The sequence below is a fragment of the Bradyrhizobium sp. USDA 4452 genome (genome assembly GCF_054063575.1).
This window is the reverse complement of sequence record NZ_JBSSGK010000001.1, coordinates 3,728,888-3,842,392: the sequence shown is the minus strand read 5'-3', so window position 1 is coordinate 3,842,392 and position 113,505 is coordinate 3,728,888. Positions and strand designations below refer to the sequence as shown.

Sequence of the window (113,505 nt, the reverse complement as noted above, 5' to 3'; positions counted from 1 at the left end):
AACGCGGCAGCCGCGGCGATGGTGATCATCAGCTTCGCCGGGCTCTATTTGTACAGCACCGGCCGCCGTATCGTCGGCGGCGCGATCACGCTGCTGGCGGTCGTGTTCCTGACCCAGACCGGCGGCAAATCGTCGACCGCGGCGCTGCCCGGCATTCTGGTGATCGCCTGGATCTTCGAGCGGTGGCGGGCGATCCGGATCCCGATGGTGTTTCTGGCGATCGCCGCAGTCAACGTCGTCACCATCGGCTGCTCGATCTCGCCGGCGATGCGCGAACTGGTCTCAAGCCTCGGGGTCGACCCGACCTTCACCAATCGGATCGACATCTGGCGCGTCGGCGCATCCGCGGTGGCCGACAGGCCGCTGACCGGCTACGGATTCCAGCTGTTCTGGCAGACCGACGAGATGGTCTACAAGGCGGGGGGCGGCGCGAGCTGGGCCGTCGCCGCCTTCAACGCGCACAACGCCTATCTCGATGCCGCGATCACGACCGGCATCCCGGGTCTCATTCTCACTTTGGCGCTGCTCGTCTGGCTGCCGCTGCGTGACGTGTTGCGCGCGGAGGCGTGCGACAACGATCCCGCGCTGACCCGACTGTTCACCCGCATTTGGCTCTACGGGGTGCTTACGGCCTGCGTCGAGAGCCTGTATTTCCAGTCCGGCAGTCTCGCCTGGTTCATGGTGGTTGTCTCGATCTTCGGCCTGCGCCTGCAGGCGAGCGCGCACGAGATTCGCGAGACGGAAACCGCGATGCATGTCGGGGAGACCGCCCATGCATAGCCCCGCCGTCGCACGGCGCGCGCCGGAAATTACGTCACGCCTGCCGGGGGCGATCGACCGGTTCGCGGGCCGTCTGACCAATCGCTTGATCCGGGCGACGCCATGGCAGGTCATGCAGGTGCAGACCCGGACGCCGATCGTCTCCTTCACGTTCGACGATGTGCCGGATTCCGCACTCCGCGTCGGTGCAGCGATCCTGGAAGCGCGCGGCGTGCGCGGCACATTCTACATCTCCGGCGGCCTCGCGGGACGCGTCGAGCCGGATCGTACCCTGATCGACTCTGCAGGCTGCAGGGAGCTCGCTGCACGCGGTCACGAGATCGGCTGCCACACCTTTGGCCATCAGGATATCAGGCATGTCGATCGCCCCGCCTTCGTCGCGGACCTCGCGCGGAATGCGCGCTATCTCGACACGATCGATCGGCGTCCGGGCCGGCGCAATTTTGCCTATCCCTACAACAGCGGGTGTCTCGGCAAACTGCAGATACTGGCCCATTCGTACCGGACCTGCCGCGCAGGCGGCGAGGCGATCAACCGCGGGCCGACCGACCCGAGCTTTCTCAAGGCCGTCGAGATTCGCCAGCCGGAGACTCATGTGGCGGGATTGACGGGCTGGATCGACGCGGTGGTGGAGAAGCCAGGCTGGCTGATCTTCTTCACGCACGACATCGCACCGACCCCGACGCCTTATGGCAGCACGCCGGCCGCCTTTGAGCGGCTGGTCGCGCACGCGGTCGAGCGCGGCTGCTGCGTGTTGACCGTCGATGCCGCGCTCGACCGCATGGGACTTCGAGGGAGTACACGATGACGAGCAATCGCCGGCTGCTGGCCATCAACAATTACTTCTATCGGCGCGGCGGCGCCGAGAGCGTGTTCCTCGACCAGATCGATCTGTTCTCGGCAGCCGGCTGGGATGTCGTGCCCTTCGCGATGGAGCATCCCGAGAACCTGCCGAGCCCGTGGTCCGAATACTTCGTCTCGGAGATCGAGTACGGCCGGACCAACGGGCCGATCACGAAGGCCCGGCAGGCGGCCAAGATCATCTTCTCGCTGGAAGCGCGCCGCAAGATCCGCTCCCTGATCGGCCGTGTGCAGCCGTCGGTGGCCCATGCCCACAACGTGTACCATCACATCTCGCCCTCGATCTTCGACGTCCTCAAGGCCGAAGGCGTGCCTGTCGTGATGACGGCACACGATCTCAAGCTTGCTTGCCCCGCCTACAAGATGCTGAGCCAGGGCGCAGTCTGCGAGCGCTGCCGCGGCGGACGGATCCACAACGTGGTGCTGCGCCGCTGCGTCAAGGACTCGGCCATGGTGAGCGGGCTGGTCTTCCTCGAGACCCTGGTCCATCGCAGCTTCGGCCTCTACCGCGACACGCTCGACTGTCTCGTCGCGCCGAGCCGATTCTACCGCGACAAGCTGGTGCAGTGGGGCTGGGACGCGAGCCGCATCGCCTACATCCCGAATTTCGTCGACGCCGAGCAGTTCACGCCCTGGTGCCACGAGGGGAATTACTTCGTCTACGCGGGAAGGCTCGCGCCGGAGAAGGGGCTCGCCACGCTGGTGCGTGCCGCCGCGCTCGCGCATCAGCGGCTGATCCTGGTCGGCAAGGGCCCCGAAGAGCCGGCTTTGCGCGAGCTCGCGTACGAGCTCGGCGCCGACGTTGTCTTCGCAGGCCATATGGCCAAGCCGGAGCTGAAGCAGCTGATCGGAGAATCGCGCGCCCTGGTGCTCGCCTCCGAATGGTACGAGAACGCACCGATCAGTATCCTTGAAGCTTACGCGCTGGGACGTCCGGTGATCGGCACGCGGATCGGCGGCATCCCGGAGCTCATCGTTCACAACAAGACCGGCGTGCTGGTGCCACCGGGCAATGTCGGCATGCTGGCCGAAGCCATGGCCAGCATGGCGAAGCTTCCCCGCACAGGGCGAAACCGGCTCGGGGCCGCGGGCCGCGACTGGGTGCTACGGGAATTCTCTCCCGAGAAGTACCGCGACCGCACGACGGCACTCTACGAGACGGTGGTGCACTGATGTACACGCTGATACCAGCCGGTGAAACAGATCGCCCGCCGCGAAAGGTGATCTTCCTCGGTCTGCGCGGCATCCCGGAGATTCAGGGCGGGGTCGAAACCCACGTCGCCGCGCTCGCGGTGCGCATCGCGCAGCGCGGCTGGCGGGTCGAGGTGCTCGGTCGCAAGCCGTACCTTCCGTCGCCGGAGCCTTATGTCTGGAAAGACGTCGTGGTAACGCCGGTCTGGACGCCGCGCTCAAAGAACGTCGAAGCGCTGCTGCATACCGCTCTGGGCCTGTTTGCCGCCGCCCGTCGCAATCCGGATCTCGTTCATATCCACGCGATCGGGCCCGCGCTTCTCACGCCGCTTGCCCGCCTGCTCGGCCTCCGCGTCGTGGTGACGCATCACGGCTTCGACTACGAGCGCCAGAAATGGGGATGGATCGCGAAGTCCGTGCTGCGCACCGGTGAATGGATGGGAATGAAGTTTGCCCACGCCCGTATTGGCGTAGCCAAGAGCATCGTCGATTCGGTGCGTACCAGGTTTGGGGTTGCGGCGACCTTCATTCCGAACGGGGTCGAGAGCAATGCTCCAAAACTCGGGACCTCCTATCTCGACTATATCGAGGTGATCCCGAACCGCTACATCCTGTGCGTCGGCCGAATCGTCGAGGAAAAGCGGCAACTCGATCTGATCGATGCCTTCGCGCGCTTGGGCGATCCCGACAGGAAGTTGATCATCGTCGGCACGGCCGATCACAACGGCAGCTATCTGGGCGCGGTGGAGAGGGCGGCCGCGGTGACGCCGGGCGTGGTGATGACCGGCTTCCAGTCCGGCGAGAGCCTTGCCCAGCTCTACCGGAACGCGGCGCTGTTCGTGCTTCCGTCGAGCCACGAAGGCATGCCGATGGTGTTGCTCGAGGCGCTGAGCCACGGGGTGCCGTGTCTGGCGAGCGATATCGATGCCAATCTCGCGCTCAATCTCGGGCCGGACAGCTACTTTCCGTTGGGCAACCTCGACGCGCTCGCGGCGGCCATCCGGCTGAAGCTTGCCGCGCCCGACAGCGCGCCTGAACGGGGCGAACGTGCCGCGCACGCCCTCGATTGCTTCGGCTGGAACCCGATCGTCGACCGTACCATCGAGGTTTACGAGACCGCTGTGGCTGCCAGCAAACCCGGCCGTGCGCATCGCGGCGGTGCCGACCTCAAGAACCATCTCGGCTTCGGGGGCCGGCAATGACGCTAGCGCTTCGGCAATTCGAGATGACGGTGCTCGGCCTCGGTTTCCTCGGCCTTGCCTGGAGCAAGGCCAAGCTGCGTGGCTACGCCACGCCGAACGCCGTGTCGAAATCCGACGTCGAGGGCCAGATCGCCTATCTGCTCGACATTTTCGGCTCGCTCCGCCGCTTCATGCCGCCGGAGTTCGATCTGCGCGGGCGCGACGTGCTGGAGCTCAGTCCCGGCGCGTCGCGCGGCAACGGGGTGCTGTTCCTTGCGATGGGTGCGCGATCGTATCACGCCATCGACGTCTTCAACCTCGCCGGCGACGAGGATCCCGTGTTCTACGAGCTGCTGCTCGACCGCTTCGCTGGAGGCACCGAGGCGGACCGGGCGCGCGCACGCGTCGTCACATCGACGCCCGGTGCCCGCGAATTCAGCTATGCGGTCGGACCGGACTTCGACATCCCGGGCCTCGCCGGCGGACGGACCTTCGATCTGATCGTGAGCTGCGCGGCGTTCGAGCATTATGACAGCGTTCCGGATGCCGTTGCCGGCCTGACGCAGGTCGCCCGGCCGGGCTGCGAGGCGATCCACATCATCGACCTGCAGACGCATTCACGCTGGATTCGCGAGCAGGACCCCAACAACATCTATCGCTATCCCGAGGCGATCTACCGGCTGTTCCGCTTTCCCGGACAACCGAACCGGCTGCGCCCTGCCGACTACATCGCAGCCTTCAAGGCGCAGGCGTGGGGCGACGTTCGGTTCGTGCCATCGCGAACCGTCGATCCCGCGCTTCGCGACATCTCGCTCGCCGGTCTCGCCGCGCCGTTTGCGGGCCAGGGCGACATGATCGTGCTCGATGGTGCGCTGACGGCGCGCCATCCCGGCTGGTTTGACGGTTGACCACCATCGGGAGAAACGCCGTGACCAGCCGCCGTTCCGTTCTCCGCAGCATCGCCGGCGTCGCGATGCTTGCTCCGTTTGCGACGCTGCAGGCCGTGGCCGATCCGGTCAGCCCGATTCCCAACTTCCGTCGCGGCATCGGCGTCGCGCATGCGTTCGGATGGGCCGATGTGCAAGCGAATGGCTCCTATGTCGATCCGCCGTTCTCCGCGCCGCGGTTTCAGTTCAGCGCGGAGCAGCGCCAGGCGATCCGGGCCGCGGGGTTCGACTTCGTGCGTCTGGTGGTCGATGTCGGTCCCTTCCTGGCGTTTGACGGCCCGAGCCGTGACCGGCTCGACGATCTCGTCGTCACCACGGTCCGCGATCTGCTCGCCGCTGATCTCGGCGTGATCGTGGACATGCATCCGAGCGGGATGAATCCGGCCTACCGGCCCTCGGAGCTGACCGGAGGCGTGAACACGTCGAAATTCCAGGCCGTGCTCGCATTGCTGGCCCGTCTGGCCGGCCGTCTGGGCCAGGTCATTGCCGAGCAGGGCAGTGCGGCGCCGCCGCGGATAGCGCTTGAATTGATGAACGAACCGGAGATACCGGCCGCAACGTGGCAGCCAATGCTCGAGGCCGCCTACGCGGCAGCGCGCAGCGGTTCGGCGACGCTGCCGCTCGTGCTGGGCGGCGGCTCGATGAACGCGCCCGGTGCGCTGGCGCAAATCGGCATGAGTCCGTTTGCCGGCGATCCGCGCCTGATCTTTGCCTATCACGACTATTCGCCGTGGCAGTTCACCCATCAGGGCGTGTCCGGCAGCCCCGCCTATGCACTGGATGCCATCGTCTATCCGGCGCCCGCGTCGGTCGATGCGATGAATCAGGCAACCGACCAGCGCATCACGGCGCTCGGCCTCACCGGCACTGAGCTGGATCTTGCGCAGCAAGCCAGGCAGACGCTCGCGAGCTATGTCAGCTGCGGCTTCAATCGATCGACGCTTGAGCGGACGTTTCAGCAGATCACGGCCTGGCGCATCGCGAATAATCTGCCGGTGCAAGCGATCCTGCTGGGGGAATTCGGCGTGCACAGAACACCCTTTGAAGAGACTGCCGCGGGCGCGGCAGCACGCACGAGCTGGCTGCGTGACATGCGCGAGCTCGCCGAGACATACGGCTTCGCCTGGTCGTGCTGGACCTATCTGGCGGCAGGCGGCTTCGCGTTGGCCGAGAACGAGACCGGCCCCGGCTTCGACCCGGCGACGCGCAGCGCGCTCGGCCTCTCACCTTCATGAGATCAGGCATGACCCCGCAACGCTACGCCAATATCGACGGATTGCGAGCGATCGCGGCGCTCGGCGTCATGGTCGAGCACATGTTCGGCGACCTGCTCAGGCAAGCGCCGCCTGCCGCCGGGCCGATGAATGCGGCAGGCGATCTGCTGGTCCAGAATGTCAGCCTCGGCCGGTTCGGCGTGGCGCTGTTCTTCCTGATCAGCGGCTTCGTGGTGCCGTTCAGCATCGGCGGCGAACGGCCGCTGTTTCAATTCGCGGTTTCGCGGGCGTTCCGGCTCTATCCCGCACTGTGGCTTGCGCTCGCGGTTCTTGCCAGTATGGCGTGGCTTGCCGGCGAGCCGCCGCGCGCGGTGACCGTGCTCGCCAACATGACGATGGCGCCGGCGCTGTTCGGCCAGCCCTGGCTTTCGCCGATCTACTGGACGCTGTTCGTCGAATTGGCGTTCTACGTCCTCATCGCGCTGCTGTTCTCGGTCGGCACGCTGAGACGTGTCGGGGTGCTGTCGATCCTGAGCCTGGCGCTGGTCATCGCGACGGCGCTGCCGGTCCAGTTGCGCATCCACGGCATCGCCAATCTGCCGGTGCAGTATCTCGGCATGCACCTCTCGTTCCTGTTCATCGGCCTGCTGCTGCGCCTGTGGCTGGTCGAGCGGGTGCCGGGCGCAAGCGTTGCCGCGCTGGCGCTCGTCCTTGCGCAAATCGTCGGGGTGCCGTCGGTTGCGGCGTTCTCGCTGGCCCGCGGCGACAATTTCATCATGGAGGGATTGACGCCCGTCCTCGCTGCCTACGCGCTCGCCCTTGTGGTGTTCCTGGCAGCCGTCAGGTTCGACCGGCCGCGTTCGCTGCTGCTGTCGCGGATCGGGCTGATCAGCTATTCGATGTATCTGCTGCACTGGCCGGTGAACGTGACGGTCTATCGCTTCCTGCCATTGACCGGACAGATCGGCGATAGCGCCACCATGCTGGTCTGCGCCGGCCTCACCTTGCTGGTATCCTGGCTGGTCTACCGGCTGGTCGAGCGCCCGATGATCATGTTCGGACGCGCGATCGTATTCCGGCACGGCGTGGCGAGCCGGCCGTAATGCATGTGGTTGGCGGCGTCAATGAATCGCCGCGTACATGATCTTCTCCTCGGTGGCCTCGAGCGCGGAGAATTCCTCGACCACCTTGCCCTGGCGCGAGACCAGGATGCGGTCGGAGAGGGCCATGATCTCGGGCAGATAGGATGAGATCACCACCACCGCCTTGCCCTCGTCGGCGAGCTGATTGATCAGCTCGTGGATCTCGACAATGGCGCCAACGTCGACGCCGCGGGTCGGCTCGTCGAAGATGATCAGCTCGGGCTCCTGCACCAGCGACTTGGCGATCACCACCTTTTGCTGGTTGCCGCCCGAAAGCTCGACCACCCTGGCCTCGTCGCCGATGGCGCGGACCTTGAGCCGCTGGGTCCAGGTCTTGCCGACCGTGTTGGCTTCGCGCCGGGACAGCATCATCCGGCCGGCGGGAAACTTCGAGAGCAGGCCGAGATAGATGTTGCGGGCGATCGAGGCGGTTTCGAAGAAGCCTTCAACCTTGCGATCCTCGGTGACATAGGCGATGCCGGCCTTCACCGCCGGCGCCGGCACCCGGTAGCGCACCGGCTTGTCGTGCAGCAGGATCTCGCCGCCGTGGAAGAAGTCGCGCTTCAACACGCCGGATACGATCTTGAAGGTTTCGGTGCGGCCCGCGCCGACCAGGCCGAACACGCCGGTGATCTGGCCGGCAAACACCGACAGCGAATTGTTCTTCACCATCGGCGCCATCTTGAGATTCTGCACCGTGAGCACGCGCGCGCCGGCCGGCCGCACACTGGACTTTCTAGCGCCGTATAGCGTGTTGGAGAGATCGCGTCCGACCATCGCCTGTACGATCGCGGCGCGGTCGAACTTCGCTGCGTCGTCGGTGATGACGTGCTTGCCGTCGCGCAGCACGGTGATCCGGTCGGCGAGCAGCAAGGCCTCTTCCAGCGCATGCGAGATGAAGACGATCGAGACGCCGCGCTTCTTGAGGTCGCGGACGAGGTCGAAGAAGTACTTCTTCTCTTCCGGCGTCAGCGACGCGGTCGGCTCGTCGAAAATAATGACCTTGGCTTTGTGCAGGACCGCGCGCGCGATCTCGACCATCTGCTTCTTGGCGGCGCCGAGCCCGCTCACGGTCGCGGTCGGCGTCACGTCGAAATTCAGCGACTGCAGGAATTGCTGGGCGGCGATGTAGATGCCGCGCAGCCGGTTGTAGAATTTCTCCTGCCCGAGAAACAGGTTCTGCGCCACGGTCATGGTCGGCACCAGGCTGTTCTCCTGGAACACCATGGCGATGCCGAGATTGCGAGCCTCGAGCGGCGTGCGCGGCGCGACGTCGGCGCCGTCGACCGTCATGCTGCCCGACGTCAACGTCACGACGCCGGCCATCACCTTGGTCAGCGTCGACTTGCCGGCGCCGTTCTCGCCGACCAGCGCGTGGATCTCGCCGCGGCGCAGCTCGAAATCGACGCCCTCGATGGCGGGCACGCCGGCATAGAGCTTGGTGGCCTTGCGCAGGGACAGCACGGTGTCGCTCATCGACCGACCTCCTCGGCAAGCCCGGCGAGGGGCAGTTTCAGCACGCGGCCCGATCCCTTGGCGATCAGCACGAGGTCGCCGCCGAACTCGAGCGCCGCGACGATGCCGTGATTGACGCCGTCGACCCGGCTATGCAGCGAATAGAGCGGCTTGCCGTCTTCGCCGAGCCGGATCACGAGACCGTAGGAACGCGGCGGCGCCCATGGCTTGATGACGCCCATGGTCTTGATGTGCGCACCCTGCATCGGCTCCTTGAACGAGAAGCCCGAGCGCAGCCGCGGCGCCACCCAATAGGCCGGGTCGATCTCGGCCATCATGCGGCGCCGGTAGGCCGGCTCGCGCAACACGAATTCGATCAGCTGGGTGCGTGCGGTGAACGCCGTGAGCCAATAGCCTCCGCCCGCGGCCTTCGACAGCCGCGATGGATAGACCGGCAGGTGGCCGAGCACGATCTGCGGCGGCCTGCCATCCGCAACCAGCACGAGACGATGCCGCCAGCTCTCGCTGACCAGGACGCCATCGCCGCGCGCGCAAGCGCCGAAAGCGTAGCCGAGCTTTGCAGCCACGGGCTTCACCGAACGTGACCTGGGATCGAGCCGGAACACGCGGCCGCTGCGGTTCAGCTCCATCAGGTCGCGCGCCCAGTCGTCGACGCCGCAACTTGTCGAGCCGTCGGTCGCGATCAAGGTCCCGTCATCCGTCAGCGTGAGCGCGTTGATCGCATTGAAGGCGGCGTCGCTGAACGTCACGCTGGGCTCGCCTGCGGACGGATTGGCGTAGAGGCGTACCTCGCGGCCGCCGAGCGCGACCGCGAGGCCGCCGTCCGAGAGCATGCAGAGCGCCGAGATCGGCTGCTCGAAGCTGCGCAGCTCGGTCGCGGTGCTGCCGTCGAAGCGCAGCAGACGCCGGCCGTCAGCGACATAGAGGTTGCGGCCGTCGGTTGCGAGATCCTCGAGCGCCTCGCACTCCAGCAAGGTGGTGGCGGCCTCCAGTTTCTGGTTCGGCTTCAGCGCGCCGTCGAACGACGGCACGGTGATGGTGGCCTCGCCGCGGCCGAGGAAGCGGTTGGCGAATTCCCTGACGGCCGCGATCACGATGCTTTCCCCCAGCGCTTGTCATACTGCACGTAGTTCGGGTCGGCGTTGTCGAGCTTGTAGCGGCCGATCCGGTTGTTCATGATGCCGCCGAGATAGAGATAGCCGCGGTGCTCGCGCATCGAGGTGATCATCGGATGGTTCTCGCCGCGCAGGTCCCAGAACGATTCGAGGATCTTGCCCTGCTCGTTGAACTTGACGACGCAGCCGGTGTTGATGTTCGGGAACAGCCATTCGTCGACCGGGACGCGCTTGGCCATGCGGCGGCGGAAGCCCGGCATCTTCCAGGCGAGGTCGAGCGAGGGGCTGCGCATGCCGACCAGCGCCAGCCAGTAATTGCCGTCGGAGGCGAGGTTGATGTTGTCGGGGTAGCCCGGCAGGTTGTCCATGACCACCTCGACCGTTCCTTTCTTGGCGCCTGCGAACCAGTAGCGCTTGATCGAGCAGCCGAAGGTTTCGGCGAACAGGATCGACTGGCCGTCGCTGGCGACGCAGATGCCGTTGGGGAATTTGAGGCCGCGCAGCGCCGTATGCGTGGCGCCGGTCTTGGTGTCGTAGCAGATGATGCGGCCGTTGCCGCGGGCCTCGAGGCCGTCGATCGGCCACTCGTCCATCTCGTAGCGTACAGTGGCTTCCGAGAAGAAGATCAGGCCGTCGTCGGTGATGTCGAGGTCGTCGGCCAGCCGCAAACGGCTGTCGTCGTTGACCGAATGCATGCTGCGGTTGGTCTCGTCGGTCGCCTTCTCCACGGTGCCGTCGGGCGCGATGCGGTAAAGGCCCATGCCGCCGATGCAGACATAGAGATTGTCCTGCCGGTCGAACGCCATGCCGAGCGGCTGGCCGCCGATATGGGCGAACACCTCCATGCGCTGATAGTCGGGCGCGAAGAAGCGCATGATGTCGCCATGGCGCGAGCCGGCGTAGAGATTGTCGTTGCGATCGAGGATCACGTCCTCCGGCGCCTCGATGCGGCCGAGGCCGATCAGCTCGACGTCGCGCAGCTTGTCGTTCTGCTCGAACGGGCCGCCCTGGCCGATCTCGGTCGGTGGAGGCGGCGGCAAGGCGTGATAGGTCGGGGCGACATAGACCTTGCTGATGATGCGGGTGCGGTTCTTCTGCCAGCGGATGTCGACCATCGCGGCGACCAGCAGGATGCCGGCGAGCGCCATGCGGTTGATGCCGCCGCGCGCATTGAGCGTGGTCAGGCCGTTGGTGATCAGCAGCACGATCAGCACGCCGACCAGCGATTTGGCGACCGAGCCCTTGCCGCCGCCGAGCGTGATGCCGCCGAGCACGGTCGCGGTCAGCACGATCACCTCGAGGCCGACGCCGATGTCGCCGCCGACGGTGCCGAGCCGTGCCGCGAAGAACAGCGCGGCGATGCTGGTGAGCACGCCGCTCGCGACGTAGCAGAGCGCGATGGTGCGGCGAACCGGAATGCCGGAATTGTAGGCCGAGCGGCGCGAGCCGCCGATCGCGGTGATGTGCCAGCCCGGGCGCAGCCGGGTCATGAAGATATGGCCGAAGATCGCGATCGCGATGTAGACGAGGGCGACGCTCGGAATGCCGAACACGTCGCCGCCGCCGATGAAATTCCAGGACGGGATGTCGGGGAAGGCCGCGGCGATCGAGTTGGAGTAGCGCTGGATCAGGAGGTCGAATGCGGAGCGGTAGATGATCAGGGTGATCAGCGTGGTGATGAAGGCGCGCAGCCTTAAGTATCCGATCAGGACGCCGTTGACCGCGCCGAGCAGTGCGCCGCAGGCGAGGGTGGCGACCACCACCGCAGGCACCGGCCAGTTCAGCACGTCGAGCAGATAGAGCGCGCAGAAATCCGTCAACGCGAAGATCGAGCCGACCGACAGATCGATGCCGCCGACAATGACCACCAGCGCCATGCCGAGCCCGATGAAGCCGATCTCGCCGGCCTGCCGCGCGGTGTCGGCAAGGCTCGCCGGCGACAGGAAGTGATCGATGGAGCGGCTCAGCGCGAAGCCGACGATCAAGAGCAGGATCACCGGAATGGCAGTCTCGGTCCAACGCTTGGACAGGATCTCGCCGAGGAGATGATCCGGCCAGTAGCGGTAACGCAGGCTCGTCAAGGTGTCGCGCATCGGCATTCCAGCAAGGCGTTCGATTATGGGAGATCAACGTCCCGGGCCGGATGAGCCCGGGACGTCCAGCGGGAAGGACCGGGTTATTTCTTCAGGTCGCTGAGGTTCCAGCACGCGGTCTGGCTGTCAGCGTTCTCCTTGGTGATCGGAATCAGGGTGGTGTACTCGGAGCCCTTGACCGAACCGGCCTTGGCGCCCGACGACAGCAGCCATTTGATGGTGCCGGCCATCTGCGCGGCCTGGGTCGGCACGTCGTAGCTCAAATTGAGGTCGAACGCGCCGGACTTCACCAGTTCGCACGCGCCCTTGCGCTCGCCGCCGCCGGAGGTGGCAACGAACACCTTGCCGGTCAGTCCGGCTTCCTTCACCGCGGCCGCGGTGCCGATGTCCATGCCGTCCCAGAAGCCGACGATGCCGCAGAGATCGGGATTCTGCTTCAGCACGGTCTGGGTGATCGCCTTGGCTTTTGCGGCATCCCAGTCGGCGGCCTGGCTCGAGACCACCTTGATCTCCGGATGCTTGGCGAGCACGTTCTCGACGCCCTTGAGCGTGTAGGCGCTGGCGGCCGCCGAAAGTGCGCCCTGCACGATGGCGATCTTGTTCGACTTGCCCTGGCAGGCCTTGACTACGGCCTCGGTGTCCTTCTCGCCGATCTCGATCCAGTTGGCGCCGACGAAGGCCGAGGAGCGATAGGCCGATCCCATGTTGATCTGGATGACGTAGATGCCTTCGTTCTCGGCGCGCTGCAGCAGCTTGGCGTAGGTCTGCACGTCCGGATTGTGGATCACCATCACGGCCGGCTTTTCCGAGATCAGCGAGGTCACCGCCTGCGCGCCGGCATTGGTGTTCCAGTTGGGATCGCGGATCTCGAACTTGACGCCGAGGGGCTCGAGTTCCTTCTTCATGCCGGCGTACCAGCCTTCGGTGAGGTCGAAGTTCATGGCGACCGGAACGTAGGCCACCGTCTTGCCGGCAAGGGCCTCCTTGAACGGTTTCTGGAACGGCTCGTCGAGGCCCTGCTGGGCCAGAGCCGGGGCGGCGATGGCCGCGAGCCCGAGCGCTGCGGCGATCACCTTGGCAGTCCTGACAGCGTACTTCATTGCTTCCTCCTTGGTCGTGATTGATCGTTCTTTGACTTGGTTCAGATGTCGCCCTGCTGTGCCGTTTCTTCGTTGCGCGGATTCAGGAATGAGTCCGTGATGACGGCGAGCAGCAGGACGACGCCCTTGACGAGGTTCTGGCCGGCGTAGGAGATGTCCATGATGGTCATGCCGTTCAGCATGGTGCCGATCAGCAGCGTTCCGATGATGACGTTGAGCACGCCGCCACGGCCGCCCGACAGGCCGATGCCGCCGAGCACGACGACGAGAATGACGTCGTAGATCAGGGTCGAATTGAAGACGCGGGTCGGCATCGAATTCACGGACGCCGCCATCACCAGGCCCGCAAAGCAGCCGATCAGCGCCGCGACGACATATTGCAGCACGATGATCGGCCGCGAGGGGATGCCGGTGACGCGGGCCGCATAGGGATTGTCGCCGATCGCGTAGATGTAGGCGCCCCAGCGCGTCTGGCGCAGCAGGAAGGCGACCACCACGCAGGCGATCGCAAACATCACGATCGAGGTCGGGATGCCGGCGATGGTGCCTTGTCCGAGCCGCTCGAATCCCTTCATGCCGTCGCTCCACTGCACGACGTCGAGCTGAAACAGCGCGGCCTGTCCGAGGCCGGCGAGCAGCAGGCCGGTCGCCAGCGTCGCAAACAGCGAAGGAACCTCGGCGTAGGCGATCAGCCAGCCATTGACCAGGCCGAACGCGATCGTGAGCAGCACGGCGGTCGCAAGCGAAGCCGGCAGCGAGTGGCCGTTCTGCACCATCTGCAGCACGAGGCCGGGTGGGACCGCGAGCGCTGCGATCAGCGAGATGTCGATGCCGCGCCCGATCACGACCAGCGCCATTGCAAGTCCGAGGATGCCGAGCACCGCGACGTTCTGCAGCAGCGTCAGCATGTTCTCCGGTGTGAGAAAGCCGCGCAGGAAAATCGAGAACGCCAGGAACAGCACGGCGAATACGGCGAAGACGATCTCCTGTTGATTGAACCGCAGTCGCTTCATTGCCTCGTCCTTCCTGCTTCTATGGCTGCGCCGTCGGCCTGGATCTCGTGCGGGGCCCGGTCGCGACGCGGCCGGGCCGCGTCCTGCGGGCGACCGCGGCATCGACGAAGGCGCTGACGGCGTTGATGTAGGCCTCGATCGAGGTGCCGCGCCTGCGGTACTTCGCGCGCTTGACGTACCAGTCCTGCAGCAGCGGCTTGATCAGCGAAGCCGTCAGCGCGACCTGGTCGATGGCGAACACCCCGCTGGCGACGCCCTGCTTCAGGACGTCGGCGATGATCTTCTCGGTCATCACCTCCATTTCGATGGCGCGCTGGCGTTCCGCGGGCGGAAATGACTTTGCTTCCATGAAGGAGAACACGAACCAGGGCTGCATCGCCTCGCTCATGCGAACGTGGGTGGCGATGATCCAGTGCAAATGCTTGCGCGCATCCTGCTTCACGCTGGCGGGCGGTGCGGTAAGGACCTCGGCGGCGGTTTCGGCGACCTCGCTGAGGATCATCGACAGCAGCGTCGGCTTGCTGTCGAAATAGGTATAGAGGCCGCCCATGCTGAGGCCGGACGCCTCTGCGAGTTGGCGCAGCGTGGTGGCGTGAAAGCCGTGCTTGTTGGAAAGCGTGAGCGTGGCGCCGATGATGCGCGTGAGGTTCGGAACGGCGAGATGCGGCTTCTGGACCCGGATGGAATCCCGATGGCGTTCGAGAATGCGTGCGCAAAGCACGTCCATCGCAAACGCATTAGTCCCCGGCGGCTGACGCGCGAGACCCAAATTGCCTCCCTGGCTATGTCCCCGGACCATTTCATTTTGTTGCCGGTCCAGGCCGGGCTTTGCGCCCTTGCCTAAGTCCTAGCCCACGAACCGGCGTCCGGAAAAGGGGGGCGATCGAATTTTCTGAGAGAGCGCTCGCTCGTTTTTCGCCTGCGCCGCGTCTCGTGCCCGGTGCCGCTCCGGCGCGGTCGGGAACTTTTCGCGCTGAAAGGTCAGCACAAATTCCGGCACTCCACCCCAACAAGTTGCCGGTTAGACGGCCGTCACATTCCAGATATAAAGAACGCAGGCTCGCTGGCCGGTAGGCCGACCCGCACAGACATGCTGGCCGAATTTCACCCATCCACGGTCAACTTTGGGCCGAAGCAAGGTTATGACGGCAGTTGGATCACATGGTGCACGCGCGGGCGCTCCGGGAGCCTCCGCAACGTCGCGGTATCTGTTCGGGATTTGTGCCGCGCTCCTGATCGGCGGCATCTGCGCGGTTGCCGCCCAGCAGCGCGATACCGTCGCGGCATCCGCAGCGATCGAATTCAACATCCCCGCCCAGCAGCTTGCGAGCGCGCTGCAGGCTTATGGCGAACGAACCGGCGTTCAGGTGCTCTATGAGAGCAATTCTGCGACGGGCCGGAAGTCGACGTCGGTCGAAGGCAGACTGACGCCCGAGGATGCCTTGAATATGCTGCTGACCGGAACCGACCTCAAGGTCCAGTACATTCGTCCGGATGCCATCACGCTTGCTTCGCGCGGCGCCCGCGCCGACCATCCGCCGGCGAGCCCGCTTGCGACCGCGGATCTGTCGCTCGGCACGATGCAGGTGCGGGCGACCAGCGACGGCAACGGCAGCGGCGCGCTGCGCGACTACAGCGAGAGCCTGCAGCTCGACCTGCAAAAGGCGTTGCAGAAGAATATCGGGTCGCGCGGCGGCAGTTATCAGCTCGTCGTCGATCTGTGGATCGATCCCTCGCGCACGATCCAGCGAACCCAGCTGCTGCGCTCGACCGGCGACCAGAACCGCGATGCGGCCGTGACCGCCGCGCTGCAAGGATTGACCGTCAGCCGGACGACGCCCGCGAATGCGTCGCAGCCGGTGCGGATCGCGATCCGGGTGAAATCGTTCCAATGAGTGCCAGCGACAGCAGCGGGACGGATGGCGCGCGCGACTTGAGGCCGATGACGCTGCGATTTCGTCCCGAAGATCCGAGCGCATGGACCTCGGGCGAGGTGCTGCGCCTGCTTCTGGTGCCGGCCATTGCGGCCCTGCTGTTCGTCGGGGGAATCTACTGGATCCGCCTGCTGCCGCCGGCCGGATCGGCAAGCCGGGAGCAGAGCTCGATCGTCCAGGTTCGGTTGCTGCCGAGCCCATCGCCTGCGCCGATTCCGGTTGCGCCCGCGTCGGAGCCGCAAACCGCGACGCTCGCGAGCCGGACCGAGGCGTCGCTGGAGAGCTCCGATCCGCCGCTCGACAATCTGACGGCGGCCCCGGCGCGGGAGCCGATGCCGGCGGAGCCGACCGTGCCGAGCCTGCGTCCGACGCCGTCGTCCGCCGACACGCCGCCGGACAGTGTTGCCGCCAAGTTTCAGCAGACCCTATTCCGACACGTGGCGCGCTATCGGCGCTATCCGAGCGCGGCGCGGCCGGGGCGGTTGCATGGAACGGTCGAGACGTTGTTTTCGATGCAACGCGATGGCTCCGTCGTTGACGTCTGGGTCAAGACCAGTTCGGGGCAGGCCGTGCTCGACAAGGCCGCGGTGGACGCGATCCGCCGTGCGCAGCCGCTGCCATCGATTCCGTGGGGATTGCCCGATCGGCTCAACATCCAGATTTGGCTCGAATTCGATCCGTCTTGATCAGGCCGTCCAATCTTCATCGGGCGCTGCTATCGGCCCCGAGATGTGACCCTGGGGCCGCGCATTCCGTGTCGTTCGGTGTCGACTTGTTGCCGTCATAAATGTGTTGTGCGCGGCCGTTACGAGATGGGCCAAGCTTCAAGAACAATTCAATCTGGATATCGGGCTGGTGTCTAGGAGGCCGCGAAACGTGGCTGAAATCAATCGAGTGCGGCTGCGGGGCCAGCTTGCAGATAACTACGACGGGCTGGTCAAGAAATTGACCCGCCGTCTGGGGTCGTCGGACTTCGCCTATGAAGCCCTGCACGAGACGTTCCTGCGGCTGGAGCGGGTCACTGACGCCGTGCCGATCCGCAGCCCCGCCGACTATATCTTCCGTATCGCGATCAACATCGCCAGGGATCGCCAGAAGGCGCAGAATCTCCGCGTCAGCGCGACTGAAATCGATTCGTTGCTCGACGTCAGCGACGACGGACCGAGCCCGGCGCGAATCGTCGAGGCGCGCTCCGATATCGATGCTTTCAAGCGTGCGTTGGCCAAATTGCCGGAGCGGCCGCGCGATGTGCTTTATCGTATTACGATCGAGGGACAGACGCCGAGCGATGTGGCGACCTGCCTCGGGGTCAGCGTACGAACGGTGGAAAGCGATTTGAAGTTGGCTCTGAGCCATTGTGCCGATTGCCTCGATTATACTCTCATCCGTCGTCTCGGCGGTCCTCGTCCCCGTTCGTGACCGAATTCGCCGCGGCCGCGACGCGCGCCGTCACGCGCAGCGGCCGTCGAAATTTGTTGCAGGAATTATTTCCAACAATTGCAGGCGCTTGACCTGAAATCAGGGGTCACAGGCTGCAGGATTTTCAACCTCCGTTCTGCGGGATAGCGGGCCTTCCGTCGTCTATAGGGTAGAAGCGATCTCATGAGGACCGTTTGGGTGCCTAGGAAAGGTTCGCTGGAAGTGTTGAGCCGCCTGAAAACACGTTCAGACCTGATCGGCCCGGCATGCCATCATCGCGCCGCCTCCCGGCGTGCGATGCGGCGCAAGCTGCGATTGCCGGTTGTTTCTGCTTGCGTTGTGCGCAACGGCCGATTGCAGTGCCCTGCTGCCGTCGGAATCGTCTATATAGCGACCTTCGCTATGTGCTCGACGCGATCGGGAGATTGAGGTTGGCGAGCAGGGTGATGAGCAATCCGTCGTGACCGAGCCGACGCGCACTTCCGGGCCCGATCCGTTGCTGGATGAGGCGCTTGACTGGGTTGTTCGGCTGAAAGCCGGCGCGCCGACGCGCGCCGACGTCGACGCGTTGCAACGCTGGCGCGCGCAAAGTCCCGACCACGAGGATGCCTTCAAGGCGGCTGCCCGGCTGCTGCGCAGCGCCAGCGCCGCGGCAAAGGAACTCGCCGATGAGCGGGCCGCCGCAGCCCCCGTGGTGGTGTTGCCGCCCCGGCCATCACGCTTCTTGACGCGCCGCATCCTGCTCGGCGGCGCGATCGCGGCCGCCGCCGGCTATATGATGATCCGCCCGCCACTCGACATGTGGCCGTCGATCGACGAACTCTCGGCCGACTACCGGACCGGAAAGGGGGAGCAGCGCAAGGTGATGCTGGCGCCCGACATATCGGTCGAATTGAATACCCAGACCAGCCTGGCGCTGCGGCCCACGCCGAACGAAACGCGGGTCGAGTTGATTTCGGGCGAGGCTTCAGTGGTCGCCCGACGGTCGTCGTCGACGCCGCTGGTGATGCTGGCGCGCGACGGGCGCATCAGCGCGCTGCAGGCCGATTTCAACGCGCGCTGCCTCGATGGCGTCGTTTCGGTGACATGCCTCGACGGTATCGTCACCGTCGAGCAGGACGGCCGCTCGGTGCAGCTTCGCAAGGCCGAACAGGTGACCTACTCGCGCGCCGGTTTGCAGGCATCGCTTCCGGTCGACGCCAAGCAGGTTGCGGCCTGGCAGACCGGATTGCTGATCTTCCGCGACCGGCCGCTGGCGAGCGTCGTCGACGAAGTGAACCGGTATCGCGCCGGAAAGATCATCATTACCAGCGCGGAACTGAAACGCCGGCTCGTCAACGGCACGTTTCAGGTCGATAAGCTCGACAATTTCGTCGCACAGGTCGAGCAACTGTTTGGCGCGCGGATCACATCGCTGCCCGGCGGCGTGGTGTTGATGAGCTGACTAAAGTCGAACGAATCGCCGCCGCGCCGCTCGATTTCCTAACAAACCAAAAATTTCTTTTGCGCCGCCGCAGATTCTTTTGCGGGTTTGCATTCGCCCAAACGTCTTCTGAGTAAGGCGTCGTCATCGCGGCCTTCCTGTCGCGATGGCGCGCGTCTGCGCGAACTAAGTGGGACGTCTGTGCGTAGTCGAAGAGATCATCGGGATACTGGGCATCGTCAGCGATGTCGGATCGGGTTGCGTGTGTCTGCTGCGGCACTCGCCGTGGTTGGCTCTGTAGCGGCCGTCGTTCCGGCGCGCGCGGCGAAGGAAGCAGCGAAAGATGCGGCGACGGCCGCAGCGCCGGCGGGCAAGCAGCCGGCGCAAGCGAACGCACCGGCGCAAAAGTCGTCGGCGCCGCTGCAGCGCTTCGACATCGACGACTTTGCCGTGCAGGGCGCCGACAAGCTGCCGCAGATTGAGATCGAGGAGGCGATCTATCCCTTCCTCGGTCCGAACAAGACCTCGGATGACGTCGAGAAGGCGCGGGCCGCGCTGGAGAAGGCATATCACGACAAGGGCTTCCAGACCGTCAGCGTCGCCGTCCCGCAGCAGAACGTGACGGGCGGCGTGGTCACCCTCAAGGTGACCGAGCTGAAGGTCGGGCGTTTGCGGGTGAAGAACTCGCGTTATTTCGATCTCGACCGGATCAAGGATAGCGCGCCTTCCCTGAAGGAAGGCACCGTTCCCAATTTCACCGATGTCACCAAGGACATCGTGTCGCTCAACCAGTGGCCGGATCGCCGCGTGACGCCAGCGCTGCGCGCTGGCGTCGCGCCGGGCACCGTCGACGTCGACCTCAATGTCGAGGACAAGGCGCCGTTCCACGCCAGCCTCGAAGCCAACAACCGGCAATCGCCGTCCACCACGGCGAGCCGCGTCTCCGCCACCGTGCATTACGACAATCTATGGCAGCTCGGGCATTCCCTGAGCTTCACCTATCAGGTCGCGCCGGAACGCCCGAGCGACGCCGAGGTGTTCTCCGGCTCGTACATGGCTCGGATACCGAACGCCGATTGGCTCAGTTTGCTGTTCTACAGCGTCAAGTCGAACAGCAATGTTGCGTCGATCGGCGGCACCAATGTGGTCGGCCCCGGCACGATCATCGGCGAGCGCGCCGTGATCACGCTGCCGACGCGCGAGGGTCTGTTCCATACGCTGTCGGTCGGCATGGACTACAAGCATTTCGACCAGACCGTGAAGCTCGGCACCGACGGCTTCTCGTCGCCCGTCACTTACTATCCCGTCGTCGCGACCTATGGGGCGACGTTCCAGGAAGAGAAGTTCACGACGCAGTTCAACGCCGGCGTCACCTACAACATCCGGACGCTGAGCAGCCCGTGGGACGAGTTCGACGCGAAGCGCTTCAAGGCCTCGCCGAGCTTCACCCACCTCAACCTCGACGTCTCGCATACCCAGGAGCTGCCGGAAGGCTTCCAGCTCTACGGCAAGGTGCAGGGACAGATTGCCGACGGTCCGTTGGTCTCGAGCGAGCAGTTCAGCCTCGGCGGTCTCGATACCGTTCGCGGCTATCTCGAATCCGAGGTGCTCGGTGACAACGGCGCGGTCGCCAATTTCGAGCTGCGCACGCCCAATGTCGGCAGCATGTTGCAAGGCGAGCTCAAGAGCGAAACCGGCGACGGCAAGCCGCGCTTCATCACCTTCAACGATTGGCGCTTCTTCACGTTCTTCGATGCCGGATACGCGTCGATCCAGCAGCCGCTGCCTGATCAGCAATCGTCATTCGTCGCATGGAGCTACGGCCTCGGCACGCGATTCAAGACGTTCGAATATTTCAACGGCATGGTCGCGCTTTCGGTGCCTGGGGTCGCTCAACAATACACGCACGCAAACAGTCCGCGCGTGAACTTCCGAATCTGGGGTGAATTCTGATGGGGATGGGTCTTACTCTCGAGCGGGGCACGCGCCGGCCGGCGCTGCGCCGAGGCATTGCAAACGCTGCGACGGCATTGTTGTTCGGGCTCGTCGCCCTGGTGGCGTCGCTCGCGCCGGCGAATGCATGGTGGAACGACGAATGGTCGATGCGCAAGAAGATCACGGTCGACGTCAGCGCGACCGGGGCCAATGTCACCGATCCGATCGGCTCGGCGCCGGTGCTGGTGCGGTTGCATGTCGGAAACTTCCGGTTCAGCGCGGCGAAGGACGACGGCAGCGATCTGCGGTTCGTCGCCGGTGACGACAAGACGCCGCTGAAGCATCACATCGAGAAGTTCGACTCCCTGCTTGGCGAAGGCCTGGTCTGGGTCGCGGTGCCGAACATCGCGCCGGGCGCGCGGACCGATATCTGGCTCTATTACGGCAACAAGAAAGCCCTCGCGACCAGCGATCCCAAGGGCGCCTACGATCCGGATACGCTCGCGGTCTACCACTTCAACGAGCGCGGCACGCCGGCGATCGATTCCTCGGTGTGGGCCAACAACGCCCAAAGCGTCGGTCAGCCGGCGGACGGTTCGCTGATCGGGACCGGCTTGCGGCTCGACGGCCGTACGCCGCTAACCATGCCGGCCTCACCGTCGCTGGCGTCGCCGGATGGTGCCACGCTGACCTGGTCGGCCTGGATCAAGCCGGCTGCCTTGCAGCCCAACGCCGCGCTGTTCAGCCGGCGTGACGGCGCCAATGCACTGGTGGTCGGTGTCGACAATGGCAGCCCGTTTGTCGAGGTCACCAATGCCGGCTCCGTGCAGCGTTCGACCGCCGGAGCACCGGTGACGGCCGGCAGCTGGCACCATGTCGCTGTCGTCGCGGCAAACGGCCAGGTCACGCTCTATCTCGACGGCGTATCCTACGCCGCGCTCAGCGCGAGCCTGCCGGCCCTCAATACCGTTGGCCTGATCGGAGGAGACTCGTCGACCTCCAGCGCTTCTCCGATCGCGCCTGCGACGGCCCCGTCCGCAGCAACACCGTCAGTGCCCCCTGATGCGTCGGCTGCGGGCGGTGGCGCCGCGCCCGCAGCGACGCCGGATGCGGCGGCGACGCCTGCTCCTGCGCCTGCTGCAGCCGCGATGGCCGGCTTCGTCGGCGACATCGACGAACTGCAGATCAGCAAGGTCGCGCGCCCCGCCGGACTCATCAAGGTGATGGCGATCGGGCAGGGTCCCGACCAGGCCAAGCTGATGGCATTCAGCGTCGATGAGGAGACCGCAAGCTGGCTGTCCGGCTACTTCGCGGTGATCCTGAAGTCGGTGACGCTCGATGGCTGGGTGGTGATCGGCATTCTGCTGATCATGGCCGCGGTCAGCTGGGTCGTGATGTTCGACAGGGCCTCGTATCTCAGCAAGCAGGCCAAGGCGAACGCTCAGTTCTTGAAGGGATTCCGCGAGATCGCCGCCGATCTCACCATGCTGGATCGCGGCGATGCCGACGACATCTCGACGCTGGGCGGACGTCTCACTGAGGCCGACGCCAAGATGATGCGCTCGTCCTCGCTCTACCGCATCTATCACATCGGCGCCGCGGAAATCCGCCATCGCTTCAACAACTCGCCGCGCGCTCCGGTGCTGTCGGCGGTCTCGATCGCGGCGATCCGCGCCGCGCTCGATAGCGGCGTCGTCAAGGAGATGCAGCGGCTCAATCGCCTCATGGTGGTGCTGACGATCGCGATCTCCGGCGGACCGTTCCTCGGCCTGCTCGGCACCGTGGTCGGCGTCATGATCACCTTCGCGGCGATCGCGGCGAGTGGCGACGTCAACGTCAACGCGATCGCGCCCGGCATCGCGGCGGCGCTGGTGGCGACCGTCGCCGGTCTCGGCGTCGCGATCCCGGCGCTGTTCGGCTACAACTACCTGATCTCCCGGATCAAGGACCTGACCAACGACATTCAGGTCTTCGTCGACGAGTTCGTGACCAAGATGGCGGAATTCTATTCCGCCGACCGGCCGGATCCGATCGAACATCGCGTCGCCGCGGAGTAATTGCGATGCAGATCCAGGCCGATTCAAAACCCTATGACGACATCAACATCACGCCGATGTTGGACCTCGCCTACGTGCTGCTGGTGATCTTCATCATCATGACGACGGCGACCGTGCAGGGACAGAAGGTCAATCTGCCGAAGGCTTCGGCAGCGCCCAGTCTTGCGACCCAGACCACCAAGGCGATCACGGTCGCCAATGACGGCAAGATCTTCCTCGACACGATACCGGTCACGCTGCCCGAGCTCGAGCAGCGGCTGGTGCAGCAGAAGGCCCTGACGCCCGAATTCCCCGTGGTGCTGCGCGGCGACGCGCAGGCGCAGTACCAGAGCGTGATGGACGTGTTCGACCTGCTCAGCCGCATCGGCCTGAGCCAGGTCGGGCTCGCCACCAAGCCGCTCGTGAAGTGAGCCAGCCGGAAGTGACGCCATGATCACGCAGCCAGCACCTTTCCCACTTACGGAGCGCAGGACGCTGCGGTCATGGCTGAGCGGCATGATGCGATCATTCGAGCACGGCTGCGGTGCCGCCGACGTCAACGCGTGCCGACCCCGCGCCTCAGGTGTCGATCCGCGTCGGTATTGGCGCGGAGCTCCCCGTGTTGCCGGTCGCCCCGGTAGGGCGCGAAGAGCCGCGCGGCGAGGTGGTGGCATTTCCGGTTCATGGCGAGGCCCTGCTGGTCAAGCTCGCGGATGTGCTGCGCCGGCACGTCGCAGGCCGCGAGCCCGCTGACAACCCGTTGCGGCTGACGATCTCGCGATGCCCGTGGGCCCGCCTGTCGATCGACGCGATGGCCTATGTCGACTATTTGAGCGAGGTTGAGACCTTTCACGCGGCGATCGAAGCAGGCCCCGACACCAAGGTCATCCTGAAGACGACGGACTTCGACGCGCTTGCCAGCTTCGTGATGCAATACGTCAATGACAGGCTGCTCGACCGCGCCTCGGTGGAGGCCGCGCCATGAACGCGCCGATGCGGGACCGGAACGCGCGTGCCGCGCCGCCGGCCGACGATCACGATGTTGCCGTCGCGCCCGCAACAGTCGCGGCGCTGCCGAAGGCCGCCCGCAACACGGCCGCCCGAAAGGGCGAGCGCAGTGCACTGCTGCGTTACGGCGCGGTGGTGGCGGTAGTCGCGCTGTTCCTTGGCGGCGTCGCCTATTTCTTTCTCGGTCATGACGACCTGCCGCCGCCGCGTCAGGTGCGCGATCTCACCATCGTCAATGTGACGCTGCCGCCGCCACCTCCGCCTCCGCCGCCACAGCCGCAGCCCGAGCAGAAGATGATCGAGCAGCCCAAGATGGCGGAGCCCGAGTTCAAGGAAGAGAAGCCGGTCGACAAGCCAAAGGACGAGCCGGCCAAGGACGCCAAGAACGACGAGCCGCCCGGTCCGCTGTCGCTTGATGCCAAGCCGACCGGACCCGGCGATCTGTTCAATCTCGGCGGCAAGCCCGGCGGCAGCCCGTATGGCGGAGGCGGCGGAGGTGGCAGCCGCTGGGGTTGGTACACCACGATCATCACCTCGCAGGTCGAGGCGGCAATCCGCGCCAATCCGAAGACCCGCAACATGGCGACGCAGATCCAGGTGCGGCTGTGGGTGGATGGCTCCGGCCACGTCACCCGCGTCGTCCTCACGCCGTCATCAGGCAATCCGGAGATCGATGCCGCGCTTCGCAACGAGGTGATCGGCAGCCTGACGCTGCGCGAACCGCCGCCCAAGGACATGCCGATGCCGGTGGTCACGCGCGTCACCGCGCGACGGCCGAGCTGACGAGACCAACTGACGAACGACCAACCTCGAATTCAATGTGCGAGTGAGAACTGGGGGACTGATGTTTAAGAAACGAGCTCACGCAGAATGGCGCGCGTTGCCGCTTGCGGTGTCGCTGAGCGCGCTCGCCTGCGCAACGCCGGCCGTGGGCCAGACTGCGGACCAGGCCGCCGACCAGGCGCCCGCCGCCGCGGCGAAGCGGACCGATGCCAAGAAGCCGAAGGTGTCGAGCACCAAGCCGACATCGTCGAATGCCACCGTCAATCTCGTCAATCTTCTGGTGCAGCAGGGCGTCCTCAAGGAGGACCAGGCCCAGGCGCTGATCAAGCAGGCCGAGGACGAGGCCTATGTCTCCCGCCAGGCCGCCAAGGACGCCACGACCAAGGCCGACGACGCCACCAGGGCCGCGACGGCCGCCGCCGCGGCCGCGCAGCCGCCCGGCACCAGGCACGTCACCTACGTTCCCGAAGTCGTCAAAAAACAGTTGCGGGAAGAGATCAAGCAGGAGGTGATGGCCAAGGCGCAGAAGGAAAACTGGGCGTCTCCCGGAACCTACCCGGAATGGGCGCAGCGCATCCGCTTCTACGGCGATGCGCGCGTGCGCTATCAGGGCAACTACTTCCCGACCGGCAACGACCAGGCCGACGCCATCAACTTCAACGCGATCAATACCGGTTCGCCGTACGACCTTTCGAACATCACGAATCCTTACGGCGCGCCCACCTATGATGCTACGCAGGACCGTAACCAGTTCCGGATCCGCGGCCGGCTCGGCATGGAAGCGGATCTGCTCTACGGGTTCACGGCCGGCTTGCGCATCGCGACCGGCGAGAATAACTCGCCGGTATCGACCAACCAGACGCTTGGCACCACCGGGGGCAATTTCTCGAAATATGGCGTCTGGCTGGATCGCGGCTACATCAACTGGCAGGGCTGGAACGGCGATTTGAGCCTGTCCGCAGGCCGGTTCGACAATCCGTTCTGGTCGCCGACCGACCTGGTCTGGTACCGCGAGCTCGGCTTCGACGGCTTCGCGGTGCAGGCCAAGCACGAGGTGTGGGAGGGCTTCACGCCGTTCGCGGTGGGCGGCGCATTCCCGATCTACAACACCGATTTCAATGCCGGAATCAATCTGACGAATCCGCCGACCAAGTTCGCGAGCCACGACAAGTGGCTGTTCGGGGGCCAGGTCGGCTTCAATGCGCGATTCAGTCCGGAATACGCATTCCGGTTCGGTGTCGCCTTCTACGACTTCGACAATGTACAGGGGCAGCTCTCCAGTCCGTGCATCGTCGAGCTGTCAGGCGATGTTTGCGATACTGACCTGACCCGACCGTCCTTTGCTCAGAAGGGAAACAGCTATTTCGCGCTGCGTAACATCATCCCCGATCCCCCTGGCACGGGCAACAATGGCGGCACCAGCTTCAAGTACCAGTATTTCGGACTGGTCAGCCAGTATCGCCCGGTGGTGGTCAGCGGACAGCTCGATCTCGGACACTTCCATCCGACCCACATCGTGCTCGATGGCGAATACGTCAACAACACCGCGTTCAGCCGTTCCCTCATGAACGCCGCGGCGATGAACAACCGCGGGCCTAGCCCCGATGGCGGCAACACGCCCGGTCCGTTCAACGGCGGCAATCAGGGCTGGCTCGGCCGCGTCACCGTCGGCGACAGGGAAATCAAGCATCTCTGGGATTGGAACGTCCACGCCGGCTACAAATACCTCGAATCGGATGCCACCATCGATGCCTTCGCGGACTCCGACTTCGGCCTCGGCGGCACCAACCTCAAGGGCTATTTCGTCGGCGGCAATGTCGGTCTTGGCGAGAATGTCTGGGCGACCTTGCGCTGGATGAGCGCCAACAGCATCGCCGGCGTGCCCTATGCCGTAGACGTCCTGCAAGTCGACCTCAACGCGAAGTTCTGATCATGCGCATCGCACTCTTCGTCCTGATGATGGTGATCGGAGCATTGAGCTCCGGCACCGCATTCGCCCAGTCCGAGACCGACCGCCTGCGCGAGGCACTGCGCAGCGCGACGGCGCAGACCCGTGCGCTGGAAGACCAGCGCACGGCGCTGCAGGCAAAAGTGGCCGACGCCGATCGCGAAAAGGCGGCGGCCAAGAAGGAGGTCGACGACCTCAAGGCACAGCTGAAGAAAGCCGACAAGGAACATCGCGACGCCGTCGACGAGTTCAATCAGCGGCTCGCCGAACGCGACGATACGTTGGAGAAGTGGAAGTCGGCGTATGAGGAGGCAGCCACCGTTGCCCGCACCAAGGACGCCGAGCGTGCCAAGTTCGAAGGCGAGGCAACGGCGTACAAGGCAAGCACCAAGAGCTGCGTCGCCAAGAACGCCCAGCTGGTCAAGGCCGGCAAGGAGATGGTGCAGCGCTACAAGGACCTGACCATCGGCGAGATCGTGGTCTCGCGCGAACCGATGATCCAGCAGCGCCGGGTCGAAATCCAGAACCAGCTGCAGGAAAGCACCGACAAGTTCCTCGATCAGAAGGTGAATCCATGACGACCGCCCTCATTATGAAGCCGCTCCGGTCGATCGGTCTCGCCGCCGCCGTCGCCACGTTCGTTGCGCCGCTCGATGCCTCGGCGCAGACCCAGACGCAGGCTCCCGCGCCACGGACGGTGCAGGCTCCGGTCAGGAAGCCGCAGCCACAGCCCGCGGCGCAGGCCCAGGCCGCCGCCACGCCCGCACCGGCTCCCGTCGCGGCCGCGCCGAAACCGGCCACCGCGCCCGAGAACGTCGTCGCGCGGGTCGGCGACACCAACGTCTCGGCCGATGATCTTCGCAGCTATGTCGCAGCCCTTGCCCCGCGCGAGCAGGCTGCGCTGGCCAAGGATCCGGCCATGCTCAGCCAGGCGGTCCGGCTGCTGCTCGCCAACCGCCTCGTGCTGCAGGAAGCGGTGGCGAAGAAGTGGGACCAGCAACCCGCCGTCGCCGCGCAGCTCGAACGGGCGCGCGAGGGCGCGGTGGTCGAGCTCTATTTGCAATCGGTGTCGACGCCGCCCGCGAACTTTCCGAGCGAAGATGATTTGCAGAAGGTCTATGAGGCCAATCGCGCCGCATTCCTGATGCCGCGCCAATTCCAGCTTGCGCAGATCTTCGTCGCCGCTCCGAAGGAGGGCGACAAGGCCGCCGAGGACAAGGCGAAGCAGGAGCTCGACGACGTGCAGCGCAAGCTGAAGGCGCCGGGAGCCGACTTCGCGGCGATCGCGCGCGGCGACAACAACGCCGCCAAGGACGCCGGCGACCTCGGCTGGGTTGCCGAGAACCAGATCCGTCCGGAGATCCGCAGCCAGGTGATGGGGCTCGCCAAGAACAGCGTGTCCGAGCCGATCAGGCTCGACGACGGCTGGCACATCATCAAGCTGATCGACACCAAGGCGTCCTATACCCGCACCCTGCCGGAAGTGCGCGACCAGCTGGTGCAGCAGATCCGCTCCGAGCGGTCGAACATGATGCGGCGGGCTTACCTCGCCGAGCTGCTGAAGCAGCATCCCCCCGTCCTCAACGAGCTTGCACTGTCGAGCCTGCTCGACGCGTCGAAGAAGTAATACGGAGATAAAGATGTCCGAGATCATCACCAAGCTCACTATCGAAGGATTGCGCGACAGCTTCCAGAATGTCGGCTATCGCGTCGAAACGCTGACCGATCCGGTTGCCAACACGACCTATCTGCGCTCGGCGACCGCGGGGCTCGGCTTCGAGATCCGGCCGGGAAACCAGCTCGTCGGCGAGGAACAGAGTTTTATCGACGCCATGCTGGTCACCACGCTCCAGGTGCAGGGCGAGCTGCCGCTCGACCTCGTCAATCGCTGGAACACGACGCGGCGGTTCGGACGGTTGCAGTTCAGCCAACCGTTCCTGATGTTCTGCCTCGACGTCTCCGTGGCCGGCGGCGTGGCGCCGAACTTTGTGCGGGCGCAGATCGAGGTCTGGGACCGGCTGGTTCAGGAGCTGATCGCCTATCTGCGCGAGGAGCTGCCGAAGATCGTCGCCCGGAATGGCGCGGCGGCTGCCCCGCAGCCGAGCGCGCCGGCTCAGCCGGCGCGTGAGCACGCGGAAGCGGGATCGGTTCCCACCATCCAGTAGGCCGCGCGCACGGGCGAGCATCAGGACCGCAACCGATCCATGTGTGACGGTGTCTTCACGATGAAGGCGAGCTGCTTCAGCCGATGGCGGAAGCAGCTCGATCCTGCGCGTCGATGGGGCGGTGGTATCGCTGTTGGCGGTCTTGTGCTCGCGCTTTGCCTCGTCCAGCCCGTCCATGCCGAGGGACAGACGCCGGCGCCGACATTCAGCACGCGTTTTGCTGCTGTCGAGTCGGTCGAACCTTCAGTCGACGCCACGGCAAAGCCGGCCGAGGCGACGAGCAAGCCGGCTGCGCCGGCCAAAGATGCGTTGAAGGACGGCGGCGGGAGAGCCCTCCCGCCTTCGCCGGTGAGCCAGCCCGCGGTGTCGGACGCGCGCATGCGCTATCGGGCGCTGATCGAGAAGGAGGCGGCTGGAAGCGGGCTCGCGCCCGAGATCGCCGAGGCGGGGATGGGCGTGGAGAGCGGCTACAATCCCGACGTGATCGGCGGCGTCGGCGAGATCGGGCTGATGCAGCTGCTGCCGTCGACCGCGCGGATGCTCGGCTTCTCCGGTTCGCTTGCCGAACTCGCGATTCCCGAGAACAATATTCACTTCGGTGTCATGTATCTTGCGCAGGCGTGGCGCCTTGCCGGCGGCGACCTGTGCACCGCAGTCATGAAGTACCGCGCAGGTCATGGCGAGACCCGCTTCTCCTATCTGTCGGTGAATTATTGCGTGGCAGTGCGCGCCCGGCTGTTTGCCCGCGGCTTTCGGGTGACGGGAACCGTCCCGGTCGCGACCTTCGGCGAACCTGGCCGTGCCGGTGGTGGTGGCGGCGGCTGTGGCCGCAAATGCCTCGGCGGCGGTGGACGCATCGGCCGCGTCGATCTGGTCGCGCTCAACACGCGGCTCAACGCACTTGTGATCCAGGCCCGGGGAGGGAAATAGCAAGGCCGCGCCTCTCGCGTTCTTCGTTGCCTTGATATCCTCGCTTGATATCTGCCCTTGGCTTCCTATCGTTTCAAACAGTTCTGGTTCTGCAAGGAGCAGCACCGATGAAAGTGATGATGTTGGCGGTCGCCGTTGCCGGATTGTCGGCGATGCAGGCGCAGGCGCAGGCGCAAACGCAGACGCAGACGCAGCAGCGCACGCCGCTGCCGGAAATTGTCGTCGGCACACCGCCGTCGGCGCTCAACCTTAACCGCGACACCAGCGTCGGCACACCGCCGTCCACGCTCAACCTCAACCGCGACACCAGTGGCGGCACCGGCGGGGCTGCGGCAAGAGGCAGCGGGGGCTGCGGCGATGCGGCCTCGCTTGGCTGTATCAATGAGCGGTTGAAGAAACAGGTCGATCAGGTCAATCCGCCCGTGACCAACACGCCGCCGATCGACGCCAAATCGCAGGATCTCAGGGTGGGCGTGGTCAACATCCCGGCTGTGCGGCAGCAATATGGCCGCAACTTCGGGGTCTCGGCGTTTCCCTATCGCCCGCCAGCGCCGGTCTTCAGCCATCGATGATATGCGCGGAGACGTCTGTTTCGCACAGATCGTGACGCCGTCACATTTCTGACGATGGGCATATGGAAAATAGAGAGAGCAACGGTTTGCTGATTCCATGCGAAAATCTGACGTGACGTGCCCCCATTGCCAGGCCGGCTATCGCCGGATCGAATTGACGTCGAAGGGCGGCATCGCCGGCGAGTTTAGATGCCTGGTGTGTGACCAGTTGATCGAGCTGATGGACGGTTCGACCGATGTCGCCTTTCGGCTGACCGTGCAGCCGGGCAAGACGTCCTACGCGTATTAGCGCGGTCGTCCGCGCAAGCGAGGCGGCCAACGGTCGCCGTCTGCAATCATTCGCCGCGGATCTCGCTCGGGGCCTTGTTGGTCCAGCGGTGGAACGCGCGCCTGAAGTTTGCGGCATCGCTGAAGCCGAGCGCCAATGCGATGTCGTCATTGGCCAGCGTCGTGCTGCGGAGATATTTCAGCGCAATCTGGGTCCGCAGTTCGTCGTGCAGCGTGCGAAAGGAAAAGCCCTGCTGACGAAGCTGGCGGCGCAACGACCGGTCGTTCACGCCGAGCAGCTTTGCGATCGCTTCGAAGGTCGGGGGATTGGCGATGTCGCGAAGCAGGATGGCGCGGATCTTTCCGGCAATGCCGGTCCGCAATCTCAAGTCGCCGAGCAAGTCGTCGCAGAGGGCGACGATGGTCGGATAGGTCGTCTTGTTGCCGAGATCCGCTCTCCGGTCCAGCAATTGCGCCTTGAAGACGATCTGGTTGGTCGGCTGACCGAAGCGCACCGGGCATCCGACATGATCGAGTGGAAGATCGAATTCCTGTGCCTGCGGGTAGGCGAGCGTGATTTCAGAGGGAGCGAAGCTTGGTCCCATGATGTCGCGCATCAGCGAAATGTGAATGCCGATCTGCATCTCGGCGACGAACCGGTAGAGCGCGGAATCGGCAAGTGCATGCAGATTGGGCTCGATGATCCATCTCGCGGAGACCTTGTCCTCGCTGAATTCGATCGTCGCCAGCGGCGCGGCGAGCGCGTGATAGCGCATCGCAAATTCCATGGCCTTGCGAAAGTCCGGGCAGCACAGCAACGCATAGCCATACATTCCGTAGGTCGAGACGTGGATCGATGCGCCGATGCGATAGGGCAAATGACGGTCGGTCGACAGGCGCAGCGCGTTCTGACAAACCGTCATCAGCTGCGTCAGCGAAATCCGCGCCTGCGGTGAGTGGACGTCGGCGAGCGAAATGCGGGTGTCGCGCAGGATGGCGTCGGCCGGGACGCCGGCGCCGGCCAGCATGTCGAAGACGGCGCCGAGCTTGGTGGTCTCATAGACCTGGTCGCCAGTGCCGACGGTCAGGATGTCGTTGCGGGAGCCCACAGGCCTCTTCAGTCGCGTGGTTGGTTGCAAGGTGAACCAGCCCTTCCTTCGGTCGAAAAGCAGTGCGCCGCAAACCCGGCCCGAGTGGATTTCCGCTTGCGAGCCCTTCGAACATAGCCGGTTCGCGCCATAACCCAAGAGTTATCAAGATTTATCAATGGGTCTCTCTTGGGGCCCTCTTGCTGCGCAGCAGCAAGACCGCCGCCATTGATGAGAGCGCCTTGTCCGGTTGAGACCCCGCCGATGTCCGTTTCGGACCTTCACAAATCTCGGGCGTCACGCGAGGCTTGGTCGTAATGTCACGCGGTCGGACCGTCGCGACATGAGGACGGCAGGCCACGCGATCCGCTCGCTCAGAACTGCGGACGCAACGGTCGAAGGAGATGCCAGGTCGAGGGAGGCTTCCATGGTCGGAAGGCTGATTCAGACTGCCCAATCCGCCTATCACTATCCGCTCATCTTCAAGCAGCTTTGGCACACGCCGCGCGTGCAGGCGCCGGATCAGGAGATCGTCTATCGAGATCTCAAGCGCCAGACCTATCGACAGACCAGAGAACGGATCGGCCGCCTCGCCTCGGCGCTCAGCAAGGCCGGCGTCGAGCCTGGCGACACCGTCGGCGTACTCGAATGGGACAGCCATCGCTTCCTCGAAGCCTTCTTCGCGATCCCGATGATGGGGGCCGTGTTGCAGACAGTGAACGTCCGCCTGTCGCCGGAGCAGATCGCCTACACGATCGATCACGCCGGCGCGTCGACGCTGCTGGTCAATGAAGAGTTCGTCGGTTTGCTAGAGGGCATCAAGGCGCAGTTGCCCAAGGTCAAGCGGATGATCGTGATCTCGGACAAGCCGTCCCCGCAGACCGGTAGCCTGCCCTTCATCGGCGAGTATGAGAGTTTGCTGGCGGCAGCTTCGCCGGATTACGACTTTCCCGACTTCGACGAGAACACCCAGGCCACCACCTTCTACACCACCGGGACCACCGGTCTGCCGAAGGGCGTTTATTACAGCCACCGCCAGCTCGTGCTGCACACGATCGCCGGGCTTGCGCTGTTCGGTATGGCCGGCTCGCAAGGGCGCTTCTCGCGCGACGACGTCTATATGCCGATCACGCCGATGTTCCACGTTCACGCCTGGGGCTTTCCGTGGTCGGCGACGTTGGCCGGCACCAAGCAGGTCTATCCCGGCCGCTACGAGCCGGCGATGCTGGTCAAGCTGATCAAGAGCGAAGGCGTCACCTTCACGCACGGCGTGCCCACCATCCTGCAGATGCTGCTCAACGCCGCCGCTGCCGCCAAGGTCGATCTCCACGGCCTCAAGATGGTGATCGGCGGCTCGGCGTTGCCGAAGGCGCTGGCCAAGCAGGCGATGGAGGCCGGCGTCGACATCTTCGCGGGTTACGGCATGTCGGAGACCGGCCCGCTTGCCGCGGTCTCCCACGTCCATTCCAGGGATCTCAGCGGCGACCCAGACGGCGAAGTCGAATTCCGCACCCGCGCCGGCATGGCCGGCCCGCTGGTCGATCTGCGCATCGTCGATCCCGACATGAAGGACGTGCCGCATGACGGCAAGTCCGCCGGCGAGATCGTGCTGCGGGCGCCGTGGCTCACCCAGGGCTACTTCAATAACCCCGAAGGGTCGGAGCAACTCTGGGAGGGCGGCTATCTGCACACCAGCGACATCGCCGTGGTCAGTCCGGGCGGCTACGTCCACATCACCGACCGGATCAAGGACGTGATCAAGACCGGCGGCGAATGGGTGTCCTCGCTGCAGATCGAGGATCTGATCTCGCAATGCGCCGGCGTCGCCGAGGCCGCGGTGATCGGCGTCAAGGACGACAAATGGGGCGAGCGGCCGCTCGCGCTCGTGGTCAAGAAGCCGGCCGGCGTCGAGGGCCTCAGCGATGTCGCCATCAAGGACCATCTCAAGGTGTTCGCCGACAAGGGCGTCATCTCGAAGTACGGCATCCCCGGCAGGATCCTGTTCATCGACAGCATTCCCAAGACCAGCGTCGGCAAGATCAACAAGAAGGAGCTGCGCGAGCAGTACGGCAATATGTGACGCTCCAGTACAGCCAAGAACGGATCGAGGAGGACGACGTCATGAGCAACCTCACTTTGGCCGGGCTCGGCGAACACGTCGGAAAGGAGCTCGGGCTTTCCGACTGGGTTGCGATCGATCAGCAGCGCATCGATGATTTTGCGGCCTGCACCGGCGACCATCAATGGATCCACGTCGACGTCGAACGCGCCAAACGGGAGAGTCCGTTCCGCGGTCCGATCGCGCATGGCTATCTGACGCTCGCGATGGTGGCGCCGCTCGCGATGCAGGTCGGCATCATCCCGCGCGATGCCGCGGCCGGACTGAATTACGGGGTCGACAAGGTGCGCTTCCTGGCGCCGGTGCCAGCGGGCACGCGGGTGCGGCTGCGGGTCGTGCTGTCCGGGATCGAGCCGCGGGACGGCGGCCAGGTGATCATGAAAACCCTGAACACGCTGGAGGTCGAAGGCTCCGAAAAGCCGGCGCTGATCGCCGAGACGCTGGCCCTTCTGATTTCGGCGGAGGGAGCAAAGCAATGAGCACGGAAAATCGCGGTCCGGATTCCTCGGCGTCCGACATGTCCGAGGCGGCGTCCAGGAATACGCTGGCGCTCAATCCGCTCGTCGGCATCCAGGGCCAGGACCTCGTCGAGGGCGCCGGTATCCTGTTCAAAGCCGTCATCAACGAGCCGAAGGTCGCGACCGAGCAGTGGCTGTCCTTCGTCGGCGAGCTCGGCTCGATCGCCGCCGGCAAGTCCGATCGCGCACCGAAGGCCGGCGACAAGCGGTTTGCCGATCCGACCTGGAAGGAGAGCTCGCTGCACTCCGGCCTGCTCAAGGCCTATCTGGCGTGGGGCGAGGCGATCAACGGCCTTGTCGACAAGACCAGCCTCAGCGACATCGACAAGCAGCGCGCGCATCTGATCACGGATATCCTGATCGACGCCGTCGCGCCGACCAACACGATGCTCACCAACCCGGCGGCCGTCCGCAAGTTCATCGACACCGGCGGGCAGAGCCTGTGGAGCGGCCTGAAGAACTATATCGGCGATCTGACGCAGAACCGCGGCATGCCGTCGATGGTGGACATGAACGCGTTCAAAGTCGGCGAGAATCTCGCGACCACGCCGGGCGCGGTGATCTTCCGCAACGAACTGATCGAGCTGATCCAGTACAAGCCGACGACGCCGACAGTCAGGAAGCGGCCGCTTCTGATCACGCCGCCGCAGATCAACAAGTACTACGCGCTCGATCTCTCGCCGGACAAGAGCATGGTGCGATTCCTGCTCGAGAGCGACTTTCAGGTCTTTGCCGTCAGCTGGCGCAACCCCACGGCGGCGCATCGCGATTGGGGGCTCGACACCTATGTCGCCGCGCTCGACGAGGCGGTCGACGCGGCGCGCGAGATTTCCGGCAGCGAAGACATCTCGATGATGGGATCCTGCTCCGGCGGGATCACCTCGACGGCCTATTTCGCGACGCTCGGCAGCGCAACCGAGAAGAAGATCAAGAACCTGGTGCTGGCGGTCTGCCTGCTCGATCCCAATTCGGCCGAGGAGAGCACGTTCGGTTGCCTGATGACACCGGAGACTATGCGCGCGGCGAAGGCGACCTCGCAGCTGCGCGGCATCGTCGACGGCCACGATCTGGCGCGGATGTTCGCCTGGATGCGGCCCAACGACCTGATCTGGAACTACTGGGTCAACAACTATCTGCTCGGCAACCAGCCGCCGGCCTTCGACATCCTGTACTGGAACGCAGATACGACCCGCCTGCCGGCTGGGCTGCATGGCGACTATCTCGACCTCTACTTCTCGAACCCGTTCGTCAACGCCGGCAAGCTGACACTGAACGACAAGACCATCGACATGAGCAAGGTCAAGGCCGACAGCTACGTCGTCGCGGGTGTCACCGACCACATCACGCCGTGGAAGGGCGTCTACAAGACCGCGCAGATCATGGGCGAGGGCACCACCTTCGTGCTGTCGAACAGCGGGCACCTGCAAAGCCTGCTCAACCCGCCGAGCAATCCGAAGGCGTCCTTCATGATCGGGCCGATCTCTAAGGACAAGCCTGATGCGTTCATGGCCTCGGCCGAGAAGCGCAAGGGCAGCTGGTGGCTCGACTGGCGCGACTGGCTGCAGGCGCGCTCGGGCGAGGAGGTGACGGCGCCCGCGACGCTCGGCAGCGCGCGCCATCCATCGCTTGGCGCGGCACCGGGGACCTACGTCTTTGACTGACGATCTCACCAGCACTGGCGAGGCCGCGCAGCGCGGCATGATCGAGACGCGGCAGATCACGATCGACGGCCAGTTGCTTCAGGTCGCGATCAGGCACGGCGGCGGCAGCGGGCCGCCGCTATTGCTGTTCAACGGCATCGGCGCCAATTGGGAGCTGGCGCGGCCGTTCCTCGACGCGCTCACCTCGACCACCGCCATCATCTTCGACGTGCCCGGCGTTGGCGGATCGCCACGGCCGGCGTGGCCTTATCGTCCGTCGACCCTGGCGCGGCTTGCCGCCGGGCTCGTTGCGGAGCTGGGCTACACGGAGGTCGACGTCGCCGGCGTGTCCTGGGGCGGCGGCATCGCGCAGCAATTCGCGCATCAGTTTCCGAAGCGCTGCCGCCGCCTGGTGCTGGCCGCGACCGCGCCTGGTTTCACCATGGTGCCGGCTGGCCCGGCGGTGCTGTGGAAGATGGCGACGTCGCGGCGCTACACCGACAAGGGCTACATGAAAAGCATCGCCGCCGACATCTATGGCGGGGCGTTTCGCGACGATCCGTCATTGATCGGCCGGCATGCGGCCGCGATGCACGGCGCGCGCAGCATGGGTTACTTCTATCAGCTGCTTGCGATGACCGGCTGGACCAGCCTGCCCTGGCTATGGTCATTGCCGCAGCCGACGCTGATCCTGATGGGCCGCGACGATCCGCTGGTCCCTCCGGTCAACGGTCAGCTCATGGCGAGCCTGATCCCGAACGCCGAGCTGCGCTTGATCGACGACGGGCACCTGTTCATGGTGACGCGGCCAACGGAAACCGCCGGCCTGATCGAAGCGTTTCTGGCCGACGAGAGCCGTCAGGCCGTATCGTCATCTCTGCTCGCGCGAACGACGAGCTATTTCAGGGATCTCGTTCCTACGTCCGGAGGCGGACGGCAGAAGCCTTAGACACAGCAACCAGGGAGGATATCGTGACCGACAACACCTCTTACATCGACATGCTCAGGAAGTTCGGCAGTGACCTCGGCTTGCCGAAACTGAACGTGGACGAATTGTTGCAGGCGCAGAAGAAGAACCTCGAGGCGCTCGGCCAGAGCGCGAAGGTTGCGGCCCAGGGCGCACAATCGGTGGCGCAGAAGCAGCGCGAGGTGATCGAGGCGGGCTTGCGCGAGGCCGCGACCTTGGCGCGCGAGTACAAGCCGCTCGGCAAGATTCATGAGAACCTTGCTCTGCAAACCGAATTCGCGCGCAAGGTGTTCGATATCGCGGTCAAGGGCGCGCAGGACAGCGCGTCGACGGCGCGGCAGTCGACCACGGAAGCGGTGAAGATCATCCAGGACCGGATGAAGGAGAATTTCGAGGAGTTCCGCGCCAGCGTCCGCCCGAACAAGCCGACCTGACCTCACGATGAGACGAATCCCGGCAGGCGCGGGTCCTGCCGGGAAAGCGCGATAAGGGCGAAGCATCGCCATGTATCAGGGAGGACACCATGGCCAACGCACACGCGACACGGCCGGCCAGGCCGGATTGCGCGCCGCCGCCGATCAACGGCAACTTCTACGGGATTGCCAGCGTCCTCGACGACAAGGAGCGCGCGCTGCTGCGGCGCGTGCGCGAGTTCACGGAGGGCACCGTCGCGCCTGTGATCGAGGAATTTTGGAGTCGCGACGAATTTCCGTTCGCGATCATCCCTAAGATGGCCGAGATCGGCATCGGCGGTGTCGGCTACCAGGGTTATGGCGCGGCGGGCGGCAGCTGGCTCTTGAACGGCTTCGTCGCGATGGAGCTGGCGCGGGTCGATTGCTCGGTCGCGACTTTCTGGGGCGTACACACCGGGCTCTCGGCGGGCTCGATCTTTCTTTGCGGCGACGAAGCGCAGAAGCAGCGCTGGCTGCCGGCGATGATGCGCTTCGAGAAGATCGGCTCGTTCGGTCTCACCGAACCGCTGGTCGGCTCGGCAACATCGGGCGGCATGCTGACCACCTGCCGGCGCGAGGGCGATGTCTGGATCCTCAACGGCCAGAAGAAGTGGATCGGCAATGCCACCTTCGCCGACATCAACGTGATCTGGGCCCGCGAGGAGGGCTCCAACCAGGTCAAGGGCTTTGTCGTGGCGAAGGACAATCCCGGCTTCGCGGTCGAGAAGATCAAGACCAAGATGGCGCTGCGCGTGGTGCAGAACGGCCTGATCACCTTGAAGGACTGCCGCGTGCCCGAGGCGGACCGCCTGCAGAACGCCAACTCCTTCAAGGACACCGCCAAGGTGCTGCGCATGACCCGCACGGGGGTGGCATGGTTCGCCGTCGGCTGCGCGATGGGCGCCTATGAGCACGCGTTACGCTATGCGACCGAGCGGCAGCAGTTCGGCAGGCCGATCGGCGGCTTCCAGCTGGTGCAGGATCTCTTGGTCCGCATGCTCGGCAACGTCACCGCGACGCAGGCGATGATGCTGCGGCTCGGACAGATGCAGGACGAAGGCGTGATGCTGGACGAGCACGCCTCGCTGGCCAAGGCGTTCTGCACCGTCAAGTGCCGCGAGACGGTCGGCTATGCGCGCGAGCTGCTCGGCGGCAACGGCATCCTCCTCGAGAACCATATCGGCCGCTTCGTCGCCGACGCCGAGGCGATCTACTCCTACGAGGGCACCCGCGAGATGAACACCCTGATCGTCGGCAAGTCGATCACGGGATTGAGCGCCTTCGTCTGAGGCGTTGCGGGCCGTCCACTCATTCGGCCGGCGGCATGCTGCCGTGTTCGGCCGAGGTATGCGTCCGCGACAGCATGCCCAGGGCGACGATCGCGGCGGCAAAGCCGGCGGCGGCGCCGACGCCGAGTGCCCAGCGCGGGCCGAGGTGATCGGCGACCCAGCCAACGATCGGTGCGCCGATCGGCGTGCCGCCCAGCGCCACACCAAGCCGTAGCGCCATCACGCGTCCGCGCATTGCAGGCTCGGTCGACAGCTGCATCAGCGCGTTCGAGGTGTTGGTGACGGTCAGCGCGGCGGCGCCGATCACGACCAGCGCGGCGGCGAACAGCCAATAGTTCGGCGCCAGGGTGGCCAGCGTGCAGCCCAATCCGAAGGTCGCCGATCCCAGCATCAGCGAAGAGAATCGCGGCTGGTCGCGGCTCGCGGCGAGCAGCGCGCCCGACATCGTGCCGAGCGCCATCACCGACGACAGCAGGCCGAAGCCGCGTGCATCGGTGTGGAACACGCCGACCGCCATGGTGGAGATGAAAATCGGAAAGTTCAGTCCGAAGGTGCCGATCAGGAACAGCATGATCAAGGTCGCTCGGAGATCGGGGCGGGACCACACATAATGGAAGCCCTGCATGACGCTGCCCTTGGCGGGATGGGCCCGCGCGTTCGGGCGCAGCTCGGAGGTGCGCAGCAGGGTGAGCGAGGTCAGCACCGCGAGGAACGAAGCGCCATTGAACAGGAACGCCCAGCCGATGCCGACGGAGGCGATGATCAGGCCGGCGACGGCGGGGCCGATCATGCGCGCGGCATTGAACGAGGTCGAGTTGAGCGCAATCGCATTCGACAGGTTGGTGTCGCTGACCAGCTCGGCCACGAAGGTCTGGCGCACCGGCGCATCGAGTGCTGCCGCGCAGCCGAACAGGAATGCGAATACATAGACGTGCCAGAGCTGCACCAGTCCGGTGACGGTGAGAATTCCGAGGACCAGCGCGAGCGCGCCCATCGTCGCCTGGGTCGCCATCAGCAGCTTGCGCTGGTTGAAATGATCCGCGGCGAAGCCGCTCCACGGCATCAGCAGCAGCTGCGGGCCGAATTGAAGCGCCATCACGATGCCGACCGCGGATGCGCTATGCTGCGTCAGTTGGGTGAGGACGAGCCAGTCCTGGGCGGCGCGCTGCATCCAGGTGCCGATGTTGGACACCAGCGCGCCGGCCGCCCAGACCCGGTAGTTGAAGCTTACGAGCGATCGAAAGACGCGTCTCATGTTCCCTGTGGTTCGTTCCCGCCGTGAAACCGTCCGAACCGCCGCGCCAGGAACAAGCCGATCGAGAGGCCGCCGAGACCGAGTGCTGCGACGTCGCTGGTGGTTCTCAAGCCGAAGTCGCCGACGCGGCAGATCAGGAGATATCCGACCGCGAGGTTGAAGAAGCCCCACACGATGTTGACGGTCGATGACGACAGGCCCTCGCCGGGCGGTTTGGCGAACGGGCTCTGGAACGGCTCGCCCATCATGCCGGCGACGACGTGCGGGATCGCGTTGGTGAGGAAGGCGCCGCCGAAGAAATAGGCGACGAGGTCAAGCCAGTTCATGCGCATTCGTCCTTTCAAGCAGATCGATGATGGCCTGCGTCGAGCCGGTTTCGCCGAGTCGCGGAAACACCTGTTCGATACTGTAGGCATGTGCGTTGGGCCGCGCATCGGTCATCGCGTCGGTCGCGAGCGTGACGTTGAAGCCGGCCTCATAGGCCTGCCGCGCCGTCGACTCGACGCCCGTCCCGGTCGCTACGCCGGCGACGACGACCTGCGTGACGCTGCGGGCGCGCAGCTGCTTCTCGAGATCCGTGCTGGCGAACGCGCCCCATGTCCGCTTGGTCACGACGATGTCGCCCGGCCGCCGATCGAGCTCCGGAATCAGCTCGGTCCAGCCGTCCGGAAATGGTCCGCTGTGGCGCGGCCGCTCGGTTCGTCCCGGTGCCGTGCCGTCGACATTGACCAGCACGATCGGCAGTCCACGCCGTCGAAACGCATTGATGAGGGCGCAGGCGCGCGCCACGACGTCTTCGAACGGGTGCACGAAGGGCGCGCCGACGAGCCCTGATTGCAGGTCGACGACAATGAGGGCGGTGATCGGATCGAGCGTCGTCAGAGCCATGATCGTTTCCTTTCTCGCGATTGGCGCGGCGCGGCCGGCATCAATCTGCGACCAGCCGTTTCAGCAGGCCGACGGCGGCGGCGAGTTCATCCTGCTCTCGCGCCGACAGCCGCGCAGCAATGGTGCGCGACAGCCAGTCCTGCCGCGCGGCACGGCCGGTGCGCAGCCGCTCGCGGCAGCTATCGGTAAGCGACATGATGGTCTGGCGGCCGTCGTCCGGATCGGGCGCGCCGCGGACCAGCCCCGCGGCCTCGAGCGCCGCTATCGCCGAGCTCATCGATTGCGGCCGCATGCCTTCCGAGCGCGCCAGGCTCGAGACGGTCGCGGGGCCGTCCTTTTCGAGGCGCAGCAGCACCGCGACCTGGGACGGCGGAAGATCCTCGCGCTGACCCTGCTCGCGCAGCCGTCGCTTCAGCGTTCCGATCAACAGGCGAAGGTCTTCGGCGAGCGCGGATGTACGCGCCGAGCCGGTGCGGGCCACTGCATTGTTCATGTTGGTGAGAATGACATATGTACAGGTAGACTGTAAAGATAACCTTCGCAGATTACCTTCATATTCTCGTGATCGTCGGTGCGGTGACCGGACGATCTGAACGGCGCCTGAACTCGGCCCCGGAGCGCATCACATTAGATTTTGTTGTCTTCGTGCGCGCGGTTGTCGATGACTGCGCTTGCGCTCACAACGTGGCGTGTCGTCCCGCGGTGGCTCGCGGAGCTTGTTTGGAATGAAGTTTGATGTTCGTTTCACGGCGATCGGCGTGTCGATCGTCCTTGCTTGCCTGGCACAGCCGGCAGCGGCCCGGACCTGCGAGGCGCCGCCGGCGCTGACGTCGGTCGATCCACCCGGCTTCTACCAGAATGCCGGCGGTTACGCGGAGGCGATCAAGCCGCTGCACGCGTTCATTGCGCAGGTCAACAAGGCCGCCGATGAACGCGACCAGGATTGCGTGCTGGACCTGCTCGCAAGCTGGGCGAGAGGACATGCGCTGCTCACGATCGGGGCGAATTACCAGAGCGATTTCGAGCGCTCCTGGGCAGGGACCGATTTCGCGCTCGCGTTGCTGCGCTTCCCCAGCACATCGACGAAGGCGGATCATCGATTCCAGGAGATCAAGCCGTGGCTGATCCGGATTGCCGAGGAAACGCGCGATGCCGATCGCATCAACCACCTCGGCAACAATCTGGTCTATTGGGCCGGGCTCGATCTGATGTCGATCGGCACCCTGACTGATCGGGGCGATCTGGTCGATACCGGTATGTCCCGGGCGCGCCAGGGCATCCGGGACATCGGCGTCCACGGCGAATTGCAACGCGAGCTGAAGCGCGGCGAGCGCGCGCTGCACTATCACAACTTCGCGCTGATCCCGCTGGTATTCTGCGCCGAGCTCGCGAGCCGCCGGAAGATCGATCTCTACGCGGAGAACAATGGAGCGATCCGTCGGCTCGCCGACCTAATCGTTCGTGCGGTGCAGGACGAGCGCAGCTTCGGCGCGCTCACCAACGTTCCGCAGCAGCTCTTCCCCTGGACGTTTCAGGGAGACCTTGCCTGGATGGAGCCGTATTACGCCCGGTTTCACGATCCGCGCTTGCCGCCAATTCTCGGCCCCAGGAGGCCCTTTAACAATCCGAGGCTGGGCGGCAACGTGACGGCAAGCTGGGGCGCGCCCTTGCCGGACTGAGCGTCGTCGGGAGATGCGCAGTACCTCGACGACACGAGCTACTCGCTCTCGCTGGTCGCCGGTGTCGCGTACATGTCCCGTGCGCGCCGGGTCACGGCCGCATAGCGCGCGGTCGCGCTGAGGCTCATCAGGCCGGCGCGCACCAGCCCGAGGATGGCACGGCGCGAGTGGAACGGGCCGGTCTTGCTCGCGGCATATCCGCGCGGGTAGAGCTGCAGGCGTCCGGCCAGCGCTTCCTGCAATGCCAGCTTCTGGGTCGCGCTCAGGCGCCGGCGCCGCGCAGGCTTCTCCGCTTCCGCCCGCATGAGCTCGATACCCAACGATTTCCGTGGCGCGGCCTTCATTGTCAGCTCACACTCCGGCCGACTGGCGCGACCTTCCGCGAGGTCCGGCGGCCGGCCGGCATCGCCATGGACGCCGGCACGTGGCACATCATGGCTTGCGCTGTTGCTCATTCGCGAGACAGAACCGCATTTCGAGCGGCAGGGGCATCTGACCAAAGTCAGGATTAGTTGTGACGAAAGTCATATTCGTTTGCGGCCGCTTCCGGCTTACGCCAGAGTGGGCTGCTCGCTGAGTTGATGGGCAACGCATGATCGATCTGAGCGCGGATTTGCTTGCGGCCACAGGAGCCGACGTCATCGGTCTCGCCGTCATCGGTGCCGATCGAAGCATGCAGCGCAAGATCGGGCGGCTGGTCGAATGGCTTCCCGCCATCGGCGTCGATTGCTGCGAATGCATGCTGCTCGTCGGCATGGAGGCCGAGCTGGCGGCGCTGGCTCGCGGCCAGCGGGACATCATCGCATTGGCCGGTGTTCGCGGTGCCTCGCCGGGGATAGCTCAGCCGATGACGGCGGTCGTGCTGTGGAATGACGCGCAGTCACATTACTTCGTCATCGCCATGCCGGACTTCGCCGGGCGTCAGGTCGAAACGCTGCTCGGCAGCGAGCGCCGAGCCCGGCGCCTGATGGAGCAGCAGCTCGAGGCGGCCAGCGCCGAGGTGCGTTTTGCCTCGCTGGCGCGGACGCGGCTGCGGCTGGCGCGCGATCTGCACGATACGCTGGTGCATTCGATCGTGGCGCTGCTGACCCAGATCCGGCTGATCAGGCATTATCTGACAGCCGATCCCGCGCGCGTGGCGGACAGCCTTGCGACGGCGGAAGACGCCGCGGCGACCGGGCTCGCGCGTGCCCGCGAGGCGATCGATCGCCTGCGCACGCCCGACGATTTGAAGCTTGATCCCGACGTCGAGGGAATGCTCAGTGACTTCGCCGCGCGCAGTGGCGTCAGGGTGTCGATCCAGATCGACGACGAGGCGCGTCCCGGCTTGCGCGATTGCGGCTTGACGGTTCAACGCATCCTCAGCGAGGCATTGCGCAACGTTCAGGCCCATGCGATGGCGCGCCGTGTCTCCTTTCACGCCTTCGAAGCGCCGGCCGCGGTCGGTCGCAAGCTCGTCGTCGAGATCCGCGACGACGGCCGCGGCTTCGATCTCGCGGTGCCTACTCCCGGACATTTCGGATTGATCGGGATGACCGAATTTGCTGAACTCGTCGGCGGAAGCTGCGCGGTGGAGAGCGCGCCCGGACAGGGAACGCTGGTCCGGATATCGCTCCCCGTTGCGGTGCCGCCGGCAGCGTCTGCCGGCCTGCTGGCCGATTGATGTCGTTGCCGCGCATTCGAGACTTTCGAGAGGATGACGGAAGCCCGTGAGCAGAATTGAGAAGGTGCGGGTGCTGATCGCCGAGGATCAGACCCTGATCAGGGAAGGTATCGCCACACTGCTTGCCCAGCAGAACGACGATTTCGAGATCCTTCCGGGTGCGTCTGACGGCGAGCAGGCCATCGAGTTCGCGCGGCGTTATCGGCCGGACGTGATCCTGATGGACCTGCAGATGCCGCGTGTCGACGGCATCGCGGCGACCCAGCGGATTCTCCGCGAACTGCCGCAGACCCATATCGTCGTGCTGACGACATTCGAGACCAACGATCTGATCTTCGAGGCGGTCAGCGCCGGCGCCAAGGCGTATCTGCTGAAGGACGCCCGGATGGAGGAGATCGCCTCGACCATCCGCGCGGTGATCAACGGCCAGTCCGGGCTGTCGCCAAGCGTCGCCGCGCGCATCCTCGACGAGTTCAAGCGGCTGCGCGGCCCGCGCGTCTCGGCGAAGCTGCCGGTTCGCGACGGCCTGACGGCACGGGAGAATGAAATTCTCACGCTGATCGTCGAGGGCAAGAGCAACACCGAGATCGGCGAGCGGCTGCATTTGGCCGAGGGCACGGTGAAGAACTATGTCAGCACCATTCTGGAGAAATGCCAGGTCAAGAACCGTACGGAACTCGCAATAAAGGCAATAACTTACTAGAAATAATTGCCCCCAATCGCACACCATGCGGTTGATCTGGCTGAGATTGCTCGCCTTTCTCTGGGCCGCGCCGACAAAATTGGCTATAGGATTGTTTCGGATTTGCTTTTTGACACGGCAGGTCCGGATTGCGCGGCTTTGACTAAACAGGGAATGACCATGAAGGGTATCGAGCGCCAGACCAAGGATAGCGATGGACTGGCAAACGCGGCGGCCGGCAACGGCGCGGATGCCGCGGCGCATGGCATGGCGACGATCGATCAGGTCCGCGATCTCCTGTTTGGCGGCGCGCAACGTTCGCTCGAGACCAATCTCTCGGGTCTGCGCGAGGAGATGCAGGCTTCGCTGAAGCAGATGCAGGCGGACTTCACCAACGAGCTCACCGCGCTGCAGGCGCGGCTCTCCGACCTCGAACGCGATACCGAGCAGAAGCGCCTCGACTCGCTGAAGGATGTCGGTGCGGCCATCACCCAACTCGGCGCTGCCATCAGCGGATTGGGATCCGGCCGCACGGGCAAATAGCATGGCAGCTGCTGCCGGCCAGAATCGCGAGATCGAGCAGCTCAGGACATTGCTGTTTCAGCCCGAGGCGACGCGTCTGAGCTCGCTCGAGGCCGATCTCGACTCGCTGCAGCGCTATGTCGGCAACGCCGATCGCCTGGAGACCGCAACCGCCGGCATTCTGGTCGAGGCGCTGGAGCGCGCCGAGGTCAACCGGCCGCGCGAGCTCGCCACCGCGATCGCGCCGGTCGTGGTCTCCGCGATCCGCAGCGAGATCAAGAATTCGCGCGAGGCGATGATCGAGGCGCTCTATCCGATCGTCGGCCGGCTGGTCAGCGCCGCGGTCGCGAATTCGTTCCGGGAACTGGTTGCCTCGCTCGAGCAGCGCATCAATGCGCTGACCTCGGCGCAATTGTGGGTCGGGCGGATCAAGTCGCTGGTGACGGGACGTCCGATCAGCGAGTTCGTGCTCGCCGACAGTCCGCCGCAGATCAACCGGCTCCTGATCATCGAACGCGGCAATGGCCGCCTGATCGCCGACTGGAAGCGCGAGGCGAGCGCCGACGAGCGCGCCGACCTGCTCAGCGCCATGGTTGCGGCGATCCTCGAATTCTCCGTGCAGGCGCTGGCCGGCGAAGGCAATCTGCAGACGCTCGATTTCGGCGGACGGCAGCTCGCGCTGCGTGCCTCGCCCCGCTTCATCCTGGCGGCGGAGTGCCTGGGACCGCTGCGCCCGGCCGACAATGCCAGGATCAACTCGCTGTTCTTCGATGCGATCGAGCGCATCGACCGCGGCGCGGATTGCGATGGGCCGATGCTCGCCTCGCTCGCAACGGCGATCGAAACCGACGACACACCGCAACGGATCGCGAGCCGGCGCGGCAAGGTGATCCTGTTTGCCGTGCTCGCGGCCGTGGCCGCGCTGCTGCTCTGGTTTGCCGCGACCTCGCTGTCGCGCGCCCTTTTGGAGCGGCGGACCCATGCCGCGCTGGAGCAGCTCGCCGCGAAGCAGCCGTTGCTGGCAACCTTCCCGGTGCGGCTCGCGTTCGATCACGGGAGCCGAAGTGTGGCCGTGTCGGGCATCGAGCCGAGCCAGTTGGAGACGGCGCCGGTGATCGACGCGCTCGCTGCGGCCGCGGCGCCCTACAAGGTGGTCGACCGCATCGGGCTGGTGTCCACGCCGGACCAGGCCGCGGCATCGCAGGCCGGCATTGCAAGCCTGCAGCAGAGCCTGACGCGGCTGCAGGCGAGCCTCGACCAGATGCGCGAGGCGATCGGCGCGCAGGCGAAGTCGGGCGACGAGAAATATGTCGGGTTGAATGCGCAATACAGCAAGCTCGGCGAGCAGTCCGCGAAGCTGGGCGAGGAACTTGCAAAACTGCAATCGGTCGTCGAGGGCCCGGCCGCGCGTCTCGACCGCTTCATCGCCACGACCGCGATCTTCTTCGTCAACAATTCGGATGAGTTCCTCGACGACGCCCGTGCCGAACCGCAGTTGCGCGAGCTTGCCGGGCTGCTGGCGAACAACGATCTCAGGGTGCGCGTCGTGGGCTATGCCGATCAGAGCGGCACCGAAGGCACCAACAAGACGCTGGGGCGCAAGCGGGCGGAGCAGGTGCAGCGCCGGCTGACCGCGCTCGGGGTCGATCCGGCGCGACTGATTTTGGTTTCGCGTGCCGCGACGATACCGATCACCGACCGGCTCGACGCGACCGTCGGCGGCAACCGCCGCGTGGCGTTCGAGACGGTTTACCGAGGCGAAGTGGCCCGCTGATGCTCACCGCAAAGGTCATGCTGCTCGGCGACATGGGGGTCGGCAAGACGTCGATCCTCTATCGGCTGATCTACAACCGGTTCGAGGGCCAGTACAAATCGACGCTCGGCGTCGAGATCCTGAGCCACGACGTGGCGCCGGCCGATGGCAGCGACCCGATGCGCCTCGTGCTGTGGGACACCGATGGGGATTTCGGCACCCAGATTTTCGACACGGTTTATGTCACCGGCGCATCCGCCGCCATCATCGTGTCCGATGTCACGCGGCCGCAGACCGTGACCCGCATGGTCGAGCTGGTCCGCGGCTTCGAGGAACGATTCCCGGGGCGGCCCTACCGGGCGCTGCTCAACAAGATCGATCTGCCGGAAGCTGCCGGCAGCGCCGGCGCGATTGCCGAGCTCGCCAAGTCGAGCGTCAAACCGGTCAGCGCCAAGACCGGCGTCGGCATTGCCGAATGCTTTGTCGAGCTCGCCCAGACCATTCGTCGGCGCCAGCTCTAGTTCAGATAACTTCGCGCAGGTTTGTGTCAGCCGTCCCGACTTCTCGGGGCTGGCGAATCGGGCCGGGACGGCTGACTTCATCGCACGTGGGGCGTACGATGAAACTCGCGCGACATGCGGCGCATGACCGCACGAATCTCTCCCCGACTGCACCACGCCGTCCCACACTCCGATAGTGACGATGGTCATCTTCCACTCGGCCAATGGCCTGCCTATCGTCCACCCGTCACTGGAACCAGTCACGGGCCAACGGTGTCCCGGGCGCACGGAGTGAGAGAACATGAGCATTTTTGGAAGCATCATGGGTGCAATCTTCGGCCACGGCGCCCAGGCCAAGACGGCTGAGAGCACCACGGCCGCCGCGCCCGGCACTTCGCCGGCTGCGCCCTCGGCGTCAACCGCTGCATCCTCCGCGCCCGCCGCGCAAACCGTCGACGTCGCAGCGATCGTCGACAAGGCGGCGGCTGCCACCGGCGAGAAGCTCGACTGGCGCACCTCGATCGTCGACCTGATGAAGGCGCTCGGCCTCGACAGCAGCCTTGCTGCGCGCAAGGAACTCGCCAAGGAGCTGCACTACACCGGCGATACCAACAACACCGCCACCATGAATGTCTGGCTGCATCAGCAGGTGATGGCCAAGCTCGCGGCCAATGGCGGCAAGCTCCCGGCCGACATCTAGACCTGATCGCCGCCGCGAGCCGTGCGCGATGTTTGCGTCGCGCACGGCTCCGAACCACGTGTATTGCGTGAGGAGCAGTTGTGATGACCCCATCTCATCTTGCCATCCTGAACAGGCCGCGGACCGGCATCGTTGCCGCTTCGATCGGCGCGGGACTCGGCCTTGCGGCAATGGCGATGGGCATCACCATCGCCGTCGCCCGCGCCGATAGCGCCGGCGAGGAGCCGCGGTCGGCGAACGCGGATGCCAGCGTGCAGCGCGCTGCGCAGAACCTGCCGCCGGCGCGGGTCATCCTGCCGGCGCCGTGGGAGCAGGCCGCTCCCGCGCAGCCGGTCGCAGCACCGGCGAATCCGGCAGCTCACAAATAATCTTCGCGCCTTCGTCGCGGCCGGCGATCAACGCATTGCGTAACGGTCGTTGCGAATGGCCAGCACGCCGCCCAGCTCTGGAGCCTCGCCATGCCAGAACAGGTCAAGTTGCCCCGAAAATTGTCTCAGGAGCCCGGCGGTCCGCCGTCGCTGCGGCCGAGCCATCGGCGGGTCATCGAGGATCTCGACCGCTGGGCCAACAGCCCCGGCCTGCAGCCCCCGAGCGACGGAGAGAAGCCGGGCGATGACACGCGTCAGCGCACGTAACGGGTCCCCCGATGGACCCGCATCGCGCGGATGCGAGCCGGTGCCGTGTTCAATCAGTTGAACGGCACACGTGCCCTGGCCGAGAACGTCCAGATCCGGGCGGCGCTGCCGAGGCCGCCATACTCCGCGCCGAGGCCGAGCATCGTGCCGCCCGCGAGCCGCGTGTTCAGCCCGCCGCTGACGCGGGCCGACCAGCCCTCCAGCACCAGCGTCGGGTTGATCGGGATGCCGCTTACGGCCAGCGCCGCGGCATCGTCCCTGCTGAAATAGTAGTCGCCAAAGACGCCGAGATAGGGCGTGACCACCGCGGCGTCGATCGTTGCCAGCGGATAGCTCAGCTTGACACCGCCGGATGCGCGGCCGGTGACGAAGTCGCGCGCCGTCTGCAGCGTGCCGAGCGTGTCCACATAGGCGTTCTCATGCTCCCACAGCGCGTAGAGGCGCGCGGACGGCTCGATCACGAGGCTGCCCATCTTGTAGCTGCCGGTCAGCCCGGTCGCGAACATCCAGCGGTCGCCGTTGAAATTGCCCTGCGCCGTTCCGGCGAGGCCATTGTAGCCGATCTGCGAGAAGGTTACGGCGGCGTCGTAGCGCAGCGCCGGCGTGATCATCCAGCCGAGATAGGTCCCCGCGGTCCAGCCGTCGCCGGTCAGCTTTCCGTTGATGTCCTGGGCCGTGTAGTTGAACGTCTCATAGCCGGCGACGGCGCCGACCAGGAGGTTGGGCATCGCCCGGTAGGTCAGTCCCATCAGCGCATTGAGCTGGCTGCCGTAGATCGACGAGCCCGTCGTGCCGACGCCGGGCGCAGCCGGCGACGACCAGCGGTCGATGCCGCTGCCCCTGACGTCGATCCAGAACTGCCAGTCGCGAGCCTCGCGCGTGGTACTGGACTTTGCCTTGGTCGGCATCTGCTGATCGATCGTCGCGAACGCATTGTCGATCCGTGAATTGCCGCCGCTGCGTCCGGCTGCGTCCGAGTTCCGATCGGAGGCGTACGCATTGCGATTGCCGGTGTCCGCCTGCCCCACCCCGTCTGACGGATCGGCCGCGAAGTTGAAGCGCATGCCAGCGCCACTTGGCGTCATGAAGCTGCCGCCTTCGCTGAATCCGTCCGAGATCGCGTTGTCGATCGCACCCGAGATCGCCTGGCCGGAGTTCTGCGCCACCAGCTTGGTGATGTCGATCTGCAATGCCCGCAGCTTTACGCTGTCGGTCGGGACATTCACACTTTGCACCAGCGCCGGCGAGGTGCTGGCATTGAACGCGCCGCTGCCGGCATAGCTCGCCGTGATGGTGTGGCTGCCGATCTTGAGCGTCGCGATCGAGAAGCTCGCCGTGCCCGCCGCGAGCGTCGCGGTGCCGATCGGCGATCCATTGTCGCTGAAGGTCACCGTGCCGGTCGGCGTTCCCGCCGGGGCGGTGACGTTCGCCGTGAAGGTCACCGATTGGCCAAGGCTGCTCGGATTCTGCGACGAGGTCAGCGCGGTCTGGGTCGTCGTTACGGCTGCGAAGGTGAAGCGGTCCGCCGCCGATGTCGCCGAGGTTCCGACTGCCGTCGTCACCGTGATATCCACCGTTCCCGTTCCCGCCGGCGAGGTCGCCGTGATCTGGGTGCTGGAATTGACGGTGAAGCCGGTTGCAGGGGTTGCGCCGAACGTCACGGCCGTCGCAGCGGTCAAGCCTGTGCCTGTTATGATGACCGTCGTTCCACCGCTGGTCGGGCCTGCAGCCGGCGAGATCGATGTCACCGTCGGCGCGGATGCCACGTAGGTGAATTGATCCACGGGAGACGGCAATGATGTCCCGGACGGGTTGGTCACGGTGACATCGACCGTGCCGGTCCCGGCCGGCGCGACGGCGGTGATCCGCTCGCTCGAATTGATGGTGAAGCTCGTTGCGTTGACGGCGCCGAAGCGCACCGCGGTGGCTGTGCTGAAACTGCCGCCCGAGATGGTGACGGTGGTGCCGCCCGCGGCGGGACCTGATGTCGGGGAGATCGAGGCCACCGCCGGCGCCTGCGCGCTGGCCGCGGCGACCGGGCCGAACAGTGCGGCGGCGACCAGGACGAGGCCGCATCCGGCGCGTCGCGCGATCGTCGACGGCAGTCTGGTACGAAGCTCGGATACAAGGCGCGAGGCGGCGAAGCGGAGACCAGTCCGCGGAAAGTTGGCAATCGGCAACAAAGGCAACCCCCGTCGCGCCCGCCTGCAGCAGGCGGCGCAGATCTCAAAAATATGGATTGTTGTAGTACGCGGTTCGCGGAGCAGGTTGCGGAATCTCCGCGCGCATCCGCTTTTGTGGCGCGCCGTTGCCGGGCCGCTACGTCATTGCACAATCTGAGAAGGCGTTGGCGCGCGCCATGGTTGCGATGTCGTGATCGTGCGGCGGGTTCTTTTCATTCAGCGCATGTAAAGCAGATGATGGTCAGGGCCGCAGGGCCGTCGCGATCAGGGCGGTCGAGGGAATCGCGAAGACATCGCCGACCCGCCCGCGCTCGATCTCGGCGCGGAAGGCGCGCGCGACCGCAGCACTCTGGTCCGCGTCGAGCCCGCTCCAATGCGGCATGAACTCGAACAGCTTGTCGACGTCGGCAGGATTGGCGACATTGAGCTGGAAGTCGTGGGTGATCTCGGCGACGACAGGATCGGAGAAGCCGGCAGCGATCACCGCCGCGGCGAGGCGGGTGGGGTCGGCGAGCTCGGCGAGGCCGGTGCAGGGCATCGGCGTGAAATTGTCGGGATAGAGCCGCCGGATGATCTGGGAGAGCAGGAGATACACCGCGGCGCCGTCGGCGCTTTTCCACACCGCGATCGCCGCCGATCCGCCCGGTCGCGTCACCCGCGCCATCTCGCGCAGTCCGGCGCGCCAGTCCGGAAACAGCATCACGCCGAACACCGACACCGCCGCATCGAACGCGGCATCCGGCAAATCGAGCGCCTGGCCGTCCATCTGCCTCGCTTCGATATTCGCCACATCGTGCGCGCGGACCCGTGCCACCATGCCGGCGGAGAAGTCGATCGCGGTGACGTCGGCGCCCCTGCGCGCGGCGGCCAGCGCCGCAGCACCCGTACCGGTGGCGACGTCGAGCACCTTCGATGACGGACCGATCGGGAGCATCGCGACCGCGGCCTCTGCGAAGTGTGTCGTGAACGGCTGCGACTGCGCCTCGTAGGTCGCGACCATCTTGTCCCAGTGCGCGGGATCGTCGAACGGAAGCGGCTTCGCCTGGTCACTTGGCTGCATGAATCTGGTCCTCGAAGCTTTGCTTGTGTTTGGCGAGCCGGCGCTCGAAATCCTTCGCGAGCGCGTCGAGCGTCACCGCGCCAAGGCGCTTCAGGAAGATCGCCTCGACCTCGCGAAACGTGCTTGACAGCGCATCGTTGACGGCCTGTTCGACCAGGCAGCCGGGATTTTCCGAGCGATGGCCCATCGCGACGATGGTGGGCGCGCCGACCGCGCGATAGATATCGGCGAGCGTGATGCCGGCAGGATCGCGCGCCAGCGTCCAGCCGCCGCCATGGCCCTTCTCCGAGCGGACCAGGCGTTGCTCGCGCAGGCCCGCCATCACGCGGCGGACCACCACCGGGTTGGTGGCCATCGCCTGCGCAAGCTGCTCCGACGTGACCGGCTCGCCGGCTCCGATCATGTGGAGGAGGCCGTGCAGGACGCTCGATAGACGGCTGTCGCGTATCATGTAACGTCATATGTTACATGATGGGGTGGACGTCAAGAGGCGAGATGGCAAGTGCATCTCGCTCCTGGCGCCCTCTTACCTCCTCTTAAAAAGGGGAGGTCGCTTTGCTCGCCAGAGCAAAGCGGGTGGGGATCTCCCCTCTCGCCTTGCTGCATCGCCCGCGGCTGACCCCCCATCCCGACCTTCCTCCTTTCAGGGGGAAGGAGAAGAGGTCCAATGCCTGCACCCGGGTCGTGATTCTCCAATCGGGATTCCCGTGCCGGATTTGGCGGCGTCGCCCGTTTAATCCCCATCGGGGTCTTGAGAGGCGGGGCGGTATCGTGGGCAGTGCGGCTGTTGATCGGATGTTGCTGGATGCGGTAGCGCATTATGGTGCGGGCCGCGCGACGGAGGCCGGCACTTTGTGCGGTGACATCCTCAGCGCCGATCCCGATCATATTCCGGCGCTGCATCTGTCCGCCGTCATCGCCTTCGTGACCGATCGCGCCGCCGAAGGCGCGGTGCTGCTGAACCGGGTGTTCAGCCTCGATCCGCAGCACGGACCGGCGTTCGCCACGCTCGGCGATGCGCTCGCCGTGAAGGGGGAGCACGAGGGCGCGGTGGCGGCGTTCCAGCGCGGCGTGGCGCTGCGGCCGAAGGATGCGGGCCTGCAGATCAAGCTCGGCGTCGCGCTGTGCGAGCTGTCGCGGTTCGACGAGGCCGAGGCGGCGTTTCGTCGCGCCATCGCACTCGATGGCGGCCTCACGCGGGCGCGGTTCAACCTTGCCGTTGCGCTGGCCGGGCAGCAGCGGCCGGTCGAGGCGGAGCAGGCCTATCGCGAGGTGATCGCGCGCGATCCGGCCTATTGCGGTGTCTGGCTCAACCTCGGCAATGCGTTGACCGATCAGAAAAAGCACGACGCCGCCGCCACGGCCTATCGCCGCGGGCTAAGCACGGACCCTGACAATCCGGGCCTGCACAGCGGCCTCGGTGCGGCCCTCTACCGGCTGGGCCGGCTGGAGGACGCCGTCCTGCACTATCGCCGCGCGATCGCACTCGATCCCGACAATTTCGCGCCGCGGCGCCTGCTGGCCATGGTGCTGCACGAACTGGGTGAGCGCGAAGAGGCTGTCCGCATCTATCGGCAGGTCTCGGCCCGCGATCCGTCCGATCACGTCATCCTCAACAATCTCGGGGCCTGCCTGTTCGAGCTCGGACAGGTCGACGACGCCATCGCCTGCGCCGAGCTGGCGCTCAAGCCGGACTATGCCGCCGCGCACACCAACCTTGGAATCATCTTCGAGGCGCAGAACCTGGTCGAGGCCGCGGTCGCCGCGCATCGAAGGGCCATCGAGCTCGAACCCAACTACGCCAAGGGCCACGCCAATCTTGCGGTCGCGCTGCGCAATGCCGGCGAGATCGATGCGGCGCTGGTGGCCTCGCGCCGCGCCATCGCGCTCGATCCCGAACAGCCGCTGGCGCATTACAACCACGCCCATTTCCTCCTGATGAACGGCGAGTTCGAGGAGGGTTTTGAAGAATATCAGTGGCGCCGCAAGACCAAGATGCTCAGCGAAGGCGACCCGGTGTTCGACGAGCCGGAATGGCAGGGTGAGCCGCTGGCGGGACGCACGCTGCTGTTGTTTGCCGAATACGGGCTCGGCGACGCCATCAACTTCGTCCGCTATGTGCCGATGCTGGCGGGCAAAGGCGGCCGGATCATTCTGCAGGTGCAGCCGGCGCTGGTCGCGCTGCTGCAGCCGATGCTGCCCGACGTCGCGGTGTTCGCCCGCGGCGAGCCGTTACCGCCGTTCGACCTGCAACTGCCGCTGCTCAGCCTGCCGCGCATCTTCCGTACCACCGTCGAGACCATCCCGGCCGCCGTGTCCTATCTGCAGGCGGATGCCGTCAAGCTGGCGCGCTGGCGCGAGGCGCTCGCCGGCGAATCGGCGCTGAAGGTCGGCGTGGTCTGGGCCGGCAATGCCAGGCACAAGGGCGACCGCCAGCGTTCGCTGCCGGCGGATGCCGTGCTGCCGCGGCTGGTCACACCGGGCGTGCAGCTCTACAGCCTGCAGAAGGAGCCGCGGCCGGACGATGCCCCGGTGCTGCGGCGCCTCGGTGCCGATATCGTCGACCTCGCGCCGACGCTCGGCGATTTCGCCGACACCGCGGCGGCCGTCTGCGCGCTCGATCTCGTCATCGCCGTCGATACCTCGGTGGCGCATCTCGCCGGCGCGCTGGGCCGCCCGGTCTGGATGCTGTGCCCCTATGCGCTCGACTGGCGCTGGCTACGGGATCGCGCCGATACGCCCTGGTATCCGACCATGCGGCTGTTCCGCCAGGACAGGCCGCAGGCCTGGGAGGGTGTGCTGACGCGGATGTCGGCCGAGCTTGCGCGCGTTGCGAAAGGGGAGCGGGAGGTGTTGCTGCCACAGGCGTCGCGCGGCTGACGACCAGCCGAGGCTTCCGGTTAGTCACGTCGCGCTCATTCCCTGCGCGCCGCCGAGCAGCTTCGCGTTGAGCCGGCCGCCGTCGAACAGCATTTCACTGATCGCGCCGTCGAGGTCGAAAGTCGTGACCGCCCCGCCAGCATCGCTGATGATGCTGGCTTGGGCGAGACGGCGCATCAGCTCCTTGATGAAGGCGGCGCTGACGCCTTCGGTGCGTCGCACGGCCTCGTCGATGACGGGCTGTTCGAGCGACAGGCCCTTGCCGTAGAGCCGGATCAGCTTGTCGCGTCCGGTCTCGTCGGGCAGCGGCACCTCGATCGCCTGGTCGATGCGGCCGGGCCGGCCGGCCAGTGCGCCCTCGAGCTCTTCGGGGCGGTTCGTGGTCAGCAGGAACAGGATGTCGCAATCCTCCTTGAGGCCGTCCATCTCGTTGAGCAGCTTGTTGAGCAATGATTCCTCGCACGGTCCGCCCATGTCTTCGCGGTCGCGCGCGATCAGGTCGACATCCTCGATCACCACCATGGTCGGCTGCAGCAGCCGCGCCAGATTCATGTAGGCGCCGAGCAGGCCGACCTGTTCGGCGGTGATGATCAGTGTGGTGTGATCCGGCAGGTTGGTGGCGAGATAGCGAATGGTGTGGGTCTTGCCGGTGCCGGGCGGGCCGTAGAGCAGGATGCCCTTGCGGGTCGACTGCCCGAGCTTGCGCAGCAGATCGCGGCTTTCGACGAAGCCGAGCACATTGCGGTCGAGCAGCCGTAGCGTCCGTTCTGGCAGGATCACGTCATCGCGGGCCACCGTCTGCAGCCGATGCACGGTCACGCCGCGGGCGCGGCCGCGATAGTCTGCGGCATTCTCCAGCGACAGGATCTTGCCGCGATAGGATCGTGCCGCATGCACGGCAGCTTCCAGCTCGGCAAAAGTCCGCTGCACCAGGCTGTTTCCGGCCGCGCCCGCGGGCACCGCAAGCTCGATCCGCAAGCCCGGCTCGCTCTGATAATCGCGATGGTAGCTGAGCAGTACCGCGTAGCGCAGCTCTTCGGTCTGGCACAGCCACAAGCCATTGGTGAGGCATTTCACCGGCTCGGACTCGCCGACGTCGACGTCGTGATACTGCGGGGGGGCGATCGCTGGTGCGTTGCGGCTGTTCTCCATCAGCGCGGCGAAGGCCAAGGTTTCGTAGCGGTGTTCCTCATGAAGGCCGAAGAAATGGATCGGCGCGTCGAACAGCCTGTCGATCGCGATCTGAACATCGGCACGCATGTGACCGGGAAACTGCCGCGACCGGGTCAGGATTTGGTTGCGCGGCACTCCGGCAAAATGCCAATCGAGTGCTATGAAGGCATATCTGAACTCCTCGCCCGGCAGTTTTTCCGAGCTGGCCCTGGCGGCGAGCAAGCAGTTGCTGCACAGGCAGACCGTCTTGCGGAAGAGAAAGACATCGGTCACGGGTTCCAGTGAGCCACAGAGGTTGCATGGCCGCGCCGCGTCGGCAGCCTGCGTCGTGATCGTTAACGGATGGCCATTGCTGCGGATCAGTTGCTGCGCGGACTCCAGCAGGGCTTGGGCCACAGGTGCTGGATAGGGACCGCATGCGATTCCGTTCTGGGCCTCGATCCGTGCGGTAGCGGCAACCGCCTCTTTCCGGGATTTGCCGAATACCGTGCGTAGCAGGTTGCGGATGAATTCTATCGGTGTCTCGCTGTCGTCGTGAATGAAGAGCCTGATCGGGCCGTTCTCGGCAAAGACGTCGTGCATGATCACCTCGAAACGCAAATCGGAAACAAACAGAACAAAATAAGAACATCATGGCCGCCGGCCTGCGTCAAGCGAAAGATTTTGCCGCCTCATCCCTGACGTGTGATGTGCCGCTCGGCGGGCTCAGCCGGGAACACGCCTGCATGCGTAAACGCCGTTCAACACTTGCGACGATCGTGTTGCGGCAAATGCCAAGAGATGGTCGTCGCAGCGGCAAACTTCCGACACATCATCAAGGCGAAAAGGGGCGATCCGACGTGGCGCGAGCGCGAGAGCAGAGTCCTCCCTAAGGATCTGCGGTCGCGCAATTATTTTAATAAGAGGCCCTCGTGCCGCACAAACTTCGCTTTGCGATCCTTCTCGTCCTCGCCCTGTTCGTCTCGCCCGCGCTGGCGCAGCCGGCCGCCAAGCCGACGTCGCCGCAGCCCGTGACCGGCGACACACTGACGCCCGAGCAGGCGAAGCGCGCGCTCGAGACGCTGCAGGATGACAAGAAGCGCGGCGAGATCATCAACACGTTGCGCGCCATTGCCAAGGCCTCGCCGCAGGCGGCCGCGGAGCCGGCGCCTGCGCCCGAGCAGCATTCGCCGATCCCGCTGAGCGCAGACAGTCTCGGTGCTCAGCTTCTGTTGATGGTCTCGGAGCAGGTCGGCGAGATGTCGCGCGAGGTCGCCGACGTCGCGCGCACGCTGACGCATTTCCCGGCGTTCTATTACTGGTTCGTGCGCACCGCCAACGATCCGCAGGCTTATGGGCTGATGATCGATATCGCCTGGAAGCTGGCGCTGGTGTTCGGCTGCGCGCTCGCCGCCGAATGGGTGGTGTTCCGCCTGATCAAGCGGCCGGTCGCGTTCCTCGAAGCGCGGCTGCCGCAGACCGCGCGTGTGCCGGTGCAGGCGCTCGCGAGCGCCGATCCGCCGTCGTCGGTTACCGACGTCACGCCGGAGGGCGATCTGCATCGCCGTCGGCTCAGCCTGGCGCGTGCCTGGCAGTCGCTGATACGGCTGCCCTTCGTGCTCGGCCGCCTGCTACTCGAATTGCTGCCGGTGGTGGTGTTCGGTGGCATCGCCACCGCGCTGCTCGGCACCGAGATCGGCGACCAGTCGACCACGCGGCTGGTGATCCTCGCCGTCGTCAACGCCTACGTCTTCTCGCGCGTGCTGATCTGCGCGGTGCGTGCGCTGGCGGGACCGTTCGGCCTGATCCGCGTCCGGGCCGAGACCGCGGCCTATATCGAGATCTGGGCGCGGCGCATCGTCGCCGTCGGCGTCTCCGGCATCGCCTTTGCCAATGTCGCGCTGCTGCTCGGGCTGCATCGCGCCGGCTATGCCGCGCTGCTCCGGCTGGTGATGCTGGTGGTGCATCTCTTCGTCGTCGTCATCATCCTGCAATGCCGCCGCCAGGTCGCCGACGCGATCCGCGCACCGGCCGATCGCACCGGCCTCGCCGCGCGGACGCGCAACCGTCTCGCTTCGCTCTGGCACGTGCTGGCGATCGCGCTCGATCTTGCGCTGTGGGCAGTGTGGGCGCTCAACATCCGCAACGGCTATTCGCTGCTGCTGCAATATTTCGTCGGCACCGTCGCGGTGCTGCTGGTCACCCGGCTCGTCACCATGGTGGTGCTGAGCCTGATCGACCGCGGCTTCCGCATCAGCCCGGACCTGATGCAGCGCTTCCCGGGGCTGGAGACCCGCGCCAACCGCTATCTGCCGCTGCTGCGCAAGGTGGTCACCGCGGTGATCGCGCTGATCGGCTTCGTCGCGCTGCTCGAAGTCTGGGGCGTCGACGCCATCGTCTGGTTCTATGGCGGCCAGATCGGCTCCCGCCTGATCTCGGCGCTGGTGACGATCGGCATTGCCGCGTTCGCCGCGGCGGTGATCTGGGAAGTCGCCAATGCGCTGATGGACCGGCAGATCGATACGCTGTCGCGCGAGGGGCATTACGCCCGCGCCGCGCGGCTGCGCACCTTCCAGCCGATGCTGCGTACCGCGCTGTTCTGCATGATCGTAGCTGTCGTCGGGCTCACCGCGCTCAGCGAGATCGGCGTCAATGTCGCGCCGCTGCTCGCCGGCGCCGGCATCGTCGGCATCGCGATCGGCTTCGGCTCGCAGAAATTGGTGCAGGATCTGATCACCGGGCTGTTCCTCCTGATCGAGAACACCGTGCAGGTCGGCGACACCGTCACGGTGTCGGGCCTCTCGGGCGTGGTCGAGAACGTCTCGATCCGCACCATGCGGCTGCGCGCCGGCGACGGTTCGGTCCATGTGGTGCCGTTCAGTGCGGTGACGACGATCACCAACTCCAGCCGCGGCGCCGGCAATGCCGCGGTCAGCGTCAACGTGTCCTACAAGGAGGACACCGATCGCGCCGGCGAGGTGCTGAAGGACATCGTCGCCCAAATGCGCCAGGAGACGGCGTATCGCGCGTTCATCCGAGGCGACCTCGAATTGTGGGGCGTCGACAAGGTCGACGGCTCGGTCGTGACCATCGTCGGCCAGATCCGCTGCACCGATAGCGGCCGCTGGGCGGTGCAGCGCGAGTTCAACCGCCGCATGAAGCGCCGCTTCCAGGAGGAGGGCATCGAGATCGCCTCGATGGGCCAGACCATCCTGATGCAGCTTCCCGCGCCGTCGGAGCCGGATGCCAACAAGCTGCCGCGCCGGGCCGCGGGCTGATCCGCGACACCGCATGCTGTCTCATCGTTGCGACAACGTCTCGCGACGATGAGACGGCAAGAGCTTCGCCGGGCCCGAGGGACGGCTTGCACGTGGCCGAAAACGCTGCCTTTCGCTTCTTCTCCTGCGATTCCCTCCGCTGGCACAGCGCTTGCTCAACGCATCTTCGAATGCGCGGCAAGACGCATTGCATGACTAAACCTCAAGCGAAGGAAGGAAACGCACATGGAGCTTGGCTACTTCACCATGCCCTCGCATCCGCCGGAGTGCGGATTGAAGGAGGGCCACGACTGGGACCTGCAGACGCTGCGCTGGCTCGACGAGCTCGGCTATCAGGAAGCCTGGATCGGCGAGCATCACACCGCACCCTGGGAGCCGCATCCGTCGCCCGATCTGCTGGTCGCGCAGGCGCTGCTGCAGACCAAGAATCTGCGCATCGGGCCGGGCGGCTTCCTGCTGCCGTATCATCACCCGGCGGAGCTCGCCAACCGCGTCGCGATGCTCGATCACCTCTCGAACGGCCGTCTGAACTTCGGCGTCGCGGCCTCCGGCCTGCCGAGCGACTGGGCGATGTTCAATGTCGACGGCATGTCCGGCCAGAACCGCGACATGACCCGCGAGGCGCTCGAGATCATCCTGAAGATGTGGACCGAGCCCGGACCCTGGACGCACAAGGGCAAGTACTGGACGGTGACCAAGCCGGACACGATGTTCGACTTCCTCAAGCCGCACATCAAGCCTCAGCAAGCACCGCATCCGCCGATCGGCGTCGCCGGCCTGTCGAAGAATTCCGACACGCTCAAGCTTGCCGGCGAGCGCGGCTTCATCCCGATGAGCCTGAACCTCAACCCGGCCTATGTCGGCAGCCACTGGGACTCGGTGGAAGCCGGCGCCGCCAAGACCGGCCGCAAGCCGAGCCGCAGGGACTGGCGGCTGGTGCGCGAGGTGTTCGTGGCTGATACAGACGAGGAAGCGTGGAAGCTCTCGACCGGCGACATGATGGGCCGGATGATGGGCGAGTACTTCCTGCCGCTGCTCGGCCACTTTGGCTTCAAGGATTATCTGAAGCACGCCCCCGACGTGCCCGACAGCGACGTCACCGTCGAATATTGCGCGCGCCGGAATTGGATCGTCGGCTCGCCTGCGACGGTCACCGAGAAGATCGAGAAGATCTACCGGGAGGTCGGCGGCTTCGGGGTCCTGTGCGTGTTCGGCTTCGACTACAAGCACAAGCCGGAGGCTTGGCGGCACTCGCTGGACCTGCTCAAAAACGAGGTGATGCCGCGGCTGAAGCATCTCGGCGCCGAGTTCGAGAAGGCTGCATGACAGCTGCGCGGGGTGCGGGGCTTGCCTCGCACCCCCTGTCGCATATCTTAGACGGAGCTGATCTATGGGGTTTTGCGGCATGACGGTCGACGCACAGAGTTTCAAGCAGGCGATGCGGCACTGTGCGGGCGCTGTCGCGCTGGTGACGGTCGGCCGCGAGGCTGGACAGCGCACCGGCCTGACGGTGACCTCGGCCTGTTCGCTGTCGGACAATCCGCCGTCGGTGCTGGTCTGCGTCAACCGTAATGCCAGCGCACATGAGCGCATCCGCGCCGAGCGCCATTTCGTCATCAACTTCCTGAACGAGGACCACGCGCTGCTTGCGCTGACCTTCTCCGGCCAGAAGGGCGTCAACGGCGACGACCGGTTTGCGTTCGGGCGCTGGACCACTGGCGCCACCGGCGCCCCGGTGCTGGAAGATGCCGTCGCTGCATTTGACTGCGTGCTGGCGCAGGAGCTCGAGACCAAGACCCACTCGATCTTCATCGGCGAGGTCCAGCATGTCCGTGCCGTGACCACGGTCGATCCGCTGATCTATTTGCGCTCTGGCTTCCAGAGCGTGCGCAACATCCATGATCCGATCACGCTCGGCGACGTCGATGCCCGCCGCGTCAGCTGGAACGAGTTTTCCTGAAGTCGGGGGCGGTTGAACGCGGTCGAGCCGCATTCGCACCGGCAAAGGCGCGCTTCGCCCACGCTGTATCCACCGGCCTCGTATGCCCGCAAATATGGTTCAACATCCGCGGCATCCGAGCCTACCCACCACTTGCCCGAGCGATCGATGGCCATACGATGCCCGCGCGGGTTCGCATAGCTATCTTGCTCTAGCCGTCCAGCCCGATCTTCAACGCCTTGATCTTCCGGTACAACGTCGCGCGGCTGAGCTTGAGTGCTTTCGCCGCGTCGTTCACCCGGCCGCCATTGGCGCGCAGCGCCTCGACGATCGCGGCGCGCTCGGTCGCCGCATGATCGGCCTCCATCGTGCGCGCGCCGAACGGCGGCAGATCGAGATCGGCCTCGGTGATGACGCCGCCCTCGGCGGTTGCGCCTGCGAGCCGCAGCACGTGGCGGAGCTGGCGCATGTTGCCGGGGAAGGGATAGGCCATCAGCTGCGTCCAGGCCTCGGTCGAGATGCGGCAGTGCGGGGCTTCTTCGTCGGCGATCTGCGTGATGATGTCCCTGCGGTCGGCGCGTTCGCGCAAGGCGGGCAGCCGGATCTCCATGCCGCGCAGCCGGTAATACAGATCGGAGCGGAAGCTGCCGTCCTCCGCCATCTGCGCCAGGTCGCGATGGGTGGCGCTGATCAGGCGGATGTCGACGGTGACCGGCTTCAGCGCGCCAAGCGGCCAGACCTCGCGATTCTCCAGCACGCGCAGCAGCCGCGTTTGCAGCGCCAGCGGCATGTCGCCGATCTCGTCGAGGAACAGCGTGCCGCCGGAAGCCTGCACGATCAGCCCCTTCGATCCCTCGCGCCGCGCGCCGGTGAAGGCGCCGGCCTCGTAGCCGAACAGCTCGGCGTCGATCAGGCTTTCCGGCATCGCCGCGCAGTTCAGCGCGACATAGTTGCGGCCGGCGCGATTGCTCGCGGCGTGGATGGCGCGCGCGAACACATCCTTGCCGGCGCCGGTCTCGCCACGCAGCAGGATCGGCAGATCGAGATTGCCGACCGTCATCAGCCGCTTCACACCCTTGACCAGCACGGGATCGCGGCCCGCAAGCCGGTGCAGGCCGGAAAACTGTCCGTCCGGCACCTGGCGTGACGGTGCCGGCAACGGCCGGGGGACACGCGCGCGCACCGGTGGCGCCACGCGGCCGCGGCCCCATGGCGTGCCGTCCGCCCGGCGCAGCGCGACCGGCTCGTCCGCGGCACGCGCCGCACCATCGTCCAGCTGAATCAGATGCGACAGATCGATGCCGTCGTCGATCATCGCGTCCGTCAGGCCGAATACGCCGCGCGCGGTGCGGCAGGCGCCAACCACGCGGCGGTCGTCGTCATAGGCGAGCACGCCGTGGCCGTCGCCGGGCAGCGTCGCGATCCAGGAGGTGCGGTAGCGCCGGCGGAAAAACGCCTGCTCGATCCGCCGCGTCGTGTCCGTGGTGACGGCGAGCGCCAGTTCATGCGCGCTGCGGCCGAGATCGCTGCGGCAGGAGGAGATGTTGACGGCGCCGGCCAGCCGCCCGGCGTGGTCGAACAGTGGCGATACCGCGCAGGTGAACATGTGCCACTGCTCGCGGAAATGTTCGTCGCCATGGACGATGATCGGCCGCTGCTCGGCCAGCGCGGTGCCGAGCCCGTTGGTGCCCTCGAAGGTCTCGGCGAAGTTCGAGCCGGTGTAGATCTTCCATTCCAGGAACATTCGCGCGTAGTCGCCCCCGGGCAGCCGGCTCACCAGCATGGTGGCGTTGGGATCGGCGAGGTTGACGCAGTAGCCGGCGTCGTGGAGCACGCGGGCGAGATCCTCGAGTTCCGGAATCGCGACCTGGATCAAATCCTCCATCGGCTCGGCGATGTGCCGGACCTCGGCCTCGGTGAGGGTCTGCGGCGGCCCGCGCCGGGCTGGATCGAGATTGTGATTGACCACGCAGCGCCGCCAGGACGCGGCAATCCGCGCCTCGGTGTCGACGCCGGCCATCTGATTGGCCGCCGACAAAACACGGGCGACGTGATTTGAGGCCGAAAGATTGGCCATCCAGAGGTCTCCACCCTGAATTTTCGGCGAAGTCTGGCAGCCCGACGGCGAATGTCAATTGGCCGACGGGGTCGCGGGGAAGGGACCTTGGAGCGGTGAGGGCGCCATTCTCGCCGTCATTCCGGGGCTCGCGAAGCGAGAGCCCGGAATCCATTGGTCCGCAGGTTCAATGGTTAGATGGATTCCGGGCTCGGCGCTGCGCGCCGCCCCGGAATGACGAGGGTGGTAGCGGCGGGACTACCTCACCTCGCCGGCCGTGAGCAGCACGAACGAGCGCCCTGCCGCCTTATAAGTGCTGCCGAACGCAAACTGCGCACCCGCCGCCTCCTCCGGCGCATTGGTGTCCACGAGCAGCGACCATTGCGGCCCCGCCGACGTTGCCGGCAGCTTGAAGTCGACGTCGCCCTCAAAGCTGTTGAGGATCACGAGCACAGTGTCGTCCTCACCAGTGCGGGCGATTGCAGTCTTGCGCGCGCGGCCGTCGAGCACGACGCCGAAGCACTTGATCCAGCCGGTGGTCCAGTCGGCCTGCGTCATCTCCACGCCCGAGGTGCTGATCCAGACCACGTCGCGGATGTCGAGCTGCGGATCGCGATCGCCGGAGAGGAAGCGGCTGCGGCGCAGGATCGGATAGTCGCGCCTCAGCTTGATCATCCGCTTGGTGAAGGTGAGCAGCTTCTCGGCGTCGCGGGACAAATTCCAGTCGAACCAGGAGATGTCGTTGTCCTGGCAATACGCATTGTTGTTGCCGCGCTGGGTGCGGCCGAATTCGTCGCCGCCGAGCAGCATCGGCGTGCCCTGCGAAGCCAGGAGCGTCGCCAGCATGTTGCGCTTCTGGCGTTCGCGCAAGGTTCGGATCTCGGGGTTGTCGGTCGGGCCTTCGGCGCCGCAATTCCAGGAGTGGTTGTCGGACGAGCCGTCGTTGTTGTGCTCGCCATTGGCCTCGTTGTGCTTGTTGTTGTAGCTCGCCCAGTCGTTCAGCGTGAAGCCGTCATGGGCGGTGATGAAGTTGACGCTGGCCCAGGTGCGCCGGCCCTCGCGGTCGAACACGTCATGCGAGCCGAGCAGCCGCGGCGCCAGGCTGCCGGGCGCCGCCTCGCCGCGCCAGAAGTCGCGCACGGTGTTGCGGTACTTGTCGTTCCATTCTGCCCAGCCCGGCGGAAAGCCGCCAACCTGGTAGCCACCGGGACCGCAGTCCCAGGGCTCTGCGATCAGCTTCACGGTCGCGAGCAGCGGGTCCTGGTTCATCGCCTTCAGGAAGCCGGACTGCTCGTCGAAGCCGTAGACCTCGCGCGCCAGGATGGTGCCGAGGTCGAAGCGGAAGCCATCGACATGCATGTGGCCGGCCCAGTAGCGCAGGCTGTCCATCACCAGCTGGATCACCCGCGGATGCGACAGGTTCACCGTGTTGCCGGTGCCGGTATCGTTGATGTAGTAGCGCCGCTTGTCCGGCAGCAGCCGGTAATAGCTCGCATTGTCGATGCCCTTGAACGACAGCGTCGGGCCGCGCTCGTTGCCTTCGGCGGTGTGGTTGTAGACGACGTCGAGAATGACTTCGAGCCCGGCGCCATGCAGCCGCGAAACCATCTCCTTGAATTCGCGCAGGCTGTTCGGCACGTCGGCGGCATAGCGCGGGTCCGGCGCGAAGAAGCCGATCGTGTTGTAGCCCCAGTAATTGGTGAGGTGCTTGTCCAGCAGGTTGCTGTCGTTGATGAAGGAATGCACCGGCAGCAGTTCGACCGAGGTGATCCCGAGCGCCTTGAGATGATCGATCGCCGCACTCGTGCCGAAGCCGGCATAGGTACCGCGCAAATGTTCGTCGATGCCCGGATGCTGTTTGGTAAAACCCTTGACGTGGGTCTCGTAGACGATGGTCTCGTCCCAGTGCACGTCCTGCCGCTGCGCTTCCTGGACCCAGTCGAAATTGGGATCGACCACCACGCATTTCGGCATGTACGGCGCGCTGTCGCGCGCGTCGAAGGTCAGATCGTCGCCGCTTTCCATCTTGTAGCCGAACACCGCCGGATTCCAGGTCAGGCTGCCGGCATGGGCGCAGGCATAGGGATCGAGCAGCAGCTTGTTCGGGTTGAAGCGGTGTCCGCCGTCCGGCTGGTAGGGGCCGTACACGCGATAGCCGTAGAACGTGCCGGGCTGCACGCCGTTGATGAAGCCGTGAAACACCTGGTCGGTATATTCCGGCAGCTGGAAGCGATGGGTCTCGCGCTCGCCGTCGAACAGGCAGACCTCGACCTTGGTGGCGTTTGCGGAAAACACCGCGAAGTTGGTGCCGTGGCCGCTCCAATGGGCGCCCAGCGGATAGGGCAGCCCTTCCTCGATCACGAAATCGGACATCGGTCCCCCAAAGGCTGGAAGCCATCAATTCAACCTGCAACAAACGCCGCCACGCGGAAAACGTTGCATGGGTGATTTTAGCGGTAGTTGCCGATGATCAGTATGACGGTCGGTTCTTGCCGAGTGTTGTGGCTGCGCCGGGACGACGGCGGCGGGTTTTCAGTGCAATGTCAAATCAGCCGCATGCCCTTGAAGCTGGTATGCCCGTTCTTGCCGACGATGATGTGATCGTGCACGGCGATCCCGAGCGGTTTCGCGATGTCGACGATCGCCTTGGTCATCTGGATGTCGGCTTGCGACGGCGTCGGGTCGCCGGAGGGGTGGTTATGCACCAATCTTTTGTCGGCGTGTATCAAATTGATATAACGGTCATTTTTGTTGAAGCGAATGGCCGTTGGGATATGGATCTGGGATCGGCTCCTAGTGATCCAACGTGAACATCACCCTCGCGACCGTCTGCGCATGCCCCGTTTGCTTAGAGCAGGTTGGATCATGAAAAGTCTAGACGCGTTCAGCCAACTCTCAACGGCAGACATGAATTGAAGATGCTAAGGCTCACGTCGAAGCGAGCGCTTAGCTCAACGTCGCCTTCTTTATGCTGAATATTGCACATAGCCGGAAGGCCCCGTCGGGGAAATGACGTCAGTGTCGAGCTGGCGTTCAACTAGGCCATGGTTTGATGACGTGCACCGTTGTGCACGGACACGGACGCGGTTGGCGAGTAGCGGCATAAGAGATGTGAACGCAAATCGCGTGCTGCCTGGCCTATGCAACTCTAGCTGACGCGGATCGTGCGACAACCAACGATCACGCTCATAGATTGTCTAACCCTCTAGCATTTCGGACACATACAAGCTGATCGCGTCAGCATGTTTGAACACGACGTCGATCTCCAAGCTAGCTCACGTCCAGTCCTTTCATCGCACTACAGATAACAAGATTTCTGCGATCCCATGCGTCAAGCTCGCCAACCGGGTATAAAACGGCTTTCCCGATCTTGAGGTATGCAGGCCCTGTTCGCATCGCGCGCCAATTTCGCAGTGTGCCCACAGTGACCTCGCCACGGTAACGTGCAGACACTTCTTCAGCGGTAAGGAATTTGGCATCTGTCATTCGTCTTCTCTATCACTCCACCGCACGAGGCGTTACACTCGAGATCGCTGTGATGTTGACACTCAAAATGACGGAAGAAAACGCATTCTCAATGGCCCCGCGTAGGTCGCGTCGAACGCGGGCGATTTAGCGCGTCGATCTTTGTTGATGCGCGCAGGATAGCGTGGCTAGGCGTAGTAAAAATACTTGCTCCTTTCGGTCACTGTCCACGATGTATCGAAGGTGCGAGCGCTGTGCGGCGTGGCATGGAACGGTGCGGCGGCTGGCTGATCTTCTCGCAATCGCGGCAGGTGAACTTCTCGCGTACCGTCTCGATGACCTTGAAGCGGCGCGGAATCTCTTCCAGCGTCTTGGTCAAATCCTCGCCGACCTTCGCCAGCCGCGATCCACCGCAGCAGGCGCAGGTCGTTTGAGCTTCAACGACGATGCGCTCGTGTTCGATATCCGGCGACGAAGACCTGCGCCGTTCCGCGCTTGCGAGTGAGGCGATCGACCACCACCGGCGCGCCGTCGCCCGCGTAGTCGACAAAATTTGTCGGCGGCTGTGTGCGACTGGCGCATCGTCACCGACAGGCGCCCCTCCCAGGCGCGGTAGAGCTCACAGAAGCGAGTACCGGTATCCGCCGGGCTCGGCGGCAATGTACTCCGCCCACAGGATCGACAGCGTCGCGTGCTTGCGCTTGAGCTCGCGGTGCACCGCCGCCCAGTTGGGCTCGGCGATGCGGCGGTGACCTGGTTGCCGTTACCTACGTATTCCAGAAACCCGGCGAAGGGAAGGCCGGTGACGTGCTGGTGCGCCTTGATGAGACGGTAGCCCGCGCCAATCTCCTGATCGTTATTAAGAGCATGACCTAGCTGGCGGCGCGCCAAGTCAGGCTCGAGGCAGAGCGCGACGACGAGAATTACCCCCGCGTTCCCGCCAAGCTTGCCGCGCGCGCCATAGATCCGGACGTGGCGTGGGTTATCATCGGCGAGCGGAAGCTATTTGAGCTGAGACGCGCCCGCGCCGGTAAAAAGGCGCAGCTTAACGAGCGCGTGAGCCAAGCAGATCCGCGGGCTGGATGAGCAGATTCAGGCGAAAGATCGCGAGACAACGTTCGTCAGCCGGGAGCTCACGGGCCTCTGCAAGTTGTGGAGCAAGCACCTCGTCCAGATCACGCGCGACACGGCGAGCGCGACGCAACGCGCCTGCACGGTGAGCGTGGCGCTCTGGTCGCCGCCATCGCCGAAGCCAAGGGCCGAATTACCGAGACTACGCTGCAGATCATGCAGATCGATCAGGGTGTCCGCACCGAGGTGGGACAGGAACTCGCCGAGATTCGTGCGAAGACCGCGGAACTGGTCGAGAAGCGAGTGGCTGCTGAGGATCAGCTCAGGCGTATGGACATCCGCGCGCCACAGGACGGCACGGTGCATCAGCTCGCAGTCCACGCCGTCGGCGGAGTCATCAGTGGCGGCGAACCAATCATGCAGATAGTTCCCGCCCGAGACTCACTTGTCGTCGAGGTGCACACATCGCTCCGCAGGATATCGATCGCGTGTCAGTGAGCCAGCCCGTCCTGTTGCGTTTCACAGCTCTCAACCAGCGCACCACTCCGCGGCGAAGTGACCCACTGTCCGCCGATGTCGCGGCAGATGAGAAGAGCGGAGCAAGCTTCTACCTGACCCGCATTGCCGTACCAAGCGGTCAGATCGCACGCCTAAAGAGCGTGAAGCTGATCCCCGGCATGCCTGTCGAAGCCTTCATTCAAACCGGTCAGCGCACAGTGATGTCTTACCTTGTCAAGCCTATTTCGGATCAACTGATGCACGCTTGGCGTGAGCGGTAAAGGCGCACGCCAGATAAGGGTTTGAAAGCAGAAACGGCGTGGCCAGGCATCGTAAACAATGCGATTATTCATCCTCTATGTTCATCCGACCCGGCATCAAAAGCATTAGCTAAAACCTAATCTGACCTCGGAAAGGGCCGGATTCGGCCAACGTTTTCTAGCGAAATCAACCGTCGAGACTCTTGAAAAGCTCGTTCGCTGGCTGGATCCGGAATCCATTCGCGCGCACTTTCGGGCGAGATGATCACGGCGATCCTCACCGCCGGCCTATCGCAGGTCCGGTTTCGCCAGTCGCCCCTCGTCCAATGGTGGGCTTGGTCGATCTTTCCAACAACGGACAATGCTCGTACCGTGTGCTTGCGGTGCCAACCTGTTCTCGCGGTCAACTTATCAAGGATCCGTCACTTCTCAATTCGTCCAGGGTAGTGTCGCTCCACCGCAGTCAACGCCTCGCGCCCATGCTGATCCCGCTCGCCATCCGCGGCAACCGACCCGATTCGTTGATGCCGCTCCAGTGAGCGAGCAGGTCGCTTTGGGAAGCCCACCAATTTTGGCACGGCTCGCGGTCCTTATTTGCCGATAATGGAAGCAACGTAGGTAGATCGACCGCGTGGGCCCCCGTGCGCCGACGCAAACAGCGTTGATGACGGGGCCCAAAGGGATTTCATTCATGTCTGAGCTGCAGCGAAAGGTTCGCTTGCACGGTCGATGATTGCGGAGAGGACAAGGTCAACATGACAGGCCTGAGTGCAAGGACCGAGACCTGAGTTAGTCGCAAAGCAGACAAAGCCAACACAAACACGGTGTGAACTGTCGACTATTGCCTTGGCACGAAGAATGCAGACCCTCGAGGTGCCTAGGGTCCCTCCCTCAGGCATGGCTACCATCGCAAGTTGAGGACGTAGCTGGCTAGTGAGGTTAGTTAGTGGCGCGTGACATAAGCCAGGGGCGGGTCTGCTCGGCCGATACCGACGGCCGTCTTGTCACGTCGCCGCTAACTTTCAATGCTGCGGAATAGCGTGTTTGTGATCCGCGTAGGATTGGTGCCTCACAGAGAGAACAGATGGATCGGGGCGGCAGGTGGAAAATAGCAAGAAAACGCGTGCCGTGTTTCTGTCTCGGCCTCTTGTTGGCCTGTGTGGCTGACTTGCCCCTCACAAGCAACGACAATCCTCGCATCCATAAATTCAAATCGATCTGGCGAGCGCAGAACGGACAGACCGTCGAACGAATTATCTAGAAGGTCTCGACAGTAGCGCACTTGGTCCCCCAAACATGGGCATTGCTGGAGGAGGATGTTTGACACCTCGCCCGCTCGAAAAGCAGGTGATCGAAGTCGGAAGGTCTTGGAGAGAACGGGTCGATGCCCGCCTTACTCCCAGCGCTCTCAGGGATTGGAGCTCCTCGCAGATCGCAGTGGGAGCAAACCCAGGTTGATAATTGTTGTGCGACGATCGAACGATTCGGCAATGTGCGGGCAAGGGAGCGAGGTGGCGAATGAGGGCAGGCATGCTACGACACACCGCTTTCGCAGCCAGCCGAGCGACTGCGTAGAAGAGCTTCGCTAAACGTAGCAAATCGCCGTACAAGGAGCTGATCGGAATCATGATACCAGCGCAAGCATGGCGGAGTTTGCAACTTGATTGGGATTCAAACTACGGAGTGATCCAGCAATGAGTCCAGACCACAGTGAGGCACCACGAAAATCCGGCAAGGGCAACCCGAACGCGGATCGACAGAGCGACGAAACTGCACAGCACAGGCAGAAATTTGGTCAACAAGAGGCCCCGCCGCCAGATCAATTGCAGCACACGCCGAAGGAGATCAGCGCGCAGTTCACGTCGACTGACACTTCCTCAAGCGCAGGATCATATCAGTGGAAAAAGTGCCGGTCAGCTATCAAGAAATCGCAAAAATCTATGCTGACTATGCCAAAAAATCCTTCGAACATGCCAAGTCTTATTTCGAGAAGTTGGCGGGCGCGCGATCGTTTTATGAAGCTCTTGAGATTCAAACCGATTTCCTGAAGAAGACTCATGCAACTCTTATTGCTGATTCACAGAAGCTCCATAGGCTCCGCAGGCCGGTTCCGACGATCTTGGCTGGCTCGCGCTAGAAGTCGTACCTTGCGGCATCTTCGAGCACCGGGAGTTTCCGCCAAGCTCGGCGCGCCTCTCCTCCGGAGGAAAGCGTTGGAGAGGTGTCATTTGCTTGGCGGCCGCAAGCAGTCTCCGGTCATCGAGAAACCGATGCAAACCCGTTTTGACCTGGACGTGATCGTGCGGCAATTGCGCGAACTAGCGAATGAGGTCTCTGCTCAATTCTATTCGCCATTCGCTACGTGCTCCAGATAAAGTCGCGGTTTGGTCCTAAAGTCGAGGATTACCTCAAAGTCAGAGGCGGACCGGCATCCAATGCTGCAGATATCCAGGGTCCTCTTTGGAATTCGCTAAAGTTGCTGAACCTCAGCTTCGCTAGGGCGACGTTGTCGGCGGGCTATGCACCTATGCAAGCCAGTAGTTGTTGGGACTTGGATTGCCGTGTCAAGCTGTCGAACGCAGCGCGCCGAACAGCAGGTAGTGCGCGGCGACCTATAGTACCTAGGCTGCGTAATTTTGAAGGGCCTAGTATCCATCGGCATCATAGTAGTCGCAAGACTTATGCAAGAGATGAAGGCAGCGCCGATTTCGCGTCCCCGGAGCGCAGGAAGATGGATGGTTGGTTGGTGACAGCTGCCGTAGTATTCAAGGAATACGGCGACGACGAAGAATTCAGACGCGTAGTATACGCGGTTGCCGTTGCCGTTGCCGACCCGGCGGAAGCGGAGAGGCAGACGATAGCCGACTGCGTCGCAAGGGCCGGACGCTTAACTGCCCGCTTCAAAAGAGTAGTTGCAAAAGCTCGGCTTAGAGCCCGGCGAACTGATCGCGATACACGATGACGAACATCCAATCCCCGCGTCCTCTCGGCATCATTAGCCGCGTCTGCTTCCGTTCAAACGGCTTCGGGTTGACGGCGTGTATGAGGTGCGACGGCGTGCGGGCGGTCGTCAGCAGCTGCCCGCACGTGTTTCCGTCGCGCCGGCCTCACTGTGCTCTGTCGATACCGCGCCGTTTGGCTCTGCTTCTCCACGGTGCCGTGGCATGCGAGTTGTTGAGAAGCTTATCGGCTTGGCTGCTTATCTTCACGCAACGCGGACGCAAGCTTAGCGTAGCAAACTCCGCGCGGGCGGTCTTCAGATGCCCGCGCGTTTCTTCATAGTCGCAGGCCGCGCGGCCGGCCACAGGGTTGTGCTGTGGAGATTGTTCCGTGACCCGTGATGAGGCTTTAAAAACGCGATACAGGCGCTGAAGGAATGGTCCGAAGGGAAGGCCGATACGAGCGTCGTACTTGCCGCGATTGCGGAGCTTGTGGCGACTAAGCCGCCTCCAAGGGCGCCGTCAAAACCGGAACTCTCTTCAAAAGGATTGTGCAGCAATGGACAGGCGTAATTATATAGCGGCTTTCGAGGCAGCTATTCGCTCTGCCAACCGTCAGAAGCTGGCCGCACTTTGGGAGATCATGCGCCGGCGAGGAGGCCCCTACGAGTTCGCGAAGACGAGCACAGAGCTTGTACGCAAACATCCACTAGCAAGTGATGGCTCACCAACGCTTGTCCTTTCGCGGTACGCGTTGTGTGTAAGAAAAGAAGTTCCACATGCTCTCAATCTCAACAGTGCAGCACAATGAGCGCGCTCGCTGTCATTCTGGATTAGTCACCTCGATTGGCACGAGCGCGTCTCCGCGAATGAAGCTCAGGATCTTTGGCGCTGCTGAAACCGCAAGCACCAGTTTGTCTCCTTCGTCGCTTCAGATGGGAGGTATCCCTCAGCCGCAAAGATTACAAGACTATTCGTTACGAGCCTGCTCGTGTGACCAATGACGCTGGAGCAGGTCGACCTTATCAGAACATCATTTGACGCGATGTGGCCGGTCCGACGCGACCTCGCTGACCTGTGTTACAAGAGGTTCGTCGAACTAGCTCCTGATGCTAGACAAATGTTCGGCGGCGATACTGAGAAGCAGCGGATGAAGGTGCTGGATATGATCGCGGCGCTGGTCGCCTCGCTCGACGAAAGACCGATTTTCCAATCGCTGATCGCGATTTCCGGTCACAAGCACGCCAGACTTGGCGTTCAGCCACCGCACTTTGTCGCAATGGGCGAGGCGTTGATGTGGAGCTTTGAGCGCAAATTCGGCGCGTATTTCACCCCTGAGCTGAGAGAGTCCTGGCAAGCACTTTATGCCACCGCCCAGAACGAGATGCTGCGCGCGACTGGCCGGCATTCTTCGTTTTGGCAATAGCGGGCGAGAAGCCTAGTTCGTAATGTCGGACGCCCATAGGACGTAGGTCACGGCACAACGCTCAGCACCACGCTGGTCTGTGGAGTGGGAAGCTCAACACCATTCGGATAAGCCCTTCCTCGATCCGTCGTTGAATTTGGCATGTGAGTGGGTTCGCGGTGACAGATCGGCGAGACGGCGAGTGAACGATGTCGGCCGGGCTGGCCGACGCCCCGAGGGCAGAATCCGCTCCCGCTCGGAGAGCCTGGCATCGCTGAAGGTGTTTCTGAGCTATCCAATCATGCGCATCCTCTCGTCTGCCACGGAAAGGCGCGTGGGTGCCACCGGTGCTCGTGCAATTGAGCCGACATTCCGCGATCCGCTGAATTGGAAAGTCTCCAACGTTGCATCGACGAGTGCTAAGCGATGGGATCGTTAAGTGTTGAGATCCGCAGCTACTTGCCGATCGAATATTCGATCTCGACTTACGACTCATTTACCCCCGGTTAGGGGTCGGCGTGGCCGGTTGTTCGCGCAATTCCACGAATATTAGCGAGCGTTCCGGTGCCGCCCGTGATGTACGAGACAGTCGTGCTGCTAAGCTTTCCCGGCTCCGCGCTATGAGCGAGCACAGTACCGCGGGTGAAGAACTTGTCGCCATTCTCGAACACGTAGACATTGTATATGCTGGCGGGACCATTATTGTCGACGTAGTCGGAAACGCCGCGCGTCCACGTTTCCTTGATCTTCAAACCATTGACGACGGCACGGTTAGTCGGAAAAGTGCGATAAATTTCAAATGATCGCACCTGATGGCCCGCGACCTCGCCGACGTCGAGAAACTGCTGTTGTGTGTATTTGGCATTTTCCGCGCCCGCTTTGTAGGATACGCGCTGCGTCTGCTGGGCGAACGCATCGCCCATTGAACCTCCTCCGAATTGATGGATACCTGTAGTAGGCTCGAAGAGCCAGGAGGTGTCGGATGGAAGGACGTCAACGTCGGTCGTTTCCGGACGACTACAAGCGGCAAGCGGTTGATCTTGTAGCGTCGAGCGGGCGCTCGATCGTATCTGTTGCCAAGGAGCTTGGCCTGCGCGATTCCGTGCTGCGGCGGTGGGTGGAGCAGCGCGGGGCCCGGCTGGAGCCGACGGCGGCGACGGGGCTGCCCACAACGCAGGCGACGCTGCCGTCGGCGGACCACGCGGCCGAGATCGCGCGTTTGCAGCGAGAGAACGAGCGGCTGCGCATGGAGCGCGACATTTTAAAAAACCGTCTAGCGCAGCGGCGCGCCTGTGCGGCTTAGAAACAGCCTTGTGTATCCTCTGCGGCTGGGAGGGTAGCGGCCGTCTGATTATTGGAGGCTCAATCCCCGTTAAAAGACATGGTCCATGGGTGCATGCGGACTTGAGAGTGGTGACGCTGCTTCGACGGCGATCCCGATTAGGAAGATGACGATTGGCATAGCCCAGACCCTCCTACTCATCATTGATTGGAGGATTGCCATGCCCAAGAGGACGACCGGAGCCCGACCGGAACTAAAGCTGATCAACGTCGGGGCCATCGACATCGGATCAAGGATGCACATGGCCGCGGTGGACCCAGCTTGCACCGACGCACCGGTGCCCTCTTTTGGCACATTCACCCAAGACCTGCATGAGCTGGCGGACTGGTTCAGAGCCTGCGGCGTGACGAGTGTCGCGATGGAATCCACTGGGGTCTATTGGATCCCGCTTTACGAGATCCTGGAGCAGCGCGGGTTTGAGGTGATCTTGGTCAATGCGCGGTACGCCAAGAACGTGCCCGGGCGCAAGACCGATGTCAGCGATGCCGCGTGGTTGCGCCAGCTTCATTCCTATGGCCTGTTACGCGGCAGCTTCCGACCGGATGCCGAGATTGCAACCCTGCGCGCGTATCTGCGTCAACGGGAGCGGCTGGTGGAATATGCCGCCGCCCATATCCAGCATATGCAGAAGGCCCTGATGGAGATGAATCTGCAGCTCCATCATGTGGTCACGGATATCACGGGCGTAACCGGCATGCGGATCATCCGAGCCATTGCCGCAGGCGACCGGAATCCTGACGTCTTGGCAACCTATCGGGACGTGCGGTGCCATTCATCCATCGAGACGATCCGCGCGGCACTGGTAGGCAACAATCGACACGAACATGTCTTTCGCGTTGACCCAATCGCTGGAACTTTACGACGTCTACCAAGCGAAGATACTCGACTGCGATCGCAAGATAGAGGTCCTGATCGCGACACTGAACAGTAAAGGCGCAAAGCCGGCCGGGAAGCTATCCAAGCCACGCATCAAGACCAAACAGGTCAACATGCCCACGTTCGATGTCAGAACCGCACTCTACGGAGTGCTCGGCGTCGATCTGACCGAGATCCATGGGGTGGGTCCATCGCTGGCATTGAAGCTGTCGGTGAGTGTGGCACCGATCTGAGGGCCTGGCCGAGTGTTAAGCACTTCACCTCCTGGCTCTGCCTTGCACCCGGCAACAAAATCTCCGGCGGCAAGGTGCTATCGTCGCGGATACGGAGATCCTCCAGTCGGGCAGCCGCACTGTTGCGGTTGGCAGCAACGACCGTCGGACGTAGCGATACGGCGCTCGGCGCATTCTATCGCCGACTATCCTCACGTGTGGGTAAATCAAAAGCGGTGACAGCGACCGCTCGGAAGATCGCAGTTCTGATTTACAACACTCTTCGGCACGGCATGAGCTACAGGGATCCAGGCGCCGACCACTATGAGCAACAATACCGCAGCCGCGTCCTTGCTAACCTTCGACGCCGTGCCAAGTCGCTAGGCTTTGTATTGCAGGCCATTCCGGGAGACGCCAATCCGGCTGTTTCTTAGGAAGTCGATCGCGATCTTTGCTGGAACACGGACATGAGATTCCGTTTCATCGAAGATCGCCGCGCCGATTATCCGGTGGCGCTCCTGTGCGACTTGCTCGGCGTCTCGCCGGCCGGCTATTATGCGCGGCGCTCGCGCCCGGAGAGCCGACGATCTGCCGCCAATCGTGACCTCGTCGACGACATCAGGCGGGTCCACCGCGACACCCGCGGGCATTATGGCAGCCCGCGTATCCATGTCGAGTTGAAGGCTCAGGGCCGCGGGGCGAGCCGTGGTCGCATCGAGCGGTTGATGCGCCGCCACGGTATCAGGGCCATCATGGCGAGGCCACGACGGGTGCGGACCACCGACAGCTTTCACGACTTCCCGATCGTCCCGAACCTGCTCAAGCGCAACTTCATCGCCACCGCGTCCAACCAGATCTGGCTCGCCGACATCACCCACGTCGAGACCGACCAGGGCTGGCTTTATCTGGCCACGGTCATAGATCTCTACAGCCGCAAAATCGTCGGCTGGGCGATGGCCGATCATTTGCGCGCCGACCTGCCGTTGGCGGCCTTGCGGATGGCGATCTCGGCGCAGCGGCCAGGTGCCGGCCTGATCCACCATTCCGATCGCGGCGTTCAACATGCCTCGGCGGATTACCGCAAGCTGTTGCAGTCCGCCGGCCTCAGGGCGTCGATGAGCCGCAAGGGCGACTGCTATGACAATGCTTCGATGGAGAGCTTCTTTCACACGCTCAAGACCGAGCTCGACCACCACAGGCATTATGCAACACGGGCAGAAGCCTTACGGGATATCTTTGCCTATATCGAGGCCTTCTACAATCGAACTCGTCGTCACTCCGCTATCGGCTTTATCAGCCCGATCGGGATGGAGCTAAAAGCAGCTTAACTCTGTCCATTTTTCTGGGGGAAGATCACATCGGGACGGCAACAGCGAGGCACAGCTCAGCTGCTGTAGTTAAAATGGTGGCGCGTCGTTTCATGGCAACCTCCTGATCTGGCGATCTGGCAACTGAACGCCCCTCTGATGTACTAGCCCTGATTGCCGCACTGCTTCGGAGTAACGATAAGCGCAGAGTCCTCGAGCGCGTGTCCGAGCTTCATGCCGCCATAAGAACCGACAGAGCACGTCGGCACGGCGACCATTTTCAACGCTCGCGTAAGACTCTTCCTAAGTAGAAGGGATCCCGAGCAGCGCAAACTTAGTCCACCTCAAGAATCATTTCGACTTCGACCGCGGCAAGGAAGCGCCGCCACCTAGCGAGGAGCGGGCATGTCGCACAATTTATTTCCCGAACGCATCGACCATCAGGTCGGAATATCCATTGACCAACTTGGCTTGGTCAGCGAAGTCCTCGGCCGAGTTCACCATGCCGACCACCTGACTACGCGCTTCACCCGATCGAGGCTGCCATGATCAGGCCGGCCTGCCGTGCAGCCTCATAGCCTTGTTCGACAGTCAGATCCCGGCCGAGATTACCCTTCGGCTCGCTTGAGACGCTGCCGGCCATGAACAAGAGATTGCCACTTGAGCCGCATTGACGAAGCTGTCGACCGTCGCCGCAGCAGCCGGCAGTGTGATGTTCTTCTCTCTCAAGCGCGCCTCCGCGCTCGACGAATTCGCCTGCCTGCGCACCCTCAAATGCGGAAGCTAAGATCACCAAACAAAAGGCGACATACCCGCAAATTCTGCATTGAGCGCCCCCGCACTTACCTATGAACGTACATCTCTAAAGTGGCACTACGAGCAGTGATACCGCAGTTCGCGTCTGTTTCGAGCGTGCCCAACTCATCGTTCGTGCGCTCCTCGCAACCAAATCATTTGCATCATTGATGAAGCAGACGCTCATACGATCGCGTATCCAGCAACGGTGTTAAGAGCGATCAAAAACGCGACTTCCACTAGGTTTGGTCTACCTCCTCGTAAAGAAATCCCGTCCATTCATTTCATGAAAGTGCCAGTCGGCCCCCACGTGGTACATCGTCCATCGAGTTGGAATCGGGTCACCCGCTATACGGCCATGCCAGATCGTCATTGTTCTGCAGGTCGGAGCTGTAGATGAGGTCCAATTGACGTAGAGGTATATTCTGTTCGCCGTGACGTTTCCCGCTGCAGGGTACGGATATCCCTGGCACGAAAATCCCGCCGCGCTATTCACATACGCTCCCGTGAAGTCTCCTGTTGGTGCGTCTAGCGTCGGTACCGAAAGAACGGAGCCCTCTGATTCACCTGCGTAGAAGGGACTGGCAGCTGCGCGTGCGCCCGTAGCGATACGATGGCAAGGAGCAGCAACGCAAAAACAAGCGTGCCATCATAGTGTTCTCCTCGGCCGCTTCAATAAAGCCAGCGCGGTTATTGATCCGGCTCATGAAGAACTGGTGAGCTGCCCGAGTGGAGTATCTCCCCCAGCGTTCCGCCCAACTCCGACAGAACTGATTGCGTGAGGCTTACAGTCATCCTCACTCGCACGAGCTTGCCACTAACGATCGGTGGTCACCAAGCGTTAAATTTCAACAGAAGTCACCGATGAGATCTGGTAGTCGACATGGCAAGTTCGCGATGTTTCAACCATTGGCACCTTGGTTGCCGGAGCCTTAGCTGCCATTGATTGCTGACGATGCCTGGGCACCATTACTGCGGGTGGATCACGCACGAACGCGACCACGTCCTTTGGACCGCACTCACGAATGAATCTCGCCTTGGTGTCCCGCTCAGCTATATGGGGCTCAATTGCAACCGCGAATCCAAAGTACTATGTCGCTCGATCCAATTACGCGTCTTGGATAATATGGGTTTATCGTTCCAGCTAACATCGTAGTCAAACGTGCAGGAGGACTATTCAGCAGTTCGCTAGCAAATTGTTTTGCGTCAGCCTCGCTCGGAAAAGTTCTGGTTTCTCGAATGGGATATCGATTTGGCCGCTTCGATTGATTAAAGGAAACATACCAAGTGTGTCGTAGCCAAATCCGTTTCGTGCTCATCGGCCGATGATGACTTTATGTCCAAGAACCGACCGACGCATGCGATGTAGCCAGCCAAGTCGGTACAGTGTTTTCACTGACGATCGATAACCAACGTGGTCAAGGCGCCACCACCCGGTCAGTTGCGATTATTAGTAGGGATTGTGTGCGACAATTGTAGGGATTTGAACCCGCAAATTCTTGTAGTTGATCAGCGCAGCGTTCTCTTGGCCGAATCGCTCTCGCAAACCGACTTATGCGGTCGCAAACGCTTGAACCGCGACTGAAAGGCAGGAGAGCCAAACTATGTCTCCATTAGAAGCAATCGCCCGTTGGCTAGAAGCCAAGGACCTGGATACGCAACTGGAGGTCGCCGCATTGCGACATTCCTGCTCTTCGGGGAACGTGCCGATCTCACGCGTGGTACGCCGGACCAACTCGAAACTCTTCAACGCTGGTTCAGCCCCAAAGTTGGATTCGCGGGCCGCCACAGGCCCGTGCTCTGACCTTCCGTGTTATCTTCGAGTACTTTGCGGAGGGTGGAATTGCAAACGACGGATGGAAACAAGCCGAGGAGCTGGTGATCAAGACTCTGAAACAAGCTGAACGCGACGGCAAGTATGCGGCTGAGCGCAAGACGCAAAGGAAGCTACAACTATTGCCGGCCCGAAAGGAGAACTGCTTTCGTGACCGCGGCCGCGATAACGGCAGCGGATCGCGTGCTGGGGGGGCGTCCGCAGGCACCGGGCTGCTCGTCATCCTCGCCGAGATCGCCGGCGGCTCGGCTGAACGAATTGGCCGATACCCGGGCCAAGTTGCTCTCTTCCCCTCGTTCCGGCCATTTCCGTCACGCGCTTCGATGCAGTCCAAATGGACGATCGATCCCGCCATCGTGCCGAGTGTCGTGCTGATGAATCCGCCGTTTTCTGCGATGCCGAGCGTCTCCCGCCGCGTGGCCGACACTGCGTACCGCCACATCGCCTCAGTGCTTGCCCGTCTTGCTGACGGCGGCCCGCTGGTCACGATCCCCGGCGCAAACTTCTCAGCCGAAGCCCCGGCCTGGCGCGGCGCATTCGCCCGATTGCACGAACTCGGCCGCGTGGTGTTCACCGCCGCGATCGCCGGTGCGGTCTACGTCAAGCACGGCACCGCGATCGAGACGCGCCCCACCGTCATCGACAAGGTGCCCGTCGATGACCCGCGGGCGTTCCCAGAGCAGCCGGGAATGGCGCCCGACGTTGTGACTCTGCTCCGCTGGATCGGCGAAACACATTCCACTTCACCTGAGGGTTGCATCAACCGGCGCGCCCATGTCAGCGTCGCCGGCGCCGCACACCGCGCGTAGCTATCTCGCACGGGCGGCCGCGCATTCGGTTAGCCTCGTTCGCCATCGTAGCGGCTGGGATATTCGTGCAATGAATTCGGTTACCCTGTTCGATGGCACCGGAATTGCGGAGGCCTGCTAGCGCATAGGCAGTGCCTGCGGAGCGCAGCAAGATGGGTGGTTGGATAGTGACAGTCGCTCTTTTCAAGAAAGACGACGAAGAATATAGGCACGTAACATACGTGGTAGCCGTCGCTGACCCCTCAGAAGCGGTGAGGAGGACCGTAGCAGACTGCGGCGCAAAGGCCGCCATGCTCAACTGTCCAATCGAAAAGGAGCAGTTGCAAAGGCTCGGCTTGGAGCCGGGTGAGCTGATGGCTATACATGATGACGAGATTGATCCGATCCCCTTACGTCCCCGGCGTCATTAGTAGCGCGTCTGGTTCCGTCCAAACCGCGTCGGGTTAACGACATGTATGTGCGGCCCACACCTTACAGCAGTGCCCACCCGGGCCCGGAGGGCCACGGGGTTCGGGGCACGCGCCGCGTAACGCTTCCTCAATTGCTGACATCGTACACGTTGCGAGCCCAAGGGCCTCGGGAGCCGCGATGCCGCCAGAGGCTATCGAACCGATCTCGTTCAAAGAGGCGAACCGATACTCCGATCTCGCCGCGATCGAGCCCGACGGTAATTGCCTCGCACGCACGGATTCGCTACCGGACAAGTTCTGTCGAATGTCGCGCGTGATGCCATCCCGCTCGGCCCACAGCTAGCGCTGTGGGTGCAGATGCTACGGGAATCGCACGGATTCAGATAGTACTATGTGCTGGATGGCGGTGAAGGCGTCGGTGTCGCTGTGATGATATTCGAGGATCGCGAAAGCGCCGATGCAGCGAACAAAAAGGTCTTGGAGGTCGTTCAAGCGAGTCCGCATGACCTCCATCTTGGAGACCCCGAAATTGTCGCGGGGGACAATGGTGAATATTCAATCTGATCAGTAGCGTGCGCCTTTCCATGGAGCAACACGTCATGGCCGAACGATAAGCTCCGGACTGAGAGCAACACTAGATTAATTCAGCCGCAGCTGGAATCCTCTGCCTGCACGCAAATCCTTGGAAGTGAAGATGGAGAAAAGCTGCGCAAAGGGGCGAAGGTCAGCTCTGAACTGAATGACGAACCGCGGCAAACACGCGGTAGAAATTCTTCGTCTTGGATAAATCGCGGCCCCGTGCTTCACGCAATGCTCGGCACGAGAGCACGGAGCAGGGTGTCAACCGAGTTTGTTGAAATGCGTGGCGCTAGATTGACGAGATGGTGAACTGTGGGTTTGAACCTCGGCATTCCCTGAGCTAGGCAGGATTTTGGGTTCCGTCCGGGATTTCTGGAATATACCCCAGCTGCCGCTCCAGGGCGGCTACCGGCAGGCGGGCGTAATCCCAATCTCGTAGTCGACTTACTCAGCGCGGCCCACGCTTTGCCCGACCGCGAGACCGCGGTCGGACCGATCTCAAGCTGCCCATTCTTGAGAGATGGCGCTGCCGTGTCTTTTATGGCCCACGCCAAATCAAGCGGTGTGTTCGTCAGCGCTCGATCGGCGGAAGCGTCCTCTCGTTCCCGGTTTTCCTCGACGGCGGAGGCAGTCGCGCTTGTCGGCCGTTATCGGCAAGTAGGCGCAGAGCTCTCGATCGATATTGTTACTCAAGGGGCCTATTTGCGGTTATACTCACAGCCGGGCCGTGGTGCTGGTGGAAGGCGCAGCCGTCAGACTTCTATCTCACGGAGCCCACCGCCATGATCATCCTCGGACCACCCCTCATTTTACTCGTCATCGGCTTGTTCTGTTGGCTGGCGTTCATGCTGCCGCCTCTGCGCTCCCGGTCTTCGTTGGCATGACGATCGCCATGTTGAGCTTCCATACCGGTGCCGGCTTGCTCGGAGGCGTCGCAATTGGCCTCTTGGCAAGTGGACTAACCTTGGACGCAAGCAGGCCACCACCATTTACTTGTTGGAGGAAGGTGTCGCGGGCCGCGTCTCCCTTGGCGCCGATGATCTTGTATTCATGACGATCGGATCGCTCACCGAGAACTCGGACAAGGGAGACCATCACACGCCCTCCAAACTCGATGAAGGCCCGGCGCCTGCATGGGATCTGTGGCGCCGCATAGCGGCCAAGGACGCGGCCTTCGGCCGCCCGGACGTCTTCGGAGGTAATATCCCCGCTACCAAATGGGAATCGGCGACTGTCACGACTCTGGACGCGCGCATTCCGGGATATATCCGCAAGATCGCCAAACGCGATCCGTTCAGCGGCAAGGTCGTCACAGGAGGCATCGTTACGGCGAAGGATTCGAGCTGGCTCCTCAGTTGGACCGTAAACCGCCAGCCGCATTTCAAGCACCAGCCCAGCGATCAGATCGTCGTTTGGATCTACTCACTTTTTGTCGACGAACCCGGAGACTACGTCAACAAACCGATGCAAGATTGCACAGGCGAGGAAATCACCCAGGAATGGCTGTATCACCTCGGCGCGCCGGTTGAGGACATACCAGAACTCGCCGCAACGGCCGCCAGGACAGTGCCGGTGATGATGCCGTATGTCACCTCTTTCTTCATGCCGCGGCAGGCGGGGGACCGGCCAAACGTTGTGCCCACAGGGGCTGCTAACTTTGCTTTTATCGGCCAATTTGCCGAGTCGGCGGAGCGCGATTGCATCTTCACGACCGAATATTCGGTCCGCACGGCGATGGAGGCCGTCTACACGCTCCTGAACGTTGAACGTGGTGTGCCGGAGGTCTTCAATTCGACCTATGACATACGCAAGCTACTTATGGCAATCGGCAGGCTGCGCGACGGCAAGGAAGTCCCAATCCTCAACCCGGCGGTTTTGGGTGAGCTAATGCTGAACCATTTCGACACCACGAAAGCCGGCACAGCGGCTCGATAAATATCATCGTTCTCTGAGCGAGGCGCTTTGCTCCTATCCTGTGCAACCGGAAGGCTGCATTGTTAACTGTACGTGTTAGGCGTGTGAGTTGCAAGGAGCCGATCTCGGGCGAAATCGTCCATTCGCAAGGCTGCGCGAGACAGTTCCTTCACTGTTTGCACGTGCTCGCTGGTAGCCGCTCATGCTGGCACTCCCGCTGCGGCGGAACCTCTTCCGAAGCTAGAACTCCGCCATCTTGAGGAGGAGGCCATCGGCTCCGTCGTCGTGAAGGCGGAGTATGATTTCGTCCGGTGAGAAGGTGGGGGGAGACTTCTCCTCGATGCGCGGGAGATCTGAAGCTATCAGTGTCATTATGTATTGCGTTTTCTTCGTCACAGTCTGCTCACGCACGACCTCCAACAGCGCTAGCTTCTTTCATCGGCACCCAGTGATGCCAAGGTGCGCCCATAAGTTTCTACACTATCGAAGCAGGCGACGAAGGCATAGTTTCCGATCTCGCCGCCGATCACGGGCCAATAGCTGACATCGGCCCCGTGTTTCCTCCAAAGTGACGCGCCGTCCTTTGCCAGCTGTAGGATAGTTGCAAGATCACTACCGGGCCTTGGATGCGAAACGAACTGCATAATGACTGCCCTCCGATGGGCAATGATCGCGCCAAGCAACGTGGTCATTTGGCCAGAGGAGAATTCCAATGAGTACAGCCTCAAGCTTGATCTGGATCAATTCCACTGATGCTGCCTGGCCGCAGCCTGACCGTTCCGCGTTGGATGTCGGTGCATGAAGATCGGTCATGATGGAACAGCGCAACCGAGTTGTTCAGGTCAGCCGCTTCGGTGGTTCCGGGAGATTTCAGGTGGTGCACGCTCCTCTGCCGACCGTCGGTTGGTGCGCAAAATCCCGACCTGGACAAAGTATGGAGGAAGGGCACGCCTTCGCCATCCGTATGACTCCGGTGGCTGCGCGTTCGGCGTTTAGGACTTTAGGCGCCGATTCAGAGATTCAGACAGCCGTCGTTCGACATCAGCCTTTCGCTCCGCAATGGGGCGATCGAAAACATTGTCACGGGCAACAACTCCGCGAGCCTCGTCTGTATCGATATGATCGATACTTCAGCCGGTGAAGGCGAGTTGTTCGGCGCTGCTATCGAGCACGATGGTACACTTCACGAAGGTGCAGCCATCAAAGCGGGCAAAATGAATCCGGTCGCGGAAATCAAAAGTCTCAGCGTAAAAGTTATCATTCCAGAATACGCGTTCTTCGTGGATATCGGCGACTGCCGCTGATTTGCCTTCCGTCGACACGCACCGTCAAATCCCTTGAACCGACCGCGAAGCTATTGGCCAGATTGACGCTCCCGAACTCCTCGGCAAGCGTCAGGTTCGCATGCGCTTCAAACTCTTCGGCTGTGAGATTGCGGCCGCGATTCCTGTTCAATTAGCTGAGCAGGTCTTTACGGTCGCGCCTCATTTTTCTTTAGCCCGTCAGTCATTGCTCGCGCCCTTCACCGGCCTGGTGTACACATCGATCTCACCGGAAGATTGCGATCAGTGAGCGGCGCCGTGAGAAGCGTGGTACTGCTGGTCGATCCGGCGCCATTCCAGATCGACATCGGGAAGATCTCTCGGAACCACTGTGGCAGTGAGACTCCGCAATTGCGATGCCGCACGCTTGCATGCCTCCGACAAATCCGGCGCGACGCGATGATCTTTTCCCGAATGCAGTTCCTGGTGCGCGAGCAAAAATTGCTAACGTGAAAGCCCTTGGTAACTGAGCGCGAACCGCGAAATGGAATCGAGCATTTTGCCTCCTCCCTGACCATCCCCACGCGAATATGGAGCGCTCAGATCTTTGCGGGTTGGCCGTGCAACTCCTCTTGCCGCGTAAGCCTCATACCAGGACCACCATCGGCGGACTGGCCGTCAGCCAAGAAGGTGACGCCAGCGGTTTCGAGGGCGGCGCGGATGGCGGCTACCCCATACACCGCTGGCTGATGCCGTCCTCCAAGGCTTGGCAGGTTGAAGTTTGTTGGACCGCGCCCTTTGATAACCAATGATCCGACGAACTGCAGGCCGAAAGGCAAGCCCACGTTCGCCGGAAACGCATGGGGTTTCGGCGAATATTTCTTCGGGCGATTTTGACAATGGAAGCGGTAGGACAAACGATGCTCCGCACTCTCTTTCTGATCGCCTCAACGTTTGTCGTCACGACAAGATCGGATGCTCAAGGCACCGACGCCAATCCCATCTATCTTGACCAGGGTGGATTGGACCGCGGCAGCGAGAGCTGACTTCTATTCGCACAATCAGGGCTCGCGTTTGATTACGTTGTCTTGGATGCAGGCGCTGAAGCAAAGGAACGGACAGCCATTCCTCGCGGACGGTTTGTCACGGTACGGCTATCTACCGAATCCTACGTTTGAGCCGAAGCGTCAGGGTGCGATCATCAATTTCCTTGACAATAATTTCTTCAATTTCGACTGCTTGAGGCAGCTTGAAAACCTGGCGAAGCGGATCGGCCCTCCGAAATGGCCCTGGACGATTGACGCTGCTTTAGCCGCGCGGGGCAAAGCGAGTTTTGAAAGGGATTCCGCTGAAGGGAGATGCAGCGGTTGCCGCGGGATAGAAGAGGGAGAGCAGCGCTTTCCATTCGTCAAAACATGGCGAACTCCGGTCCAGAACGTTGATACCGATACACGAGTATACGACATCCTCGCCTGGAGAGCGAATACGGGCGTGCTGAAGGGAGCGTACATTCCGTTCGCGACCGCAAACGATGAGATTCTTAACATTCTGGCGATCTCGGCCATTGGTTCGATCGCGGAACATCTGTTGGCCGGCGGCGCCCCGTCAACCAACACACGGGTGGCAGCGGCGCCAGATCCAGGATCGTCGGACACGCCGGAGTCTCTGGGACTGGTGCGACTACCGCCAACGCTGCAGGATTTGCAAACGGCTTTCGATACTGTCAACACCTCGGAAGCAATCAAAACGGCCAGGCGGCAGGGAGCAGAACGAGCGTCTCACACTCTACTCCCTCCGTGGGGCTCCTACGACGCTCTTGTTTTGCAAGGTATTTGGGCCGCCGCACCTTATCTCCATAACGGATCGGTCCCTACCCTGGCGGAATTCCTCAAGCCATCAGGGCAGCGCAAATCGCAGTTTAGCGTCGGACGGAAATACGACATTGAAAACGTTGGTCTTGCTGCCACCCAGGCGCCGCTGAGCGACACTCTATCCGTGACGGACTGCAGCAATATTAGCTCTGGAAATAGCCGATGTGGCCACGAGTACGGGACAAGTTTGAGCGATCAGGACAGAATGGCGTTGCTTGGAATACCTCAAAACACCGTGACCCGCTTAGGCGCCCAGCGGCAGTTAGAGTCTCGGACCGACGGTGCACTCGAGCGCGCGGCCAGTTGCTGCGGGAGGTATCGGTGGTTACACCCCAACTATCAGGTGATGCGCAATGAATATAGAAAGTGTTTTCGGCAAACGCCCCGGAATACGGTCAGAAATCGTGCTTTGGCTTTCCATCGCGAGCATTCTTGCAGCTGCAATCGGTTTTTCCTGGAATCCGACCCCGCTCGCACAGGCACTCGCCGTAAGTTTTATTATCTGCGCGCTGATCCACGCCGCTGTTGCCTATGGAGCGCGGCACGCATTGATGTTGCTTGTTGTTTCTAGTTCGATTGCATTTGCGATGGAAAATCTCGGCACTACTACCGGCCTTCCGTTCGGCAACTATCATTTCGAGGTCGGCGCGAATCTACCGCATGTCGGCGTCATTCCGATCATCGTCGGGCCGCTGTGGTTCGGCGCAGGTTATTTCTCGTGGTCGGTCGCGTCAGTTTTGATGGACGGTGCAGACCGTCAGCTCGATCGTCCTATCAACCTGGTCGGTCTACCCATCGTCGCTGCGTTTGTGATGACCCAATGGGATCTAGTGATGGACGCCCCCAATTCGACCATTGCAGGGGTCTGGCTATGGCATGACGGCGGAGGCGTATTTGGTGTCCCTCTCTCTAATTATCTAGGGTGGCTGCTCACCTCGTGGCTGATTTTTCAAGCCTTTGCACTCTACCTGCGCCGCAGCAGTCTTGGGCCTTATCCGACGACAAGTCTTAAGCTACCGCTGATCGGCGTTTTCTTCTACGTGGGCGCTGGCCTGACGCACGTAGTCCCTTGGATAATGGGACAGACGGGCAAGGCCGTTGACGCTAGGGGCTATAGCTGGCAGGTCCATGACATCCGCGAAGCTACCGTCGGGATCCTGCTATTGACGATGGTCTTTACCGCATTGCTGGCAGTACTGCGTCTACCGCGTCAGACGAGGTCGAACAGCCCGCCAACTGCGTCAAACCAAGATAGCCTTCCGTGAGGTGGCCAGTCGGATTGCAAAGATCAAATGTTGATCGAGGCATAAAGTACCCGCTCTAGTCAGCTGGAACGCAAGTTCGTCGATCTCGCCGTTGGTGCTCAGTCCGCAGGAGCGCACATTCCTAGAGAGGCAAGTTCGTATCGCATTGCGCGATCGCTATCTGAGCGTTGCCGCGCGATCCTGCGCTGTGCGGATGGCTTGCCGAGCAAGTCTGCGGCTGCCGAACTCGGGATCCATGAACACACCATTGGCAAGTGGCGCCGCCGATTTTTGAAGGATCGCCGCGATGGCCTGGTTGACGAAGCCCACCCTGGCCGCCCTCGCACCATCGACGACGATCAGGTTGCTGAGGTAATCGAGCGGACGGTGCGTACGACGCCGGCTGACGCGACGCACTGGTCGATCCGCTCGATTGCTGCGGAAACTGGCTTTTCCCACACCACCATCCGCCGAATGTGGTCGGCGTTCGGCCTGCAGCCGCACCGTAGCCAGACATGCAAGTTGTCGAGCGATCCGCTGTTCGTCGACGAGGTACGCGATATCGTCGGCCTTTATCTATCTCTACCTGACCGAGCCCTTGTCCTCAGCATCGATGAGAAAAGCCAGATTGAGACTCTTGATCGCGAGCAGCCGGTCTTGCCAATGATGCCTGGCGTGCCGGAGCGCCGCATGCAAAGCTACGTGCGACATGGCACGACCACGCTTTTTGCGGTGCTTGATGTCGCCTCGGGGAGCGTCATCGGCAAATGCTACAAGCGCCATCGGGCAGTCGAGTTTTTGAAGTTCCTCAAAGAGATCGACGCTCAAATCCCTGAGGTTCGCTGTCCATATCGTCATGGACATGTGTGGACGCCCCCGTTGATGCAAGAAGAATCGTTTCGAAGAGCGCGGAGCGTGGTCGGGTGCTGACATGTGTCCGGCCTCTGATGCGGCTGTTACATGCCGCCGGCCCGTATGGGAGTTCGCGGAACGGGTCCAACTCAACTTCGCGTGGTCGAAGCACGTATCCATGATCTGGTTTTCCCGATCCCGTCTCTTTGACCGTAGCGCCATACTCTCCGTTCGACCTTCTCACACTTGGGTAGTCCGCTCGAGGAGCGGACTATCTCGCTGCCAACGCCGGCGTCCGGTAAATGCCGCCCCTGGCCATCAACGCCCATACGATGCGCGCCGTCTTGTTGGCCAAGGCGACGATCACCAGCATGGGCGGCTTGCGCTCCAGCATCCGCGAGAGACAAGGATCCGTCATCGATCCCTTTCGCATGGCCCAGCGGACGGTGGCGCTGGCTCCGATGATCAGCAGGCGACGCAACGTTCGTTCGGCCCATCCGAGATGTCTCCCCGAGCTTCTGCTTGCCGCCCGAGGAGCGTTGCAGCGGCGTGAGGCCGAGCCATGCCGCAAAATCGCGACCTCTCTTGAAGGTCTGAGCAGATGGCGCCAACGCGGCAAGTGCTGTAGCGGTGATCGGTCCTATACCGGGAATGGTCATCAAGCGCGGTCTTCCGCATCCTCTCGGGCGCGCCGGGCAATCTCGCGATCAAGCACGGCCACTCTCGCATCCAGCGACCGTAGCTGCTCAACGAGCAGAAACAGGATTGGGCGGGCAGCTTCGGGGATAGTGGAATCGTTCTCAATTGCCGCAACAAGTTTGGTTACATGGAAGAGCCCCTGCGCGGCCACCAGTCCGAATTCAGCAAGATGCCCACGTATCGCATTGATGATCTGGGTCCGCTGGCGCACCACAAGGTCACGAACGCGAAACACCATGGCCGCAGCTTGTTGCTCTTCGCTCTTCACGGCCACGAACCGCATGGTTGGCCGCTGGGCTGCTTCGGAGATCGCTTCGGCGTCAGCGGCATCGTTCGTCAGGGGGCGTCCACCCCATCAACTACGCCACCCACAAGACACCCAGGATCAAAGCGTGCCTTGCTCGTCGGCCGCACTCTCATGTCCACTTCACGCCGACTTCTGCCTTCCGAATCAATCAGGTCGAGCGCCGGTTCGCTGAACTCACCAGAAAGAAAATCCAGCGAGGCGTGCACACCTCAGTCAGACAACTCGAGGCGGACATCCGCACCTTTATCGACCTGCACAACAAAAATCCGAAGCTCTTCAAATGGACCAAGTCTGTCGAGTAGATTGTGGCTTCCGTCAAACACTTCTGCCATAAAGCCCAGCAAACTTTATGTGGCGAACGTTAGAGTCACGTGACTAGCTCCTGATGCAAGACAGATGTTTGGCGGCGATACTGAGAGCAGCGTAACCATGCGCTGTAGGCCGCAGGCGCGCTGATCTGTCCGGTTAGCGGCTAGATCTCGTCGGACTCCTCGGTCTTCGGCTTCATCATCGCAGGGAGCGCTTGGCGTCGTTTTTCGATGATGCTGGGGGTGTCCTTGTGGATTGCGATCAGCTCTTTGAGGTTCTCGATCCCGTCATCGGTGAACGCCATCACGCCGTCTTCACCGACGCCGACGACCCATAGCTGGCCATCCTCGGTGTCCATTTCTTCGGCGACCTCGAACAGCCATTCCTCGTCTTCACCGAGCATCTCAGCGACATGGCTGAGAGTGAACACGTGGCTGACTTTGTTGACGTGCCCCATCAAGCCGCCTGCGCCGCAAGGCCTTGCTGTTGCGCAGTCTTCCAGTTCCAGGGCAGCAGCTCATCGAGCCTGTGGGCGGGGTGGGTGGCGATGCGAGCGAGTACATCGGCGAGCCAGGCCAGAGGGTCAACGTCGTTCATCTTGGCAGAGACGATGAGGCTATACATGGCCGCAGCTCGGCGCCCTCCGCGGTCGGACCTACAGAACAACCACGACTTTCTGCCCAATGCGATGCCGCGCAGCGCTCTTTCGGCGGCATTGTTCGAGAGGCAGACGCGGCCGTCGTCGAGGAAGCGTGTGAAGGAGGCCCAGCGCTTGAACATGTGGTTCATGGCCTTGGCCAGATCGTGACCGCGGGAGAGCTTGGCGCACTGCTCGCGCATATAGGCTTCCAGATCGGCAACGAGCGGCGCGCTCTGCGCCTGGCGAACGACCTTTCGTTGGTCGGCGTTTTGGCCATTGATAGAGCGCTCGATCTCGAACAGAGCGTCGATTCGGCGCACGATCTCCATGGCGACGGGCGAGATGACGATCTCCTTCTTTCCTGCCGCTTTGCGCCGCGCGTTCTCCTCAAGATCCGCCATGGCGAAGAACGGGCGCCGGGCATGGACCCAACAGGCCGCCTCCCTGATAAGCCCAGGACTTCGCTCGGGCTCGTAAAGCTTGATGTATCCGCCGAACGCGTCGGCCTGGAGGATCCCGGTGTAGTTGGCCAGATGCGCCTGCGGATGCTCACCACTTCGATCGCGCGAGTAATAAAACATCGCCGCCGGCGGATCTGAGCCGCCGAAGGGGCGGTCGTCCTTCACATAGACCCAGCATCGAGCGACATCGCACTTGCCCAAGGCCAGCACAGGCACGGTGGTGTCGTCGCCATGGAGGCGTTCGGCTGCCATGACGTGGGCTTCCAAGAGCCGCGACAGCGGCTCCAACACTGTGCAGCACGCCCCTACGGCGTCGGCCATGGTCGAGAGGCTGATCGGCACGCCTTCAAGGGCATAGCGCTCGGCCTGACGGTTCAACGGCTGATGCTGGCCGAACTTCTCATACAGAATCATCGCGAGCAAGCTCGGTCCCGCCCACCCCCGCGCAATCACATGGAACGGCGCCGGCGCTTGGCTGATTTTCTCGCAATCCCGGCAGGTGAACTTTTCGCGCACCGTTTCGACCACCTTCCATTGGCGCGGGATCGCCTCCAGGGTCCGGGTCACGTCTTCGCCCAGCTTGCGCAGCCGCGCGCCGCCACAGCAGCCACAAACCGTCGGCGGATCGATCACCACCCGCTCGCGTGGGAGATGCTCGGGGAACGTCTGGCGCTCGGCGCGCTTGCGTATAAATCCGCGTACCGTCGTCGTCCTCGCGACAGCTCGTTCCGCCGCCAGCTCGTCCTCTGTGGCGTCAGCTTCCAGCTCTTCGAATGTCAGCGCCAATTGGTCGATCAGTCGCGATGACCGCTCTGACCGTTGTCCGTAGATCTGACGCTCAAGCTTGGCAATCCGCAGCTTCTGCTGGGCGATCAGCGCGCCGTCTTCCGAGGCCTTCGCGCGGGCGACCGCGAGCTCCGCTACAACCTCTAACGCCTTCGCGCGCTCGACCGCCAACGCCTCTTTCAGAGCCGCAATGTCATCCGGAACAGCGCCACGATCAGCGTCCATGCAACGCAGTGAATCACATATCGAGCGCGTTGTGACTCCCCAAAATGCCAGCAACCGCAGATTTCTTCTGTTCAACCCGCGCTCTGCGGCCTCCAGCTTAGTTGTGGATTCCTCCAGTCAATTCCTTCCAGCATATAGGCCATCTGCGCTGCCGAGATTGACACCGCACCAGCGGATGCTGAGGGCCAGATGAACTTGCCGCGGTCCAGGCGTTTGGCATAGAGCGACATGCCTAACCCGTCATGCCATAAAATCTTGACCAGATCGCCGCGGCGCCCCCGGAAGATATAGAGGTCGCCGGCATGAGCATCGCGCTTCAAGCTCTCCTGAACCGTCAGGGCCAGACTTTGCATCCCGCGGCGCATGTCGGTGTGGCCGGTGGCGATCCAGACCCTGATGCCGCTCGGGATCGGGATCATTGCCGCCTCAGAAGCTCAAGCACCCGCTGCAGTGCCGCGGCGTCAACATCCCGGTCAACGCGAACGCGACAGCCGCCGCTAAGCTCAATCTCAATTATTCCAACTCTTGCGCGCTGCGCAGGAGGCGACGACGGCGGCTGCGGTGTGCGCGTCGAGGCCGGAGCCGACGTAAAGGCGATCTCCACAGGAATAAGCGCCGGCGCGGCATCCCCGCTCAGCCGATCCTCGCGCGCCAACCGGCGCCACGTGAACAATTGGCTCGCAGACAACCCGTTGCGCCGAGCCGTCACTGACACCAATCGTGGCCCGCCATAGCTCTCGGCAACGATCCGCTGCTTTTCTTCCAATGTCCAACGGCGTCGAGCGCCCGTCGAGACAACTTCCAGCCGGGAGACCTTCGAATTAGGCGTATGGTCAGTCATACGCCTATGTCTTCACCCTCCATCGCGCCGCGCAAGGCGGCCCTCGCCGGAGCGATACAGAGCAGCGGATGAAGGTGCTGGATGTGATCACGGCGCTGGTCGCCTCACTCGACGAAAGATCGAGTTCCAATCGCTGATCGATTTCCGATCACAAGCACGCCAGACTTGGCGTTCAGCCGTCGCACTTTGTCGCAATGGGCGAGGCGTTGATGTGGAGCTTTGAGCGAAAATTCGGCGCCTCTTTCACCCCTGAGCTGACAGAGTCCTGGCAAGCACTTTACGCGACCGCCCAGAACGAGATACTGCGCGACTGGCCGGCATCGTTTGTTTTGAGAATGGCGGGCTAGAAGCCTAGTTCGTGACGCCGGACACTCATAAGGACGAGCGTCACGGCACAACGCTCAACCCCTGGGTGCGACCGGTGCTCGTGCTCTTGAGCGGGACATTCCGCGATCCCTGCTGAATTGGAAGGTCTCCAACGCGTGCATCGACGAGCGCTATGCGATGAGATCGTTAAGTTGATATCCGCAACTACTTGCCGATCGAATATTCGATTTCGACTTGCGACTCATTTACCCCTGCTTTAGGGTCGGCGTGGCCGGTTGTTTGCGCAATTCCCCGAATATTAGCCAGCGTTCCGGTGCCGCCCGTGATGTACGAGACAGTCGTGCTGCTAAGCTTTCCTGGCCCCGCGCTATGAGCGAGCACAGTTCCTCGGGTGAAGAACTTGTCGCCGTTCTCGAACACATAGACATTGTATATGCTGGCGGGACCATTATTGTCGACGTAGTCGGAAACGCCCCGCGTCCACGTTTCCTTGATCTTCAAGCCATTGACGACGGGAGGGTTAGTCGGAAAAGTGCGATAAATTTCAAATGATCGCACCTGATGGCCCGCGACGTCGCCGACGTCGAGAAACTGCTGTTGTGTGTATTTGGCATTTTCGGCGCCCGCTTTGTAGGATACGCGCTGTAACTGTTGGGCGAAGGCATCGCTGATCGGGACAGCAACAGCGAGACATATCAGAGCTGATATTTTTAGATTAGTAGCGCGTCGTTCCATGATAACCTCCTAGACTAGCAGCTGAACGCCTTTGTGACGTTCCGGCCTCGTGATTTGCCGCGCTAATTCGCGGCAATGCTAAACGCAGAGTCGTCCGTGCCCGGGACGCGTGCGTCAACGTTTCGTTCTGTCCTAAGAGCCAGTAAGAGCACGTGGGCACGGCGACTATCTTCAACCCTCGCGTCAAAGCTTCCCAAGTGGAAAGATTGCGATCAACAACAGGCTACTGTACCTCAAGGATCATTTCGACTTCGACCGGAGCATGGCGCGGAAGCGCCGCCACGCCCAGTGAGGAGCGAGCATGTCTACCAATCGATTCGCAGAACACCCCGATCATTAGGTCGCAATATCCATTGATCACCTTGCCTTTGTCATCGAAGTCATCGACCGAGTTCACCATGCCGACCACTTTGACAACGCGTTTCACGATCGGTGCTACCCGGCACCGCTCGCACCTTTGCCAGCGTGATCAAGCCTGCTCGGTCAGATCCCGGCCGAGCTTACCTTTTGACTCGCTTGAGACACGGCCCGCCATGAACAGGACATTGCCCATTTGAACCGCGTTAACGTAGCTGCCAACCGGCGCGGCCTCAGCCGGCAGTGTGATGTTCTTCTCTCTCAAGCGCGCGTCCGCGCTCGACGAATTCTCTGCCTGCGCACCCTCAAATGCGGACGCTAAGATCACCAGACAAAAGGTGCCAAACCCCGCAAATTCCTTCATCGAGCGCTCCCGCACTTACCCATGGAACGTACATTTCTAAAGTAGCCCTAACAGCAGTGATCCCGTAATTCGCGACTGGCTCAAGCGTGCCCAACCCATCCATCTGCCAGTTCGTGCGCTCCTCGCAACCAAAATCACCTGCGTCGTTGCTGAAGCGCCGTGGCCGACCAGAGCCAGATGCGCACATGGGGCACTGGTCATCCGCAAGAGCAATTCCGGTTGTCATCGATCGGCGCGGGCGCAAGCGAGCCATCCGCCTGGACGATCATGGGTCGAGAGAGAGGCGCGCCATGCGGTGGAACCGTCGATCGCCGGATGTGTGGCAGATAAGGGCGAGCAAACGCGGCGATTAAATTCTGGCGGAGCCGTGCCTTCTCGACATCCGCCTCTACAGCTGCCTCTTTGGCACGAAGCGCGGTCCGGTATGCCCTTTGGCGTCGGCGGCGCCAATCGTGCACCGCGCTTGTCGGCCAATGCAATTCTCCATTTAGAGCCGTCGCACGCGGAAAATCGGACTCTTGTGCCCAACGGACAATCGTCGCTGGCGACTTCCTGAAGTGCGCGGCTAACTGCACCGCGGTCATCTGGACCCCCGTTAGATCAATCGAAGGCGACGCAAAGTTTGTGGTGGCAGCGTCCACAGCCGTCGTGTTGTCGGTCATTAAGTTGGCGTCCAAATGGTGAGATGCTGCCAAATTTCGATTAGCCACGCTGTCGACCGGTGCTGCATGCCTTCGAGTACTCCTGACGAAATGCAATCAAGTCGCGAGTTTTCTTTTGATCGAAGATGGGGTGTGACCAGCGAACGCGTCGATCCAGATCACGACGGGATCAACGCGCACCGCATCTTTGTCGATCGCGCCCCGCGACATCGGTAGCAGCGGCGAAAGGCGATCGCATCGCTATACCTCAACATCTGTGGACTCCATTTTGCGGCTACTCCGACGGATCCGTTAGCGGATGTTTGTCACGGTCGTGCTGGCAGGTTGCCGACCGTCCGACTTTGAAGGGTAAGCCATTTCGGCCAGAGTAGACGACTGCTCAATTTGGTAGGTCCAATCTTAAGAGTTGAAGGCCTGCCGATGCGCTTACGTCAGCCTCACGATCGATTCGACGACGCCTTATCCGGCAAGTGCTTGCGACGCCCGCGCCGACTCTGCTCACTGCCTCGCTCAACGTCATCAGCCCGTGTCGAGGTAAAACGAGTTGGCTTCACGGTGTCGGCCAGCGATGGCAGAGAGGAGATCGGCCGCGAATGGTGATCGATCTTCGCTTGTTCACGAGCGCCTGCGAAAAAGAGGAGCTTGTCGCGGTCAGCGTCGACACAACGGGTGCTGGACCTGCTCTGAGGGAGCGGCAGCGTCTTGCGGTCGTAAAAGACAAATCGGGTGCGGCCAGATGGCGAGAATAGTATGACTAGTCAGTGGCAGTTAGCGATAAGGATAGGCATATGCCTATCCTGGAACACGGCGCCGACACGCTGCAGCGTGTCGAGATCATCACCGGGACGGGCCGGCGTCGGCGCTGGTCGACTGATGCAAAGGCGGCGATTGTCGCGGAGAGTTTTGCGCCGGGTGCAAGCGTGTCCGCGGTTGCGCGGCGACACGACATCAGTCCAAGCCTGTTGTTTCTCTGGCGTCGCCAGGGCACCGGGGAGCAAGGGCACAGAGGCATGCCAGCTGGCTTTGTCCCAGTCGCGATCACCGGCTGTGGGGGCCCGAGTAAGGAGCAGGCGGCGATCGAGATCGAGGTCGGAGCGGTTCGCATCCGTGTCAGGGGGGCAGTCGACCGGCAGGCACCGTCCGAGGTGCTGGCGGCAGTCTGGACGGTTGGTCGATGATCGGGGTTCGAGCTGGGTTGTCGATCTGGATTGCGACGCAGCCGGTCTATTTCCGCCGCGGCGTGGACTCCCTGGCGATGCTGATGAGCGAGGCCTTTGGAGCCAATCCGTTCGACGGCGGACTTTATGTCTTCCGCTCCAAGCGCCGAGATCGCGTAAAGATCCTGACCTGGGATGGAAGCGGCCTTGTCCTTTACTACAAAAGAATCTCGGGGCAGTTCACTTGGCCGCCCATCAAGGAAGGCGTCATGTCGCTATCTCATGCTCATCTCTCGGTGCTAATCGATGGCTCGGACTGGAGGCATGTGTCGATGCGAGTTGTGGATCAGCTGGTACGAGCTGGTTGATCATTATCAAGAGCCGTTCGTCACTCATGCGGAGTTGTTGTAGAATCACTCTGCATGAGTGAGTTGCGTTCCGGTGATGGCGCTATCGTCACGGCTTGCGTCGTTGTCGGAGGAATGCAGACGCTGGCGACCGAGCGTGATGCAGCGATCGCCCAACGCGACGCTGCGATCCAGGAGAACGACAAGCTCCTGATGATCCTGTCCCAGTACAAGCGCACGATCTTCGGTCCGCGCTCCGAGACACTGGATATCGGACAGCTGTCTCTCTTCACCATCAGGGCACAGGCGGCTCGTGCCGCCGCCAACGGCGACGTGACCGGAGGCGGCAGCCTGACGGAGCGGAGGGCCGTGGAAAGCGACCGGCGCGACGCAAGCGGGGGAAGCTTCCGGAGCATTTGCCGCGCATCGATGTCGTGATCGATATCAAGAGCCACATCTGCCCCTGCTGCGGCGAGCAGCTGCACAGGATCGGGGAGACCGTCAAGGAAGCATTCGACGTCATTCCGATGCCGTACCGGGTCAAGCGCATCGTGCATCCACGGTACGGCTGCCGGGGATGCCGCCAGGGTATACTGCAGGCACCCGCGCCGGCCCAGGCGATCGACGGTGGAATGGTGACGGAAGCCTTGCTGGCCCACGTCGCGGTGATGAAATACGGCTACCAGCTGCCGCTGTATCGCCAGGAACAGATGTTTGCCGCCAAGGCATCACGCTTGACCGGCAAACGCTGGCCGCGTAGATGGGCCGCGTCGCCTAGTGGCTGAAGCCGCTTCACGCGCTGTTGCGCCACGCGGTGATGTCCTACCCGTCTTGAGCCCGACCTCGAAGAGTTGCTCTGGTCGACCGTGAACGTCTTCCACCGCGCCACCGAGAGGATCGTGCGCGAACTCGACGACAACGAGTTGGCGCAGCAGCGCTCGCAGCGGGAGCAGGACGGTAGCGAGATCAAATCCGTCGAGCTGGAACGACTGACGGCAGAAGGGCAGACGTTGATTGAGCGACGAGGCGCCTTCGAGCTGATGCGCGACCAGGACGCCGATGAGTTCGAACGCCAAACCCACTCGACTTGGCGGCCGCGCAACGGATCCAAGATCAACCATCGCAATCGGACCTCCGCAATGATCGACAGCCGCGATTTCCTGGCCGTGAAGAAGCGCGCTGACGATCAGGTGCTGCACTTCCCCGGCACAGGCATCCAGGACAACCTCGCCGGCAAGGCCAACAAGCTCGGTATCGCGGTCTGGAAAGGCGGCGTGTGAGCGCTGCCGCAAATTCTACTGACCAGAAGCTCTCCGACACGCTCGATGCCGCCGATCGTGCGACCAGCCGCGGCCCACGCGCGTTCGCCGCAGCCTAGCACCGGCTTCGCTCGGATCACACGAAAAACCCTGACATGGAAGCCAAGGCTCGTGATGCCCCGGCGTACATCCGGCCGCGACGTTCGGGTGCGAGCTTGCATGATGTTCTTGAAAAATGTGACCTTCGCGCGTCCGGACGTGAACGTCGCGCTGATCATCCGCCACCAAACGTCGATCGCAACGGACGGCATTGCGAGCAGGCTAAATTTCTACGGTGCCGTCTCATCTCGCAATGAACTGTTGTTCGTCGTACGCCAGGCAAGCGCTTCTATCTATCGGGCCAATCAAGACATCCGCCAGAAGATGAACGAAAGATGTGACAGGCGGTCCTAAATAAGGCTTGGGATATTGCCTCGCAGAAGGATCCTTGTAGCCCTTGATCGCTAACCCGCGCTCGGTGCAGTTCGCGCGCAGGATAGATGCCTAGGATGATCCAACGAGGACACGCTTCCGGTGCGGGTGGGAGATCAAGTCCAGGTCCAGCAAGTCCAGTTTGGATGTGGGCACCGTCATGTTTGCCTTTACGTAGCCGAGCCGCAGTATGCTCGGTCATGTAACTAGGACCTAGCCCCAGCGCCGACCAATATACTTTGACTTGTAGGGTGGCATTGAGACGCGCGGTGCTTCAATGTACATGGTCATTCGCAAGTACACCAAGGTTCGTTCGGTTGCGATGCCGGCCGCCGCCCGAAAGTGGCATTGGGCAGATCCTAAGGGAATCGCTTGGATTCAGATCGTACTATGTGCTGGATGGCGGTGAAGGCGTCGGTGTCGCTGTGATGATATTCGAGGATCGCGAAAGCGCCGATGCAGCGAACAAAAAGGTCTTGGAGGTCGTTCAAGCGAGTCCGCATGACCTCCATCTTGGAGACCCCGAAATTGTCGCGGGGGACAATGGTGAATATTCAATCTGACCAGTAGCGTGCGCCTTTCCATGGAGCAACACGTCATGGCCGAACGATAAGCTCCGGACTGAGAGCAACACTAGATTAATTCAGCCGCAGCTGGAATCCTCTGCCTGTACGCAAATCCTTGGAAGTGAAGATGGAGAAAAGCTGCGCAAAGGGGCGAAGGTCAGCTCTGAACTGAATGACGAACCGCGGCAAACACGCGGTAGAAATTCTTCGTCTTGGATAAATCGCTCAGCGCGGCCCACGCTTTGCCCGACCGCGAGACCGCGGTCGGACCGATCTCAAGCTGCCCATTCTTGAGAGATGGCGCTGCCGTGTCTTTTATGGCCCACGCCAAATCAAGCGGTGTGTTCGTCAGCGCTCGATCGGCGGAAGCGTCCTCTCGTTCCCGGTTTTCCTCGACGGCGGAGGCAGTCGCGCTTGTCGGCCGTTATCGGCAAGTAGGCGCAGAGCTCTCGATCGATACTGTTACTCAAGGGCCTATTTGCGGTTATACTCACAGCCGGGCCGTGGTGCTGGTGGAAGGCGCAGCCGTCAGACTTCTATCTCACGGAGCCCACCGCCATGATCATCCTCGGACCACCACTCATTTTACTCGTCATCGGCTTGTTCTGTTGGCTGGCGTTCATGCTTGCCGCCTCTGCGCTCCCGGTCTTCGTTGGCATGACGATCGCCATGTTGAGCTTCCATACCGGTGCCGGCTTGCTCGGATGCGGCGCAATTGGCCTCGTGGCAGGCGGATTAACCTTCGGTGTCACCTGGCTTGCGCTCGCTCTCGCGCCATGGGCTTTGGTTCGGCTCCTGATCATCCTTCTCTACGTCGCGCCCGCTACCGTCGCGGGCTATAGCGCCACATATGGAAATGCCCTGATGGCGGCGCCTTCACCGATCTGGCAGACGGTATTTGCTGTCATGGGCGCCATTGCCGTCAGCATCACGGCGTTCATCCGCTTCACTGGAATGGCCGCACTGGACCTGCCGGGCAATGGTAGCGTCCACTGAAGGCATCGCGCCGACGGGCGGAACTGGACCAGATATCCGCAATTCTCGCGGTCCTCATCGTCGAAATTCGAACGAGAGCGGGCTGGCCATTGAAGCCCCGATCTTCGAGCTTGCGCCCCGGGCTCGTCACGGTGATCATGGAGGCATGGGGCCAAGCGGTCGCATCTCAAGGATACGGCCGACAACAAATGTGAACGGGCCGCGCGGCCGACGCGTAGTCACGACGCCAAATCCGTCCGCTGCTGAGGCAGGGGTGTCCGGGGAAATTCAGGCATAGCGGAGCTCCATCTGGTCAGGTGAGATGGTTGATTTCCGACGGCTGGGGTTGGTGGGCGGAGGTTTGTCGATGGCAGCGAGGGATCGACGCGTGAGCAGGAGCTGGCCGACGAGTTCGGCGAACCTGAGCGGGAGCATTTTGATGCAGTTGGTGTGAGCGGCGATGCGCAGCAGCAGGTAGGCAATCATCGCAGCGAGCACCTGAAGGCGGATCGCGTTGTCGTTTGGCGCCGAGGAACTTGCGAATATCGAGATGCTGCTTGATCCAGCGGAACAGCAGCTCGATTTGCCATCGGCTCTTGTAGAGGGCGGCGATCTCGACGGCGCTACGGGCAAGGTCGTTGGTGAGGAGTGTGATCTTGCCGCCTTTCTCGCGTCTGATCTTAATGCGGCGGAGCGGGATTGGAAGGCGCGAATCGCCCTTGCTCGTGAGCTTCACCTCGTCATCGGCAAGGATTTCGAAGCCATCCCCGTTACGCTTGCGGATGGCGCGATGCCTGAGCGAGCGAAGACGGATGCTCGTCTTCGCCCGGGTAACGAAGAAAGCCTTGCTATCATTGATCTTCTGCCACCAGTCGAAACGGCAATACCCTTGTCAAACACATAGGTGGTGGCGGGCTGGATTGGGGTCTGTGGGCCGATCTCGATGTCATTGACGTTCGCGGCCGTGACCTCGACGCAGGTCGGGACATCGCTCCTTGGGTCGTAGACGACATGCAGCTTCATGCCGCGGATGCGGCCGTTCCACGTCGCCCAACTGCAGACCTTGCCGAGCGGGATCGGACTGGCGTCGATCAGACGCACCATCTCCATGCCTTCACTCCGCAGCTGGCGACGCGCCATCGCCGACAGCGCCGCAAAGGTTTGCGCGAAAATGCCGATCGGACGGCGGGCATTGGCATCGGACAACGTCGAGCGCGACAGCTTGCCGGTTCCCAAGTGATAGTGATGCTGCGAATTGGCGTTGAAGCCAGTCACCACCCCGCGCAGACTGCTGTTGCCGCTAAGCTGGGCATAGATCAGCGCCACCAGATGATCCCAGCTCCTGAACGACTTGTCGTAGGCATCCCCGTCCAGACGATCCACAACCGTCTGAAACTGCCGTCGATTGATCGGTTCAAGCTGCCTTCCAAAAATGCTACCGCGATATCGCATGCTCGGCCCTCTGTGTCTCGACAACCAGAAAAGACCGATTGCCTCGGTCCTGCCGAGCATGCACCGCGACACAGTGAATCATTCCCCGGACACCCCTGCTGCTGAGGGGAGAGGGCGCGTGTCACCATCGAACTCAGTTGCCGGCCTCTCGGTGCGGTCGAACTCGCCACATTCTTTTTGACGTCAGTTCTGTAGGCCGAGCGCCCCAACGGCCTCTTCGATGGATTGATCTGGCTGAAGGACGGCTGCGCCTCGACCGCCTAAGGCGCAACAGCGGCGTCACAACTTTCTTCCCCTGCCGGCTGCGCCGTCATTCCTCGCGCGAGCCAAGAAAGTTGCTCCTTTGCTGTCAGGCCCCTTCGGGATGCGCCGTCGATCGCCTCCGGCCTGTCGATCACCATCGAGGCCGCAAGGTGCGGGCTCGGAAAACAGAGATCAAGGAGAACTACTATGGCGACCATCGGCACCTTCAAGAAGACCGGCAACAACGAACTCACCGGCGAGATCGTCACCCTCTCGCTCCAGGTCAGGAACGTCCGGATCGTCCCCGAAACCAACCGCTCCGGCGACAACGCACCGAGCCACCGGGTCTATGTTGGCCGAGTCGAGATCGGGGCCGGTTGGTCCAAGCGCTCTAACGAGGGCCGCGACTATCTGAGCCTCAAGCTCGACGATCCGAGCTTCACCACTCCGATCTTCGCCAACCTCTTCGCCGACGAGGAAGGCGAGGGCTTCAGCCTGATGTGGTCCCGTCCCAGCCGTCGCACCGGCGACTGACCCGATCCACAATGCCTCGCCCGGCTGGTCCGGGCGGGGCACCACCGCGCTCGAGAATCGAGAAGGCACCTCGTTGGCCGTGCCTCCGCAAGCAGGGGGCGTAACAGATGCCGGTCAGAGTCCGCGTGCCGGTTTGATCGGCCGTCTTTGATGGGCCTCCGCCACGCTATCGACGATGTCATCCCAGTCGGGACAGATTGCTATGAGACGGTCTAACACCGTTGGGTCTCGGTCGATCTGGCGAGCGCCTGAGCGCGCCATTGGTCGTTGAAACTTATTCTCATCAGCACCAGGCATTCGACGACCGAACTGTGGGGCGGCGAATGCTCCAACTTCGCCGTCACTATGCCCGTCCATTCTTGTATCTGACGCCAGCGCTCCGACTCGGCGTTGGTGTCCAACTTTTCTTGGAGCAGATCAACCAGTGTGCGGAAGCGAATTGGCCCAAGGTTGGGGCCTGAGTTCCGCAACGTAGGCATCCACCACTTCGCGGATGTCGTCTGGCAAGTGCTCGTATAGGGTCGTCATAGCACAGCTGCGCTCTGCCAACCATCACCCCTTCGGTCCTTCAAACAGAGCAACAATCGTCGGGCCAGAGCAGATTTACGCCCAAGGCCGATTATCTACCACGTTTAGTGATTTCCTACCGCCGGTGCCGCAGCCTGGCACAAACGTACCCATCATTGACCGCGAGTAGAATGAACCGTCGCCCGCTCAATCAGGTCGCTTGCTTCGACGCCCAGCGCCTTTGCGATCCGACCCAGCACCGTCATGCTGGCCGACACGTCGGCGCGTCCGATTGAGCCGACGTAGCGGACGCTTAGTCCGGCGCTATGGGCCAATTCTTCCTGCGACATCTGCTTCACATGACGGATCCGACGCAGATTGACCGCCATGACCTCCTTGAGATCCATGGCGGCAAGGGAACTCACATCAGAACGATCGTTCCAGGAACGATCGTTCCGATTCGTGCGACGTAATATTATGAATAGGCTCTGTCTGGGGCCAGTTAGCCGTTTCTGGAGACCACCGTGATGCGGTCTGCGCATCGCGATGTGGCATTTCGCGGCTTGCCAAGTTCCAGGGCAAGTGGATGTCTGACGTTAGTTCGATTTTGAGAGGATGATTGCGGTGCACGAGTTGCCATTTCAGGACCAGCCGCCACAGACCGACCGTGTGAACGCCTATGATGAGCAACACCTCGCGATCTATGTTCAATTATTGATGGCTGAAGAAGAGGGGGCCGACTGGCGTGAGTTCGTGCAGGTGATCTTCCGTCTCGATCCCGCTCGAGAACCCGAGCGCGCCAAAATCGTCCATGAGAGCCATCTGGCACGCGCTCGATGGATGACGAGAACCGGATACCGGCATCTGTTGGATCCGCGAATGCAGTAACTGGGGCCAGTCGTCGGACAAATTGTGGTCGTAGGTGATGCAGCCTATGGGTCTAGTTCTCCTGATCGTGGTGTGTCCCTCCTTCGGGAGGGCAGAACAAGAAGAAGCAGGAGGACACACCATGCCCACACAGTATTGGCGCTCGCCGGAGACGATTGAGTGCCTGAAGCGGCTCGCGCGCCCAGGCTTCGCGCTTGAGTTTCTGCGCCGCAACGCTGAATATCGCCGAGATTTCGTCCGCGCAGAGCGGCAGATCGCGCGCGACGGCGTTGATCCCGAGACCGTTCGTTCCAGTCTCGCACGTCGTTGGGGGGTGCGATTTCGCCCATGACCCGGCCTCTCCGGTTGGTCCCGAACCAACCATATGGCTGCCCGAGGCATCTCCTGGAACAGTGATCCTGGAACCTGCGCCGTCGAGCTTCAAAACCATCCATTCGATTGATCACGATGCCTTCGGACTGCCGCTTGTCGAGCGGACAGATTCTGACGGTCGCGAACTGGTGATTGCGGACGGATCGGGTGAACTTCATGTTCGCTTGCATGACGAGCAGGCCGCACGACGTCCCGCCGTGCTTCTGCCGCTTGACGGCATGGCCGAGCTGCGGCTCGACGTCGCGCTATACTTCGTGCGCCATCTTGGCGGCCACGGTCTGGGCCTTCTTCCAGCGGCTCTGCGGCTGACGCCCTTTAAGAAGCGCCGATTGATTCAGCTCCTTCATGCCTTCGACGTGCATGAATCTGGGGTAGCCCCCGAGACGTCGCAGCGAAGGTGCTCGCCTCCGACCACGCCCAGCGTCGTTCGATCGAGTGGAAAGATTCGCATGCCCGCCGTGCTGCGAACCGCCTCATCCATGATTCGATCGCCCTGGTCGAGCGCGGCTATCTGAAACTCCTGCGCGGCCTCTGACCGGCCCTTCGATCGCTCCACGCAATGCGCCGTGATGACGCTTCCCCGTGCTCCGCTGGTAACGCCCCGGTTCGCCTGGCTGCGACCGTGGGGGGACACGCATCTGCAAAATTTTTCGTCCACCCCCAACGCCTGAACTCTCCGCCACTCTGGCCTCGACATGCCGCGACTTGGCCGCGGCGCTTCGAGGCACGAAGGAGATCTCCGATGCTCGACCGGACTGCGAGGCTCACTACGCGCTACGTGCGCACCCCTGAGGCGCGCCTCCTTGGCCTTTCGCCGCGCACGCTTGAGAAATACCGCTGCCATGGCAACGGCCCGACGTTCCGCAAGCTCGGAGGCCGCGTTGTCTACGCCGTTGGCGATCTAGAAGCCTGGGCAGATCAGGCTGCTTGCAGCTCGACCTCGGATCCTCGCTACGTCGAGGCCCGCGCAGCCGGCCACGCGCATCGCTAAGGCAACGCTTGCCATGCTGACGCGACGTCTCATCACGCCCAGCGAGCGAAGCAAGCTCGATCCGTTCGTTATCGCCACTGGTGACGCCAGCCCGCGCGATCAGCGCGACCTGATGGAGCGGCCGTTCTTCTCGCTTGCCAAGGCGAGGCGCATCCGGCCGATCCTCTACCAGGCCAGCGATGTACGTGTCGAAGTCTATGCAGTCCCTGAGCACGGTATGGCGACCATTTGGGACGCCGACGTGCTGATTTGGGCGGCGAGCCAGATTGTCGAGGCCGAGAACCTTGGTCTGAAGACCTCGCGCTTCCTGCGCTTCACGCCCTACCAGCTTCTGATCGCGGTCGGCCGACAGACCGGGGCGCGGGATTACAAGCTCTTGAAGGGCGCACTGGCCCGTCTGCAGGCGACCGTCATCCGTACCACCATCCGGCAGGGCGAGCATTGGCGGCGCCACCAATTCTCCTGGATCAATGAATGGGAGGAATGCGCCAGGCGCGACGGTCGCGTGGAAGGCATGGAATTTGTCCTCCCCGACTGGTTCTACCGCGGCGTCCTCGATCGCTCCCTCGTCCTTGCAATCGATCCGGCCTACTTCGCCTGACCGGCGGGATCGAGCGCTGGCTCTACCGCGTCGCGCGCAAACATGCCGGACGACAGCCACGAGGATGGCTGTTTGAGATCGCGCACCTCCACAAGAAGTCCGGCAGCCTGGTGCGAGCCTCCGATCTCGCGCGGCAGATCCGGCTTATCGCCGCACGCCAGCCACTCCCCGGCTACAGCTTGTACGTCGAACGCGAGGGCCGGCGTGAGCTGCTGCGCATTGTCGGCGAAGTTGTCCACCGCACCTGTGGATGGCGCTGTGGACGAGCTCGGGACTTCGCACGCATGCATTAGAATCTAACTTAGAATCTAACTTAGAATCTAACCTGGAATCTAACTGTTGTAGTGGGCCCGTGCGTCATGTGGATAACGCCGACGCGAGCGCTGAGCCGTCGTCAACCGAGCCCCCAAGCCAACAATCGCTGCCGCTGCTCGATCACAAGGCGGAAGGCAAGTGATGATTGTCGCACTGCTCAACCAAAAAGGCGGCGTCGGCAAGACGACGCTCGCGCTGCACCTCGCCGGCGAATGGGCGCTCCGCGGAAAGCGTGTAATGCTCGATGCCGACCCCCAAGGCGCGGCATTGGACTGGTCGCAGCAGCGGGCACGGGAGAAGGTCTCGCCGCTATTCGGTGTCACTGGCCTTGCGCGGGATACACTCCATCGCGAGGCGCCGGAGGTCGCGCGCACTGCCGATCATGTCGTCATTGACGGGCCGCCGCGCGTCACCCGATTGATACGATCGGCGCTGCTGGCCGCTGACCTGGTGCTGATCCCTGTCCAGCCGTCGCCATTCGACGGCTGGGCGTCGGCCGAGATGCTGGCTCTGCTGCGCGAGGCTCGCATCTACCAATCCGAAGCTCGCCGCTCGCTTCGTGCTCAATCGTTGCGATACGCGCACGGGCATAGCCCGCGCGACAGCCGAGACGCTCGCCGATCACGATCCGCCAGTGCTCGCCAGCACCATCGGGCAGCGTGTCGTCTTCGCCGACGCCGCGCAGTCGGGTCGGCTCGTCTCCGAGTTTGCCGAGCAAAGCGCAGCATCCGGCGAGATCACCGCGCTCGCCGCCGAAGTCGCGAGGCTCGCGCCATGAGCGGGCGCTCCTCCAGGCGCGGCTTCGCGTCGCGACCTGGCGATGTCGAAGGCTGGGTCAGGCCCAGCGACGCGTCGCGGCGTCGCACAGATAACACAGCAGCATTGACCGCGCGTCTGACAATCGACGTCTCGCCGGCGCTGCGCGGCCGCATCAAGTCGCCGCGTTTCAGCGCGGCGTCACCGTCGCCAACATGCTGCGCGAATTGCTGGCGCGAGAATTCCCACTGAGATCGGAGAGCCGTCGTGAACGACAATGAGGCCTTGCCACCACGTGCCGTGCCGCCCTCGCATCGACGCGGCGTTGCGCTCACTCATGTCGAACTGACCTGGGTTGAGAAGCGGATCGAGCATTGGTTGCGCTTTGGCCATCGGGCCGAGGAGAAGAGTCTCGATCGCCGCCGCAGCGTTTCAAGTTTTTGCGCCTGGCAGCATCTTCGGCTTCGTTCGTTGGGCATCGAACGACTATGGCGCCGTGATATCGCGCATGGACATCGTGCGCGCAGTGGAGCCCGGCCAGCGCTACCAGACGCTGCCATTCGTCAGGCCTGGCGGCGAAATCCTGCTGCGCGTCGACAGCTAGCCGAAGGTCGAGCGCGTGTTGCAGGCGATCGATGCCATCGAGGCGCTCGCCATCAATCCAGCCGATGCAGCGCCCGATTACTGGCGGCATCTGCACAACCGTCTCGCCGCCGACCACGTGCCGCGCGCCTACACGCGTGAGCAGCACGTCGCGTGGCTCAAGCGCCGGAGCGTCACGCCATGACCCGACTTGGCTATGTCGTGGTGACGTACCTAGCCGTGCTCGCTGCCGGTGAGGGCGGCTGAATGGCGCGATGGTGAGGATCGCGGTCCAACGTGTGGTGTGCTTGAGAAGTTCCGGTTCGAGGCCACTGAGATCGCGCTGCGGGCGCGTCCCGGAAGCCGTCGCGGGCGTAGTCGTTCAGCGACCGACGACTATAGCATGGAGACTTGGGTCGGCTGCGCAAGAATCCGCTCGGCATCTACGTCAACGCCATCAACTGGTCGAAGGAGCTGGGACAATGACCCCGTCGCCGGTTGCTGAAGGCAAGCTGAGCTTTCAATTGCCCACATTTGACTCGGATTTGAGCGAGGCGCGGCGGACGAAATCTTGAATCGGCAGAATCTGTTGTGATTCATTGTTGAGCACCTGATTCGGAAGTGGGGTACTCGATGGGGTTGGTGAAGGAACGCGCGGAGACGCGTGCTCAGCGATTGATGACCGGTATCGAGACGTGGGTTGATCGAGAAGCTGCGGGATGCGAGTTTAAGGCTGAGCGGCTTGGTCGCCGGTTCTGCAAATTGCTCGCACAAGTCGGGAGCGACATGGGTCAAAGCATCCCGTTGGTTTGTCAGGACTGGGCCAACACGAAGGCCGCCTATCGCTTCTTCTCCAACGAGCGGGTCAATGAGGCGGATATTCTTTGCGGTCATTTCGAGGCGACGCGCGGGCGCGTAGCGGCGACGGAGGGACCGATCCTCGTCCTCCATGACACGACGGAATTCAGCTTCAAGCGCGAGAAGCCGGATCTGATCGGCTTTACGGGCAAGACGGCAGGACGCACACAGTGCGGCATCCTGATGCATTCTAGTCTCGCCGTGACGACCGAGGGGCTTCCGCTCAGACTGTCGGCAATCAAGTTCTGGACCCGCAAGAAGTTCAAGGGGACGACGGCGCTGAAGCGAAAGATCAATCCGACACGGGTGCCGATCGAGCAGAAGGAGAGCATCCGCTGGCTCGAGAATTTACGGCAATCGACCGACCTTCTCGCTGCTCCTGGACGTTGCGTTCATATTGGTGATCGCGAGAGCGACATCTATGAGCTGTTTTGCCTGGCCGAGGAGGTCGGAACGCATTTCCTGGTGCGAACCTGTGTTGATCGGCTTGCCGGGGACGGCAATCATACAATTGCCGACGAAATGGACGAGGTTACGATCAAGGGTCTACACCGGATCAAGGTCAAGGACGACAAAGGCGATCCCGACGACGCCGTTCTTGAGATCAGGTACCGCAAGATACGCGTCCTGCCGCCGATCGGCAAACAGACGAAATATCCCGCACTCACTCTGACCGTGATCCATGCTCGAGAGCGGGGAAGGCCGAAGCGGCGAAAGAAAATCGAGTGGAAGCTCCTCACCGATCTCCCGGTCCGATCGCGCAAGGACGCCATAGAGAAGATCGAATGGTACGCGTTGAGGTGGAAGATCGAGGTCTTCCATAAAATCCTCAAATCGGGCTGCAAAGGACTCAAAATTGCGAACTGCTGAGCGTCTGGTCAATCTGGTCGCGGTCTTCTGCATTGTGAGTTGGCGCGTCTTCTGGATGACGATGCTCAATCGCTCCTCACCGAATGCCCTACCGCAAACCGCGCTGACAAATCCCGAAATCAGGCTTCTTGATCATTTTGTGAAAGACAGGGGTGGCGATTGCTCTCGACGAAGCACGCTCTCGCACTATGTCGTCAAGATCGCGCGGCTCGGTGGATACTTGGCCCGGGCCAACGATCCGCCTCCAGGAAATACCGTGATCTGGCGCGGACTATCGCGGCTGACCGACATCGAACTTGGAGCCGCAATCGAGGCAACAATTATGGGTAATTGAAAGCAAGCTGAGGCCATCAGTTGGCGTAATTCAAAGGCGTAAGCGCGTCGATTTCGCTGCTCGGCCAACCGTTAGCGATACGCTGACGTTTTACGGCGTGCCAATCGAACGGATTGACGTTGTTCATCTTCGCCGTCTGCAGCAGCGTTGCGATAGCCGCCCAGGTTTGCCCGCCGTCGTCGCGGCCAGCGAAGGGGCAATTTGTTTCTCGTACTCGTTTGTGGCCTGATGGCCCTTTCGATAATATTGGAGTCGAGCTAAATGCGAGTGTCGGCCAGCAAGTGTTCGAAGATGGCACGGCGTGAGACGGCATAGCGGATCGCCTCGGCCAGTTTTGATTTGCCGGAGATCCGCCGCAAGGTCTGCTGCTAGAGATCGAAGAGATTTGCGACGATCGCGGCGGAGGCTTGTCGGCGCGTGGCGAAGCTTGCGTCGGGGCTTGGACGGCGCACGGTCTTCTCGACTTGCCGAAGCTTCGTCATCCGCTCGACCAATGTGTTGCCATCGTTGCCGCGATCAGATCGCGCGAGCTTGTTATAGGCGGCATAGCCGATGGAGCGGAACGGCATCGATTGTGCCAAAATGTGGGTGTTCAAACCACGGCAAGGAGGACGTCCGTGGACGAGGTTAGCATCATTGGTTTGGTTGGGCCAAAGTTCTCGATTCACGGAGCTGGCACGTCGAGACGGACGGCACCGTCGAGCGTTACGATCTCTTGGGCGGCAAGTGCTACATCTACAAGCGAAGTGCCGACAGCAGTTCTGGCAGGTCGCCGCGGGGCGTCGCGAACCGCAGCCATCGGACCAGCACTAAACTCGAAGGAATTTCGAACGCGAACCGATTCGCTGCGGAATGGTGCCTTCGAAGACGCCGCGGAACAATTCTCCACGAATTTCAGTGCTGACCGAGGGGCGTCACAGCCCCTCTATATCGCCGGTCGCGAACAACGCCGCAAGTATCTCATCTCACACATTCTTCGGCGACAAACTGCTCCATCACCCTCGGCATGATCGCGGAATACCGCATCGATCGCATAAGAAGGAGAGTTATCGCTATCAGGGCGAAGAAGGGTTGCGACTTCATCATCTTCACGGCGAATATCAGCTTGGGACCTGATGAGGCAAAGCGACTAGAGTACCACGATGTTTCGATCGTCAACGATCGCGAAGCAGGTGAGCGCATTGTGGAAATTGAAGTCCGCGGCAAGCGCGGCGTCTACTACTGCAAGAGCATGCCTAGCATGCCGTTGCGCCCTTCCTGCGGCTCCGTACGCGAAACAAGGCCAAGCCGACCACCGCTTGTTCCCGAACAACCAGTATTTCCTCTTAATAGCATCCTTGAAAAGCAGGAGCTTAAGTTCGACCGCGGGGAAGCGCCGCGCGGCCTACAGTCCGCGGCACACGTACATCTGCTTGCGGCTGATGGAAGGTGCCGACAGAATTGCCGCGCCAGCGTCGAGATGATCGAGAAATACTATTACTTCGCACATAAAAAATCAGCTGAGCGCAGCGGCAATCAACCTCAAACGTGTTTCCCGACATGAAGAGGAAGAAGGTCGCGCTAGAAGCGACGCAGGGTGCAAAGAGGCGCGCGCGACATGACCGAGGCGCTCGGCTCGCACGACTTTTGCGAGTCGCAGAAACTCACGTCACTCACAAGAACTGGGCGTGCAGATAACTAGGTTAGCCAAAGCAGAGCTGCGACGCCAACAAGCGAAGCAGTTTCGGCAGGCTTTCACGGTGCGTTGCGACGCACCATATATCTTGCATAACTGTCGTAGGTAGCGAGCGTTTTGCTGAGAGTGGCGTCCTCGAACGTGTGGAAACCATGACGCTCCCAGAATTGTTCTGAATCATTCACCGCTACCAATGAGACATTCGGAAAGCGGGCTTCCGTTGCGTGGGCAATGAGTTGGCGCACTGCGTCGGAAGCCGCACCATTGGCCCGTGCCGCCGGCAACAGGGCGATGTCATGGACATAGTAGGTTGACCCAGGTACCGGCAGTTGCTTCAAAAGGGCGTTGAGCGCGGGTGGCTGCCTAAATTGCCACGGGTGGCTGACGACGTAGCCAACGATTCCGGCACGCCGGCCCTTGAGAACGAAGCATCCCTCGGGATAGAGCCGCAGACGTTCAGCCAAAACCTCCGCATCTTCGCGATAGTTCAGGTGAACACGACCCGCGACACTGTTCACCCCCTGAAGATCCCGAGTTTCCATCGCACACCAGGGCATTTACATGAGCTTCCGTTGAAATTCCAAGCGCCGAATAATCCATTAGCCTGCAACGCCTGTCCAGATCGACGTCCATTGAGGTGCGACGGCCGCGATCCAACCCTAACACCTTGGCGACAGGCACAGACCGGGTTATGAAGCCCTTGGCATGCGGGCGTGGCGAAGTTGGTAGACGCAACGGACTTAGGCCAAAACTTGAGTGCTCCCAGGGGAACCCGGGATGCAGAACTGCTCAAATTCGGCGAATCCTTCGCTAGTAATCCCGAGCCAAGCCTCGCACAACCTTGACAAACCACTCTCCACCACCTAATCGAAGTTTTGATGCTCAAAGGCGCTGCGCCGGGGCAGTCCCTAGTCAAGCATCAAGGTTCTCAGGTCTCCAGTTCTTCATCGAGATCCGCCTCAATTCCGGCCACTCGCTACCGTTCGACGTGGCCCTGACAATCCCAAAAAGGTTGCCCGGACGCGCCACGCCCAAGGTGGCAGGCGATTGGTTGATGCCGGACGATCAATGGGACCATCCTGTACGTTAGATAGCGGACACACCATGCTTCGCTCCGCCGGCTGGGTCGCATCTTGGATGGCAGCCTTCAGCTTGAGGAAATCAGCAGGCGTGGTGAACCTGTCCAGCATCGGCGACGCGGTGCGTGCCGGTGTAACCTGATCTTCTCGCCGCTCGAGCGCTTCAGATTTCTGTGGGACGCCGATCGTGAGACTACGATCCACACCCCTCTCTGAACCGGTAATCTAAGAGGGTGCTCGCAGGAGTGGGAACACAGCTGCTCCCCGAACTATCTCGATATCGCCCGCAGGACGCAAACGCCGTCGCGTGCGGACGTCAGCTTTCGTCAGCTCTTTCCAGCCTTCGCCGCGCAGGCGACCTTCGCGGATTGACTGTTTGTTTCCAGCACGAACAACTTCGTCGAGCGCGCGGCTGACCATGCCGCACTCCTCTTCAAGTTCTTTCACCGACTTCTTTAGTTCGGCCGCCCGAGGATGAATAGAGGATGAGTGGCCAGGGAGCGACGCCCCCCAGAGCAGGTAGGAGCCCGATCCAATGTTGATGCTGTACCGTCAAGCGTCGTTAGCCTTTCGGGCATTAGGATCTGACGATGTCTAAAAGGAACGCCAACTTGCGCCCCGAAGTTAAGAAGCGCATTGCCCAGATCGAAAGTATGGCGCTGGTCCAGATTCAAGAGGTCATAATGGATTGTGTGTCCGAGCGGTCTGCTGGCAGGATGACGACATGTGAGGGCAATGCGTTGCGCCGAGCACTGAACAAACGGGGCAGCATCCTCAGACGAGACCTTGTCGCATAAGAGTTCGCGAGCTGGTCAGGCGAAGCACTGATGTCGCGCAGCCATAGGACACGCATTTAGCTGGGGAGAGCCTAGATAAATGAACGCTTCTAGGTGGGACTTGCCAGGCAAGCGATTTACCCGATGGTCTAAGCTGGACGACCAGCGGGTAATCGAACTGTGGGAAGCCGGGCGAGCTGCGAAAGAGATCGCGAGTGAGCTAAAGCGCAGTGAGTCGGCGATCAGGGCCCGGGTCGCCACCCTTGCACGCCTAAAGAAAGAACCCACGGTGGTGAGTTAGGATGAAGAGGAGCGGCGTCTTTTATTTGGACTCCCCTTACCCTCGGCGATTGTTGCCGGCTAGTGACGACATGGAGGCGAACTCGGCGCATTCCGCCCTTCGTCCGTCTCGCATTAGGTAGGCGACATGAAACAGCATGTCCGAGCGGCGTCAGCTGCGGTCGCGTTCGCTTACCATCGCCGCCGCGATGTCCTCGGCGTGTACGAACGCGTAACAAGCACGTGCAAAGAGATTGGTGTTGCCCTCTGCGCAAAACAAGTGGACGGATATGACCACGACAGTGAATGCCAGGTCAGCGGTTTGTTACCGTACTTATATCACGACGGCGCGAAATCGCCTTGGATATTGAGCCCCGGGACGTCGGAGATATGCATCGGCTATGAGGAGCGACACATTGTCCTTCTTCTCGGTGAAAATCATCAGCGGTCACGTTCAGGTATTTGATTGCGGCCTAGTCCTGGCCTTTCACATACACAATATGGTGGAGAAGCGCGCAATCCGACAGCT

99 protein-coding genes and 20 pseudogenes (1 of these 119 running past the window's edge) are annotated in these 113,505 nt (G+C 62.7%); 79 read left to right on the top strand and 40 right to left on the bottom strand.

What is annotated here, in order from left to right:
• The 7 genes from ACVISU_RS18515 to ACVISU_RS18485 form a co-directional block, all read left to right on the top strand.
• Positions 1 to 780 carry the 3' portion of an O-antigen ligase family protein gene (locus ACVISU_RS18515; RefSeq protein WP_050406090.1) on the top strand. The gene continues 546 nt to the left of window position 1, outside the view, so the window shows 780 of its 1,326 coding nt (coding positions 547–1,326); its start codon lies beyond the left edge, outside the window; it ends in the stop codon at positions 778 to 780.
• A complete protein-coding gene (locus ACVISU_RS18510) occupies positions 773 to 1,588 on the top strand; it encodes a polysaccharide deacetylase family protein (protein ID WP_456707876.1) in 816 nt (271 codons plus the stop codon). The genes ACVISU_RS18515 and ACVISU_RS18510 overlap by 8 nt, the downstream gene beginning before the upstream one ends.
• Positions 1,585 to 2,814 (top strand): glycosyltransferase family 4 protein, encoded by a 1,230-nt coding sequence (locus ACVISU_RS18505; protein ID WP_050406091.1) that lies wholly within the window; start codon positions 1,585 to 1,587, stop codon positions 2,812 to 2,814. Before ACVISU_RS18510 ends, ACVISU_RS18505 begins: the two co-directional genes overlap by 4 nt.
• Positions 2,814 to 4,034, top strand: a complete 1,221-nt coding sequence (locus ACVISU_RS18500) for a glycosyltransferase family 4 protein (protein ID WP_456707875.1) — start codon at positions 2,814 to 2,816, stop codon at positions 4,032 to 4,034. Before ACVISU_RS18505 ends, ACVISU_RS18500 begins: the two co-directional genes overlap by 1 nt.
• Positions 4,031 to 4,921 carry a methyltransferase domain-containing protein gene (locus ACVISU_RS18495; RefSeq protein WP_063695488.1) on the top strand — a complete coding sequence of 297 codons (891 nt, stop codon included), beginning with the start codon at positions 4,031 to 4,033 and terminating at the stop codon, positions 4,919 to 4,921. The genes ACVISU_RS18500 and ACVISU_RS18495 overlap by 4 nt, the downstream gene beginning before the upstream one ends.
• 95 nt (positions 4,922 to 5,016) lie before the next feature.
• Positions 5,017 to 6,195 carry a glycoside hydrolase family 5 protein gene (locus ACVISU_RS18490; RefSeq protein ID WP_456707874.1) on the top strand — a complete coding sequence of 393 codons (1,179 nt, stop codon included), beginning with the start codon at positions 5,017 to 5,019 and terminating at the stop codon, positions 6,193 to 6,195.
• Positions 6,196 to 6,203: 8 nt separating this feature from the next.
• On the top strand, positions 6,204 to 7,277 hold the full coding sequence (locus ACVISU_RS18485; RefSeq protein ID WP_456707873.1) for an acyltransferase family protein: 1,074 nt from the start codon (positions 6,204 to 6,206) through the stop codon (positions 7,275 to 7,277).
• 18 nt (positions 7,278 to 7,295) lie between these two features.
• On the opposite strand, the gene ACVISU_RS18480 is transcribed toward ACVISU_RS18485, so the two are convergent.
• The 6 genes from ACVISU_RS18480 to ACVISU_RS18455 all read right to left on the bottom strand — a co-directional run bounded on the left by ACVISU_RS18480 (position 7,296) and on the right by ACVISU_RS18455 (position 14,840).
• A complete protein-coding gene (locus ACVISU_RS18480; RefSeq protein ID WP_050406095.1) occupies positions 7,296 to 8,792 on the bottom strand; it encodes a sugar ABC transporter ATP-binding protein in 1,497 nt (498 codons plus the stop codon).
• On the bottom strand, positions 8,789 to 9,886 hold the full coding sequence (locus ACVISU_RS18475) for a hypothetical protein (protein WP_456707872.1): 1,098 nt from the start codon (positions 9,884 to 9,886) through the stop codon (positions 8,789 to 8,791). The genes ACVISU_RS18480 and ACVISU_RS18475 overlap by 4 nt, the downstream gene beginning before the upstream one ends.
• The gene (locus ACVISU_RS18470; protein ID WP_050406097.1) at positions 9,883 to 12,006 is read right to left on the bottom strand and encodes an ABC transporter permease; all 2,124 of its coding nucleotides are present in this window, start codon (positions 12,004 to 12,006) and stop codon (positions 9,883 to 9,885) included. The genes ACVISU_RS18475 and ACVISU_RS18470 overlap by 4 nt, the downstream gene beginning before the upstream one ends.
• Before the next feature lie 77 nt (positions 12,007 to 12,083).
• The gene (locus ACVISU_RS18465) at positions 12,084 to 13,100 is read right to left on the bottom strand and encodes a sugar ABC transporter substrate-binding protein (RefSeq protein WP_456707871.1); all 1,017 of its coding nucleotides are present in this window, start codon (positions 13,098 to 13,100) and stop codon (positions 12,084 to 12,086) included.
• Positions 13,101 to 13,141: 41 nt separating this feature from the next.
• Complete coding sequence (locus ACVISU_RS18460) at positions 13,142 to 14,113, bottom strand: ABC transporter permease (RefSeq protein WP_456707870.1); 972 nt, start codon at positions 14,111 to 14,113, stop codon at positions 13,142 to 13,144.
• A 19-nt stretch (positions 14,114 to 14,132) separates the two neighbouring features.
• Positions 14,133 to 14,840, bottom strand: coding sequence for a TetR/AcrR family transcriptional regulator (locus ACVISU_RS18455; RefSeq protein WP_456707869.1), 708 nt, complete (start codon positions 14,838 to 14,840; stop codon positions 14,133 to 14,135).
• Positions 14,841 to 15,255: 415 nt separating this feature from the next.
• Here ACVISU_RS18455 and ACVISU_RS18450 point away from each other — a divergent pair, with 415 nt between their 5' ends.
• From ACVISU_RS18450 to ACVISU_RS18375, 16 genes are all read left to right on the top strand, one after another.
• The gene (locus tag ACVISU_RS18450) at positions 15,256 to 16,008 is read left to right on the top strand and encodes an STN domain-containing protein (protein WP_456707868.1); all 753 of its coding nucleotides are present in this window, start codon (positions 15,256 to 15,258) and stop codon (positions 16,006 to 16,008) included.
• On the top strand, positions 16,005 to 16,733 hold the full coding sequence (locus ACVISU_RS18445) for an energy transducer TonB (RefSeq protein WP_063695490.1): 729 nt from the start codon (positions 16,005 to 16,007) through the stop codon (positions 16,731 to 16,733). The genes ACVISU_RS18450 and ACVISU_RS18445 overlap by 4 nt, the downstream gene beginning before the upstream one ends.
• Positions 16,734 to 16,923: 190 nt before the next feature.
• Complete coding sequence (locus ACVISU_RS18440) at positions 16,924 to 17,466, top strand: RNA polymerase sigma factor (protein ID WP_050406100.1); 543 nt, start codon at positions 16,924 to 16,926, stop codon at positions 17,464 to 17,466.
• Between the two features lie 460 nt (positions 17,467 to 17,926).
• Positions 17,927 to 18,910 (top strand): FecR family protein, encoded by a 984-nt coding sequence (locus ACVISU_RS18435; protein ID WP_456707867.1) that lies wholly within the window; start codon positions 17,927 to 17,929, stop codon positions 18,908 to 18,910.
• Between the two features lie 237 nt (positions 18,911 to 19,147).
• Positions 19,148 to 20,842, top strand: a complete 1,695-nt coding sequence (locus ACVISU_RS18430) for a ShlB/FhaC/HecB family hemolysin secretion/activation protein (protein ID WP_456707866.1) — start codon at positions 19,148 to 19,150, stop codon at positions 20,840 to 20,842.
• Complete coding sequence (locus ACVISU_RS18425) at positions 20,842 to 22,881, top strand: DUF2341 domain-containing protein (RefSeq protein ID WP_456707865.1); 2,040 nt, start codon at positions 20,842 to 20,844, stop codon at positions 22,879 to 22,881. The genes ACVISU_RS18430 and ACVISU_RS18425 overlap by 1 nt, the downstream gene beginning before the upstream one ends.
• 5 nt (positions 22,882 to 22,886) lie before the next feature.
• On the top strand, positions 22,887 to 23,291 hold the full coding sequence (locus ACVISU_RS18420; protein ID WP_024578845.1) for an ExbD/TolR family protein: 405 nt from the start codon (positions 22,887 to 22,889) through the stop codon (positions 23,289 to 23,291).
• A 152-nt stretch (positions 23,292 to 23,443) separates the two neighbouring features.
• The gene (locus ACVISU_RS18415; protein WP_456707864.1) at positions 23,444 to 23,845 is read left to right on the top strand and encodes a hypothetical protein; all 402 of its coding nucleotides are present in this window, start codon (positions 23,444 to 23,446) and stop codon (positions 23,843 to 23,845) included.
• The gene (locus ACVISU_RS18410) at positions 23,842 to 24,651 is read left to right on the top strand and encodes a TonB C-terminal domain-containing protein (RefSeq protein WP_456707863.1); all 810 of its coding nucleotides are present in this window, start codon (positions 23,842 to 23,844) and stop codon (positions 24,649 to 24,651) included. The genes ACVISU_RS18415 and ACVISU_RS18410 overlap by 4 nt, the downstream gene beginning before the upstream one ends.
• Before the next feature lie 61 nt (positions 24,652 to 24,712).
• Positions 24,713 to 26,581 (top strand): putative porin, encoded by a 1,869-nt coding sequence (locus ACVISU_RS18405; RefSeq protein ID WP_050406102.1) that lies wholly within the window; start codon positions 24,713 to 24,715, stop codon positions 26,579 to 26,581.
• Positions 26,582 to 26,583: 2 nt separating this feature from the next.
• The gene (locus ACVISU_RS18400) at positions 26,584 to 27,177 is read left to right on the top strand and encodes a hypothetical protein (protein ID WP_050406103.1); all 594 of its coding nucleotides are present in this window, start codon (positions 26,584 to 26,586) and stop codon (positions 27,175 to 27,177) included.
• Positions 27,174 to 28,226 carry a peptidylprolyl isomerase gene (locus ACVISU_RS18395; RefSeq protein WP_456707862.1) on the top strand — a complete coding sequence of 351 codons (1,053 nt, stop codon included), beginning with the start codon at positions 27,174 to 27,176 and terminating at the stop codon, positions 28,224 to 28,226. The genes ACVISU_RS18400 and ACVISU_RS18395 overlap by 4 nt, the downstream gene beginning before the upstream one ends.
• A gap of 13 nt (positions 28,227 to 28,239) precedes the next feature.
• Entirely contained in the window at positions 28,240 to 28,764 is a 525-nt protein-coding gene (locus ACVISU_RS18390; protein WP_456707861.1) for a YbjN domain-containing protein, read from the top strand.
• A gap of 39 nt (positions 28,765 to 28,803) precedes the next feature.
• Positions 28,804 to 29,694 (top strand): lytic transglycosylase domain-containing protein, encoded by an 891-nt coding sequence (locus ACVISU_RS18385; protein WP_456707860.1) that lies wholly within the window; start codon positions 28,804 to 28,806, stop codon positions 29,692 to 29,694.
• Positions 29,695 to 29,801: 107 nt separating this feature from the next.
• A complete protein-coding gene (locus ACVISU_RS18380) occupies positions 29,802 to 30,266 on the top strand; it encodes a hypothetical protein (protein WP_456707859.1) in 465 nt (154 codons plus the stop codon).
• Positions 30,267 to 30,378: 112 nt separating this feature from the next.
• Positions 30,379 to 30,555 (top strand): hypothetical protein, encoded by a 177-nt coding sequence (locus tag ACVISU_RS18375; protein WP_224924689.1) that lies wholly within the window; start codon positions 30,379 to 30,381, stop codon positions 30,553 to 30,555.
• A 46-nt stretch (positions 30,556 to 30,601) separates the two neighbouring features.
• On the opposite strand, the gene ACVISU_RS18370 is transcribed toward ACVISU_RS18375, so the two are convergent.
• A complete protein-coding gene (locus tag ACVISU_RS18370) occupies positions 30,602 to 31,642 on the bottom strand; it encodes an AraC family transcriptional regulator (protein WP_456707858.1) in 1,041 nt (346 codons plus the stop codon).
• Between the two features lie 406 nt (positions 31,643 to 32,048).
• Between ACVISU_RS18370 and ACVISU_RS18365 the strand changes: the two genes are divergently transcribed.
• The 6 genes from ACVISU_RS18365 (at position 32,049) to ACVISU_RS18340 (ending at position 38,606) form a co-directional block, all read left to right on the top strand.
• Complete coding sequence (locus ACVISU_RS18365) at positions 32,049 to 33,701, top strand: fatty acid--CoA ligase (protein ID WP_456707857.1); 1,653 nt, start codon at positions 32,049 to 32,051, stop codon at positions 33,699 to 33,701.
• Positions 33,702 to 33,742: 41 nt separating this feature from the next.
• Positions 33,743 to 34,219, top strand: coding sequence for a MaoC family dehydratase (locus ACVISU_RS18360; RefSeq protein WP_456707856.1), 477 nt, complete (start codon positions 33,743 to 33,745; stop codon positions 34,217 to 34,219).
• A complete protein-coding gene (locus ACVISU_RS18355) occupies positions 34,216 to 35,919 on the top strand; it encodes an alpha/beta fold hydrolase (RefSeq protein ID WP_456707855.1) in 1,704 nt (567 codons plus the stop codon). Before ACVISU_RS18360 ends, ACVISU_RS18355 begins: the two co-directional genes overlap by 4 nt.
• Positions 35,912 to 36,847, top strand: a complete 936-nt coding sequence (gene phaZ / locus ACVISU_RS18350) for a poly(3-hydroxyalkanoate) depolymerase (protein ID WP_456707854.1) — start codon at positions 35,912 to 35,914, stop codon at positions 36,845 to 36,847. The genes ACVISU_RS18355 and phaZ overlap by 8 nt, the downstream gene beginning before the upstream one ends.
• A gap of 23 nt (positions 36,848 to 36,870) precedes the next feature.
• A complete protein-coding gene (locus ACVISU_RS18345) occupies positions 36,871 to 37,299 on the top strand; it encodes a phasin family protein (RefSeq protein ID WP_050406110.1) in 429 nt (142 codons plus the stop codon).
• 89 nt (positions 37,300 to 37,388) lie between these two features.
• On the top strand, positions 37,389 to 38,606 hold the full coding sequence (locus tag ACVISU_RS18340; RefSeq protein WP_456707853.1) for an acyl-CoA dehydrogenase family protein: 1,218 nt from the start codon (positions 37,389 to 37,391) through the stop codon (positions 38,604 to 38,606).
• 19 nt (positions 38,607 to 38,625) lie between these two features.
• Here ACVISU_RS18340 and ACVISU_RS18335 read toward each other — a convergent pair whose 3' ends face one another.
• The 4 genes from ACVISU_RS18335 to ACVISU_RS18320 are packed head-to-tail and all read right to left on the bottom strand — an operon-like array spanning position 38,626 to position 41,242.
• A complete protein-coding gene (locus tag ACVISU_RS18335) occupies positions 38,626 to 39,861 on the bottom strand; it encodes an MFS transporter (protein ID WP_456707852.1) in 1,236 nt (411 codons plus the stop codon).
• A complete protein-coding gene (locus ACVISU_RS18330; RefSeq protein ID WP_050406113.1) occupies positions 39,858 to 40,187 on the bottom strand; it encodes a hypothetical protein in 330 nt (109 codons plus the stop codon). Before ACVISU_RS18330 ends, ACVISU_RS18335 begins: the two co-directional genes overlap by 4 nt.
• Positions 40,174 to 40,749, bottom strand: a complete 576-nt coding sequence (locus ACVISU_RS18325; RefSeq protein ID WP_063695492.1) for an isochorismatase family protein — start codon at positions 40,747 to 40,749, stop codon at positions 40,174 to 40,176. Before ACVISU_RS18325 ends, ACVISU_RS18330 begins: the two co-directional genes overlap by 14 nt.
• 40 nt (positions 40,750 to 40,789) lie before the next feature.
• The gene (locus ACVISU_RS18320) at positions 40,790 to 41,242 is read right to left on the bottom strand and encodes a MarR family winged helix-turn-helix transcriptional regulator (protein ID WP_456707851.1); all 453 of its coding nucleotides are present in this window, start codon (positions 41,240 to 41,242) and stop codon (positions 40,790 to 40,792) included.
• A 232-nt stretch (positions 41,243 to 41,474) separates the two neighbouring features.
• Between ACVISU_RS18320 and ACVISU_RS18315 the strand changes: the two genes are divergently transcribed.
• Complete coding sequence (locus tag ACVISU_RS18315) at positions 41,475 to 42,428, top strand: alginate lyase family protein (RefSeq protein ID WP_456707850.1); 954 nt, start codon at positions 41,475 to 41,477, stop codon at positions 42,426 to 42,428.
• Positions 42,429 to 42,466: 38 nt separating this feature from the next.
• Here the strand turns inward: ACVISU_RS18315 and ACVISU_RS18310 are convergent, their stop codons facing one another.
• Positions 42,467 to 42,883: a hypothetical protein gene (locus ACVISU_RS18310; protein ID WP_050406116.1), complete on the bottom strand. Its 417-nt coding sequence runs from the start codon at positions 42,881 to 42,883 to the stop codon at positions 42,467 to 42,469.
• A 137-nt stretch (positions 42,884 to 43,020) separates the two neighbouring features.
• On the opposite strand from ACVISU_RS18310, the gene ACVISU_RS18305 reads away from it, so the two are divergent.
• From ACVISU_RS18305 to ACVISU_RS18270, 8 genes are all read left to right on the top strand, one after another.
• Complete coding sequence (locus ACVISU_RS18305; RefSeq protein ID WP_050406117.1) at positions 43,021 to 44,091, top strand: sensor histidine kinase; 1,071 nt, start codon at positions 43,021 to 43,023, stop codon at positions 44,089 to 44,091.
• Positions 44,092 to 44,137: 46 nt separating this feature from the next.
• Positions 44,138 to 44,794 (top strand): response regulator transcription factor, encoded by a 657-nt coding sequence (locus tag ACVISU_RS18300; RefSeq protein WP_050406118.1) that lies wholly within the window; start codon positions 44,138 to 44,140, stop codon positions 44,792 to 44,794.
• 159 nt (positions 44,795 to 44,953) lie between these two features.
• Positions 44,954 to 45,316, top strand: coding sequence for a hypothetical protein (locus tag ACVISU_RS18295; protein ID WP_244522071.1), 363 nt, complete (start codon positions 44,954 to 44,956; stop codon positions 45,314 to 45,316).
• Between the two features lies 1 nt (position 45,317).
• Positions 45,318 to 47,069, top strand: coding sequence for an OmpA family protein (locus ACVISU_RS18290; RefSeq protein WP_456707849.1), 1,752 nt, complete (start codon positions 45,318 to 45,320; stop codon positions 47,067 to 47,069).
• Positions 47,069 to 47,569, top strand: a complete 501-nt coding sequence (locus tag ACVISU_RS18285) for a Rab family GTPase (RefSeq protein ID WP_176534054.1) — start codon at positions 47,069 to 47,071, stop codon at positions 47,567 to 47,569. The genes ACVISU_RS18290 and ACVISU_RS18285 overlap by 1 nt, the downstream gene beginning before the upstream one ends.
• A gap of 280 nt (positions 47,570 to 47,849) precedes the next feature.
• Positions 47,850 to 48,248, top strand: coding sequence for a DUF3597 domain-containing protein (locus ACVISU_RS18280; protein ID WP_456707848.1), 399 nt, complete (start codon positions 47,850 to 47,852; stop codon positions 48,246 to 48,248).
• 83 nt (positions 48,249 to 48,331) lie between these two features.
• On the top strand, positions 48,332 to 48,616 hold the full coding sequence (locus tag ACVISU_RS18275; protein WP_456707847.1) for a hypothetical protein: 285 nt from the start codon (positions 48,332 to 48,334) through the stop codon (positions 48,614 to 48,616).
• A 90-nt stretch (positions 48,617 to 48,706) separates the two neighbouring features.
• Positions 48,707 to 48,883, top strand: a complete 177-nt coding sequence (locus tag ACVISU_RS18270; RefSeq protein WP_456707846.1) for a hypothetical protein — start codon at positions 48,707 to 48,709, stop codon at positions 48,881 to 48,883.
• A gap of 53 nt (positions 48,884 to 48,936) precedes the next feature.
• Here ACVISU_RS18270 and ACVISU_RS18265 read toward each other — a convergent pair whose 3' ends face one another.
• The 3 genes from ACVISU_RS18265 to ACVISU_RS18255 all read right to left on the bottom strand — a co-directional run bounded on the left by ACVISU_RS18265 (position 48,937) and on the right by ACVISU_RS18255 (position 52,577).
• Entirely contained in the window at positions 48,937 to 51,063 is a 2,127-nt protein-coding gene (locus ACVISU_RS18265; protein WP_456707845.1) for an IPT/TIG domain-containing protein, read from the bottom strand.
• Between the two features lie 244 nt (positions 51,064 to 51,307).
• Positions 51,308 to 52,126, bottom strand: coding sequence for a class I SAM-dependent methyltransferase (locus ACVISU_RS18260; RefSeq protein ID WP_456707844.1), 819 nt, complete (start codon positions 52,124 to 52,126; stop codon positions 51,308 to 51,310).
• Entirely contained in the window at positions 52,113 to 52,577 is a 465-nt protein-coding gene (locus ACVISU_RS18255; protein WP_456707843.1) for an Rrf2 family transcriptional regulator, read from the bottom strand. Before ACVISU_RS18255 ends, ACVISU_RS18260 begins: the two co-directional genes overlap by 14 nt.
• A 344-nt stretch (positions 52,578 to 52,921) precedes the next feature.
• On the opposite strand from ACVISU_RS18255, the gene ACVISU_RS18250 reads away from it, so the two are divergent.
• A complete protein-coding gene (locus ACVISU_RS18250; protein WP_456710853.1) occupies positions 52,922 to 55,006 on the top strand; it encodes a tetratricopeptide repeat protein in 2,085 nt (694 codons plus the stop codon).
• A gap of 24 nt (positions 55,007 to 55,030) precedes the next feature.
• Here the strand turns inward: ACVISU_RS18250 and ACVISU_RS18245 are convergent, their stop codons facing one another.
• The gene (locus ACVISU_RS18245; RefSeq protein WP_456707842.1) at positions 55,031 to 56,761 is read right to left on the bottom strand and encodes an ATP-dependent Clp protease adaptor ClpS; all 1,731 of its coding nucleotides are present in this window, start codon (positions 56,759 to 56,761) and stop codon (positions 55,031 to 55,033) included.
• 329 nt (positions 56,762 to 57,090) lie between these two features.
• Between ACVISU_RS18245 and ACVISU_RS18240 the strand changes: the two genes are divergently transcribed.
• From ACVISU_RS18240 to ACVISU_RS18230, 3 genes are all read left to right on the top strand, one after another.
• On the top strand, positions 57,091 to 59,436 hold the full coding sequence (locus tag ACVISU_RS18240) for a mechanosensitive ion channel family protein (RefSeq protein WP_456707841.1): 2,346 nt from the start codon (positions 57,091 to 57,093) through the stop codon (positions 59,434 to 59,436).
• Between the two features lie 225 nt (positions 59,437 to 59,661).
• Complete coding sequence (locus ACVISU_RS18235; protein WP_456707840.1) at positions 59,662 to 60,762, top strand: LLM class flavin-dependent oxidoreductase; 1,101 nt, start codon at positions 59,662 to 59,664, stop codon at positions 60,760 to 60,762.
• A 79-nt stretch (positions 60,763 to 60,841) separates the two neighbouring features.
• Entirely contained in the window at positions 60,842 to 61,396 is a 555-nt protein-coding gene (locus ACVISU_RS18230) for a flavin reductase family protein (RefSeq protein WP_050405958.1), read from the top strand.
• Between the two features lie 190 nt (positions 61,397 to 61,586).
• Here the strand turns inward: ACVISU_RS18230 and ACVISU_RS18225 are convergent, their stop codons facing one another.
• The 7 genes and pseudogenes from ACVISU_RS18225 to ACVISU_RS18195 form a co-directional block, all read right to left on the bottom strand.
• Positions 61,587 to 63,452 (bottom strand): sigma-54-dependent Fis family transcriptional regulator, encoded by a 1,866-nt coding sequence (locus ACVISU_RS18225; RefSeq protein ID WP_456707839.1) that lies wholly within the window; start codon positions 63,450 to 63,452, stop codon positions 61,587 to 61,589.
• Between the two features lie 237 nt (positions 63,453 to 63,689).
• On the bottom strand, positions 63,690 to 65,804 hold the full coding sequence (gene glgX, locus ACVISU_RS18220) for a glycogen debranching protein GlgX (RefSeq protein ID WP_456707838.1): 2,115 nt from the start codon (positions 65,802 to 65,804) through the stop codon (positions 63,690 to 63,692).
• Between the two features lie 170 nt (positions 65,805 to 65,974).
• A pseudogene (locus tag ACVISU_RS18215) lies at positions 65,975 to 66,139 on the bottom strand (JAB domain-containing protein); the annotation flags it as partial.
• Positions 66,140 to 66,701: 562 nt separating this feature from the next.
• Positions 66,702 to 66,917 carry a helix-turn-helix transcriptional regulator gene (locus ACVISU_RS18210; protein ID WP_456707837.1) on the bottom strand — a complete coding sequence of 72 codons (216 nt, stop codon included), beginning with the start codon at positions 66,915 to 66,917 and terminating at the stop codon, positions 66,702 to 66,704.
• Positions 66,918 to 67,153: 236 nt separating this feature from the next.
• Positions 67,154 to 67,365: pseudogene (locus tag ACVISU_RS18205) on the bottom strand (IS66 family transposase zinc-finger binding domain-containing protein); the annotation flags it as partial.
• A pseudogene (locus ACVISU_RS18200) lies at positions 67,364 to 67,650 on the bottom strand (IS21 family transposase); the annotation flags it as partial. The pseudogenes ACVISU_RS18205 and ACVISU_RS18200, both read right to left, overlap by 2 nt.
• 338 nt (positions 67,651 to 67,988) lie before the next feature.
• On the bottom strand, positions 67,989 to 68,333 hold the full coding sequence (locus ACVISU_RS18195; RefSeq protein WP_456711006.1) for a hypothetical protein: 345 nt from the start codon (positions 68,331 to 68,333) through the stop codon (positions 67,989 to 67,991).
• Between ACVISU_RS18195 and ACVISU_RS18190 the strand changes: the two genes are divergently transcribed.
• From ACVISU_RS18190 to ACVISU_RS18175, 4 genes are all read left to right on the top strand, one after another.
• Positions 68,298 to 68,465 carry an HlyD family efflux transporter periplasmic adaptor subunit gene (locus tag ACVISU_RS18190; RefSeq protein WP_456710852.1) on the top strand — a complete coding sequence of 56 codons (168 nt, stop codon included), beginning with the start codon at positions 68,298 to 68,300 and terminating at the stop codon, positions 68,463 to 68,465. The genes ACVISU_RS18195 and ACVISU_RS18190 overlap by 36 nt on opposite strands.
• Positions 68,456 to 68,746 carry a hypothetical protein gene (locus ACVISU_RS18185; RefSeq protein WP_456707836.1) on the top strand — a complete coding sequence of 97 codons (291 nt, stop codon included), beginning with the start codon at positions 68,456 to 68,458 and terminating at the stop codon, positions 68,744 to 68,746. The genes ACVISU_RS18190 and ACVISU_RS18185 overlap by 10 nt, the downstream gene beginning before the upstream one ends.
• A 1,876-nt stretch (positions 68,747 to 70,622) precedes the next feature.
• On the top strand, positions 70,623 to 70,862 hold the full coding sequence (locus tag ACVISU_RS18180; RefSeq protein ID WP_456707835.1) for a phasin family protein: 240 nt from the start codon (positions 70,623 to 70,625) through the stop codon (positions 70,860 to 70,862).
• 1,802 nt (positions 70,863 to 72,664) lie between these two features.
• Entirely contained in the window at positions 72,665 to 73,090 is a 426-nt protein-coding gene (locus ACVISU_RS18175) for a globin domain-containing protein (protein WP_456707834.1), read from the top strand.
• Between the two features lie 485 nt (positions 73,091 to 73,575).
• Here ACVISU_RS18175 and ACVISU_RS18170 read toward each other — a convergent pair whose 3' ends face one another.
• A complete protein-coding gene (locus ACVISU_RS18170) occupies positions 73,576 to 73,992 on the bottom strand; it encodes a hypothetical protein (RefSeq protein WP_456707833.1) in 417 nt (138 codons plus the stop codon).
• A 59-nt stretch (positions 73,993 to 74,051) separates the two neighbouring features.
• On the opposite strand from ACVISU_RS18170, the gene ACVISU_RS18165 reads away from it, so the two are divergent.
• The 5 genes and pseudogenes from ACVISU_RS18165 to ACVISU_RS18145 all read left to right on the top strand — a co-directional run bounded on the left by ACVISU_RS18165 (position 74,052) and on the right by ACVISU_RS18145 (position 83,168).
• Positions 74,052 to 74,372: a transposase gene (locus ACVISU_RS18165; RefSeq protein ID WP_456707832.1), complete on the top strand. Its 321-nt coding sequence runs from the start codon at positions 74,052 to 74,054 to the stop codon at positions 74,370 to 74,372.
• 199 nt (positions 74,373 to 74,571) lie between these two features.
• Positions 74,572 to 75,933: pseudogene (locus tag ACVISU_RS18160) on the top strand (IS110 family RNA-guided transposase).
• A gap of 9 nt (positions 75,934 to 75,942) precedes the next feature.
• Positions 75,943 to 76,827, top strand: a pseudogene (locus ACVISU_RS18155) (IS3 family transposase); the annotation flags it as partial.
• A gap of 2,752 nt (positions 76,828 to 79,579) precedes the next feature.
• Positions 79,580 to 80,266: pseudogene (locus tag ACVISU_RS18150) on the top strand (methylase); the annotation flags it as partial.
• A gap of 1,960 nt (positions 80,267 to 82,226) precedes the next feature.
• Complete coding sequence (locus ACVISU_RS18145; RefSeq protein WP_456707831.1) at positions 82,227 to 83,168, top strand: oleate hydratase; 942 nt, start codon at positions 82,227 to 82,229, stop codon at positions 83,166 to 83,168.
• Positions 83,169 to 83,387: 219 nt separating this feature from the next.
• On the opposite strand, the gene ACVISU_RS18140 is transcribed toward ACVISU_RS18145, so the two are convergent.
• The 3 genes from ACVISU_RS18140 to ACVISU_RS18130 form a co-directional block, all read right to left on the bottom strand.
• Positions 83,388 to 83,519, bottom strand: a complete 132-nt coding sequence (locus ACVISU_RS18140; protein WP_456710851.1) for a hypothetical protein — start codon at positions 83,517 to 83,519, stop codon at positions 83,388 to 83,390.
• Positions 83,520 to 83,572: 53 nt separating this feature from the next.
• Positions 83,573 to 83,839: a hypothetical protein gene (locus ACVISU_RS18135; RefSeq protein WP_456707830.1), complete on the bottom strand. Its 267-nt coding sequence runs from the start codon at positions 83,837 to 83,839 to the stop codon at positions 83,573 to 83,575.
• A 438-nt stretch (positions 83,840 to 84,277) separates the two neighbouring features.
• Positions 84,278 to 84,469: a hypothetical protein gene (locus ACVISU_RS18130; protein ID WP_456707829.1), complete on the bottom strand. Its 192-nt coding sequence runs from the start codon at positions 84,467 to 84,469 to the stop codon at positions 84,278 to 84,280.
• 82 nt (positions 84,470 to 84,551) lie between these two features.
• Here ACVISU_RS18130 and ACVISU_RS18125 point away from each other — a divergent pair, with 82 nt between their 5' ends.
• Entirely contained in the window at positions 84,552 to 84,719 is a 168-nt protein-coding gene (locus tag ACVISU_RS18125; protein ID WP_456707828.1) for a hypothetical protein, read from the top strand.
• Between the two features lie 289 nt (positions 84,720 to 85,008).
• Here the strand turns inward: ACVISU_RS18125 and ACVISU_RS18120 are convergent, their stop codons facing one another.
• Positions 85,009 to 85,326, bottom strand: a complete 318-nt coding sequence (locus tag ACVISU_RS18120; RefSeq protein WP_456707827.1) for a hypothetical protein — start codon at positions 85,324 to 85,326, stop codon at positions 85,009 to 85,011.
• Between the two features lie 58 nt (positions 85,327 to 85,384).
• Between ACVISU_RS18120 and ACVISU_RS18115 the strand changes: the two are divergent.
• The 3 genes and pseudogenes from ACVISU_RS18115 to ACVISU_RS18105 form a co-directional block, all read left to right on the top strand.
• Positions 85,385 to 86,437: pseudogene (locus ACVISU_RS18115) on the top strand (c-type cytochrome); the annotation flags it as partial.
• 196 nt (positions 86,438 to 86,633) lie between these two features.
• Positions 86,634 to 87,545 (top strand): carotenoid biosynthesis protein, encoded by a 912-nt coding sequence (locus ACVISU_RS18110; RefSeq protein WP_456707826.1) that lies wholly within the window; start codon positions 86,634 to 86,636, stop codon positions 87,543 to 87,545.
• 82 nt (positions 87,546 to 87,627) lie between these two features.
• A pseudogene (locus tag ACVISU_RS18105) lies at positions 87,628 to 88,386 on the top strand (IS630 family transposase); the annotation flags it as partial.
• A gap of 261 nt (positions 88,387 to 88,647) precedes the next feature.
• Here the strand turns inward: ACVISU_RS18105 and ACVISU_RS18100 are convergent.
• Positions 88,648 to 89,409 (bottom strand): annotated as a pseudogene (locus tag ACVISU_RS18100) (IS110 family RNA-guided transposase); the annotation flags it as partial.
• Between the two features lie 23 nt (positions 89,410 to 89,432).
• On the opposite strand from ACVISU_RS18100, the pseudogene ACVISU_RS18095 reads away from it, so the two are divergent.
• Positions 89,433 to 89,684 (top strand): annotated as a pseudogene (locus ACVISU_RS18095) (IS630 family transposase); the annotation flags it as partial.
• Between the two features lie 170 nt (positions 89,685 to 89,854).
• On the opposite strand, the gene ACVISU_RS18090 reads toward ACVISU_RS18095, so the two are convergent.
• From ACVISU_RS18090 to tnpA (ACVISU_RS18075), 4 genes are all read right to left on the bottom strand, one after another.
• Complete coding sequence (locus ACVISU_RS18090; RefSeq protein ID WP_456710850.1) at positions 89,855 to 90,148, bottom strand: hypothetical protein; 294 nt, start codon at positions 90,146 to 90,148, stop codon at positions 89,855 to 89,857.
• Positions 90,148 to 91,803 carry an IS66 family transposase gene (tnpC, locus tag ACVISU_RS18085; RefSeq protein ID WP_456707825.1) on the bottom strand — a complete coding sequence of 552 codons (1,656 nt, stop codon included), beginning with the start codon at positions 91,801 to 91,803 and terminating at the stop codon, positions 90,148 to 90,150. Before tnpC ends, ACVISU_RS18090 begins: the two co-directional genes overlap by 1 nt.
• Positions 91,804 to 91,874: 71 nt before the next feature.
• On the bottom strand, positions 91,875 to 92,222 hold the full coding sequence (tnpB, locus tag ACVISU_RS18080; protein ID WP_456707824.1) for an IS66 family insertion sequence element accessory protein TnpB: 348 nt from the start codon (positions 92,220 to 92,222) through the stop codon (positions 91,875 to 91,877).
• On the bottom strand, positions 92,219 to 92,644 hold the full coding sequence (gene tnpA / locus ACVISU_RS18075) for an IS66-like element accessory protein TnpA (protein ID WP_456707823.1): 426 nt from the start codon (positions 92,642 to 92,644) through the stop codon (positions 92,219 to 92,221). The genes tnpB (ACVISU_RS18080) and tnpA (ACVISU_RS18075) overlap by 4 nt, the downstream gene beginning before the upstream one ends.
• Positions 92,645 to 92,784: 140 nt before the next feature.
• Between tnpA (ACVISU_RS18075) and ACVISU_RS18070 the strand changes: the two genes are divergently transcribed.
• Entirely contained in the window at positions 92,785 to 92,991 is a 207-nt protein-coding gene (locus ACVISU_RS18070; RefSeq protein WP_456710849.1) for a globin domain-containing protein, read from the top strand.
• Positions 92,992 to 93,175: 184 nt separating this feature from the next.
• On the opposite strand, the gene ACVISU_RS18065 is transcribed toward ACVISU_RS18070, so the two are convergent.
• From ACVISU_RS18065 to ACVISU_RS18055, 3 genes are all read right to left on the bottom strand, one after another.
• On the bottom strand, positions 93,176 to 93,706 hold the full coding sequence (locus ACVISU_RS18065; protein WP_456707822.1) for a hypothetical protein: 531 nt from the start codon (positions 93,704 to 93,706) through the stop codon (positions 93,176 to 93,178).
• A gap of 223 nt (positions 93,707 to 93,929) precedes the next feature.
• A complete protein-coding gene (locus ACVISU_RS18060; RefSeq protein WP_456707821.1) occupies positions 93,930 to 94,133 on the bottom strand; it encodes a RidA family protein in 204 nt (67 codons plus the stop codon).
• A 42-nt stretch (positions 94,134 to 94,175) separates the two neighbouring features.
• A complete protein-coding gene (locus tag ACVISU_RS18055; protein ID WP_456707820.1) occupies positions 94,176 to 94,427 on the bottom strand; it encodes a hypothetical protein in 252 nt (83 codons plus the stop codon).
• 1,450 nt (positions 94,428 to 95,877) lie between these two features.
• Here ACVISU_RS18055 and tnpA (ACVISU_RS18050) point away from each other — a divergent pair.
• The 8 genes and pseudogenes from tnpA (ACVISU_RS18050) to ACVISU_RS18015 all read left to right on the top strand — a co-directional run bounded on the left by tnpA (ACVISU_RS18050) (position 95,878) and on the right by ACVISU_RS18015 (position 99,885).
• The gene (gene tnpA / locus ACVISU_RS18050) at positions 95,878 to 96,267 is read left to right on the top strand and encodes an IS66-like element accessory protein TnpA (RefSeq protein WP_456707819.1); all 390 of its coding nucleotides are present in this window, start codon (positions 95,878 to 95,880) and stop codon (positions 96,265 to 96,267) included.
• A gap of 17 nt (positions 96,268 to 96,284) precedes the next feature.
• Entirely contained in the window at positions 96,285 to 96,614 is a 330-nt protein-coding gene (tnpB, locus tag ACVISU_RS18045) for an IS66 family insertion sequence element accessory protein TnpB (protein ID WP_456707818.1), read from the top strand.
• Positions 96,615 to 96,728: 114 nt separating this feature from the next.
• The gene (locus ACVISU_RS18040) at positions 96,729 to 97,031 is read left to right on the top strand and encodes a transposase domain-containing protein (RefSeq protein WP_456707817.1); all 303 of its coding nucleotides are present in this window, start codon (positions 96,729 to 96,731) and stop codon (positions 97,029 to 97,031) included.
• Positions 97,010 to 97,378 (top strand): IS66 family transposase zinc-finger binding domain-containing protein, encoded by a 369-nt coding sequence (locus tag ACVISU_RS18035; RefSeq protein ID WP_456707816.1) that lies wholly within the window; start codon positions 97,010 to 97,012, stop codon positions 97,376 to 97,378. The genes ACVISU_RS18040 and ACVISU_RS18035 overlap by 22 nt, the downstream gene beginning before the upstream one ends.
• 39 nt (positions 97,379 to 97,417) lie before the next feature.
• Positions 97,418 to 97,873, top strand: a pseudogene (locus ACVISU_RS18030) (hypothetical protein); the annotation flags it as partial.
• A 198-nt stretch (positions 97,874 to 98,071) separates the two neighbouring features.
• Positions 98,072 to 98,305 carry a hypothetical protein gene (locus tag ACVISU_RS18025; protein ID WP_456707815.1) on the top strand — a complete coding sequence of 78 codons (234 nt, stop codon included), beginning with the start codon at positions 98,072 to 98,074 and terminating at the stop codon, positions 98,303 to 98,305.
• Between the two features lie 295 nt (positions 98,306 to 98,600).
• Positions 98,601 to 98,893: pseudogene (locus ACVISU_RS18020) on the top strand (hypothetical protein).
• A 554-nt stretch (positions 98,894 to 99,447) separates the two neighbouring features.
• On the top strand, positions 99,448 to 99,885 hold the full coding sequence (locus ACVISU_RS18015; protein WP_456707814.1) for a hypothetical protein: 438 nt from the start codon (positions 99,448 to 99,450) through the stop codon (positions 99,883 to 99,885).
• 267 nt (positions 99,886 to 100,152) lie between these two features.
• Here the strand turns inward: ACVISU_RS18015 and ACVISU_RS18010 are convergent.
• Positions 100,153 to 101,316 (bottom strand): annotated as a pseudogene (locus ACVISU_RS18010) (IS4 family transposase).
• A gap of 450 nt (positions 101,317 to 101,766) precedes the next feature.
• Here ACVISU_RS18010 and ACVISU_RS18005 point away from each other — a divergent pair.
• Positions 101,767 to 102,093, top strand: coding sequence for a DUF736 domain-containing protein (locus ACVISU_RS18005; RefSeq protein WP_456707813.1), 327 nt, complete (start codon positions 101,767 to 101,769; stop codon positions 102,091 to 102,093).
• A gap of 680 nt (positions 102,094 to 102,773) precedes the next feature.
• Here ACVISU_RS18005 and ACVISU_RS18000 read toward each other — a convergent pair.
• A complete protein-coding gene (locus tag ACVISU_RS18000) occupies positions 102,774 to 103,007 on the bottom strand; it encodes a helix-turn-helix domain-containing protein (protein WP_456707812.1) in 234 nt (77 codons plus the stop codon).
• A 208-nt stretch (positions 103,008 to 103,215) separates the two neighbouring features.
• Here ACVISU_RS18000 and ACVISU_RS17995 point away from each other — a divergent pair, with 208 nt between their 5' ends.
• From ACVISU_RS17995 to ACVISU_RS17945, 11 genes and pseudogenes are all read left to right on the top strand, one after another.
• Complete coding sequence (locus tag ACVISU_RS17995; protein WP_456707811.1) at positions 103,216 to 103,488, top strand: DUF2285 domain-containing protein; 273 nt, start codon at positions 103,216 to 103,218, stop codon at positions 103,486 to 103,488.
• A 121-nt stretch (positions 103,489 to 103,609) separates the two neighbouring features.
• On the top strand, positions 103,610 to 103,819 hold the full coding sequence (locus tag ACVISU_RS17990) for a transcriptional regulator domain-containing protein (RefSeq protein WP_456707810.1): 210 nt from the start codon (positions 103,610 to 103,612) through the stop codon (positions 103,817 to 103,819).
• 61 nt (positions 103,820 to 103,880) lie between these two features.
• Positions 103,881 to 104,395 (top strand): annotated as a pseudogene (locus ACVISU_RS17985) (DUF2285 domain-containing protein).
• Between the two features lie 207 nt (positions 104,396 to 104,602).
• Positions 104,603 to 104,851, top strand: a complete 249-nt coding sequence (locus tag ACVISU_RS17980) for a helix-turn-helix transcriptional regulator (RefSeq protein WP_456707809.1) — start codon at positions 104,603 to 104,605, stop codon at positions 104,849 to 104,851.
• A 13-nt stretch (positions 104,852 to 104,864) separates the two neighbouring features.
• Positions 104,865 to 105,909 (top strand): annotated as a pseudogene (locus ACVISU_RS17975) (replication initiator protein A).
• A pseudogene (gene parA, locus ACVISU_RS17970) lies at positions 105,909 to 106,545 on the top strand (ParA family partition ATPase). The pseudogenes ACVISU_RS17975 and parA overlap by 1 nt, the downstream one beginning before the upstream one ends.
• Positions 106,542 to 106,804 (top strand): annotated as a pseudogene (locus ACVISU_RS17965) (hypothetical protein). The pseudogenes parA and ACVISU_RS17965 overlap by 4 nt, the downstream one beginning before the upstream one ends.
• A pseudogene (locus ACVISU_RS17960) lies at positions 106,791 to 107,310 on the top strand (DUF2840 domain-containing protein). The pseudogenes ACVISU_RS17965 and ACVISU_RS17960 overlap by 14 nt, the downstream one beginning before the upstream one ends.
• A gap of 203 nt (positions 107,311 to 107,513) precedes the next feature.
• Positions 107,514 to 107,591 (top strand): annotated as a pseudogene (locus ACVISU_RS17955) (conjugal transfer protein TrbF); the annotation flags it as partial.
• Between the two features lie 147 nt (positions 107,592 to 107,738).
• Positions 107,739 to 108,833: an IS4 family transposase gene (locus tag ACVISU_RS17950; RefSeq protein WP_456707808.1), complete on the top strand. Its 1,095-nt coding sequence runs from the start codon at positions 107,739 to 107,741 to the stop codon at positions 108,831 to 108,833.
• On the top strand, positions 108,820 to 109,167 hold the full coding sequence (locus ACVISU_RS17945) for a hypothetical protein (RefSeq protein WP_456707807.1): 348 nt from the start codon (positions 108,820 to 108,822) through the stop codon (positions 109,165 to 109,167). Before ACVISU_RS17950 ends, ACVISU_RS17945 begins: the two co-directional genes overlap by 14 nt.
• Before the next feature lie 16 nt (positions 109,168 to 109,183).
• Here the strand turns inward: ACVISU_RS17945 and ACVISU_RS17940 are convergent.
• Positions 109,184 to 109,658, bottom strand: a pseudogene (locus ACVISU_RS17940) (IS66 family transposase); the annotation flags it as partial.
• Between the two features lie 515 nt (positions 109,659 to 110,173).
• On the opposite strand from ACVISU_RS17940, the gene ACVISU_RS17935 reads away from it, so the two are divergent.
• Positions 110,174 to 110,710, top strand: coding sequence for a hypothetical protein (locus tag ACVISU_RS17935; protein ID WP_456707806.1), 537 nt, complete (start codon positions 110,174 to 110,176; stop codon positions 110,708 to 110,710).
• Positions 110,711 to 110,901: 191 nt separating this feature from the next.
• Here ACVISU_RS17935 and ACVISU_RS17930 read toward each other — a convergent pair whose 3' ends face one another.
• Positions 110,902 to 111,360 carry a GNAT family N-acetyltransferase gene (locus ACVISU_RS17930; protein WP_253639171.1) on the bottom strand — a complete coding sequence of 153 codons (459 nt, stop codon included), beginning with the start codon at positions 111,358 to 111,360 and terminating at the stop codon, positions 110,902 to 110,904.
• Positions 111,361 to 113,124: 1,764 nt separating this feature from the next.
• Between ACVISU_RS17930 and ACVISU_RS17925 the strand changes: the two genes are divergently transcribed.
• Positions 113,125 to 113,442, top strand: a complete 318-nt coding sequence (locus ACVISU_RS17925) for a hypothetical protein (RefSeq protein WP_456707805.1) — start codon at positions 113,125 to 113,127, stop codon at positions 113,440 to 113,442.
• Positions 113,443 to 113,505 lie beyond the last annotated feature (63 nt).

Bases quoted from the DNA above. Each gene is read 5' to 3' on its own strand.
- ACVISU_RS18460 (WP_456707870.1), bottom strand. From the start codon at position 14,113: ATGAAGCGACTGCGGTTCAATCAACAGGAGATCGTCTTCGCCGTATTC.
- ACVISU_RS18395 (WP_456707862.1), top strand. From the start codon at position 27,174: ATGACGACCGCCCTCATTATGAAGCCGCTCCGGTCGATCGGTCTCGCC.
- ACVISU_RS18420 (WP_024578845.1), top strand. From the start codon at position 22,887: ATGCAGATCCAGGCCGATTCAAAACCCTATGACGACATCAACATCACG.
- ACVISU_RS18210 (WP_456707837.1), bottom strand. From the start codon at position 66,917: ATGACAGATGCCAAATTCCTTACCGCTGAAGAAGTGTCTGCACGTTAC.
- ACVISU_RS18195 (WP_456711006.1), bottom strand. From the start codon at position 68,333: ATGCACCGTGCCGTCCTGTGGCGCGCGGATGTCCATACGCCTGAGCTG.
- ACVISU_RS18055 (WP_456707820.1), bottom strand. From the start codon at position 94,427: ATGAAGGAATTTGCGGGGTTTGGCACCTTTTGTCTGGTGATCTTAGCG.
- ACVISU_RS18015 (WP_456707814.1), top strand. From the start codon at position 99,448: ATGATCATCCTCGGACCACCACTCATTTTACTCGTCATCGGCTTGTTC.
- ACVISU_RS18405 (WP_050406102.1), top strand. From the start codon at position 24,713: ATGTTTAAGAAACGAGCTCACGCAGAATGGCGCGCGTTGCCGCTTGCG.
- ACVISU_RS18390 (WP_456707861.1), top strand. From the start codon at position 28,240: ATGTCCGAGATCATCACCAAGCTCACTATCGAAGGATTGCGCGACAGC.
- ACVISU_RS18335 (WP_456707852.1), bottom strand. From the start codon at position 39,861: ATGAGACGCGTCTTTCGATCGCTCGTAAGCTTCAACTACCGGGTCTGG.
- ACVISU_RS18250 (WP_456710853.1), top strand. From the start codon at position 52,922: ATGTTGCTGGATGCGGTAGCGCATTATGGTGCGGGCCGCGCGACGGAG.
- ACVISU_RS18170 (WP_456707833.1), bottom strand. From the start codon at position 73,992: ATGGGCGATGCGTTCGCCCAGCAGACGCAGCGCGTATCCTACAAAGCG.
- ACVISU_RS18445 (WP_063695490.1), top strand. From the start codon at position 16,005: ATGAGTGCCAGCGACAGCAGCGGGACGGATGGCGCGCGCGACTTGAGG.
- tnpC (WP_456707825.1), bottom strand. From the start codon at position 91,803: ATGGACGCTGATCGTGGCGCTGTTCCGGATGACATTGCGGCTCTGAAA.
- ACVISU_RS18340 (WP_456707853.1), top strand. From the start codon at position 37,389: ATGGCCAACGCACACGCGACACGGCCGGCCAGGCCGGATTGCGCGCCG.
- ACVISU_RS18025 (WP_456707815.1), top strand. From the start codon at position 98,072: ATGATGTTCTTGAAAAATGTGACCTTCGCGCGTCCGGACGTGAACGTC.
- ACVISU_RS18110 (WP_456707826.1), top strand. From the start codon at position 86,634: ATGAATATAGAAAGTGTTTTCGGCAAACGCCCCGGAATACGGTCAGAA.
- ACVISU_RS18040 (WP_456707817.1), top strand. From the start codon at position 96,729: ATGCAGACGCTGGCGACCGAGCGTGATGCAGCGATCGCCCAACGCGAC.
- tnpA (WP_456707823.1), bottom strand. From the start codon at position 92,644: ATGACTGACCATACGCCTAATTCGAAGGTCTCCCGGCTGGAAGTTGTC.
- ACVISU_RS18465 (WP_456707871.1), bottom strand. From the start codon at position 13,100: ATGAAGTACGCTGTCAGGACTGCCAAGGTGATCGCCGCAGCGCTCGGG.
- ACVISU_RS18285 (WP_176534054.1), top strand. From the start codon at position 47,069: ATGCTCACCGCAAAGGTCATGCTGCTCGGCGACATGGGGGTCGGCAAG.
- ACVISU_RS18005 (WP_456707813.1), top strand. From the start codon at position 101,767: ATGGCGACCATCGGCACCTTCAAGAAGACCGGCAACAACGAACTCACC.
- ACVISU_RS18450 (WP_456707868.1), top strand. From the start codon at position 15,256: ATGACGGCAGTTGGATCACATGGTGCACGCGCGGGCGCTCCGGGAGCC.
- ACVISU_RS18000 (WP_456707812.1), bottom strand. From the start codon at position 103,007: ATGGATCTCAAGGAGGTCATGGCGGTCAATCTGCGTCGGATCCGTCAT.
- ACVISU_RS18140 (WP_456710851.1), bottom strand. From the start codon at position 83,519: ATGACACTGATAGCTTCAGATCTCCCGCGCATCGAGGAGAAGTCTCCC.
- ACVISU_RS18510 (WP_456707876.1), top strand. From the start codon at position 773: ATGCATAGCCCCGCCGTCGCACGGCGCGCGCCGGAAATTACGTCACGC.
- ACVISU_RS18295 (WP_244522071.1), top strand. From the start codon at position 44,954: ATGAAGGGTATCGAGCGCCAGACCAAGGATAGCGATGGACTGGCAAAC.
- ACVISU_RS18470 (WP_050406097.1), bottom strand. From the start codon at position 12,006: ATGCCGATGCGCGACACCTTGACGAGCCTGCGTTACCGCTACTGGCCG.
- ACVISU_RS18190 (WP_456710852.1), top strand. From the start codon at position 68,298: ATGGACATCCGCGCGCCACAGGACGGCACGGTGCATCAGCTCGCAGTC.
- ACVISU_RS18175 (WP_456707834.1), top strand. From the start codon at position 72,665: ATGACGCTGGAGCAGGTCGACCTTATCAGAACATCATTTGACGCGATG.
- ACVISU_RS18270 (WP_456707846.1), top strand. From the start codon at position 48,707: ATGCCAGAACAGGTCAAGTTGCCCCGAAAATTGTCTCAGGAGCCCGGC.
- ACVISU_RS18315 (WP_456707850.1), top strand. From the start codon at position 41,475: ATGAAGTTTGATGTTCGTTTCACGGCGATCGGCGTGTCGATCGTCCTT.
- ACVISU_RS18235 (WP_456707840.1), top strand. From the start codon at position 59,662: ATGGAGCTTGGCTACTTCACCATGCCCTCGCATCCGCCGGAGTGCGGA.
- ACVISU_RS17980 (WP_456707809.1), top strand. From the start codon at position 104,603: ATGCTCGACCGGACTGCGAGGCTCACTACGCGCTACGTGCGCACCCCT.
- tnpA (WP_456707819.1), top strand. From the start codon at position 95,878: ATGCCTATCCTGGAACACGGCGCCGACACGCTGCAGCGTGTCGAGATC.
- ACVISU_RS18485 (WP_456707873.1), top strand. From the start codon at position 6,204: ATGACCCCGCAACGCTACGCCAATATCGACGGATTGCGAGCGATCGCG.
- ACVISU_RS18495 (WP_063695488.1), top strand. From the start codon at position 4,031: ATGACGCTAGCGCTTCGGCAATTCGAGATGACGGTGCTCGGCCTCGGT.
- ACVISU_RS18480 (WP_050406095.1), bottom strand. From the start codon at position 8,792: ATGAGCGACACCGTGCTGTCCCTGCGCAAGGCCACCAAGCTCTATGCC.
- ACVISU_RS18225 (WP_456707839.1), bottom strand. From the start codon at position 63,452: ATGGCCAATCTTTCGGCCTCAAATCACGTCGCCCGTGTTTTGTCGGCG.
- ACVISU_RS18400 (WP_050406103.1), top strand. From the start codon at position 26,584: ATGCGCATCGCACTCTTCGTCCTGATGATGGTGATCGGAGCATTGAGC.
- ACVISU_RS18090 (WP_456710850.1), bottom strand. From the start codon at position 90,148: ATGGGGCACGTCAACAAAGTCAGCCACGTGTTCACTCTCAGCCATGTC.
- ACVISU_RS18380 (WP_456707859.1), top strand. From the start codon at position 29,802: ATGAAAGTGATGATGTTGGCGGTCGCCGTTGCCGGATTGTCGGCGATG.
- ACVISU_RS18360 (WP_456707856.1), top strand. From the start codon at position 33,743: ATGAGCAACCTCACTTTGGCCGGGCTCGGCGAACACGTCGGAAAGGAG.
- ACVISU_RS18310 (WP_050406116.1), bottom strand. From the start codon at position 42,883: ATGAGCAACAGCGCAAGCCATGATGTGCCACGTGCCGGCGTCCATGGC.
- ACVISU_RS17925 (WP_456707805.1), top strand. From the start codon at position 113,125: ATGAAACAGCATGTCCGAGCGGCGTCAGCTGCGGTCGCGTTCGCTTAC.
- ACVISU_RS17935 (WP_456707806.1), top strand. From the start codon at position 110,174: ATGATCGCGGAATACCGCATCGATCGCATAAGAAGGAGAGTTATCGCT.
- ACVISU_RS18320 (WP_456707851.1), bottom strand. From the start codon at position 41,242: ATGAACAATGCAGTGGCCCGCACCGGCTCGGCGCGTACATCCGCGCTC.
- ACVISU_RS18135 (WP_456707830.1), bottom strand. From the start codon at position 83,839: ATGACCACGTTGCTTGGCGCGATCATTGCCCATCGGAGGGCAGTCATT.
- ACVISU_RS18065 (WP_456707822.1), bottom strand. From the start codon at position 93,706: ATGGAACGACGCGCTACTAATCTAAAAATATCAGCTCTGATATGTCTC.
- ACVISU_RS18425 (WP_456707865.1), top strand. From the start codon at position 20,842: ATGGGGATGGGTCTTACTCTCGAGCGGGGCACGCGCCGGCCGGCGCTG.
- tnpB (WP_456707824.1), bottom strand. From the start codon at position 92,222: ATGATCCCGATCCCGAGCGGCATCAGGGTCTGGATCGCCACCGGCCAC.
- ACVISU_RS18125 (WP_456707828.1), top strand. From the start codon at position 84,552: ATGCGCTTCAAACTCTTCGGCTGTGAGATTGCGGCCGCGATTCCTGTT.
- ACVISU_RS18290 (WP_456707849.1), top strand. From the start codon at position 45,318: ATGGCAGCTGCTGCCGGCCAGAATCGCGAGATCGAGCAGCTCAGGACA.
- ACVISU_RS17950 (WP_456707808.1), top strand. From the start codon at position 107,739: ATGGGGTTGGTGAAGGAACGCGCGGAGACGCGTGCTCAGCGATTGATG.
- ACVISU_RS18165 (WP_456707832.1), top strand. From the start codon at position 74,052: ATGGAAGGACGTCAACGTCGGTCGTTTCCGGACGACTACAAGCGGCAA.
- ACVISU_RS18355 (WP_456707855.1), top strand. From the start codon at position 34,216: ATGAGCACGGAAAATCGCGGTCCGGATTCCTCGGCGTCCGACATGTCC.
- ACVISU_RS18230 (WP_050405958.1), top strand. From the start codon at position 60,842: ATGACGGTCGACGCACAGAGTTTCAAGCAGGCGATGCGGCACTGTGCG.
- ACVISU_RS18305 (WP_050406117.1), top strand. From the start codon at position 43,021: ATGATCGATCTGAGCGCGGATTTGCTTGCGGCCACAGGAGCCGACGTC.
- ACVISU_RS18505 (WP_050406091.1), top strand. From the start codon at position 1,585: ATGACGAGCAATCGCCGGCTGCTGGCCATCAACAATTACTTCTATCGG.
- ACVISU_RS18325 (WP_063695492.1), bottom strand. From the start codon at position 40,749: ATGGCTCTGACGACGCTCGATCCGATCACCGCCCTCATTGTCGTCGAC.
- ACVISU_RS18245 (WP_456707842.1), bottom strand. From the start codon at position 56,761: ATGCACGACGTCTTTGCCGAGAACGGCCCGATCAGGCTCTTCATTCAC.
- ACVISU_RS18260 (WP_456707844.1), bottom strand. From the start codon at position 52,126: ATGCAGCCAAGTGACCAGGCGAAGCCGCTTCCGTTCGACGATCCCGCG.
- ACVISU_RS18455 (WP_456707869.1), bottom strand. From the start codon at position 14,840: ATGGACGTGCTTTGCGCACGCATTCTCGAACGCCATCGGGATTCCATC.
- ACVISU_RS18410 (WP_456707863.1), top strand. From the start codon at position 23,842: ATGAACGCGCCGATGCGGGACCGGAACGCGCGTGCCGCGCCGCCGGCC.
- ACVISU_RS18500 (WP_456707875.1), top strand. From the start codon at position 2,814: ATGTACACGCTGATACCAGCCGGTGAAACAGATCGCCCGCCGCGAAAG.
- ACVISU_RS18385 (WP_456707860.1), top strand. From the start codon at position 28,804: ATGTGTGACGGTGTCTTCACGATGAAGGCGAGCTGCTTCAGCCGATGG.
- ACVISU_RS18365 (WP_456707857.1), top strand. From the start codon at position 32,049: ATGGTCGGAAGGCTGATTCAGACTGCCCAATCCGCCTATCACTATCCG.
- ACVISU_RS18275 (WP_456707847.1), top strand. From the start codon at position 48,332: ATGACCCCATCTCATCTTGCCATCCTGAACAGGCCGCGGACCGGCATC.
- glgX (WP_456707838.1), bottom strand. From the start codon at position 65,804: ATGTCCGATTTCGTGATCGAGGAAGGGCTGCCCTATCCGCTGGGCGCC.
- ACVISU_RS18330 (WP_050406113.1), bottom strand. From the start codon at position 40,187: ATGAACTGGCTTGACCTCGTCGCCTATTTCTTCGGCGGCGCCTTCCTC.
- ACVISU_RS17990 (WP_456707810.1), top strand. From the start codon at position 103,610: ATGCCCACACAGTATTGGCGCTCGCCGGAGACGATTGAGTGCCTGAAG.
- ACVISU_RS17995 (WP_456707811.1), top strand. From the start codon at position 103,216: ATGATTGCGGTGCACGAGTTGCCATTTCAGGACCAGCCGCCACAGACC.
- ACVISU_RS18280 (WP_456707848.1), top strand. From the start codon at position 47,850: ATGAGCATTTTTGGAAGCATCATGGGTGCAATCTTCGGCCACGGCGCC.
- ACVISU_RS18255 (WP_456707843.1), bottom strand. From the start codon at position 52,577: ATGATACGCGACAGCCGTCTATCGAGCGTCCTGCACGGCCTCCTCCAC.